This is a genomic window from Rhodococcoides fascians A44A, from assembly GCF_000760735.1.
Classification (GTDB): domain Bacteria; phylum Actinomycetota; class Actinomycetes; order Mycobacteriales; family Mycobacteriaceae; genus Rhodococcoides; species Rhodococcoides fascians_E.
In genome coordinates this window covers 624,223-739,565 of the sequence record NZ_JMEX01000005.1, presented here as the reverse complement: position 1 = coordinate 739,565, position 115,343 = coordinate 624,223, and the positions used below count along the sequence as shown (strand labels likewise).

109 protein-coding genes, 2 tRNA genes, 2 pseudogenes and 1 riboswitch (1 of these 114 running past the window's edge) are annotated in these 115,343 nt (G+C 65.4%); of the genes and pseudogenes, 83 read left to right on the top strand and 30 right to left on the bottom strand.

Annotation, left to right across the window (positions count from 1 at the left end):
* Window positions 1-1,117, bottom strand: partial view of a bifunctional 3'-5' exonuclease/DNA polymerase gene (locus tag BH95_RS07265; RefSeq protein WP_208601161.1) — the 5' portion only. Its footprint begins 431 nt before the window's first position; only the first 1,117 of its 1,548 coding nucleotides appear in the window; its start codon is at window positions 1,115-1,117; its stop codon lies beyond the left edge, outside the window.
* A gap of 206 nt (window positions 1,118-1,323) precedes the next feature.
* Between BH95_RS07265 and BH95_RS07260 the strand changes: the two genes are divergently transcribed.
* Window positions 1,324-1,395, top strand: a tRNA-Gln gene (locus BH95_RS07260).
* 103 nt (window positions 1,396-1,498) lie between these two features.
* Window positions 1,499-1,571 (top strand) — tRNA-Glu (locus BH95_RS07255).
* Between the two features lie 57 nt (window positions 1,572-1,628).
* Here the strand turns inward: BH95_RS07255 and BH95_RS29025 are convergent.
* Genes BH95_RS29025 through BH95_RS07245 form a run of 3 tightly spaced genes read right to left on the bottom strand, consistent with a single transcriptional unit; the run spans window position 1,629 to window position 3,118 of the window.
* Complete coding sequence (locus BH95_RS29025) at window positions 1,629-1,796, bottom strand: DUF5302 domain-containing protein (protein ID WP_020110335.1); 168 nt, start codon at window positions 1,794-1,796, stop codon at window positions 1,629-1,631.
* A gap of 52 nt (window positions 1,797-1,848) precedes the next feature.
* Window positions 1,849-2,358 carry a pyridoxamine 5'-phosphate oxidase family protein gene (locus BH95_RS07250; protein WP_019664302.1) on the bottom strand — a complete coding sequence of 170 codons (510 nt, stop codon included), beginning with the start codon at window positions 2,356-2,358 and terminating at the stop codon, window positions 1,849-1,851.
* A gap of 58 nt (window positions 2,359-2,416) precedes the next feature.
* Window positions 2,417-3,118, bottom strand: a complete 702-nt coding sequence (locus BH95_RS07245) for an IclR family transcriptional regulator (RefSeq protein ID WP_019664301.1) — start codon at window positions 3,116-3,118, stop codon at window positions 2,417-2,419.
* Between the two features lie 166 nt (window positions 3,119-3,284).
* Between BH95_RS07245 and leuC the strand changes: the two genes are divergently transcribed.
* From leuC to BH95_RS07230, 3 genes are all read left to right on the top strand, one after another.
* Window positions 3,285-4,727, top strand: coding sequence for a 3-isopropylmalate dehydratase large subunit (leuC, locus tag BH95_RS07240; RefSeq protein WP_020110334.1), 1,443 nt, complete (start codon window positions 3,285-3,287; stop codon window positions 4,725-4,727).
* Window positions 4,728-4,796: 69 nt separating this feature from the next.
* Entirely contained in the window at window positions 4,797-5,414 is a 618-nt protein-coding gene (gene leuD / locus BH95_RS07235; RefSeq protein WP_019664299.1) for a 3-isopropylmalate dehydratase small subunit, read from the top strand.
* A 148-nt stretch (window positions 5,415-5,562) separates the two neighbouring features.
* The gene (locus tag BH95_RS07230) at window positions 5,563-6,261 is read left to right on the top strand and encodes an HU family DNA-binding protein (protein WP_019664298.1); all 699 of its coding nucleotides are present in this window, start codon (window positions 5,563-5,565) and stop codon (window positions 6,259-6,261) included.
* A gap of 145 nt (window positions 6,262-6,406) precedes the next feature.
* Here the strand turns inward: BH95_RS07230 and BH95_RS07225 are convergent, their stop codons facing one another.
* From BH95_RS07225 to cofC, 3 genes are all read right to left on the bottom strand, one after another.
* Window positions 6,407-7,342, bottom strand: a complete 936-nt coding sequence (locus BH95_RS07225; RefSeq protein WP_020110333.1) for an NUDIX hydrolase — start codon at window positions 7,340-7,342, stop codon at window positions 6,407-6,409.
* Window positions 7,342-9,489, bottom strand: coding sequence for an RNA degradosome polyphosphate kinase (locus BH95_RS07220; protein ID WP_371828049.1), 2,148 nt, complete (start codon window positions 9,487-9,489; stop codon window positions 7,342-7,344). Before BH95_RS07220 ends, BH95_RS07225 begins: the two co-directional genes overlap by 1 nt.
* Before the next feature lie 151 nt (window positions 9,490-9,640).
* Entirely contained in the window at window positions 9,641-10,294 is a 654-nt protein-coding gene (cofC, locus tag BH95_RS07215; protein ID WP_306436863.1) for a 2-phospho-L-lactate guanylyltransferase, read from the bottom strand.
* 162 nt (window positions 10,295-10,456) lie between these two features.
* On the opposite strand from cofC, the gene BH95_RS07210 reads away from it, so the two are divergent.
* The gene (locus BH95_RS07210; RefSeq protein ID WP_019664292.1) at window positions 10,457-11,455 is read left to right on the top strand and encodes an NAD(P)H-dependent glycerol-3-phosphate dehydrogenase; all 999 of its coding nucleotides are present in this window, start codon (window positions 10,457-10,459) and stop codon (window positions 11,453-11,455) included.
* Window positions 11,456-11,513: 58 nt separating this feature from the next.
* Window positions 11,514-12,620 carry a D-alanine--D-alanine ligase family protein gene (locus tag BH95_RS07205; protein ID WP_026347648.1) on the top strand — a complete coding sequence of 369 codons (1,107 nt, stop codon included), beginning with the start codon at window positions 11,514-11,516 and terminating at the stop codon, window positions 12,618-12,620.
* Between the two features lie 18 nt (window positions 12,621-12,638).
* Here the strand turns inward: BH95_RS07205 and BH95_RS07200 are convergent, their stop codons facing one another.
* Both BH95_RS07200 and BH95_RS07195 read right to left on the bottom strand, forming a co-directional pair.
* Window positions 12,639-13,232: a DUF3515 domain-containing protein gene (locus BH95_RS07200; RefSeq protein WP_037159787.1), complete on the bottom strand. Its 594-nt coding sequence runs from the start codon at window positions 13,230-13,232 to the stop codon at window positions 12,639-12,641.
* A 34-nt stretch (window positions 13,233-13,266) separates the two neighbouring features.
* Window positions 13,267-13,503, bottom strand: coding sequence for an Lrp/AsnC ligand binding domain-containing protein (locus tag BH95_RS07195; protein ID WP_020110330.1), 237 nt, complete (start codon window positions 13,501-13,503; stop codon window positions 13,267-13,269).
* A gap of 47 nt (window positions 13,504-13,550) precedes the next feature.
* On the opposite strand from BH95_RS07195, the gene BH95_RS07190 reads away from it, so the two are divergent.
* Both BH95_RS07190 and BH95_RS07185 read left to right on the top strand, forming a co-directional pair.
* Window positions 13,551-14,666 (top strand): thiamine-phosphate kinase, encoded by a 1,116-nt coding sequence (locus tag BH95_RS07190; protein WP_033189935.1) that lies wholly within the window; start codon window positions 13,551-13,553, stop codon window positions 14,664-14,666.
* A gap of 49 nt (window positions 14,667-14,715) precedes the next feature.
* Window positions 14,716-15,408 carry a uracil-DNA glycosylase gene (locus BH95_RS07185; protein WP_026347647.1) on the top strand — a complete coding sequence of 231 codons (693 nt, stop codon included), beginning with the start codon at window positions 14,716-14,718 and terminating at the stop codon, window positions 15,406-15,408.
* Window positions 15,409-15,420: 12 nt separating this feature from the next.
* Here BH95_RS07185 and BH95_RS07180 read toward each other — a convergent pair whose 3' ends face one another.
* Together BH95_RS07180 and rpmB are read right to left on the bottom strand one after the other, a co-directional pair.
* Window positions 15,421-16,209, bottom strand: a complete 789-nt coding sequence (locus BH95_RS07180) for an enoyl-CoA hydratase-related protein (RefSeq protein ID WP_371828047.1) — start codon at window positions 16,207-16,209, stop codon at window positions 15,421-15,423.
* 171 nt (window positions 16,210-16,380) lie between these two features.
* Complete coding sequence (gene rpmB, locus BH95_RS07175; RefSeq protein WP_008717389.1) at window positions 16,381-16,572, bottom strand: 50S ribosomal protein L28; 192 nt, start codon at window positions 16,570-16,572, stop codon at window positions 16,381-16,383.
* A gap of 229 nt (window positions 16,573-16,801) precedes the next feature.
* On the opposite strand from rpmB, the gene BH95_RS07170 reads away from it, so the two are divergent.
* The 26 genes from BH95_RS07170 (at window position 16,802) to trmD (ending at window position 47,077) form a co-directional block, all read left to right on the top strand.
* Window positions 16,802-18,487, top strand: coding sequence for a DAK2 domain-containing protein (locus BH95_RS07170; protein WP_037159790.1), 1,686 nt, complete (start codon window positions 16,802-16,804; stop codon window positions 18,485-18,487).
* Window positions 18,488-18,515: 28 nt separating this feature from the next.
* A complete protein-coding gene (gene recG / locus BH95_RS07165; RefSeq protein ID WP_037159793.1) occupies window positions 18,516-20,789 on the top strand; it encodes an ATP-dependent DNA helicase RecG in 2,274 nt (757 codons plus the stop codon).
* A 137-nt stretch (window positions 20,790-20,926) separates the two neighbouring features.
* Window positions 20,927-24,325, top strand: coding sequence for a pyruvate carboxylase (locus BH95_RS07160; RefSeq protein ID WP_037181484.1), 3,399 nt, complete (start codon window positions 20,927-20,929; stop codon window positions 24,323-24,325).
* A 31-nt stretch (window positions 24,326-24,356) separates the two neighbouring features.
* The gene (gene rsmD, locus BH95_RS07155; protein WP_051104844.1) at window positions 24,357-24,941 is read left to right on the top strand and encodes a 16S rRNA (guanine(966)-N(2))-methyltransferase RsmD; all 585 of its coding nucleotides are present in this window, start codon (window positions 24,357-24,359) and stop codon (window positions 24,939-24,941) included.
* Window positions 24,938-25,426, top strand: coding sequence for a pantetheine-phosphate adenylyltransferase (coaD, locus tag BH95_RS07150; protein ID WP_026347645.1), 489 nt, complete (start codon window positions 24,938-24,940; stop codon window positions 25,424-25,426). Before rsmD ends, coaD begins: the two co-directional genes overlap by 4 nt.
* A 151-nt stretch (window positions 25,427-25,577) precedes the next feature.
* Window positions 25,578-26,345 (top strand): DivIVA domain-containing protein, encoded by a 768-nt coding sequence (locus BH95_RS07145; protein WP_019664279.1) that lies wholly within the window; start codon window positions 25,578-25,580, stop codon window positions 26,343-26,345.
* Between the two features lie 137 nt (window positions 26,346-26,482).
* Entirely contained in the window at window positions 26,483-27,127 is a 645-nt protein-coding gene (locus BH95_RS07140) for a YceD family protein (RefSeq protein WP_179275209.1), read from the top strand.
* Window positions 27,128-27,310, top strand: a complete 183-nt coding sequence (rpmF, locus tag BH95_RS28205) for a 50S ribosomal protein L32 (RefSeq protein WP_080733022.1) — start codon at window positions 27,128-27,130, stop codon at window positions 27,308-27,310.
* A gap of 23 nt (window positions 27,311-27,333) precedes the next feature.
* Window positions 27,334-28,119 carry a ribonuclease III gene (rnc, locus tag BH95_RS07135; protein ID WP_037159796.1) on the top strand — a complete coding sequence of 262 codons (786 nt, stop codon included), beginning with the start codon at window positions 27,334-27,336 and terminating at the stop codon, window positions 28,117-28,119.
* Window positions 28,112-28,984 (top strand): bifunctional DNA-formamidopyrimidine glycosylase/DNA-(apurinic or apyrimidinic site) lyase, encoded by an 873-nt coding sequence (gene mutM, locus BH95_RS07130; RefSeq protein ID WP_020110323.1) that lies wholly within the window; start codon window positions 28,112-28,114, stop codon window positions 28,982-28,984. The genes rnc and mutM overlap by 8 nt, the downstream gene beginning before the upstream one ends.
* A gap of 19 nt (window positions 28,985-29,003) precedes the next feature.
* The gene (locus BH95_RS07125) at window positions 29,004-29,432 is read left to right on the top strand and encodes an OsmC family protein (protein ID WP_037159798.1); all 429 of its coding nucleotides are present in this window, start codon (window positions 29,004-29,006) and stop codon (window positions 29,430-29,432) included.
* Window position 29,433: 1 nt separating this feature from the next.
* The gene (locus BH95_RS07120) at window positions 29,434-30,348 is read left to right on the top strand and encodes an SMP-30/gluconolactonase/LRE family protein (protein ID WP_019664274.1); all 915 of its coding nucleotides are present in this window, start codon (window positions 29,434-29,436) and stop codon (window positions 30,346-30,348) included.
* Window positions 30,345-30,620 (top strand): acylphosphatase, encoded by a 276-nt coding sequence (locus tag BH95_RS07115; RefSeq protein WP_019664273.1) that lies wholly within the window; start codon window positions 30,345-30,347, stop codon window positions 30,618-30,620. The genes BH95_RS07120 and BH95_RS07115 overlap by 4 nt, the downstream gene beginning before the upstream one ends.
* An 80-nt stretch (window positions 30,621-30,700) precedes the next feature.
* Window positions 30,701-34,345, top strand: a complete 3,645-nt coding sequence (gene smc, locus BH95_RS07110) for a chromosome segregation protein SMC (RefSeq protein ID WP_037181479.1) — start codon at window positions 30,701-30,703, stop codon at window positions 34,343-34,345.
* A gap of 61 nt (window positions 34,346-34,406) precedes the next feature.
* Window positions 34,407-35,804: a signal recognition particle-docking protein FtsY gene (ftsY, locus tag BH95_RS07105; RefSeq protein ID WP_037181477.1), complete on the top strand. Its 1,398-nt coding sequence runs from the start codon at window positions 34,407-34,409 to the stop codon at window positions 35,802-35,804.
* A gap of 271 nt (window positions 35,805-36,075) precedes the next feature.
* Complete coding sequence (locus tag BH95_RS07100; RefSeq protein WP_170947592.1) at window positions 36,076-37,335, top strand: ammonium transporter; 1,260 nt, start codon at window positions 36,076-36,078, stop codon at window positions 37,333-37,335.
* Window positions 37,336-37,413: 78 nt separating this feature from the next.
* Window positions 37,414-37,752: a P-II family nitrogen regulator gene (locus BH95_RS07095; protein WP_019664269.1), complete on the top strand. Its 339-nt coding sequence runs from the start codon at window positions 37,414-37,416 to the stop codon at window positions 37,750-37,752.
* On the top strand, window positions 37,742-40,309 hold the full coding sequence (locus tag BH95_RS07090) for a [protein-PII] uridylyltransferase (protein WP_037181915.1): 2,568 nt from the start codon (window positions 37,742-37,744) through the stop codon (window positions 40,307-40,309). Before BH95_RS07095 ends, BH95_RS07090 begins: the two co-directional genes overlap by 11 nt.
* A 199-nt stretch (window positions 40,310-40,508) precedes the next feature.
* Window positions 40,509-41,345 carry a M23 family metallopeptidase gene (locus BH95_RS07085; RefSeq protein ID WP_020110317.1) on the top strand — a complete coding sequence of 279 codons (837 nt, stop codon included), beginning with the start codon at window positions 40,509-40,511 and terminating at the stop codon, window positions 41,343-41,345.
* A 122-nt stretch (window positions 41,346-41,467) separates the two neighbouring features.
* Window positions 41,468-43,024 carry a signal recognition particle protein gene (gene ffh / locus BH95_RS07080; RefSeq protein ID WP_037111571.1) on the top strand — a complete coding sequence of 519 codons (1,557 nt, stop codon included), beginning with the start codon at window positions 41,468-41,470 and terminating at the stop codon, window positions 43,022-43,024.
* A 7-nt stretch (window positions 43,025-43,031) separates the two neighbouring features.
* Window positions 43,032-44,117 (top strand): amidohydrolase family protein, encoded by a 1,086-nt coding sequence (locus BH95_RS07075; protein WP_020110316.1) that lies wholly within the window; start codon window positions 43,032-43,034, stop codon window positions 44,115-44,117.
* Window positions 44,114-44,953, top strand: a complete 840-nt coding sequence (locus BH95_RS07070; RefSeq protein WP_020110315.1) for a CPBP family intramembrane glutamic endopeptidase — start codon at window positions 44,114-44,116, stop codon at window positions 44,951-44,953. The genes BH95_RS07075 and BH95_RS07070 overlap by 4 nt, the downstream gene beginning before the upstream one ends.
* A gap of 170 nt (window positions 44,954-45,123) precedes the next feature.
* A complete protein-coding gene (gene rpsP / locus BH95_RS07065) occupies window positions 45,124-45,597 on the top strand; it encodes a 30S ribosomal protein S16 (protein ID WP_019664263.1) in 474 nt (157 codons plus the stop codon).
* Complete coding sequence (locus tag BH95_RS07060; protein WP_003939023.1) at window positions 45,594-45,836, top strand: RNA-binding protein; 243 nt, start codon at window positions 45,594-45,596, stop codon at window positions 45,834-45,836. The genes rpsP and BH95_RS07060 overlap by 4 nt, the downstream gene beginning before the upstream one ends.
* Window positions 45,837-45,845: 9 nt before the next feature.
* A complete protein-coding gene (rimM, locus tag BH95_RS07055) occupies window positions 45,846-46,376 on the top strand; it encodes a ribosome maturation factor RimM (protein ID WP_019664262.1) in 531 nt (176 codons plus the stop codon).
* Entirely contained in the window at window positions 46,376-47,077 is a 702-nt protein-coding gene (gene trmD, locus BH95_RS07050) for a tRNA (guanosine(37)-N1)-methyltransferase TrmD (protein ID WP_020110313.1), read from the top strand. The genes rimM and trmD overlap by 1 nt, the downstream gene beginning before the upstream one ends.
* Before the next feature lie 8 nt (window positions 47,078-47,085).
* Here the strand turns inward: trmD and BH95_RS07045 are convergent, their stop codons facing one another.
* Window positions 47,086-48,042, bottom strand: coding sequence for a serine hydrolase (locus BH95_RS07045; protein WP_244164844.1), 957 nt, complete (start codon window positions 48,040-48,042; stop codon window positions 47,086-47,088).
* A gap of 64 nt (window positions 48,043-48,106) precedes the next feature.
* On the opposite strand from BH95_RS07045, the gene BH95_RS07040 reads away from it, so the two are divergent.
* The 14 genes and pseudogenes from BH95_RS07040 (at window position 48,107) to BH95_RS06980 (ending at window position 61,237) form a co-directional block, all read left to right on the top strand.
* Window positions 48,107-50,455: a Tex family protein gene (locus BH95_RS07040; RefSeq protein WP_167336899.1), complete on the top strand. Its 2,349-nt coding sequence runs from the start codon at window positions 48,107-48,109 to the stop codon at window positions 50,453-50,455.
* 45 nt (window positions 50,456-50,500) lie between these two features.
* Window positions 50,501-51,417: pseudogene (locus BH95_RS07035) on the top strand (hypothetical protein); the annotation flags it as partial.
* Window positions 51,418-51,526: 109 nt separating this feature from the next.
* Window positions 51,527-51,868 carry a 50S ribosomal protein L19 gene (gene rplS / locus BH95_RS07030; protein WP_026347639.1) on the top strand — a complete coding sequence of 114 codons (342 nt, stop codon included), beginning with the start codon at window positions 51,527-51,529 and terminating at the stop codon, window positions 51,866-51,868.
* 119 nt (window positions 51,869-51,987) lie between these two features.
* Window positions 51,988-52,773 (top strand): signal peptidase I, encoded by a 786-nt coding sequence (lepB, locus tag BH95_RS07025; RefSeq protein WP_019664256.1) that lies wholly within the window; start codon window positions 51,988-51,990, stop codon window positions 52,771-52,773.
* A gap of 13 nt (window positions 52,774-52,786) precedes the next feature.
* On the top strand, window positions 52,787-53,524 hold the full coding sequence (locus tag BH95_RS07020) for a ribonuclease HII (protein WP_080737965.1): 738 nt from the start codon (window positions 52,787-52,789) through the stop codon (window positions 53,522-53,524).
* A 43-nt stretch (window positions 53,525-53,567) separates the two neighbouring features.
* Window positions 53,568-53,873, top strand: coding sequence for a DUF2469 domain-containing protein (locus tag BH95_RS07015; RefSeq protein ID WP_019664254.1), 306 nt, complete (start codon window positions 53,568-53,570; stop codon window positions 53,871-53,873).
* 12 nt (window positions 53,874-53,885) lie between these two features.
* A complete protein-coding gene (locus BH95_RS29020) occupies window positions 53,886-54,044 on the top strand; it encodes a hypothetical protein (protein WP_167336898.1) in 159 nt (52 codons plus the stop codon).
* Between the two features lie 198 nt (window positions 54,045-54,242).
* Window positions 54,243-54,581 (top strand): histone-like nucleoid-structuring protein Lsr2, encoded by a 339-nt coding sequence (locus BH95_RS07010; RefSeq protein WP_019664252.1) that lies wholly within the window; start codon window positions 54,243-54,245, stop codon window positions 54,579-54,581.
* Window positions 54,582-54,854: 273 nt separating this feature from the next.
* A complete protein-coding gene (locus tag BH95_RS07005; protein WP_020110310.1) occupies window positions 54,855-55,208 on the top strand; it encodes a YraN family protein in 354 nt (117 codons plus the stop codon).
* On the top strand, window positions 55,208-56,716 hold the full coding sequence (locus BH95_RS07000) for a YifB family Mg chelatase-like AAA ATPase (RefSeq protein ID WP_037181472.1): 1,509 nt from the start codon (window positions 55,208-55,210) through the stop codon (window positions 56,714-56,716). Before BH95_RS07005 ends, BH95_RS07000 begins: the two co-directional genes overlap by 1 nt.
* On the top strand, window positions 56,713-57,837 hold the full coding sequence (dprA, locus tag BH95_RS06995; RefSeq protein ID WP_037181469.1) for a DNA-processing protein DprA: 1,125 nt from the start codon (window positions 56,713-56,715) through the stop codon (window positions 57,835-57,837). Before BH95_RS07000 ends, dprA begins: the two co-directional genes overlap by 4 nt.
* Before the next feature lie 78 nt (window positions 57,838-57,915).
* Entirely contained in the window at window positions 57,916-58,698 is a 783-nt protein-coding gene (locus BH95_RS06990) for a siderophore-interacting protein (RefSeq protein ID WP_020110289.1), read from the top strand.
* Between the two features lie 51 nt (window positions 58,699-58,749).
* Window positions 58,750-59,673 (top strand): tyrosine recombinase XerC, encoded by a 924-nt coding sequence (locus BH95_RS06985; protein ID WP_019664247.1) that lies wholly within the window; start codon window positions 58,750-58,752, stop codon window positions 59,671-59,673.
* 181 nt (window positions 59,674-59,854) lie between these two features.
* Complete coding sequence (locus tag BH95_RS06980) at window positions 59,855-61,237, top strand: MinD/ParA family ATP-binding protein (RefSeq protein ID WP_037181466.1); 1,383 nt, start codon at window positions 59,855-59,857, stop codon at window positions 61,235-61,237.
* On the opposite strand, the gene BH95_RS06975 is transcribed toward BH95_RS06980, so the two are convergent.
* Window positions 61,234-61,749 carry a M23 family metallopeptidase gene (locus BH95_RS06975; protein ID WP_037181463.1) on the bottom strand — a complete coding sequence of 172 codons (516 nt, stop codon included), beginning with the start codon at window positions 61,747-61,749 and terminating at the stop codon, window positions 61,234-61,236. The two genes, BH95_RS06980 and BH95_RS06975, sit on opposite strands and share 4 nt — an antisense overlap.
* A gap of 336 nt (window positions 61,750-62,085) precedes the next feature.
* On the opposite strand from BH95_RS06975, the gene rpsB reads away from it, so the two are divergent.
* The 6 genes from rpsB to BH95_RS06945 all read left to right on the top strand — a co-directional run bounded on the left by rpsB (window position 62,086) and on the right by BH95_RS06945 (window position 67,103).
* Window positions 62,086-62,946 carry a 30S ribosomal protein S2 gene (gene rpsB, locus BH95_RS06970; RefSeq protein ID WP_019664244.1) on the top strand — a complete coding sequence of 287 codons (861 nt, stop codon included), beginning with the start codon at window positions 62,086-62,088 and terminating at the stop codon, window positions 62,944-62,946.
* 92 nt (window positions 62,947-63,038) lie between these two features.
* Window positions 63,039-63,863, top strand: coding sequence for a translation elongation factor Ts (gene tsf, locus BH95_RS06965; RefSeq protein ID WP_019664243.1), 825 nt, complete (start codon window positions 63,039-63,041; stop codon window positions 63,861-63,863).
* Window positions 63,864-64,085: 222 nt separating this feature from the next.
* The gene (gene pyrH / locus BH95_RS06960; RefSeq protein WP_019664242.1) at window positions 64,086-64,814 is read left to right on the top strand and encodes a UMP kinase; all 729 of its coding nucleotides are present in this window, start codon (window positions 64,086-64,088) and stop codon (window positions 64,812-64,814) included.
* Window positions 64,815-64,872: 58 nt separating this feature from the next.
* Window positions 64,873-65,430 (top strand): ribosome recycling factor, encoded by a 558-nt coding sequence (gene frr, locus BH95_RS06955; RefSeq protein ID WP_019664241.1) that lies wholly within the window; start codon window positions 64,873-64,875, stop codon window positions 65,428-65,430.
* Window positions 65,431-65,520: 90 nt separating this feature from the next.
* A complete protein-coding gene (locus BH95_RS06950) occupies window positions 65,521-66,393 on the top strand; it encodes a phosphatidate cytidylyltransferase (RefSeq protein ID WP_051104842.1) in 873 nt (290 codons plus the stop codon).
* Window positions 66,390-67,103: a class I SAM-dependent methyltransferase gene (locus BH95_RS06945; protein WP_019664239.1), complete on the top strand. Its 714-nt coding sequence runs from the start codon at window positions 66,390-66,392 to the stop codon at window positions 67,101-67,103. The genes BH95_RS06950 and BH95_RS06945 overlap by 4 nt, the downstream gene beginning before the upstream one ends.
* Window positions 67,104-67,112: 9 nt before the next feature.
* On the opposite strand, the gene BH95_RS06940 is transcribed toward BH95_RS06945, so the two are convergent.
* Both BH95_RS06940 and BH95_RS06935 read right to left on the bottom strand, forming a co-directional pair.
* Window positions 67,113-67,952, bottom strand: coding sequence for an HpcH/HpaI aldolase/citrate lyase family protein (locus BH95_RS06940; protein WP_020110286.1), 840 nt, complete (start codon window positions 67,950-67,952; stop codon window positions 67,113-67,115).
* A gap of 107 nt (window positions 67,953-68,059) precedes the next feature.
* Window positions 68,060-68,473, bottom strand: a complete 414-nt coding sequence (locus tag BH95_RS06935; protein WP_019664237.1) for a LapA family protein — start codon at window positions 68,471-68,473, stop codon at window positions 68,060-68,062.
* A gap of 281 nt (window positions 68,474-68,754) precedes the next feature.
* Between BH95_RS06935 and rlmN the strand changes: the two genes are divergently transcribed.
* The gene (gene rlmN, locus BH95_RS06925) at window positions 68,755-69,819 is read left to right on the top strand and encodes a 23S rRNA (adenine(2503)-C(2))-methyltransferase RlmN (protein ID WP_051104840.1); all 1,065 of its coding nucleotides are present in this window, start codon (window positions 68,755-68,757) and stop codon (window positions 69,817-69,819) included.
* Window positions 69,820-69,924: 105 nt separating this feature from the next.
* Here rlmN and BH95_RS06920 read toward each other — a convergent pair whose 3' ends face one another.
* Window positions 69,925-70,194, bottom strand: a complete 270-nt coding sequence (locus BH95_RS06920; protein WP_019664234.1) for a DUF2631 domain-containing protein — start codon at window positions 70,192-70,194, stop codon at window positions 69,925-69,927.
* 188 nt (window positions 70,195-70,382) lie between these two features.
* Here BH95_RS06920 and puuE point away from each other — a divergent pair, with 188 nt between their 5' ends.
* Window positions 70,383-71,294 (top strand): allantoinase PuuE, encoded by a 912-nt coding sequence (gene puuE / locus BH95_RS06915; RefSeq protein WP_020110283.1) that lies wholly within the window; start codon window positions 70,383-70,385, stop codon window positions 71,292-71,294.
* A gap of 19 nt (window positions 71,295-71,313) precedes the next feature.
* Here puuE and BH95_RS28200 read toward each other — a convergent pair.
* A pseudogene (locus BH95_RS28200) lies at window positions 71,314-72,381 on the bottom strand (TDT family transporter); the annotation flags it as partial.
* A 78-nt stretch (window positions 72,382-72,459) separates the two neighbouring features.
* Complete coding sequence (locus tag BH95_RS06905; protein WP_230594233.1) at window positions 72,460-73,362, bottom strand: LysR family transcriptional regulator; 903 nt, start codon at window positions 73,360-73,362, stop codon at window positions 72,460-72,462.
* A gap of 64 nt (window positions 73,363-73,426) precedes the next feature.
* On the opposite strand from BH95_RS06905, the gene dxr reads away from it, so the two are divergent.
* The 5 genes from dxr (at window position 73,427) to BH95_RS06880 (ending at window position 79,838) form a co-directional block, all read left to right on the top strand.
* Complete coding sequence (dxr, locus tag BH95_RS06900; protein ID WP_371828075.1) at window positions 73,427-74,614, top strand: 1-deoxy-D-xylulose-5-phosphate reductoisomerase; 1,188 nt, start codon at window positions 73,427-73,429, stop codon at window positions 74,612-74,614.
* Between the two features lie 5 nt (window positions 74,615-74,619).
* A complete protein-coding gene (locus tag BH95_RS06895) occupies window positions 74,620-75,834 on the top strand; it encodes a M50 family metallopeptidase (RefSeq protein ID WP_019664229.1) in 1,215 nt (404 codons plus the stop codon).
* Between the two features lie 64 nt (window positions 75,835-75,898).
* Window positions 75,899-77,038 (top strand): flavodoxin-dependent (E)-4-hydroxy-3-methylbut-2-enyl-diphosphate synthase, encoded by a 1,140-nt coding sequence (gene ispG, locus BH95_RS06890; protein ID WP_019664228.1) that lies wholly within the window; start codon window positions 75,899-75,901, stop codon window positions 77,036-77,038.
* A 110-nt stretch (window positions 77,039-77,148) separates the two neighbouring features.
* Window positions 77,149-77,985: a GNAT family N-acetyltransferase gene (locus tag BH95_RS06885; protein ID WP_019664227.1), complete on the top strand. Its 837-nt coding sequence runs from the start codon at window positions 77,149-77,151 to the stop codon at window positions 77,983-77,985.
* 50 nt (window positions 77,986-78,035) lie between these two features.
* Window positions 78,036-79,838 (top strand): penicillin-binding transpeptidase domain-containing protein, encoded by a 1,803-nt coding sequence (locus BH95_RS06880; protein WP_037181459.1) that lies wholly within the window; start codon window positions 78,036-78,038, stop codon window positions 79,836-79,838.
* Here BH95_RS06880 and BH95_RS06875 read toward each other — a convergent pair.
* Window positions 79,835-80,701 carry a LuxR C-terminal-related transcriptional regulator gene (locus tag BH95_RS06875; protein WP_026347632.1) on the bottom strand — a complete coding sequence of 289 codons (867 nt, stop codon included), beginning with the start codon at window positions 80,699-80,701 and terminating at the stop codon, window positions 79,835-79,837. The two genes, BH95_RS06880 and BH95_RS06875, sit on opposite strands and share 4 nt — an antisense overlap.
* 109 nt (window positions 80,702-80,810) lie before the next feature.
* Here BH95_RS06875 and map point away from each other — a divergent pair, with 109 nt between their 5' ends.
* Window positions 80,811-81,686 carry a type I methionyl aminopeptidase gene (map, locus tag BH95_RS06870; protein ID WP_019664224.1) on the top strand — a complete coding sequence of 292 codons (876 nt, stop codon included), beginning with the start codon at window positions 80,811-80,813 and terminating at the stop codon, window positions 81,684-81,686.
* Window positions 81,687-81,840: 154 nt separating this feature from the next.
* Complete coding sequence (locus BH95_RS06865; protein WP_208601160.1) at window positions 81,841-83,340, top strand: cobyric acid synthase; 1,500 nt, start codon at window positions 81,841-81,843, stop codon at window positions 83,338-83,340.
* 14 nt (window positions 83,341-83,354) lie between these two features.
* Here BH95_RS06865 and BH95_RS06860 read toward each other — a convergent pair whose 3' ends face one another.
* The 3 genes from BH95_RS06860 to BH95_RS06850 are packed head-to-tail and all read right to left on the bottom strand — an operon-like array spanning window position 83,355 to window position 85,362.
* Entirely contained in the window at window positions 83,355-84,050 is a 696-nt protein-coding gene (locus BH95_RS06860; protein ID WP_033189593.1) for a hypothetical protein, read from the bottom strand.
* Complete coding sequence (locus tag BH95_RS06855) at window positions 84,047-85,003, bottom strand: ABC transporter ATP-binding protein (protein WP_019664221.1); 957 nt, start codon at window positions 85,001-85,003, stop codon at window positions 84,047-84,049. Before BH95_RS06855 ends, BH95_RS06860 begins: the two co-directional genes overlap by 4 nt.
* Complete coding sequence (locus BH95_RS06850; protein WP_026347629.1) at window positions 85,000-85,362, bottom strand: GntR family transcriptional regulator; 363 nt, start codon at window positions 85,360-85,362, stop codon at window positions 85,000-85,002. The genes BH95_RS06855 and BH95_RS06850 overlap by 4 nt, the downstream gene beginning before the upstream one ends.
* 143 nt (window positions 85,363-85,505) lie before the next feature.
* Between BH95_RS06850 and BH95_RS06845 the strand changes: the two genes are divergently transcribed.
* Window positions 85,506-86,072 carry an alpha/beta fold hydrolase gene (locus BH95_RS06845; RefSeq protein WP_019664219.1) on the top strand — a complete coding sequence of 189 codons (567 nt, stop codon included), beginning with the start codon at window positions 85,506-85,508 and terminating at the stop codon, window positions 86,070-86,072.
* A gap of 9 nt (window positions 86,073-86,081) precedes the next feature.
* Here BH95_RS06845 and mtr read toward each other — a convergent pair whose 3' ends face one another.
* Window positions 86,082-87,470: a mycothione reductase gene (mtr, locus tag BH95_RS06840; RefSeq protein ID WP_037181453.1), complete on the bottom strand. Its 1,389-nt coding sequence runs from the start codon at window positions 87,468-87,470 to the stop codon at window positions 86,082-86,084.
* A complete protein-coding gene (locus tag BH95_RS06835) occupies window positions 87,467-88,507 on the bottom strand; it encodes an alpha/beta hydrolase (protein ID WP_037181450.1) in 1,041 nt (346 codons plus the stop codon). Before BH95_RS06835 ends, mtr begins: the two co-directional genes overlap by 4 nt.
* A 179-nt stretch (window positions 88,508-88,686) precedes the next feature.
* On the opposite strand from BH95_RS06835, the gene mqo reads away from it, so the two are divergent.
* The 10 genes from mqo (at window position 88,687) to BH95_RS06785 (ending at window position 101,480) form a co-directional block, all read left to right on the top strand.
* Complete coding sequence (mqo, locus tag BH95_RS06830; protein ID WP_033189594.1) at window positions 88,687-90,198, top strand: malate dehydrogenase (quinone); 1,512 nt, start codon at window positions 88,687-88,689, stop codon at window positions 90,196-90,198.
* 12 nt (window positions 90,199-90,210) lie between these two features.
* Window positions 90,211-90,687 carry a GNAT family N-acetyltransferase gene (locus BH95_RS06825; protein WP_019664215.1) on the top strand — a complete coding sequence of 159 codons (477 nt, stop codon included), beginning with the start codon at window positions 90,211-90,213 and terminating at the stop codon, window positions 90,685-90,687.
* Window positions 90,688-90,698: 11 nt separating this feature from the next.
* Window positions 90,699-90,848: riboswitch (adenosylcobalamin (AdoCbl) riboswitch) on the top strand.
* A gap of 44 nt (window positions 90,849-90,892) precedes the next feature.
* Window positions 90,893-92,818 (top strand): magnesium chelatase subunit D family protein, encoded by a 1,926-nt coding sequence (locus BH95_RS06820; RefSeq protein WP_037181447.1) that lies wholly within the window; start codon window positions 90,893-90,895, stop codon window positions 92,816-92,818.
* A gap of 13 nt (window positions 92,819-92,831) precedes the next feature.
* Window positions 92,832-93,452, top strand: coding sequence for a cob(I)yrinic acid a,c-diamide adenosyltransferase (cobO, locus tag BH95_RS06815; protein WP_019664213.1), 621 nt, complete (start codon window positions 92,832-92,834; stop codon window positions 93,450-93,452).
* Complete coding sequence (locus BH95_RS06810; protein ID WP_208601145.1) at window positions 93,446-94,879, top strand: cobyrinate a,c-diamide synthase; 1,434 nt, start codon at window positions 93,446-93,448, stop codon at window positions 94,877-94,879. Before cobO ends, BH95_RS06810 begins: the two co-directional genes overlap by 7 nt.
* Entirely contained in the window at window positions 94,876-95,238 is a 363-nt protein-coding gene (locus tag BH95_RS06805; RefSeq protein WP_019664211.1) for a cobalamin biosynthesis protein, read from the top strand. The genes BH95_RS06810 and BH95_RS06805 overlap by 4 nt, the downstream gene beginning before the upstream one ends.
* Before the next feature lie 46 nt (window positions 95,239-95,284).
* Window positions 95,285-96,949, top strand: a complete 1,665-nt coding sequence (locus BH95_RS06800; protein WP_244164842.1) for a DUF7800 domain-containing protein — start codon at window positions 95,285-95,287, stop codon at window positions 96,947-96,949.
* Window positions 96,950-96,964: 15 nt separating this feature from the next.
* A complete protein-coding gene (locus BH95_RS06795) occupies window positions 96,965-98,713 on the top strand; it encodes an ABC-F family ATP-binding cassette domain-containing protein (protein ID WP_037162891.1) in 1,749 nt (582 codons plus the stop codon).
* 11 nt (window positions 98,714-98,724) lie between these two features.
* Window positions 98,725-99,966, top strand: coding sequence for a uroporphyrinogen-III C-methyltransferase (gene cobA / locus BH95_RS06790; protein WP_019664208.1), 1,242 nt, complete (start codon window positions 98,725-98,727; stop codon window positions 99,964-99,966).
* Window positions 99,967-99,977: 11 nt separating this feature from the next.
* Window positions 99,978-101,480: an MFS transporter gene (locus tag BH95_RS06785; RefSeq protein ID WP_020110271.1), complete on the top strand. Its 1,503-nt coding sequence runs from the start codon at window positions 99,978-99,980 to the stop codon at window positions 101,478-101,480.
* A 47-nt stretch (window positions 101,481-101,527) separates the two neighbouring features.
* Here the strand turns inward: BH95_RS06785 and mgtE are convergent, their stop codons facing one another.
* Complete coding sequence (gene mgtE / locus BH95_RS06780) at window positions 101,528-102,874, bottom strand: magnesium transporter (RefSeq protein WP_020110270.1); 1,347 nt, start codon at window positions 102,872-102,874, stop codon at window positions 101,528-101,530.
* A gap of 107 nt (window positions 102,875-102,981) precedes the next feature.
* Here mgtE and BH95_RS06775 point away from each other — a divergent pair, with 107 nt between their 5' ends.
* The gene (locus tag BH95_RS06775) at window positions 102,982-104,193 is read left to right on the top strand and encodes a DUF418 domain-containing protein (RefSeq protein ID WP_037181439.1); all 1,212 of its coding nucleotides are present in this window, start codon (window positions 102,982-102,984) and stop codon (window positions 104,191-104,193) included.
* On the opposite strand, the gene BH95_RS06770 is transcribed toward BH95_RS06775, so the two are convergent.
* Together BH95_RS06770 and yaaA are read right to left on the bottom strand one after the other, a co-directional pair.
* Window positions 104,111-105,334 carry a DUF2786 domain-containing protein gene (locus tag BH95_RS06770; protein ID WP_037181437.1) on the bottom strand — a complete coding sequence of 408 codons (1,224 nt, stop codon included), beginning with the start codon at window positions 105,332-105,334 and terminating at the stop codon, window positions 104,111-104,113. The two genes, BH95_RS06775 and BH95_RS06770, sit on opposite strands and share 83 nt — an antisense overlap.
* A complete protein-coding gene (yaaA, locus tag BH95_RS06765) occupies window positions 105,331-106,074 on the bottom strand; it encodes a peroxide stress protein YaaA (RefSeq protein WP_019664203.1) in 744 nt (247 codons plus the stop codon). The genes BH95_RS06770 and yaaA overlap by 4 nt, the downstream gene beginning before the upstream one ends.
* A gap of 48 nt (window positions 106,075-106,122) precedes the next feature.
* Here yaaA and BH95_RS06760 point away from each other — a divergent pair, with 48 nt between their 5' ends.
* The gene (locus BH95_RS06760) at window positions 106,123-107,874 is read left to right on the top strand and encodes a proline--tRNA ligase (RefSeq protein ID WP_019664202.1); all 1,752 of its coding nucleotides are present in this window, start codon (window positions 106,123-106,125) and stop codon (window positions 107,872-107,874) included.
* A 62-nt stretch (window positions 107,875-107,936) separates the two neighbouring features.
* Window positions 107,937-109,661 (top strand): acyl-CoA dehydrogenase family protein, encoded by a 1,725-nt coding sequence (locus BH95_RS06755; protein WP_037162899.1) that lies wholly within the window; start codon window positions 107,937-107,939, stop codon window positions 109,659-109,661.
* Here the strand turns inward: BH95_RS06755 and BH95_RS06750 are convergent.
* Entirely contained in the window at window positions 109,658-110,248 is a 591-nt protein-coding gene (locus BH95_RS06750) for a TetR/AcrR family transcriptional regulator (RefSeq protein ID WP_037142527.1), read from the bottom strand. The two genes, BH95_RS06755 and BH95_RS06750, sit on opposite strands and share 4 nt — an antisense overlap.
* A gap of 78 nt (window positions 110,249-110,326) precedes the next feature.
* On the opposite strand from BH95_RS06750, the gene BH95_RS06745 reads away from it, so the two are divergent.
* Window positions 110,327-111,820: a DHA2 family efflux MFS transporter permease subunit gene (locus tag BH95_RS06745; RefSeq protein WP_037142524.1), complete on the top strand. Its 1,494-nt coding sequence runs from the start codon at window positions 110,327-110,329 to the stop codon at window positions 111,818-111,820.
* Here BH95_RS06745 and BH95_RS06740 read toward each other — a convergent pair.
* Window positions 111,735-112,175: a ferritin-like domain-containing protein gene (locus BH95_RS06740; protein WP_019664198.1), complete on the bottom strand. Its 441-nt coding sequence runs from the start codon at window positions 112,173-112,175 to the stop codon at window positions 111,735-111,737. The two genes, BH95_RS06745 and BH95_RS06740, sit on opposite strands and share 86 nt — an antisense overlap.
* Window positions 112,172-112,663 (bottom strand): hypothetical protein, encoded by a 492-nt coding sequence (locus BH95_RS06735; RefSeq protein ID WP_019664197.1) that lies wholly within the window; start codon window positions 112,661-112,663, stop codon window positions 112,172-112,174. The genes BH95_RS06740 and BH95_RS06735 overlap by 4 nt, the downstream gene beginning before the upstream one ends.
* Before the next feature lie 136 nt (window positions 112,664-112,799).
* Here BH95_RS06735 and rimP point away from each other — a divergent pair, with 136 nt between their 5' ends.
* The 4 genes from rimP to BH95_RS29430 form a co-directional block, all read left to right on the top strand.
* On the top strand, window positions 112,800-113,375 hold the full coding sequence (gene rimP, locus BH95_RS06730) for a ribosome maturation factor RimP (protein WP_037142921.1): 576 nt from the start codon (window positions 112,800-112,802) through the stop codon (window positions 113,373-113,375).
* The gene (gene nusA / locus BH95_RS06725) at window positions 113,372-114,382 is read left to right on the top strand and encodes a transcription termination factor NusA (protein WP_019664195.1); all 1,011 of its coding nucleotides are present in this window, start codon (window positions 113,372-113,374) and stop codon (window positions 114,380-114,382) included. The genes rimP and nusA overlap by 4 nt, the downstream gene beginning before the upstream one ends.
* A 112-nt stretch (window positions 114,383-114,494) precedes the next feature.
* Window positions 114,495-114,803, top strand: coding sequence for a YlxR family protein (locus BH95_RS06720; RefSeq protein WP_020110262.1), 309 nt, complete (start codon window positions 114,495-114,497; stop codon window positions 114,801-114,803).
* 140 nt (window positions 114,804-114,943) lie between these two features.
* A partial coding sequence (locus tag BH95_RS29430; RefSeq protein WP_244164840.1) for a translation initiation factor IF-2 N-terminal domain-containing protein occupies window positions 114,944-115,343 on the top strand: 400 nt, incomplete at its 3' end.

Genomic DNA, 115,343 nt, shown 5'->3' with positions numbered 1-115,343 from the left:
GCCTGCGCAGCATGGCGAGCAGCGACCGGGCTTCGCCGGCTGTCGCCCCGTACAGGACTCCGAGAACGGCTACCTTGGCCTTGGCGCGATCCCCGGCGAAAGCCGCAGCGGCGACCGGCGCGTACAGATCGTCCGCTCCCGCTGCGTCGATCATGTTCGGGTCTCCGGACAGCGCCGCGAGAATCCGGGGCTCCAATTGCCCGGCGTCGGCGATGACGAGTACGTGTCCAGGGTCGGCAACGACGCTACCGCGCAGCGGCTTGGGAATCTGGAGCGCTCCGCCGCCCCGGCTCGCCCAGCGCCCGGACACGACGCCACCCGGTACGTAGACCGGACGAAACCGGTTGTCGCGCACCCAGGTGTCCGCCCACGACCATCCGTTGGTGCTGAACAGTTTGGCCAGGTCTCGATGTCGCAGCAGGAGAGCAACCGCGGGATGGTCGACGGTCCGGAGCACATGGGCGCGCGTCGAGGTCACCTCGACACCTGCTCGCGCGAACGCGGCGAGGACCTCGGGCGGCGAGTTCGGGTTCACGCGTCGGCCGAACGCGTCGCTGATCTCGTCCTCCAGTGCGAGCATCTCGGCAGGTCTGTCGCCGTCGGCCGGCCGTGGACCGAGTGCTTGGCGGAGGTGGGCCTCGTGCATCGAGCTCGAGAACGGCAGTCCGGTGTAGGACATCTCGGCCGCGGCGAGTGCGCCCGCGGATTCGGCGGCCGTCAGCAGGCGTAGCCGACGTGAGTCTCCGATTCGAGATTCGTGGTCTCGATACCAGGCGACGACGGAATCGACGGTGGGATAACGGTATGCGTCGAACAGGGTCGACTCGTCGTCCGATACTGCGGCCTGGGGAACGTAGAGCTCGCCCTGCCGCATTCGAAACAGCGCCTCGGTGAGAGACAGATCGTGACACCGGTCGACGCGAACCCCTGCCCGCAGCAGCGTGGGATAGGTGCGGGCCGTACTCTCCCAGACCCATCGCGGATGTCGGTCGGTCTCGAGCCGAGCGATGGTGTCGACTGCGTCGACGAGTTCGGTGGGAGGTCCCGCCGGTGTCCCGTCGTCGGCGAGTTCGACGAGCACGGTCGAATTGCCCGTCGGGGCGACGACGACCCTCACCGGCTGTGGTTCGTTGTTCTCATCGAGTGAAAGTCTGCGCCAGCCGCCGGTCGGCGGCTCCATCGGGGTTGTCCGACGGGTTCACCCGGTGCTTGCGGACCGTTTGACCTGGCGATTTGGAGAAACACCGGTGTCCTTTGATAGTCTCTATCCCGGCTCGAAACGCGGTGCACACAGCAGCTGATGTGGATCACGGTGAAGGTCATTGGGGTATGGTGTAATTGGCAACACAGCGGTTTCTGGTACCGCCATTCTAGGTTCGAGTCCTGGTACCCCAGCAAGCGTTCGGAAGCGATTTGGTCGCCGAGCGCCTTCCGGTTAAGCTTGTCGAGCTTCTTCGGAAGAGCAAGAATATTTACCAGAAGTACAGTGCAAGTTCCTGGCCCCGTCGTCTAGCGGCCTAGGACGCCGCCCTCTCAAGGCGGTAGCGCGGGTTCGAATCCCGTCGGGGCTACGTAGAAAATGGGCTCCCATCGTTCGCGATGGGAGCCCATTTTCGTTTTCGGTCGATCTACACGCTCTTACGTCGGAACATCTTCTGATGATCGGCGGGTCCGTGAGCGTTGTTCACCTTGGACGTGCCGTCCTTGTGGTCGACGGACTGCGTCGCACGGTGGTTCTTCTTGTCGAGCGCTTCGCGGAATTTCTTCTTCAGATCGTCGTTGGTCGGTTCGGTCATGATCGCTCCTCACACAGGGTGAAGGCAACGTACCGCACCCGACGCTCGCGTTTCACTCGATTTTCGACAGGAACTCCGCCGTCGTACCACCCGGAGGCATCGCCGGGAGGCCGAGCTTGCGGTGGTCCCACGACCTGGTCCTGTCGGCGACGACCCGGACCGCGATGCGTTTGTTCATCATCTGGTCGACGAGGGGGCGGACCTCGTCGCTGTACGGGCCGGTGTAGCGCTCCCACACGCTGATTCCGACCTTGGCGACCGCGTCGGCGTCGTCGACGATCTCCGCCCGTCCCTCGATGGAGACTCCGCGCAACGCGTCGTAGGTCAAGCCGTCCTCGATCAGTACGGTGACCCGCGCATCTCGCCGTAGGTTGACGGCCTTCTGCGATTTCGCTTTGGTCTCGAACCATATTTCGCCGTCGACGAGGGCGTACCACATCGCGACGAGGTGAGGCGTTCCGTCGCGGCCGATGGTCGCAAGGTTCGCGATTCGGCTTCTGTCCAGAAATGTCGCGATCTCGTCGTCGGTCATCGTTATCTGTGCGCGCTGGTTGATTCCCACGCCGTCTTCTCTATCAGAGTCGGTGCCGCGCCCGCGGTGCTTCCGGGCAGGCGCGCGCTCAGAGTCTCTTGTGCAAGGCTTCGGCAGCGGCCAGGAGGTCGGCGGCCCACCGCACACCGGGGCGGCGTCCGATTCTGTCGATCGGTCCCGAGACCGACACTGCTGCAACGACATTGCCCGTCGCATCGCGAACGGGTGCGGCCACGCTGGCCACGCCGGGCTCGCGTTCCCCGGCGCTCTGGGCCCACCCGCGTCGCCGAACCTCGGCGAGGACTCGTTCACCGAACTCGGCGTCGGGAAGGATTGCTCGTTGGGTGTTCGTATCGGCCCACGCCAGTAGGACTTTGGCACCCGAGCCGGCCGTCATCGGAAGACGCGCACCGACGAGGACGGTGTCTCGAAGCCCGGTCGGGGGTTCCATCGACGCGACGCACACGCGAACCGTGCCCTCGCAGCGAAAGATCTGGACGCTTTCTCCGGTGATCTCGCGGAGCCGGGGCAGGACCGAGGCCGCGGCCTCGACCAGGGTGTCCGACGCGGTCGATGCGAGTTCGGCGAGGCCTGGGCCCGGCCGCCACAGTCCGTTGGAATCGCGCGCCAGCAACCGATGGATCTCGAGGCCGACAGCCAGACGGTGCGCTGTCGCTCTCGGAAGGCCGGTGCGGGTGCACAGATCGTTCAACGTGCACGGTTCCTCCGCGACTGCGTACAAGACACCCATTGCTTTGTCGAGAACGCCGATGCCGCTATGCTGTCCCATAGGTCGATACTAGCGTCTCGCATTATGAGATCACGATTCTGGGTCGCCTCGCGGATCCGTCCGTCGGGGATTCGGGTCGCCGCGCTACGTCTCGGCACCGTACACGCGACGTGGGCCAGCCCGTAGTCCACCGGCGCGACGCACACGAGGAATGGTTGGTGTTCTTATGGCCGGCACAGCACGCACCCTGGCGGAAAAGGTGTGGGATCAGCACGTAGTGGTTCGGGGCGGAGGCGAGGGTGCCTCGCGCGAGCCCGATCTGATCTTCATCGATCTCCACCTGATCCACGAAGTCACCAGCCCTCAGGCATTCGACGGTCTGCGGTTGGCCGACCGTCCACTGCGTCGGCCCGATCTGACGATCGCCACCGAGGACCACAACGTCCCCACGGCGGACATCTTCGCTCCGATCGCGGACGTCGTGTCGCGCACTCAGGTGGACACGCTGCGGCGGAACTGCGAGGAGTTCGGTGTTCGCCTGTACCCCATGGGCGACCTGGATCAGGGCATCGTCCACATCATCGGCCCCCAGTTGGGATTGACGCAGCCGGGAATGACGGTGGTGTGCGGAGACAGTCACACTTCCACGCACGGTGCGTTCGGATCCATCGCGATGGGAATCGGCACCAGCGAGGTCGAACACGTGATGGCGACGCAGACGCTGTCGCTTCGTCCGTTCAAGACGATGGCCATCACGGTCGACGGTGACCTGGCGCCCGGAGTGACGAGCAAGGACCTCATCCTCGCGGTCATCGCCAAGATCGGAACCGGTGGCGGCCAGGGGTACGTGCTCGAGTACCGCGGCGAAGCCATCAGGAAGTTGTCGATGGAGGCTCGAATGACCATCTGCAACATGTCGATCGAGGCGGGGGCGCGCGCCGGAATGATCGCCCCCGACGAGATCACCTACGAGTACATCAAGGGACGCCCCCATGCGCCGCAGGGCGAGGACTGGGATGCCGCGGTTGCAGCATGGGAAGAGTTGAAGACCGACCCCGACGCCGTGTTCGACAACGAAGTGCACATCGACGCCTCGACGCTCACGCCGTTCGTCACGTGGGGAACCAACCCCGGTCAGGGTGCCCCTCTCGGCGAGCGGGTGCCCGATCCCGCCGACATCGTCGACGAGAGCGAGAAGGTCGCTGCCGAGAAAGCCTTGCAGTACATGGGACTCGAGGCGGGTACGCCGTTGCGTGAGGTAGCGGTGGATACGGTGTTCGTCGGCTCGTGCACCAACGGGCGTATCGAGGACCTGCGCGCCGTGGCCGAGGTTCTGGAAGGCCGGAAGGTCGCCGACAGTGTTCGGATGCTGATCGTCCCCGGGTCGATGCGCGTTCGTGCGCAGGCCGAGAAAGAGGGACTGGGCGACATTTTCACGGCAGCGGGAGCGGAGTGGCGTCAGGCCGGGTGCTCGATGTGTCTGGGAATGAACCCGGATCAGCTTGCTGTGGGGGAGCGGTCGGCATCGACCTCGAACCGAAACTTCGAAGGCCGTCAGGGCAAGGGAAGCCGGACGCACCTCGTCTCACCGTTGGTGGCCGCTGCCACCGCGGTGCGCGGAACTCTGTCGTCGCCCGCCGATCTCGTGGACGCGCCCAGCAGCCCCTAGCTCCGGAGCCTGAACCGGCGTCGCCCGATCAAGTCTTTCCGAAACCTGTACTTCTTAGGAGATTTTTCGATGGAACCCTTCACCCGCCACAAAGGAATCGGCGTCCCGCTGCGTCGCTCGAACGTGGACACGGATCAGATCATTCCTGCCGTGTACCTGAAACGTGTGACTCGCACCGGGTTCGAGGACGGTCTGTTCTCGGCATGGCGCAACGATCCGGACTTCGTGCTCAACGTCGCCCCGTACGACAAGGGCTCGGTCCTGGTTGCCGGACCCGACTTCGGAACGGGGTCGTCCCGCGAGCACGCGGTGTGGGCGCTATCGGACTTCGGATTTCGGGTCGTGATCGCGTCGCGGTTCGCCGATATCTTCCGCGGCAACGCGGGCAAGGCCGGTCTGCTCGCCGCCGAAGTCGACCAAAGTGACGTCGAATTGATCTGGAAAGCACTCGAAGAGCAGCCGGGATTGGAAATTCTCGTCGACCTGGAATCGAAGACGGTGACCGCTGGAACCTTGGTGGTGCGCTTCGCCATTGACGACTACACGAGATGGCGTCTGCTCGAGGGTCTCGACGACATCGGATTGACATTACGCCAGGTAGAGGCCATTGCCGAGTATGAAAAGTCAAGGCCTTCATGGAAACCGACAACCCTCCCGGCGCGCATCGAGGAGCCGTCCGAGGGGTAGCGAAAACGGCCTTCGACACGCATTGAGCCCGTGAATCTTTCCGCCACGCCGGATGAGAATTGGCGTGGCTCATAGACTCTTGACGCCTTGGGGTTTACCGTTGTAGTAGTCGGTCCGACGATGGGCCACAATATTGCGGAGGAAATCCATGAACAAGGCAGAGCTGATTGACGCCCTGACCGAGAAGTTGGGGTCTGACAGGAGGAGCGCCACAGAGGCTGTCGAGAACATCGTCGACACCATCGTGCGCGCGGTTCACCGTGGCGAGAGCGTGACCATCACCGGATTCGGTGTGTTCGAACAGCGGCGTCGCGCAGCCCGCGTGGCTCGTAACCCCCGTACCGGCGAGACCGTCCGCGTGAAGCCGACGAACGTCCCGGCATTCCGCCCGGGTGCTCAGTTCAAGGCAGTCATCGCCGGTGGACAGAAGCTCCCCGCCACCGGACCTGCCGTCAAGCGCGGCTCGGCGTCCGCGCCCGCCAAGAAGACTGCGGCAGCAAAGAAGACCGCAGCCAAGAAGGCGGCCGTCAAGACCACCGCTCGTAAGACGACCGCCGCCGCCAAGAAGGCAGCTCCGGCCAAGACGACTGCGCGCAAGGCAGCAGCTCCCGCCAAGAAGGCAGCTCCGGCGAAGACGACTGCTCGCAAGACCACTGCTGCGGCCAAGAAGGCTCCGGCCAAGACCGCAGCGAAGAAGACCACCACTGCGGCAGCAGCCAAGAAGGCTCCGGCCAAGACTGCAGCGAAGAAGACCACCGCTGCAGCAGCCAAGAAGGCTCCGGCCAAGACTGCAGCAAAGAAGACCGCGGCCAAGAAGGCTCCGGCAAAGCGCACCGCACGCAAGTAATCTCGCACAGCAGAGATCTCGCACAGCAGTACTCTCGCGGATCGGTAAGGGCCCCGGACGTACGACACGTCCGGGGCCCTCGTCGTGCGCTCTGTCGACCGTCGGCGAACATCAACCGTCGGCGAACATCAACTGTCGGCGAACATCAACCGTCCGCGGGAATGACCGGCAGCGGACTCGCAAGGTGATCCGCGGCGATCATCGTGCCGTCGTGGAACGACAGAACCCACACACTGCCCTTGCGATTACGGTTGGGCGGTAGTGCGACACCGTCCCTGTCCGCCCACCACTGCAGCAGATCCGGGATGACTTTCCCTTGGCTGCAGATGGTGCGGACGCCACCGAGAGCGGAGATGGCGACCGCGCGGCGACGAGCATCGTGCAACTCGGCCCAGTAGCCCTCCTCGGACAGCAGCGGTTCGAGGGTTATCTGCTCTCCCTTCTCGTCCGCCGAGGCTTGAATCGTCGATACACAGCGCCGACGATTCGCCGCGTGGAACTTGTCGGCTCCGAACGCGGACAACAACGGCACGAGCGCCGCAGCCTGTGTCTCTCCGACGGCATCGAGCGGGCGAAGTGCATCGTCTCCTCGATATCGTGATCGTCGACCGGCCTTGGCATGACGAACCAGCAGCACGGTGTCGGTGTCCGCCGGCTGCTTGAGGAAACGACGAAGGATCTTGTGATCCATCGGATACGACAACTGGTCCGCCGCGTCGGACGGGGTGACCCAGCGAAGTTCGTCGACCTCGGAGTTCGGTTCGAACTCGCCTCCGATGGCCTCGGCCGCCCAGTAGTCCACCTTCTTCAACTTGCGGTGACCGGGAATCGGGTAGGTGACCTTCGAGAGGTAGCGACCGAGGCGTACGTCGAATCCGGTCTCCTCCGCCACTTCTCGCACCGCCGCGCCGACCGTCGTCTCACCCGGGTCGAGCTTGCCCTTGGGGAACGACCAGTCGTCGTACTTGGGACGGTGGACCAGTGCGACGGAGATCTCGCCGGCGCGGTTGGGTGTGTGACGCCACAGAACCGCGCCCGCAGCGAAGATGTTGGCGCGCAACGAGTTGTCGGAACCCGACATCAGGAGCCTTGATTCCGCCGGCGTCGCATGGATTCCACCTGGTGCTCGCGGACGGTCTCGCCCTGTGCCGGTGACGCTGCCCATCCGCCGTCGGGGCGGAGGATCCAGCATCGTGTCGTCGGGTCGAGAGCGGATTCGAAGATCTCGTTCAGCTGAGCGGTGAGGCGTGGATCCTTCACCTGAGCCATCACTTCCACCCGTCGATCGAGATTGCGGTGCATCATGTCCGCACTGCCGATCCAGAATTCGTCGGAACCCCGGAAATGCAGGACACGCGAGTGTTCGAGGAATCGACCGAGAATGGAACGGACTTCGATGTTCTCGCTGAGCCCCGGTACTCCCGGCTTCAACGCGCAGATCCCTCGGACGACGACGTGCACGGGGACACCGGCCGCCGATGCTCGATACAACGCGTCGATCACCTGCTCGTCGACCAAGGCGTTGGCCTTCAGCCTGATTCCGGAGTCACGTCCGTTGCGGTGGTGCTCCACCTCCGCTTCGATTCGCTCGATGATTCCACGGCGAACCCCGTACGGTGCGACGAGAAGGTTGCGGTAACTGGTCTTCCGTGAGTAGCCGGTCAACGAATTGAACAGATCCGTCAGGTCGGCGCCGATCTCCGGGGAGGAGGTCAACAAGCCGACGTCCTCGTAGATCCGGGCAGTCTTCGGATTGTAGTTTCCGGTTCCGATGTGGCAGTAGCGACGAATGACCGAGCCTTCGCGCCGCACCACGAGGCACGTCTTGCAGTGTGTCTTCAGGCCGACGAGACCGTAGACGACATGGACGCCCGCTTTCTCGAGCTTGCGTGCCCATTCGATGTTCGCCTGCTCGTCGAATCGGGCCTTGATCTCCACCAGCGCGACGACCTGCTTGCCCGCACCCGCGGCGTCGACCAGAGCGTTGACGATCGGTGAATCACCGGACGTGCGATACAGAGTCTGCTTGATCGCCAGGACCTGAGGGTCGGCCGCGGCCTGCTCGATGAAGCGCTGAACGCTCGTGGAGAACGAATCGTACGGGTGATGCACCAGCACGTCGCCGTCGCGCAGCGTGGAGAACACGCTCTTCGGAGTCTCGCGCTCGCCGAAGGCGGGGTGCGTCGCCGGAACGAACGGTGCGTCCTTCAGGTTGGGCCGATCCACGCCGTACACCTGCCACAGGCAGGACAGGTCGAGCAGGCCCGGCACCTGAATCACGTCGCCGGGGTCGACGTCGAGTTCACGCAGCAGAAGTTCGAGCATGTGCTCGGTCATGTCGTCGGCGATCTCGAGGCGCACCGGTGAGCCGAACCGACGACGAGCCAGCTCGCGTTCCAATGCTTGGAGCAGATCCTCGTCGCGATCTTCCTCGACCTCGAAATCCGCGTTGCGCGTGATGCGGAACGCGTGACTCTCCACCACGTCCATGCCCGGGAAGAGAACGTCGAGGTGAGCGGAGATGACCTCTTCCATGGACAGGAAGGCGTCCACGCTCTGGCCGCCGTCACCGCGTCGGACGCGAACGAAGCGGTCCACGTTGTCGGGGACCTTGACGCGCGCGAAGTGTTCACCCGACGTTGCGTAATCCTTCACCGTGACAGCCAGATTGAGGCTGAGCCCGCTGATGTAGGGGAACGGGTGCGCCGGGTCGACGGCCAGCGGTGTGAGGACGGGGAAGACCTGCTCGTGGAAGTATGTGGACAGGCGTTCACGCTCGTCCGCGTCGAGGTCGGACCAGCGGATGATCTCGATCCCCACCGATGTGAGCTCCGGCAGGATCGAATCGAGAAGGACACGCGCGTGTCGGCGCGCCAACTCCTGAGTGCGTTCGCCGATGAGAGCCAGTTGCTCGCGAGGAGTGAGGCCGTCGGCGGAACGGACGGACAAGCCCGTCTCGTCGCGACGCTTGAGCCCCGCAACACGAACCATGTAGAACTCGTCCAGATTCGATGCGAAGATCGCCAGGAACTTCGCGCGTTCCAGCAACGGGAGCGACGAATCCTCGGCGAGAGCGAGAACACGCGAATTGAAGTCCAGCCAACTCAATTCGCGGTTCAGGTAACGGTTCTCGGGAAGCGAATCCTTGGCGTTCGGGGCATGCGGCTCGGTGGCTGCGGGCAACGCCGCCGGGCTGCCCGAGGGCGAGGTCGCCGGCGGTGGAACCACCGGGCGCTCCTCGGTACCGGATGGTTGCCCTGACGGGGAGGCTGCGTCGGTCTCGGTTTCGCTGTTGCTCACGGCTCGATCATCCCTTATTGCGGTGTCGGGTGAAACTCGGATCGGCGAATCTCGTGGAAGGAACGAGCGGCCGACGAATCTAGTTCCAGCCGAGCGAACGCAGTACCTCACCGGTCGCAGGACCGACACCGAGTCGGTGCGCGGCCCGGACGTCGTCGATCGTGTCGACATCGAGTCGAAGCCCCGGCCACACCCCGGTCAGATCGAAAGCACCCGATTCCAGATGTCGCTTCGCGGACGCCGGGCCGAAGAGCGGACTGAAATCGGTCGCGGCACCGTCGACGATCAACGCGGCGGTTCCCGTGCCGTGGTGGTCGCTGACCACCGACCGGGAATGACCCGAGGACATCATGTACGCCTCGGCGAGTTCGGACGTGCGCAAGGCAGGCAGATCGGCCTGCAGCGCGATGATGTCGTCCTTCCCCTCCTGACGCACCAGGGAAGCTGCTGCCTCGAACGCGGAGTTGAGTCGTGCCACCGAATCGAGCGGATCCTGATCGCACGGTTCACCGACGACCCGTGCGCCGAGACTCCGGGCGGCGTCGGCGATGGATGGATCGGGAGTGACCACGGTGACGGCAGCGACCTGATCGACTGCCCGGGCTGCGACGACGGTGTCTCGAAACATCGCAACGACCAGACGGGCGCGGTCGGCGTCGGCGAATGCATCGGCCAAGCGGGTCTTGGCTGCGGCCAGATCCTTGACTGCAATCACCACGTGCGCGCTACTCATGACCTCGATCCTGCCAGCGTCACCGGCAGCGAGGCCGTTCGACCTCTCCGGCGCGATCGAACTACGCGGGCAACGACCGGACGTTAGTGTGAGGCGGCGGCGCGCGCGGGCCGCACGAGTGTGATCGAGACGTTCCGAAACGGATCAAGAAGGTGGCCAGCGATGACGAGAGCAGCGGTACTCGGTTCAGGGTCTTGGGGGACCGCATACGCGAAGGTGCTGGCGGACGCCGGAACCGACGTGACGATGTGGGCGAGGCGGTCCGAACTCGCGGACACGATCGCGTCCGAACACGTCAACTCCGACTACCTCCCCGACATCAGGCTTCCCGAGAACATCACTGCCACCAGTGATCCCGCGCGTGCACTCGACGGCGCCGACATCGTCGTTCTCGCAGTTCCGTCGCAGTCGTTGCGCGCCAATCTCCAGGACTGGACGGACGCGATACCCGCGCAGGCCACGTTGCTCTCGTTGGCCAAGGGGATCGAGACCGGCACTCTCCTGCGGATGAGCCAGGTCATCGCTCAGGTCACGGGAGCGGATCCGAGCCGTATCGCATCGCTGTCCGGGCCGAACCTCGCGCGCCCCATCGCGGAGGGTCAACCCGCGGCAACCGTCATCGCATGCTCCGATTCGCGCCGCGCCCTCGAAGTTCAGAAGGCATGTGCCACAGGTTATTTCCGCCCTTACACCAATACCGACGTGATCGGATGCGAAATCGGTGGGGCATGCAAGAACGTCATCGCACTCGCCTGTGGCATGGCCAGCGGAGTCGGGTACGGCGAGAACACGCTCGCGTCGATCATGACGAGGGGCCTTGCGGAGATCATCAGACTCGGAACCGCGCTGGGCGCGAAACCCGCAACCCTCGCCGGGCTCGCGGGCGTAGGAGATCTCGTCGCGACGTGCTCGTCGACTCTGTCGCGGAACCGCACCTTCGGTGAGCGGCTCGGTGCGGGCGGGTCGATGGAGAGTGCTCAGGAGGCGGCACACGGTCAGGTCGCCGAGGGCGTGAAATCGTGTACGTCGGTGCGCGCCCTCGCCGAGAGCTACGACGTCGAGATGCCGCTGACCGATGCCGTTCACCGCGTCTGCCATGCGGGACTGTCCGTTCCCGACGCCGTCGGTCATCTGCTCGGACGTCGTATCAAGCCCGAATAGCGCGCAAAGCATGTGAGGGTCCACGCACTGAAATGCGCGGACGGTACGGTGGATGACCGTGAGTCAAACGCGTACCAGAGTCGCCGTGGTGTTCGGCGGACGAAGCAACGAGCACGCGGTGTCCTGCGTCTCCGCAGGAAGTGTCCTCCGGCACATCGATCGGGAGCGCTACGACGTGGTGCCCGTCGGGATCACGTCGGAGGGCGCCTGGGTTCTCGGTCCGTCCGACCTCGAAGAACTGGCCATTCACGGCCGGGTTCTGCCGAGCGTGGACCGGAATTCCCGCGCGCTCGCTCTGTCGACGGACCCGTCGCGCGCGGGCGACCTGCTCTCCCTCGACGCCGACGACGCCGGAGCCGTGCTGTCGTCGGTCGACGTGGTGTTCCCACTTCTCCACGGCGCCTACGGCGAGGACGGCACCATCCAGGGCCTCCTCGAACTCGCCGGAGTTCCCTACGTCGGCCCGGGCGTGCTCGCGAGTGCGGCCGGGATGGACAAGGAATTCACCAAGAAACTACTGGCGGCCGACGGATTGCCCGTCGGACGGCAGATCGTGCTGCGGCGCGGCGACGACACCGCGACTCCCGAGCAGCGCGACTACATCGGGTTGCCTGCGTTCGTGAAGCCCGCCCGCGGAGGCTCGTCGATCGGCATCACGCGGATCACCTCTTGGGATCAACTCGCCGACGCGATCGCTCACGCCCGCTCCCACGACCCGAAGGTGATCGTGGAAGGCGCCATCACCGGTCGCGAGGTCGAATGTGGAGTTCTCGAATTCCCCGACGGCACTGTGCGCGCGAGTGTGGTCGCCGAGATCCGGTTGCCGGACGCACCGGCCGACGATCACTCGTTCTACGACTTCGACAGCAAATACCTCGACGATGTGTGCGAATTCGACGTCCCCGCAGTGCTTTCCGAGGAGACGAGTAACGAGATCCGCCGGATCGCCGTGGATTCGTTCCGTGCGCTCGACTGCCAAGGACTCGCGCGCGTCGACCTCTTCGTCACCGACGACGGACCGGTCATCAACGAGATCAACACCATGCCCGGATTCACGTCGATATCGATGTTCCCCAAGATGTGGGGCGCCACCGGGCTGGACTACACGGCGTTGATCGACACCCTCATCGAGACCGCGCAGGCCCGAGGAACGGGCCTGCGCTGACGATCGAGATCCGACGCGTCACTCGAGGGGCGCCGGGTCCAGCGGCGTTTGGGGCAAGGCCGAGGAAATCGCGTCCGACGCGTCCTGGAGCGGCGTCGGTCCGGAGCCGCCGGGAACCGTCAGCGCCACGTACACCGGACGGTCGACGGTGTACCAGGTGCTCGCATCGAGACCGGAGTCCGCGCCGGAGACCTCGAACCACTGCACCCCGTTGATCACCTGCAACGACGACGCGACGTCGAACCCGAGCGGGCGGGGGAGTCCGCAGCGCAACACGATCGGCTCGGACACGTCGTCGTCCGGTGCCCATGCCCTGGCGCCGACCGGTGCCGGATCGACCAGCTCGGCGCGGGCGTAATCGCCCAGCGAATCGGGGAGAGCATCGAGCACCGCGGTGCAGTCGGCGCTCTCGGCGGACGGGGCGTCGACCGGCCCCAATGCTTCCGGCGGACGAGTCGACGAGCCGGAGACGGTCACGGCCGCGACTATCACGCCGATCAGCAGCGCGACCGGTAGCGCGACGGCGGTCGTGATCACGGCCGGGTGGCGTCGCTGCTCGGGCGTATCGGTGTCCGTGGAAGGGGGTTCGATCGAATTCGGTTCGCTGGTCATCGTTTCGAGTGTGACTTCCTGGCGGTGCCCGCGCTCAGGCGGGGGTGTCCGCGATCTGGCAGGTCAGCGTCCGCGTGATCGCGTCGGCCTTCTGGATCTCGCCGACGACGACTGCGAGTGTGCTGTCGTTCTCGGCTGCGACACGGACCACGACGTCGTACGGGCCGAGAACGGCCTCCGCGGACTCGACCCCGCGGACGTCGCGAAGCGCAGCCGCCACAAGAGCCGAACGTCCCACTTCGGTCTGTACCAGGATGAAGGCGTGCACCATGGTCGGCCCTTTCCTTTCGTCCCCGCCGCACCCGAAGGTAAGGTCGGTTGAATCACATTGCGTGCTGTCCGGCCGGAGCATGTCGTCCTGTTCTGGACGCTCACCGGTCGGTAAGAAGGTACCGCAGTGTCGAACCGTGCTCCGCGCAGACGGAAAAGAGGAAGACGATCGGATCCCGTACCGAACCCGGCGCTCCCGGTTCGACTGTTGCCGACGTCGGCGAATTCGGCGTCATCGACCGCATCACCTCCGGGTGGACGCAGTCCTCATACACCGTCCTCGGACCGGGCGACGATGCCGCTATCGTCACCGCGAGCGACGGCCGAGTCGTCGCGGCGACGGACATGTTGGTCGAGGGCAGGCACTTTCGGCTCGACTGGTCCTCGCCGGAGCACGTCGGACGTAAGGCCATCGCCCAGAATGCTGCCGACATCGCAGCGATGGGCGCACGATGCACAGGCTTTCTCGTTGCCCTCGGATGCCCGTCCGACACCGATGTGGCTGTGTTGGACGGCCTCTACCGTGGCTTGTGGGGCGAGGCGCAGCGCGCGGGTGCATCGATCATCGGTGGCGATCTCGTGCGAACGAACGATGTGGTGATATCCATCACGGCGCTCGGAGATCTGGAAGGTCGGTCGGCTGTGCTGCGGTCCGGCGCATCCGTCGGCGACGTCGTCGCCGTCGTCGGCGATCTCGGTCGGTCGGCAGCCGGACTGGACGTGATCCGCGCCGGGATATCGGGGCACGACGGTCTCGTGTCGTCACACCGGGTGCCGAGTCCCGACTACGAGCAGGGTCGGACGGCCGCACTCGCCGGCGCCACGTCGCTCACCGACATCTCCGACGGACTCGTCGCGGACCTCGGGCATGTCGCCGTGGCGTCGTCGGTCACCATGGATCTGGATGCGCACGCGTTCGACATCGGCGCCGATCTTCGTTCCGCCGCACAAGAACTGGGAGCGTCGGCATTGGCGTGGGTGCTCGGCGGCGGTGAGGATCACGCGTTCGCGGCCACGTTCTCCGACGCCGCTACCGTGCCGGCGGGCTGGACGGTGATCGGCCGCGTCGGTGCAGCACGGTCCGACGGCTCGGCCACTCAGCGCGTCACCGTCGACGGGGTACCGTTCGCCGGCACCGCCGGGTGGTCGAGCTTCGGTGCCTGACCCCCGTCGACGGAGGACACAGCGGGACACACGAGAACAGGAGATGTCGATGACAGCACGGCCACTCGAGGACCTCGTCGACCCCGGATGGGCCGCAGCGCTCGATCCGGTGCGGGACGACATCGCCCGCATGGGACAGTGGCTCCGAGACGAAATGGACGCCGGCCGTTCGTACTTGCCGTCCGGTGAGAACGTTCTACGGGCCTTCACTCGACCCTTCGACCACGTTCGAGTGTTGATCGTCGGCCAGGATCCGTACCCGACGCCCGGACATGCCGTCGGGCTCAGCTTCTCGGTGGCGCCGGATGTTCGGCCGGTACCGCGAAGTCTCGCCAACATCTTCAAGGAGTACTCGGAAGATCTGGGTCTGCCGACTCCCACCAGTGGTGATCTGTCCCCCTGGGCAGATCAGGGAGTGTTGTTGCTCAACCGTGTGCTCACGGTCGAGCCGGGTGCCGCGGCGTCGCATCGCCGCAAGGGCTGGGAACCTGTGACGGAGCAGGCAATACGAGCGCTGGTGGAACGGGAGGAGAAGAAGGACTCGGCCGGACTGGTCGCAGTCCTGTGGGGCCGAGATGCGGCTACGTTGAAGCCGATGCTCGGCCGCACACCCGTCGTCGAATCGGTGCATCCGTCTCCGCTGTCCGCTTCCCGCGGTTTCTTCGGCTCGAAGCCGTTCAGCCGAGTGAACGACATACTCGACGCAGCCGGACACGAGCCGATCGACTGGGCGCTGCCGTGACGGTGCTCTGCCTCAGCTGAAGTCGGGGCGGCGCTTCTCCACGAACGCGTCCACTCCTTCTCGTCCCGTCGGTCCGTCGGCAGCAGCCGAGATCGATGCGGCTTCGGCTTCCAGTTGCTCTGCGAGAGTGTTGGTTTCCGAGTTCTGAAGCAATGCCTTGGTTCCGCGGAACGCCTGGGTAGGCCCGGCCGCGAGGGTTCGTGCAAGACGTTCGGCTTCGCTTCCGATGATGTCGTCACCCACGAGCCTGCTGAGGATGCCGAGGCGAACTGCCTCCTCTCCGTTCAGGATCGAATCGTTCAGCAGAATGTCGCGTGCTCGTGCCGGGCCGACGATGCGAGGAAGTGTCCACGTCAGTCCGCCGTCGGGAGTGAACCCGATGCCGGGGTAGGCGGGACGAAGTTTGGTGGCGCGGCCGCCGATGGCCACGTCGGCGTGACACACCAGACTCATACCCGCGCCTGCTGCCCAGCCTTGGACTCCGGCCACGACTGGCACGGTGGCAGCGGCGAGCTCGAGCACGAAGCGGTGGAACGCGTCGGCGACGGTGCGCACGTACGCGCCGCGTTCGGGCGCGGAAGCGAATGCACGGACGTTTCCACCCGCGCAGAAATTCTTCCCGGAGCCGACGAGAAGGACGCTTCCCGCAGCAAGCTCACCGGAGTTGAGAGCATGCAGTGCGTCCGCACCGGCAACCATGGCGTTGCCGTCCAGCGAGGTACCTGCAGCGTCTGTCGCCACGGTGATGTGCAGTACACCGTCGAGTAGTTCCACGTGGCCGGTACTTTCGGTTTCGATCACGCTTCGCACTGTAACGCGGCCGTGCTCGTCCACATACATCGCGGTGGGTGGATCCGCACTTGTTGGTCCACGTCCTCTCGGTGCACGTTCTCGGCGCAAGTTCTCACCGCACGAGAAAGCCCCCACCACCGATTCGGTGGTGGGGGCTCTCTCGTTGCTCGGGGGCTGAAATCAGCCGCGAACCACCTTGCCGGCCTTCAGGCACGAGGTGCAGACGTTCATACGCTTCGAGTTACCGGGGGCAACCTGGGCGTGAACGGTCTGGATGTTCGGGTTCCAACGACGGTTGGTCCGTCGGTGCGAGTGCGAGACCGACTTACCGAAGCCGGGCCCTTTGGCGCATACGTCGCAGACGGCAGCCATAGTCGCGAACTCCTTGATAGATGATTGATCGTTAACAGTGGGACGTACGCCCGACGAACCTCGACGTGCAAGAACACGCCGCTCCTCATCGGGCAACCCTGCAAGAATAGCGGCGCGGTGCAGATTAACCAAACCGCCAGCCCACCGTCGGTGCCTGACCGGCACTCGCGGGTAGTTCGAGTCTACTGTTGCTCGGGACGAAGCAGGCGAAATCGGGGGAGCGGCGCAGATGGGTGAGCAGTCCGGCGGCCGGATTCGTCGACCGCACACCGAGCTCACCGTCGACCTGATCAAGCAGTGGGCCTATCGGTGCGTCGACGGACTGAGCGATCGATGTGACGAGATGAACGAACTCAACGTCTTCCCGATCCCCGATTCGGACACCGGGACCAACCTGGTCTTCACCGTCCGCTCGGCCGTCGAGTGCATGCGCACCGTCGGAGCCGACGCCACGCTGTCCGAGGCGGCCGCGGCTCTCGCCCGCGGAGCCGTGTCCGGGGCGCGCGGAAACTCCGGTGTCATCGTGTCCCAGGTGCTGAGGGCGGTCGCCGAGCAGTGCGCCGCAGGTGCCCTCGACGGCGCAGGAGTGCAGGCTGCGTTGGCCCGTGCGGGAGACCTGGTTCTCGAAGCGGTGAGCGTTCCGATGGAAGGCACCATCGTGACCGTCCTCGCGGCTGCGTCGACGGCAGCGCAGTCCCGCCCGCCCGGCGACTTGGAGGCGGTCGCGTCGAGCGCATCGGAGGCCGCGGCGTCGGCTCTGGAGGCAACCCGCACCCAACTACCTGCCCTGGACGTCGCCGGAGTCGTCGACGCGGGTGCACTCGGTCTCGTCGTGATGCTCGACGCGCTGGCGTCGATCGTGACCGGCACCGAGGTGACGCGTCGGCGATACCACCGAACCGAGCTCGGAACCGTGCGACCTGCTGTCGACGCCACGGTCGTCCCCGTACATCGCCTCGCACGGCCCGCCCTGGGTTTCGAAGTGCTCTATTCCATCCGCGGTATGGACGATCACGATGTGCTGAGATTGCGCACCGCCCTCGGCGAACTCGGTGATTCGGTCGTGGTCGCAGGCGACGGCGCGGGATCGTGGACCGCGCACGTGCACACGGCGAATGCAGGCCTCGCAGTCGAGGCAGGACTGCAGTTCGGGCAACTGCAGAACGTTCGGATCGAGGTACTCGACGCAGGGGGTTCCCACGCCGACAGCCACGGAACCGACGGTGACCACCCGGGAGGCGTCCGCGGACGCGGCATTCTCGCGGTCGTCGCAGGCGACGGAGCGGAAGAGTTGTACAGCGTCGAAGGAGCCGCGGTACTGCGCTGCGACACCGCCGAGGTGGGTCCGGCGGAACTGTGTGCCGCAATCGTCGGAGCCCCGCACACCGAGGTGCTGGTTCTGCCGAACGGCGCGTTGTCCGCCCAGGAACTGGTGTCGGTGTCCATCGCATCCCGCACGGCAGGGAAGGAGGTCCTGATGCTGCCGTCGTCGTCGATGGTGCAGGGGTTGGCCGCGCTCGCCGTGCACAATCCAGCCCGCGCGGCCGTCGACGATGCCTACGCGATGTCCGAGGCTGCAGCGGGCACTCGGTGGGCTTCGCTCAGGATTGCCGAAGAACGGTCTCTGACCTGGGTGGGGACGTGCGAGCCCGGTGACGGCCTCGGTCTGGTCGGACACGACGTCGTCGTGATCGGCGCAGATGTGATCTCTGCCGGACGAGTACTGCTGGACCAACTTCTGTCGGTGGGAGGTGAGATGGTGACGATGCTGCGCGGTGCGCCCGGCACCGGCGACGAAGAACACGACGTCGTGGATGTGCTCGCTCGCCATGTCGCGGATCGGCACCCCGGGGTCGAGGTGATGCTCTACACGGGAGGGCAACCCGGCGACGTGGTCCAGTTGGGCGTGGAGTGAACGAGAGAGGGTCGGGTAGGTAACGACGATGGTGGACATGGCAGATCGCCTCGACGCGGTCCTCGGCACGAAGGTCGCCGAACCTTTCGCCCAGCACTTCGACCTGCACACCGTCGAAGATCTGCTGAGGTACTACCCGATCCGGTACATGACCCAGGGCGCCGAGCTCACCGAGAAGGAGCCGCCCGAGGGTGAGCACATCACCATCGTCGCGACCATCACCTCCGCGGTTCTGAAGGACATGAAAGCGAGAAAAGGCCAATTCCTCGCGGTGTCCTTGGCCGCCGAAGGGCAGGTCATCGACGCGACGTTCTTCAGCCCGCACAAGCTGAAGCACGTGCTGCTGCCCGGCAAAAAAGGCATGTTCTCGGGAAAGGTCAAGTATTTCGGCCGCAAGTGGAACCTCACGCACCCCGGTTACGTGATCCTCGGCGGTGACGACGAGGACGGAGCCGTCGTTCCCTCCGGTCGCATCGTCGGCGGCGGCGCGCTGGCAGGCGTGGCGCGGGGCGCCGTCGACGACTCCGGCAGTGTCGACATGACGATCTTCGAGCGCAGTTTCGTACCGCTGTACGCGGCATCCAAGGACGTCGAGAGTTGGACGTTCATGCGGGGCGTCCGGTGGGTTCTCGACAGACTTGCCCCGGTCGAGGACCCGGTTCCCGACGTCGTGCTGGCCGAGCGAGGTCTGGTCTCCCTGGACACCGCGCTCCGTTGGATTCACTTTCCGGATTCGGTCGAAGAGAAGAAGCACGCCAGGGATCGCCTCAAGTTCGACGAAGCACTGGCGGTGCAATTGGTACTCGCCGCCAGGCGGCGCGACGTGTCGACCCGGACCGCCCCGGTATGTGTCGCACGCGAGGACGGGATCGCAGCCGAGTTCGAGCGTCGGCTGCCCTTCACCCTCACCGAGGGTCAACGCAAGGTCGCCGGCGAGATCTCCGCCGACCTGTCCGGTGGGCACCCCATGTCGCGGCTGCTGCAAGGTGAAGTCGGCTCGGGAAAGACGATCGTCGCGCTGCGGGCGATGTTGCAGGTGGTCGACGCAGGCCATCAGTGCGCACTGCTGGCTCCGACCGAAGTTCTCGCGTCTCAGCACGCGCGCTCGATCAACTCGATGCTCGGCACCCTCGCGGGCGCCGGTGAACTGGGTGCGGACGACCTCGCCACCCGGGTCACGTTGCTGACCGGGTCGATGGGAACGGCGGCGAAGAAGAAGGCGCTGCTCGACGTCGTGACCGGTGACGCGGGCATCGTCATCGGAACCCACGCCTTGATCCAGGACAGGGTGTCGTTCATGGATCTCGGCATGGTCGTCGTCGACGAGCAGCACCGCTTCGGCGTCGAGCAACGCGACGCGCTGCGCGGTAAGGCGAAGGACGGCATCAGTCCGCATCTGCTCGTCATGACCGCGACGCCGATTCCGCGCACCATCGCGCTCGCGTCCCTCGGCGACCTGGAGACCTCGATCCTCGACGAATTGCCGCGCGGACGTTCCCCCATCGTCAGCAGTGTCGTCTCCTCCGCAGAGAAACCTGCGTGGGTCGATCGGGCATGGCAACGCATCGGTGAGGAGGTCGCCCAGGGCAGGCAGGCCTACGTCGTGTGCTCGCGAATCGGCGACGACGAGGAAAAGCAGATGGAGAAGAGACGGACCAGGAGCGCGATGACGGACGGTCCGAACCTCCCGGAGACCAAGTCGGCGCTTCAGATGTACGAGCTGCTGAGCACCGGGCCCCTGGCCGATCTCCGAGTAGGCCTTCTGCACGGGCGTATGCACCCGGACGACAAGGACGCAGCCATGTCCGCATTCAATGCAGGCGAGATCGACGTTCTCGTGTGCACCACGGTCGTCGAAGTCGGCGTCGACGTCCCCAACGCGACGGTCATGGTCATCGAGGACGCGGACCGTTTCGGGATCAGCCAGTTGCATCAGCTCCGCGGCCGAATCGGGCGTGGCGGCCACCAAGGTCTGTGCATCATGATCAGCCAGCTCAGTCCGCACGGGCAGTCCTTCTCCCGTCTTCAATCCGTGGCCTCGACCAACGACGGATTCGAACTGGCCAATCTCGACCTCGCAACTCGTAAGGAAGGCGACGTCCTGGGTGCGGCACAGTCCGGAACCGTCAGCAGCATGCGCTTGCTGTCACTGATCGAGGACGAGGACGTCATCGACGACGCGCACTCCTGCGCGCGCACCATCTTCGACGGCGATCCCGACCTGGAACGCCATCCCGGGATCGCGTCGATGATGAAGTCCGCGTGGCGATCGGACCGAGCGGAGTATCTCGACAAATCCTGAAACGGAGCCGGATCGGAGGGGTACGAGCTCCGGCATTTTCGGGACTGCACCGTTTCAGATGCTGCAGTTGGGCTTTTCATCCCACATTTCGAGACGGGTTGCCCATCGGCGGTGATCTTCGGCGGTAGGTTTGGCCAATGTTCTCCAAAGTGTTGGTTGCCAATCGCGGTGAGATCGCCATCCGTGCGTTCCGCGCGTCGTACGAGTTGGGTGCCGCTACCGTGGCCGTCTTCCCGTTCGAGGACCGTAACTCGGTTCATCGGACGAAGGCCGACGAGGCATACGAGATAGGCGAGAAGGGTCACCCCGTTCGCGCGTACCTGTCCGTCGACGAAATCGTCGCTGCCGCCAAACGCTCCGGCGCCGACGCGGTGTACCCCGGCTACGGCTTTCTCTCGGAGAATCCGGATCTGGCGGCCGCATGTGCCGAGGCGGGCATCACGTTCGTCGGTCCGTCGTCCGAGGTGCTGGAGCTGACGGGCAACAAGGCACGGGCCATCGCGGCCGCCAAACGTGCAGGCCTGCCGGTGCTGGCGTCGTCGGAGCCGTCGAGCGACGTCGACGAGTTGGTCGCGGCGTCGGAATCGATGACGTTTCCGGTGTTCGTCAAGGCAGTCGCCGGTGGTGGTGGCCGCGGAATGCGCCGCGTCGCCGAGCCTGCTCAGTTGCGTGAGTCGATCGAGGCCGCTGCACGCGAGGCCGAATCCGCCTTCGGCGACCCCACTGTCTTCCTCGAGCAGGCCGTCATCGATCCGCGCCACATCGAGGTACAGATCCTCGCCGACGGCCAGGGCAACGTGGTCCACCTCTTCGAGCGCGACTGCAGCCTGCAGCGACGTCACCAGAAAGTCATCGAGCTCGCTCCCGCGCCCAACCTGCCCGACGGTGTTCGAGAGAAGATCTGCGCGGATGCCGTCGCCTTCGCTAAAGAGATCGGGTACTCCTGCGCGGGAACGGTGGAGTTCCTGCTCGACACCCGCGGTAACCACGTCTTCATCGAGATGAACCCGCGAATCCAGGTCGAGCACACGGTCACCGAAGAAGTGACCGACGTCGACCTCGTACAGTCCCAGCTCCGAATCGCGTCGGGGGAGACCCTGGCCGATCTGGGCCTGAGCCAGGACAACATCGTGTTGCGCGGCGCCGCGCTGCAGTGCCGCATCACCACCGAAGACCCGGCCAACGGATTCCGCCCCGACACCGGCCGCATCACCGCTTACCGCACACCGGGCGGCGCGGGTGTTCGCTTGGACGGCGGCACCACCCTCGGTGCCGAGGTAGGTGCCTACTTCGACTCGATGCTCGTCAAGCTCACCTGTCGAGGACGCGATTTCGACACTGCCGTCGCGCGTGCGCGTCGGGCCGTCGCCGAATTCCGTATCCGCGGCGTCGCGACCAACATCCCGTTCCTGCAGGCCGTGCTCGTCGACCCGGACTTCACGGCCGGACGGGTGACGACCTCGTTCATCGAGGAACGCCCGGAGCTGTTGACCGCCCGCACATCCGGTGACCGCGGTACCAAGATCCTGGCGTACCTCGCCGACGTGACGGTCAACAAGCCGCACGGCGAGCGGCCCTCCACGGTCTACCCCCAGGACAAGCTGCCCGAGGTCGATTTCTCGGCACCGATTCCCGACGGCAGCCGCCAGCGGCTCCTCGAGCTCGGGCCCGAGGGCTTCGCCCGGGACCTGCGTAACCGCAAGGCCGTCGGCGTCACCGACACGACGTTCCGTGACGCGCACCAGTCGCTGCTCGCCACTCGCGTGCGCACGTCGGGTCTGTTGATGGTGGCGCCCTACGTGGCACGCACCACCCCGGAACTGCTGTCCATCGAGGCGTGGGGCGGAGCGACATACGATGTGGCGCTGCGGTTCCTGCACGAGGATCCGTGGGAGCGGCTCGCAGCGCTGCGCGAAGCGGTACCGAACATCGCGCTGCAGATGTTGCTACGCGGGCGGAACACCGTCGGGTACACCCCGTACCCGGAGAAGGTGACGCGTTCGTTCGTGGCCGAGGCCACCGACACCGGTATCGACATCTTCCGGATCTTCGACGCGCTCAACAACGTCGATCAGATGCGTCCTGCCATCGACGCCGTCCGTGAAACCGGAACGGCCGTAGCGGAAGTGGCGCTGAGCTACACCGGTGATCTGTCGAATCCGAACGAGTCGCTCTACACGCTGGACTACTACCTGAAGCTCGCGGAGCAGATCGTCGACGCCGGTGCGCACGTGCTCGCCATCAAGGACATGGCTGGTCTGCTGCGAGCCCCGGCAGCGAAGACTCTGGTGACGGCGCTGCGGTCCAACTTCGATCTGCCGGTGCACGTGCACACGCACGACACCCCTGGTGGTCAGCTGGCGACGTATCTCGCGGCGTGGGAAGCAGGAGCCGACGCGGTCGACGGTGCCAGCGCCGCGATGGCAGGTACGACGAGTCAGCCCGCGCTGTCCGCGATCGTCGCTGCCGCGGCACATTCCGAGTACGACACCGGCCTCGATCTGCAAGCAGTGTGCGATCTCGAACCCTACTGGGAAGCGCTGCGAAAGGTCTACGCGCCGTTCGAGTCCGGACTCCCGGCGCCCACCGGCCGTGTGTACACCCACGAGATCCCAGGAGGCCAGCTGTCCAACCTCCGTCAGCAGGCGATCGCGCTGGGTCTCGGCGACCGGTTCGAGACCGTCGAGGCGAATTACGCTGCGGCGGACCGGATGCTGGGCCGTCTGGTCAAGGTCACCCCGTCGTCGAAGGTCGTCGGCGACCTGGCGCTCGCTCTGGTCGGCGCGGGCGCTTCGGCGGAGGAGTTCGCGGAGAATCCGCGCAAGTACGACGTCCCCGACTCGGTCGTCGGCTTCCTGCGCGGCGAGCTCGGCACACCTGCCGGTGGTTGGCCGGAGCCCTTGCGGACCAAGGCATTGGAGGGACGGTCGGAGCCCAAGGAGGAAACCCCCGTCTCGGCCGAGGACGAGAAGGCGTTGGACGGAACCTCGGCGCAGCGCCGAGACACGCTCAACCGCTTGCTGTTTCCCGGTCCGACCGCCGAGCTTGCTGCGCACCGCGAGAAGTACGGCGACACTTCCAGATTGTCCGCCAATCAGTTCTTCTACGGTCTGCGCCAGAGCGAGGAGCACCGAGTCAAGCTCGAGAAGGGCGTGGAGCTGCTCATCGGTCTCGAAGCGATATCCGACGCCGACGAGCGCGGAATGCGCACGGTGATGTGCATTCTGAACGGACAGTTGCGGCCCGTGTCGGTCCGCGACCGCTCGATCAGCTCGGACGTTCCGTCGGTCGAGAAGGCGGACAAAGCCAACTCGGGTCACGTGCCCGCACCGTTCGCCGGAGTGGTGACGCTGTCGGTGTCCGAGGGCGACAACGTTTCAGCAGGCGACGTCGTCGCCACGATCGAGGCCATGAAGATGGAAGCGGCGATCACCGCTCCCAAGGCCGGTGTCGTCTCGCGGCTCGCGATCGGTGGTGTCCAGCAGGTCGAAGGCGGCGACCTACTCATCGTCATCGGCGGTGATTCGGCGGACTAGCCGTGAACGCCGGATGAGTAAACTCCCGTGGATGACTCGGATCGTCGCAGGCATCGCGGGAGGCCGGAAGCTGAAGGTGCCGCCTCGCGGCACTCGCCCCACATCGGAGCGAGTGCGCGAGGCGGTGTTCAGTTCACTGGGTGCCCGAATGGATCTGGAGGGCGCCTCGGTGCTCGACCTGTTCGCCGGATCCGGAGCGCTCGGACTCGAAGCGCTCTCCCGCGGGGCCGACAAAGTGGTGCTGGTCGAGTCCGACGCGCGTGCCGCGGCAGTGGCCCGTGAGAACGCCGCAGCGGTGGGAATCGCCGGGGCATCGGTCCGCTGTGCGCCGGTCGCGTCGGTGTTGGCAGGGTCGGCGGACACCGCGTTCGATCTGGTGCTGGCCGACCCGCCCTACGCGGTGACCGACGCCGCCGTCGGACACATGCTCGAAGCCCTCGTGGAGGGAGGATGGCTGGCACACGACGCCGTCGTCGTCCTCGAGCGATCGAGTCGCTCGGCCGAAACCGTGTGGCCCCCTGGGTTGCTGCCGGAGAAGGTCAAGAAATACGGCGAGACGCGCATCGAGATCGCCACCACGGACGACGAACCCGCCGGTGATAGCGTGCAGCCATGACTGGAGCGGTGTGCCCTGGATCCTTCGACCCGGTGACCAACGGTCACCTCGACGTCATCACAAGAGCTGCAGCGCAGTTCGACGAGATCGTGGTGACCGTGATGATCAACAAGAGCAAGCGTGGACTCTTCACGGTGGACGAGCGCATCGAGATGATCGCCGAAGCGACAGCGCATCTGGACAACGTACGGATCGCGTCGTGGTACGGATTGCTGGTGGACTACGCCAAGGAGCAGGGGTACACCGCGATCGTGAAAGGACTGCGCGGAGCGAACGATTTCGACTACGAACTGCAGATGGCTCAGATGAACCAGAAGCTCTCGGGTGTCGACACGCTGTTCATCCCGGCCAACCCGACGTACAGCTTCCTGTCGAGCTCGTTGGTCAAGGAGGTGGCGACGTTCGGCGGTGACGTCGCGGACATGGTGCCCGAGCACGTGCACACACGATTGCTGGCCAGGATCGCGGAGCGCGCGGCCGAGTGAGCACGGCGGCCGCCACGTGCGGCCGCGCCGCCCACATCGAGCGACACACCGACGTCGGTGTTTCGCAGACGTGGCGATCACCAGGCAAACTGGCAGTCACTGGACCGACCACGGCCAGTACCTAGAAGTACCTAGACGATTGGGGTGGGCGGTGTACCGCGTATTCGAGGCACTCGACGAACTCGTTGCCATCGTCGAGGAGGCGCGCGGAGTTCCCATGACAGCCGGCTGCGTCGTACCTCGTGGCGATGTGCTGGAACTTCTCGACGACGTTCGCGACTCCATTCCCGGAGAACTCGACGACGCCCAGGATGTTCTCGACCACAAGGACAAGTTGGTCGGCGACGCGCGGGCGACGGCGGAGAAGACCGTCACGTCCGCGAACAACGAGGCGCAGGACACGGTCGAGAATGCTCGCGACTCTGCCGACCGCATTCTCGCCGACGCCAAAGCTCAGGCCGATCGCATGGTCGCCGAAGCGAAGGCGCACGCGGAACAGCTCGTCGACGACGCCACCGACTCTGCCGAACGTACCGTCGAGCAGGGACAGCAGGAATACGACGCCCTCACGAGCAGGGCACGGTCGGAGGCTGATCGCATGATCGAGGCCGGCCAGGCCTCCTACGATCGGTCCGTCGCCGACGGGACCGAGGAGCAGGCACGACTCGTCGCACAGACAGAGGTGGTGCAGGCTGCGCACGCCGAGTCCGCACGGGTGATAGACAGCGCCCACGCCGAGTCCGACCGCATGCGCAGCGAATGCGACGTGTACGTCGACACGAAGCTGGCGGAATTCGAGGAGTTCCTCACCGGCACCATCCGATCCGTCGGGCGCGGTCGTCAGCAACTGCGTACCGGATCCGGGGTCCCCGATTACGGATCCGATACGGCGGACGACTTTCGTCGACCACGCCGCTGAATCGGGCCTGAATCGGGCCTGAATCGGACTTCGGTCGGGGCGTGATCGCCCCCGAGTTTGCCCACATATGCGTGCGTGCGTATCGTTGAGTGGTTGCCCGCTCCCGTCTCGACGGTAGTAGGTGACGACTTGTCGTGATGTCGTTCCCATGTTTTCGAGAAGAAAGAATCGTTGTGTCTACCCGTCGCAGTACCCCCAGTTCCTCCGCGGGCTCGGGTTTCGCTCTGGATATCGACAACCTCGGCCGTCGGCCGGGGTCGATGAAGGAGATCCAGCGCACGGTGGCCGCGCCGACCCGAATCGGACTCGATGCAATCGCAATCGAAGCCGATACTCCCGTCGAACTCGATCTGAGGCTCGAAGCAGTGTCCGAGGGCGTGCTGGTGACCGGCACCGTCCGCGCCGACACTGCAGGCGAATGCACCCGCTGTCTGGAGCCGGTCACCGGTTCGGTGGATCTGTACCTCACCGAGCTGTTCGCCTATCCGGACAGCGTCACGGAAGAAACGACCGACGAGGACGAGATTCACCGCGTTCTCGACGATCGGATCGACCTCGAACCGGTCATCGTGGATTCCGTCGGGCTGGAGCTTCCGCTGCACCCCGTCTGCCGCGAGGACTGCGAGGGATTGTGCCCCGAATGCGGCGTTCGCCTGGCGATTGCGGAATCCGGCCACAGTCATGACATACTTGATCCTCGCTGGGCTGGTCTTGCAGCCAAATTTGGCGTGGATTCAGAACCGAGCACAGAACTTGTGAACAACGAAGTCGAGGAGAAGTAAGTGGCTGTCCCGAAGCGCAAGATGTCGCGTTCCAACACGAGGTCGCGTCGTGCACAGTGGAAGACCACTGCGCCTACCCTCGTCACCTGCCCCAACCGTGGTTGCGGCGAGAAGACCCTGCCCCACATTGCGTGCCCGTCCTGCGGCACCTACAAGGGCCGCCAGGTCGCAGCAGCAGTCTGATCTTTCTCGGGATCGGACGCGCTGTGATCGACAAAAGCAGCCCAGCTGTACGTAGCTCAGCTACGAAGAAGAGTGCAACAGCCGGTAGCGGCGAGGACGACCATGGGTCACTCCTCGCCGCTCTCGGCGTTGTTCTGGAGGAATCACTCCTCACCTTGGCACTGACACACCGTTCGTATGCGTACGAGCGGGGAGGTCTGCCCACCAACGAACGACTCGAATTCCTCGGAGATTCCGTCCTCGGCCTGACCATCACCGAGCGGCTGTACCTGGCTCACCCGGCGAAGTCCGAAGGTGAGCTCGCGAAGATCCGAGCGAGCGTGGTCAACATGCATGCACTCGCCGAGGTCGCGCGCGGCCTCGGCGACGGCGGTCTCGGCGCACACCTCCTGCTCGGCAAGGGCGAGGAGCAGACCGGCGGCCGAGACAAGGCGAGCATTCTGGCCGACGGCATGGAATCGCTACTGGGTGCTATTCACCTTCAGCACGGTATCGACACCGCGCGGGAAGTCGTTCTCCGACTCTTCGCGGAGTTGCTCGAGCGGGCACCGCGACTGGGTGCCGGACTCGACTGGAAGACGAGCCTGCAGGAGCTGACGGCAGAACAGTCGCTCGGGGTACCTGCGTACGAGATCTCGTCGACCGGCCCCGATCACGACAAGGAATTCACCGCCACCGTTCTGGTCGGTGGCCGTGCACTCGGTGTCGGTGTCGGCCGCAACAAGAAAGAAGCGGAGCAGAAGGCGGCCAGCACTGCCTGGAATGCACTGTCCGTCGACACCGACACCGACCCCGACGTGAATGCCTGAGCTTCCCGAGGTCGAGGTAGTCCGACTCGGATTGGCCGCGCACGTGGTCGGCTCCACGATCGAATCGGTCGACGTGCTGCACCCACGCGCGATCCGCAGGCACCTCCCCGGGTCACGGGATTTCGTCGGACAGCTGCGCGGACGTCGCATCGCGGCCGCCGAGCGTCGTGGCAAGTATCTGTGGCTTCCTCTCGAACCATGCGACATCGCCGTCGTCGTGCACCTCGGAATGAGCGGTCAGATGCTCGTACAGCCACCGACGGTGCCGGACGAGAAGCACCTTCGCATCCGCGCACGCCTGGACAACGGGGCAGATCTCCGTTTCGTCGACCAGCGCACGTTCGGGGGTTGGGCAATTGCACCACTGACGGATGTCGACGGGACCATCGTTCCCGAACCGGTCGCGCACATCGCCCGGGATCCGGTCGATCCGCTGTTCGACGCGGAGTCGGTCGTGAACGTCCTGCGAGGCAAACACACCGAGATCAAGCGAGCGCTCCTCGATCAGACCGTTCTGTCCGGTGTCGGAAACATCTACGCGGACGAAGCATTGTGGCGGGCCAAGATTCACGGAAACCGTATCGCCGAGACCTTGAGCAGGCCGGCGTTGCGTCGGTTGTTGACTGCAGCGCACGCCGTGATGGGCGAAGCGTTGGCGCAGGGCGGAACGTCGTTCGACGCCCTGTACGTGAACGTCAACGGCGAATCGGGATACTTCGATCGCTCCCTCGACGCGTACGGGCAGGAAGGCTTGCCGTGCTCACGGTGCGGAAGCCCCATCCGTCGTGAGAAGTTCATGAACCGCAGCTCGTACAGCTGCCCCAAGTGCCAACCTCGACCGCGCACGACCCGACCGGTGAGCTAGGCCCCTACAATCGGCTCTCATGGCTGAGACGAGCACTCCTACTTCACTCTGGGTCGAACGCACCGGAACCCGCCGATACACCGGCAAGAGTTCACGCGGTGCCGAGGTTCTGATCGGATCGGAGTCGGTCGACGGCGTGTTCACGCCGGGCGAACTGCTCAAAATTGCACTCGCGGCCTGCACCGGAATGAGCTCGGATCTGCCGCTGTCCCGCAGACTGGGCGACAATTACGACGCCACCGTCGAGGTATCCGGTGCCGCCGACCGCGAGAACGAGCTGTATCCGGAGCTGAGCGAGATCCTGAAGGTCGACCTGAGCGAACTGGATCCGGAGGCTCAGCAACGACTCCTGACCGTCGTCGAACGCGCAATCGACAAGGTGTGCACCGTCGGTCGCACCCTGAAGGCCGGCACCACGGTCGGTCTCGCCATCGAGATCGACCGCTGACGTGTGGACGCCTGACACGACGGTCGGGGCTGCGGTAGTAGCAGGCACGCTGGCCGCAGGACTGCTGGTGACCGCTCCCGCCGCGAGCGCAGCGCCTGCGTGCACGGAGTGGTCGGTCAGTACCGTGGCCACCGGCTACGGCATGCTCGAGAACCTCGCGTTCGGCGAGAACGGCACGATGTACCTGTCCGAGACGTCCCCTCTCGGTCCCGGGCGGATCCAGGCGCTCTCGCAGGACGGCCTCAGGTCCGTCGCCGTGGACGACGTGACGTCGCCCGGGGGATTGGTCGTCGATGGCTCGGTGCTGTACTTCACGACCGGAAACGGCACCGCAGCAGGTCTTTTCGACACGCCGGACGGCACCGTGGACATGCTGGACCTGTCGTCGGGGGTCCGTTCCACGTACGCCGCCGGTCTCGTGATGCCCAACGGTCTCGCACGGACGGACGACGGAACTTTGTTCACCACGCGCAACCTCGGACTCACGACAGGTCTGACCGTCGTTCCGTCGGCCTCACCGCACGTGCCGTCGGTCGTCCGCACCGACCTCGGCACCGCCAACGGCATCGCGGTGGACGCAGACGCGCTGTACGTGGCCGACACGTTCGAACCGTCGTTGCGCATCACCGCACTCGACGTCGACGATCCAGCCGGCCCGGCGAGAATCCTGCCCGTCGACGGGTTCGGTCCGTTCACTGCATCGGACGACATGACCGTCGGGCCCGACGGCATGATCTACCTGGCTCAGAATCTCGCCGGACGCGTTCTGCGTGTCGATCCCGCCACGGGTTCGTCGTGCGTGGTCGGCACAGGTGTGCCGCTCACGTCCTCGGTGGAGTTCGGTGGACCGGGCTGGGACGACAATTCTTTGTACGCAACGAGCTTCGACGGATCCGTGCGAAAGCTGACGCCGTGACGGACCAGCGATTGACGGCTTGGGTACATGGACACGTGCAAGGCGTCGGATTTCGATGGTGGACGCGATCTCGCGCACTCGAGCTGGGATTGATCGGATCGGCGACCAACCAGTCCGACGGCCGCGTCCTGGTGGTCGCGGAAGGCCCGAGAGACCGGCTGGAGAGCTTGCTGGCACTTCTCCGCGGCGGCGCGACGCCCGGGTCGGTCTCGCTCGTCGTCGAGAGCTGGGACCCGCCCCGGGGCGGAATCATCGGTTTCGTCGAACGCTGACGCGCCGGGGTGATCCGACGCGCGTGTGACGCGATGTGCGTGTGCCCGCGCGTCGGTGCGACCCGGTACTGTCAAACGCCATGCATCTCAAGAGTCTGACGCTGAAGGGCTTCAAGTCCTTCGCTTCGGCGACGACTCTTCGATTCGAACCGGGAATCACCTGCGTGGTCGGACCCAACGGGTCGGGTAAGTCCAACGTCGTCGACGCGTTGACCTGGGTCATGGGCGAGCAGGGCGCCAAAGCACTACGCGGCGGAAAGATGGAAGACGTCATCTTCGCCGGCACATCCGGGCGCGCACCGCTCGGTCGTGCCGAGGTGACGTTGACCATCGACAATTCCGACGGCGCACTTCCCATCGACTACACCGAGGTCTCCATCACGCGGCGCATGTTCCGCGACGGTGCCGGTGAGTACGAGATCAACGGCAACTCGTGCCGCCTCATGGACGTACAGGAGCTGCTGAGCGACTCGGGTATCGGACGTGAAATGCACGTCATCGTCGGACAGGGTCGTCTGGCGGCGATCCTGGAATCGCGTCCCGAGGACCGACGTGCGTTCATCGAGGAAGCCGCTGGTGTCCTCAAGCATCGAAAGCGCAAGGAAAAGGCCGTACGCAAACTCGATGCCATGCAGGCCAACCTCGCGCGGTTGACGGACCTGACGGCCGAGCTGCGGCGTCAGCTCAAACCGCTCGGCAGACAAGCCGAGGTCGCCCGACGAGCCCAGACCGTGCAAGCCGACCTGCGCGACGCGCGGCTGCGGCTCGCGGCGGACGATCTGGTCGCCCGCCGTGAGGAATTCGCCAACCAGACGCAGGACGAAGCCGCCGCGCGGGAACAGTACGCAGCCGTCCAGGACACCCTGGAAGCAGGCAACGTCGCGCTCGGTGAATTGGAACAGTCGGTAGCGAGACTCACGCCGAGCGCCGAGGCTGCCGGGCAGACCTGGTTTCAGCTGTCTGCGCTGTCCGAGCGCGTCAACGCGACCATCAGGATCGCGAAGGAGCGCGCCCGCCATCTCGACTCGGCTCCGTCAGGAGGCCGCGGTCAGGATCCCGACGAACTCGAGCAACAGGCCGACCGCGTGGCGGAGGAGGAGCTCGAGCTCGTCGAGGCCGTCGAGATCGCTCGTGAAAATCTCGAAGTGGCACGCGATCAACTGGCCGAGCGCGAGTCCGCCGCCGCGGAGGCCGAACGAGCACACATGGCGGCCGTTCGTGCCGTCGCCGACCGTCGTGAGGGGTTCGCGCGGTTGTCGGGCCAGGTCGACACTTTCCGAACGAAGGCGGAATCCATCGACGCCGAAGTCGCCCGGCTCTCCGTCGCGATCGACGAGGCACGCGAACGAGGTGACCGGGCACAGGAAGAATTCGAAAGCGTCCAGGACCAGATCTCCGGTCTCGACGCGAGTGAGCTGAGCCTCGACACGCACTACGAGCGCGCCGTCGCCGCGCTGCGCAGCGCAGACGCTCGTGTCACGGAATTGCAGAACGAGGACCGTGTCGCAGGCAAGAAAGTGGCGTCGTACCAGGCTCGCATCGAAGCTCTGACCATGGGGCTCGAGCGCAAGGACGGCGCGGGCTGGCTCACCTCTCGCGGCCAGGCCGGCGTTGCAGGGCTACTGGCCGAGCGCATCACCGTCGAAGACGGGTTCGACGTGGCCGTCGCCGTGGCGATGGGGCCCGCCGCCGACGCAGTGTTCGCCGACTCGTACGAGGTCGCTCGCGACGCGGTCCGTGCATTGCACGAAGCCGACGGCGGTCGCGCCGTGCTGGTCTTCGAATCGGGTTCGGCCGAGCGCCCGAAGCCGGGGGTCCTGCCCGACGGTGCGCGGTGGGCACTGGACGTGGTCGACTACCCCGAGCCGCTGGCGTCGGCCATGCAGTCGCTGCTCGGGGACGTCGTGATCGTCTCGTCGTTCGACGACGCGCAGTCGGTCATGGGCACCGTGTCCGGTGTCCGCGCCGTGACCACTGCGGGCGATTACATCGACTCCGGCTGGGTGTCGGGCGGATCCGACCGTAGACCGAGCACGCTGGAAGTGCAGGCAGCGATCGACACGTCGACCGTCGAACTCGCCGCAGCGGAACGTCGATCCGCCGAACTGGAAGCAGCGCTGTCGGGTGCACTGGCAGAGCAGTCCGATCGGCGTGAGTCCGCCGAGCAGGCACTGGCGGCGTTGAACGAATCCGACGCGGCGATGTCCGCGGTCTACGAACAACTCGGCCGGTTGGGCCAGCTGGCGAGATCGGCGCACGCGGAGTCCGCGCGGTTGTCCGATCAGCGAGCCAAGGCCGAGAGCGGTCGCGAGGACGCGCTGCAAGCACTCGCCGAGCTCGAGGAACGTCTCCGTCTTGCCGAGGACGAGCAGTCGGAATCGTCCGACGCTCCCGACTCGGAGGACTCCACCTACGCGCGCGAGGCAGCAGCTGCAGCGCTGGCCGAGGTGCGATCGGTCGAGGTGGAGGCACGGCTGAACGTACGCACCGCCGAGGAACGAGCTCAGTCACTACGCGGAAAGGCCGATTCCTTGCGTCGCGCGGCGCGGGCCGAGCGCGAGACTCGGGCCCGTGCGGAACGGGAGATGATCGCTCGACGTCACGCCGCTGCCGTCGCGGAATCGGTTGCCACGGCAGGGGAGCGGGTGGCGACCCGACTCGCCGATGTCGTCTCAGCCGCCGCAGCCCGCCGGGACGAACTGGCCGAACAGCGCGCCAACACCACGGCAGAACTCGAACGCGTCAAAGAACAGGTCCGTGCACTGCAGGGCCAGTTGGCGTCCATCACGGACGCCGTTCACCGTGACGAGGTGGCGCGTGCGCAGGCGGCGCTTCGCATCGAACAGCTGGAGTCGACGATTCTCGAGCAGCACGGAATCGGCCTGGACGATCTGGTCGCCGAGTACGGACCCGATGTCGCGCTCGCGCCGACCGAGCTGGAGATGTCCGAGTACGAAGCCGCGAAGGAACGCGGTGAGCAAGTGGTCGCACCGGCCCCGATGCCGTTCGACCGCCTCACTCAGGAGAAGCGAGCGAAGCGAGCCGAACGTGACCTGGCGACTCTCGGCAAGGTGAACCCCCTCGCACTGGAGGAGTTCGCCGCACTGGAGGAGCGCTACAACTTCCTGTCCACCCAGTTGGAGGACGTGAAGTCGGCTCGGAAGGATCTGCTGGACGTCGTCGCGGACGTCGACGAGCGCATCCTGCAGGTCTTCACCGATGCCTGGCTCGACGTCGAGCGGGAGTTCACGCAGGTCTTTGCAAAGTTGTTTCCGGGAGGCGAGGGACGTTTGATCCTGACCGAGCCCGGAGACATGCTCACGACCGGAATCGAGGTCGAGGCACGTCCGCCTGGCAAGAAGGTCAAGAGGTTGTCGCTGCTCTCGGGTGGCGAGAAGTCCCTGACTGCCGTGGCCATGCTGGTGGCGATCTTCCGCGCCCGACCGTCCCCGTTCTACGTCATGGACGAGGTGGAGGCCGCACTCGACGACACCAACCTTCGGCGCTTGATCGGCTTGTTCGAACAACTGCGGGAGAAGTCTCAGCTGATCGTGATCACCCACCAGAAGCCGACGATGGAGGTGGCCGACGCTCTCTACGGAGTGTCGATGCGGGGCGACGGCATCACGACCGTCATTTCGCAGCGGCTCAACCGCGACCGTGTGGAGACGATCGGCAGCGTGACCGCGCCGGACGAGGAAACAGCGGCCGCGCCCACCTCCTGACGGAGTGGCGCAGCGCACGCCCGCGCACTCGAAGAGCCCGCCGCCCTGACAAGATGGACACGTGAGTAGCCAAGCGTGGATCATCCTCGCGGCCGTTCTGGCCGTCCTTGTCGTCGCACTCGTCACCGGGCTGGTGCTGTCCCGTCGGCGCCGTGTCTCGTTGAAGTCGTCCGACACCCCGACGATCGAGGAGCAGAAAGACCGTTCCGGTGGGTACAGGGCGGGCGGTGGATTCTCCTTCAGCCAGGGCACCGCAACCGCCGAGCCCGAGCCCGTCGTCAGACCCGAGCCCGTCGTCAGACCCGAGCCCGTCGTCAGGCCCGAACCAGTCGTCGAGCCGTCACCCGAGCCACTGCCGACGCCGGAGCCGACTCCCGAGCCTGAGCCGACTCCCGAGCCTGAGCCGACTCCCGAGCCTGAGCCGGCACCGGAGACCCAGCCGACACCGGAGCCTGAGCCGGCACCGGAGACCGAGCCGGCACCGGAGCCCCAGCCGACACCGGAGCCCGAGCCGGCCGGCCGAGTCCTCGACGACATCGCGCCCACCGACGGGCGGCTCGATCGACTTCGCGGCCGGTTGTCACGGTCGCAGTCCGCCGTGGGCAAGAGCCTGTTGGGCCTGCTCGGCGGTGGAGACCTGGACGAGGACTCGTGGGAAGAGGTCGAGGACACGCTGCTGATCGCGGACCTCGGATCGACCACGACGCAGGAAATCATGACGGCACTGCGGCAGCAGATGGCAGCGAGGAGCATCAGAACCGAGGCCGACGCGCGGGCGTTGCTGAAGGAGACTCTGGTGTCTCAGCTGCGCCCCGAGCTCGATCGCTCGATCAAGGCCCTGCCACACGAAGGAACTCCTGCGGTTCTGTTGGTGGTCGGAGTGAACGGCACCGGTAAGACGACCACGACGGGCAAGCTTGCGCGCGTGCTGGTGGCGGACGGTCGTCGAGTTCTGCTCGGCGCGGCGGACACGTTCCGTGCTGCTGCTGCGGACCAATTGCAGACTTGGGCCGAGCGAGTCGGTGCCGACGTCGTGCGGGGCAAGGAAGGCGCTGATCCGGCCGCAGTCGCGTTCGATGCCGTGACCAAGGGTATCGAGCAGGGCGTGGACGTCGTCGTGGTCGACACGGCGGGTCGGTTGCACACCAAGTCCGGGTTGATGGACGAGCTCGGCAAGGTGAAGCGTGTGATCGAGAAGCGCGCGCGGGTCGACGACGTGCTCCTCGTGCTCGACGCCACCGTCGGCCAGAACGGGTTGACCCAGGCCCGGGTGTTCGCAGAAGTGGTGAACATCACCGGCGTCGCGCTCACCAAGCTCGACGGTACGGCGAAGGGCGGCATCGTCTTCCAGGTGCAACGTGAGCTCGGTGTGCCCGTGAAACTCGTCGGTCTCGGCGAGGGTGCGGACGATCTCGCGCCCTTCGAGCCGGAGGCATTCGTCGACGCGTTGCTCGGCTGATTCCGCCCCCTGATTTCGGACCGCGTGAGGGCTCACGCCGTCCGAAATCGGGTGAGCGCGGGATTGCGAAAAATACGAATGGCCTGGACGAAACGTATTGGCAACAGATTTCGCCCATGCGTTCACATGAGCGAAACACCAGAGTGTCATCGATGAAACTTCTTAAAACCACTCTTTGTTCTTGACGGCGCACCGACCGGTAGCGCAGGAGAAATGGAGGGTGTACGTGAGTCCCGAGGATGTATTGGCCAACTCCGGCAACGCCGCTTGGATGCTGATCGCAGCATCACTGGTGCTGCTGATGACGCCGGGCCTGGCGTTCTTCTACGGCGGAATGTCGCAGCAGAAATCCGTCCTGAACATGATGATGATGTCGTTCGGGTCGATGACCGTCGTCGCGATCATCTACTTCCTGTGGGGATGGTCGATGTCGTACGGAACCGAGGACATCGGCGGCCTGTTCGCCAACCCCTTCGAGTTCTTCGGTCTCAAGGATTCCATCACCGACGCCGACGGTAACTTCATCGCCGGAGCGTGGGGATACGCCAACATCATCGATGTTGCATTCCAGGTCACCTTCGCGATCATCACCGTCGCCCTGATCTCCGGCTCCATCGCAGGCCGCGTCAAGTACGGAACGTGGCTCGCATTCGCAGGTATCTGGGTCACCCTCGCGTACTTCCCGCTCGCACACATGGTGTGGGGTGGCGGACTGCTCTCGGGCTCCGAGGACGGGCTCGCCGCGAAGATCTTCGGCACCACCGACGACGGAGAAGGCGGACTGGTCGCCTCGGTCGCGCCGATCGACTTCGCCGGAGGCACGGTCGTTCACATCAACGCCGGCATCGCAGGCCTCGTCCTGGCCCTCATCATCGGCAAGCGCATCGGCTTCGGCAAGATCGCCTTCCGGCCGCACAACCTCCCGTTCGTCATGCTCGGTGCGGCACTCCTGTGGTTCGGTTGGTTCGGCTTCAACGCCGGTTCCGCCTTCGCTGCCGACGGCGCAGCCGGACTCGCCTGGGTCAACACCACTGCCGCCACCGCGGCCGCCATCGCAGGCTGGCTCATCACCGAGCGCATCCGCGACGGACACGCCACCAGCCTCGGTGCCGCGTCGGGCATCGTCGCAGGCCTCGTGGCCATCACCCCCGCCGCGGGAGCACTCACGCCTGTCGGCTCGATGATCCTCGGCGTCATCGCAGGTGTCCTCTCCGCACTTGCTGTCGGCCTGAAGTTCAAGTTCGGTTACGACGACTCGCTCGACGTCGTCGGCGTGCACCTCGTCGCCGGCCTCTGGGGCACCATCGCGATCGGCTTCCTCGGTTCCGAGACCGGCCTGTTCTACGGTGGTGACTACAAGCAGCTCGTCGTGCAGATCGTGATCGCGCTGTTCGCACTCATCTTCACCGCCATCGTCACCGCGGTCATCGCCTTTGCTCTCAAGCCGCTCGGGTGGCGTGTGTCCGACGAGGAAGAAGCCAACGGAATCGACGAGGCAGAACACGCCGAGACCGCGTACGACTTCGCCTGACAAGGTAGAGATAAGAGCGAGAACTCTCGCTCCGCATGCAACCGGGCACATCAAGAGCTTGTGAAGGGAAGCAGAACAATGAAGCTGATCACGGCAATCGTCAAACCGTTCACGCTGGAGGACGTCAAGACGGGCCTCGAACAGGCCGGCGTGCTTGGCATGACGGTCAGTGAAGTTCAGGGATACGGGCGCCAGAAGGGCCACACCGAGGTCTACCGCGGCGCCGAGTACTCCGTGGACTTCGTTCCGAAGGTGCGCGTCGAGGTCGTCGTCGACGACGCGGCGGTCGAGAAGGTCGTCGAGGTCATCGTCGAAGCCGCTCGCACCGGCAAGATCGGCGACGGCAAGGTATGGGTCTCGCCGGTCGACTCGGTCATCCGAGTGCGTACCGGAGAACGTGGCGCCGATGCGCTCTGACCCACACGGGTCTCGGACAGGCGGCCTCGATTCCTCGGCTCACGCCGGGGGATCGGGGCCGTCGGTCTCGAAGGGCTCCACACCGAAGGGCTCGGCGTCGAACGACAGGTCCGGCGCGGCCGCCGACCTCGCGCGCGCCAGGAAACAGCTGCTCGACGGCGGGGCACGCAACCGTCGACTCGACGCGCCCTCGCTGCGGCAAGCCCTCGTCGATCTACACGAGTTCTGGCTCACCACCAAGGGATCCGAGCTGGGAATCAAACCCGATTCGGGATTCGCGATCGTGGCTGTCGGTGGCCTCGCGCGGCGCGAACTGCTTCCGTACTCCGATCTCGACCTGATTCTGCTGCACGACGACATGAGCCCCGAGATCGTCGCCGAGGTCGCCGACAAACTCTGGTATCCGTTGTGGGACGCGCACATCAAGCTCGACCACAGCGTGCGGACGGTGCCGCAGGCACTGCAGGTCGCCGCGACGGACATGACCGCGGCGCTCGGGATGCTCGAAGCTCGTCACATCGCCGGTGACGTGGAACTGAGCAATTTGCTGATCGGCGGGGTACGTAGGGAGTGGCGTACCGGAATACGGTCGCGCTTCGACGAACTCATCACCCAGACCTCCTCGCGGTGGTCCAGAAGCGGTGAAATCGCCCACCGCGCCGAACCTGATCTCAAGAGTGGCCGGGGCGGGCTCCGCGACGTCCAGCTCCTCGACGCCCTCGCCATCGCGCAACTGACCGACGGTATGCCCGGTCTCGGCCCGTCGTCTCCCGGCGGCGGACTGGCCTTCGCGCACGGTCGACTTCTCGATGTCCGCACCGAACTTCACCGTGTCGCCGGTCGAGCGCGCGATCAACTGCGGGCACAGGACGCCGACGAGATCGGTGCCGCGTTGCGTATCGGCGATCGATTCGATCTCGCGCGCGTTCTCAGCGACTCGGCCCGAACCATCAGCTATTCCGTGGACGTGGGTTTGCGTACTGCGGGGAACTCCCTTCCACGACGCGGGCTCTCGCGGCTGCGCCGCGCACCGGTCCGTCGCCCGCTGGACGAGGGAGTCGTCGAGCATGCAAGTGAAGTGGTGCTCGCGCGCGATGCACGTCCGGGGAAGGATCCCGGACTGATCACGCGAGTGGCCGCCGCGTCGGCGCAGACGGGGATGCCGATGTCGGCGTCGACGCTCAATCGATTGTCCGACAGCGCACCCGAACTGCGCGAGCCGTGGCCGAAGGAAGCGTTCAACGACTTGCTCGTTCTGCTCGGTTCCGGACGTCGCGCCATTGCCGCGATCGAGGCGCTTGACCGAACAGGGTTGTGGGGTCGGTTGATTCCCGAATGGGGTGCGGTGCGGGATCTTCCGCCCCGCGACGCCGTGCACACCTGGACGGTGGATCGGCACCTCGTCGAGACCGCCGCGTACGCAAGTGCTCTGACGACACGGGTGGCTCGCCCGGATCTTCTGGTGCTCGGCGCTTTGATCCACGACATCGGAAAGGGACGCGGGGGAGACCACAGTGTGGTCGGCGCGGAACTCGCCACGCAGATCGGAAACAGGCTGGGGCTGTGGCCGTCGGACGTCGCATTGCTCAGTGCAATGGTTCGCTATCACCTTCTCCTTCCGGAGACCGCGACCCGCCGCGACCTCGACGACCCGGCGACGGTGGAGACCGTCGTGAACACTCTCGGTGCGGACACGGTTCTGCTGGAACTGCTGCATGCACTCGCCGAAGCCGATTCCCTCGCGACCGGGCCCGGAGTATGGGGTGACTGGAAGGCGTCGTTGATCCGGGAACTCGTGCGCCGATGCCGCATGGTGATGGCGGGCGAAAGCCTGCCGACGCCCGACCCGCTCGATCCCGCGCACATCGCTCTGGCGGAGAAGGGCGGCGTACACGTCGATCTGCAGCCGACCGACGGTATGCACACCTATGTCGTGACCGTCGTCGCTCCGGACACACCGGGTCTGCTGTCCGACGCTGCCGGTGTGCTCGCGCTGCACTCGTTGCGCGTGCTGTCGGCGTCGCTGGGCAGTCACGACGGTTCGGCGGTCAATTCGTTCGCCGTCGCGCCGCTGTTCGGGACGCCGCCTCAAGCTGGGCTGCTGCGTCAGGAGATCATTCGTGCCCAGGCGGGTGAACTGGACCTGATCGCGTTGCTCGATGCCAAGGAACGGGACGCTCAGCCGATTCCGCTGGACGATCGGGCCGGGGAGTCGACCGAGCCGGAGGACGACTCGGCAGTTCCTGTCGTGTACGCGCAAGCGCCTCCGCGGGTGCTGTGGTTCGACGGGTCGGACTCGGGGCAGGTGGTGCTCGAGCTCAGAGCCGAGGACAGGCTCGGGCTGCTGTGCCGTCTTGCGACTGCGTTGGAGAAGCTGGGCGCGGACGTGAGATGGGCGCGGGTGGCCACGCTCGGTACGTCCGTCGTCGATGCGTTCTGCATCGATCTGTCGGGAACCGACACGCGGGCGACGAGGGAGGACATCGAGCGAGCGCTGCTCGCGGTGGTCCCCGCTCCGGAACCACCGAAACCTCCGGAAAAGCCGGAAGGAACCTGACCCGGCGTACCGATCGACGCGCCGTTCCGACTGCGCTTGTGAGTTTTCATAAAGATTCGGTTACGGTGTCTGCGGGCGAGATCGTTTTGTTACGTTTCTCGCCACAGGAACAACTTGTGAACGAGAGCGCAATGCATGCGAAACAGCCCTGCTCGGGGCGTTTTTCCATGCCTCGCCGACGACTGATGAGGTACTGACTGTGGGAGCCCACCGGCGGTCGAACATTTATGTTCCGACCACGACAGATTCGACGACACCACGCGGGCGTCACAGAGCTCAGGACGATTCGAAGGATTCGGGAATCAAGACGGCGACCATCGTCGCCGCAACAGGTGCGATCGTCGCCGGTGCGGCGCAACTGGGAACCGGGACCGCCACGGCGGCTCCGGCTCCGCTGCCCGACGCCCCCGCGGCGAGTCAAGCCTTCGGGATTCCGCAGAATCTGCTTCCGGCGGGCTTCGAGTTGCCCGCCGGAGTTCAATTGCCGGAGAACCTGATTCCGGAGGGCTTCCAGTTGCCGCCGGGTGTCGAGATCCCGGACACCTCTGATCTGCCCGCACTGGGTCTTCCCGATGTCGGTGCCGCGGCGCAGGATCTGCTGCAGGGGCTTGCACCTCTCAAGGACAAAGCAGTGCAGCCGGTGTCCGGAGTGTTGACCTCCACGTTCGGTCAGCGCTGGGGTACGCACCACGGCGGGATCGACATCGCTGCCCCGATCGGCACGCCGGTACTCGCAGCCGCCGACGGAGTGGTGACGGCCGCGGGACCTGCGTCCGGTTTCGGTCTGTGGGTCAAAGTGCTGCACGCCGACGGGACCGAGACGGTCTACGGCCACGTGGACACCTACGAGGTCGCCGAAGGGCAGCAGGTCGCCGCAGGTCAGCAGATCGCGACGGTCGGAAATCGCGGCCAGTCCACCGGCCCGCACCTTCACTTCGAGGTGCACGACGCGTCCGGGATCAAGACCGATCCGTCCGTCTGGCTGGCCACGCGGGGAGTGTCCGTGACGTGGAACGACACCGCGCGCAACGCTTGACCGAGCACGCGCTGTCCACGCCTCAGCGCCGCGGGCGCTAGGCTGGGTGCGACGTACGTGGCGGGGCGGCAGGCTCGACCCGCTGTCGGCTAATACTCGCTATCGGCTCAGGAGTGCAATCGGTGTTCGAATCCCTTTCCGACAGGTTGACCGGAACCCTCAAGGACCTGCGGGGCAAGGGGCGGCTCTCCGGTGCCGACATCGACGCCACGGCCCGTGAGATCCGGCTCGCGTTGCTCGAGGCCGACGTGGCTCTGCCCGTCGTCCGCGAGTTCATCACCCGCATCAAGACGCGCGCCAAGGGCGCGGAGGTCTCGGGTGCTCTCAACCCCGCGCAGCAGGTCGTCAAGATCGTCAACGAGGAACTCGTCGGGATCCTCGGAGGCGAGACCCGCCGCCTGCAGTTCGCGAAGACCCCGCCGACGGTGATCATGCTCGCCGGTCTTCAGGGATCGGGTAAGACCACGCTGGCGGGCAAGCTGGCCAGGTGGCTGAAGGACCAGGGGCACACACCCTTGCTCGTCGCGTGTGACCTCCAGCGCCCGGGCGCGGTCAGCCAGCTGCAGATCGTCGGTGAACGGGCAGGCGCAACGGTGTTCGCGCCCCACCCGGGAACGTCCATCGGCGGCGGGGAGAACGCGTTAGGCATTTCGGCAGCCGATCCCGTCGAGGTCGCACGCGCAGGCGTCGCCGAGGCTCGCGCCAAACAATTCGACATCGTCATCGTCGACACCGCAGGCCGCCTCGGTATCGACACCGAACTGATGAACCAGGCCGCGGGTATTCGCGACGCGGTTCAGCCGGACGAAACACTGTTCGTCCTCGACGCGATGGTCGGCCAGGACGCGGTCAGCACCGCGCAGGCCTTCCGGGACGGCGTCGGATTCACCGGTGTCGTACTGACCAAGCTCGACGGCGACGCACGCGGCGGCGCGGCACTGAGCGTCCGCGAGGTGACCGGCGAGCCCATCATGTTCGCGTCGACCGGTGAGAAGCTCGAGGACTTCGACGTCTTCCACCCCGACCGCATGGCCAGCCGCATCCTCGGTATGGGTGACGTACTCAGCCTGATCGAGCAGGCCGAGCAGCATTTCGACGCCGAGCAGGCCGAGGCCACGGCCAACAAGATCGGCTCCGGCCAGCTCACGCTCGACGACTTCCTCGAACAGATGATGGCCGTTCGCAAGATGGGCCCCATCGGCAATCTCCTGGGCATGCTGCCCGGCGCCGGCCAGATGAAAGAACTGGCCAACGTCGACGAGAAGCAGTTGGATCGAGTGCAGGCGATCATTCGCGGCATGACGCCGCAGGAGCGCACCGACCCCAAGATCATCAACGCGTCACGTCGTCTGCGTATCGCCAACGGCTCGGGCGTGAAGGTCTCCGACGTCAACCAACTCGTCGATCGTTTCTTCGAAGCTCGAAAGATGATGTCCGCCATGGCAGGCCGGATGGGCATGCCGGGCGCGCGCAAGCAGGTCAGGAACAAGAAGGGCAAGAAAGGCAAGAAGGGCGGTCGGGGGCCGACTCAGCCCAAGATCCGCGGCGGCTTCCCGGGCATGCCCGGAGGTATGCCTGCGGGCATGCCGGACCTGTCGTCCATGCCCAAAGGGCTCGACCAGCTTCCTCCGGGACTCGAAGGCATCGACCTGTCACAGCTGAAGCTGCCGAAGAAGTAGATCGGCCGTGGCCGCGTATCGGGTACGAGGACGGGCACTTCCGTCCGAGAGCCTCGTCGAGATCTGGATAGTCGACGGCGCGGTGTCGTCGGAGCCCGTCGCGGGAGCCGACACGCTTGCGGACGACGGTTGGATCCTTCCCGGGCTGGTCGACGCGCACTGCCACGTCGGCATCAAGTACGGCGGCGGCCACGAGGATCTGGCGGGGTCGATCGAGCAGGCCCGCACCGAACGTGACGTGGGGGCTCTGCTGTTGCGCGACGCCGGATCACCGGTGGACACGCGTGTCCTCGACGACTACGAGGACCTGCCGCGAATCATTCGGGCGGGACGGCACATAGCGTCGCCGAAGCGGTACATCCCCGGTCTGGCGGTGGACATCGAGGACGAATCGCAGTTACCCGACGCCGTCCGTCAGCAAGCCCGATTCGGGGACGGTTGGGTCAAGCTCGTGGGGGACTGGATCGACCGCAGTGTCGGGGATCTGCGCCCGCTGTGGGACGAACAGATCTTGAAGGCAGCGATCGACGCCGCCCACGAGGAGGGTGCACGCGTCACCGCGCACGTGTTCGGTGAGGATGCGCTGCCCGGGTTGATCGGTGCGGGCATCGACTGCATCGAGCACGGTACCGGGCTGACCGACGAGACCGTGGACATGATGGTCGAGCACGGGACCGCACTGGTACCGACACTCGTCAACATCGAGACCTTCCCGTCGATCGCCGATTCCGCGACGAAGTATCCGGTGTACGCACGCCACATGCGCGACCTGCATTCTCGCGTCGCGGACACGGTGGGTCGCGCGCACGACGCGGGTGTGCCCATCTTCGCGGGCACCGACGCAGGCGGATCGATTCGGCACGGCCGGATCGCCGACGAGGTCCATGCACTCACCCGTATCGGGATGTCTCCCACCGACGCACTCGGCGCTGCCAGTTGGAACGCGCGGACCTGGCTCGGCCAAGCCGGTCTCGAGCACGGGGCGCCGGCCGATCTGCTCGTGTACTCCGAGGACCCACGAACCGGGCCGGATGTACTGTCCTCGCCCGACGTGATCGTATTGCGCGGAATTCCGACCAAGCGCCCAGCGTGACATCACCCTACGGACCCGACCCGCGCACCGGCCCCGACCGGTCCGGCGAGCCCAGCTGGACGGGAATGGCACCGATGAATGCGGTGCACCACGACAGTTCCGGTTCTGCCTCGTACTGGCGAGCCGAGGAGGCCGCCGCGCGCCGACGGCCGCGTGGTCGGTGGGGAATCCCGGCGGCGTCGACGGTACTGCTCGTCAACCTCGCGGGCTTCCTTCTCGCGCCCCTGGTGTTCGACACCGACGTGCCGGGCGTCTACGTGTTGGCGATCATGCTTCCGAGCCTGGCTGCCCTGACGTTGTCGCTCGCGATCAGCTGGAGGCGCGGCAACGGGCCCGTCGTCGACTTCGGCCTTCCCACCTCCGCGACGGAGTTCGGCAACCAACTCAGAACGGGTCTGATCTGGGGTCTTGCAGCGTTGGCGGGCGCGATCGTGCTGGCCTTGGTCGTACTGTCGCAGACGGACCTGGGGGACCAGGTGCCCCTCGCCGGGCTCGGGGTGTTGTCGCCGACGTGGAAAATCGTTCTGGCTCTGTGGATCTGGCTCGGTGCACCGTTCTGTGAGGAGGTGATGTTTCGCGGCATGGCCTGGGGCGCTCTCGAACGGCGTGTACCCCCGATGCGGGGTGCGTGGCTGGGAAACAAGTGGGTGATTCTCGTCGTCACCGCTGTTGCGTTCGCGCTCTGGCACCGGGAGGGATGGCGGCTCGTGATTCTCGTGTGGGGAGGCCTGGCCATCGGTATCGCACGCATGAGATCCGGCTCGGTGATGTCGTCGACGATCGCCCACTCGACCAACAATGCGCTCCCTGCGCTGGCGATTCTGCTCGTCGCTTGACACCGATTAACCGACATCGGGGTGCGTCTGGCACAATAAGACGCTGTTCGCCCGTCACCGGTTACGTACCGTACGGCGGTCACAACACCCCCATCAACGCAAAACCGGGTGCGCAGTCCGTGCGCACCGCTGAATTGCGCCGTGACCACAACGAAAGAGGCTTCACCTTCATGGCTGTCAAGATCAAGCTCATGCGTATCGGCAAGATCCGCACCCCGCACTACCGCGTCGTCATCGCCGACTCTCGCACCCGCCGCAACGGCCGTGCGATCGAGACCATCGGCAAGTACGAGCCCAAGCAGGACCCCAGCATCATCGACATCGACTCCGAGCGCGCACAGTACTGGCTGGGCGTCGGTGCTCTGCCGACCGAGCCCGTCGAGGCTCTGCTGAAGATCACCGGTGACTGGCAGAAGTTCAAGGGCCTCCCCGGCGCCGAGGGCACCCTGCGCGTCGCAGAGCCCAAGCCGTCCAAGCTGGACCTGTTCAACGCAGCACTCGCTCAGGCCGACGCCGAGCCGCTCGGTGACGCAACCACGGCAAAGAAGAAGAAGGCCCCCAAGGCCGACGACGCTGCAAAGGCCGACGACGCCGCTGCCACCGAGACGGCAGACGCGCCGGCCGCCGAGGCTGCTGAGAAGTGAGTGCAGTTGTCGCCGATGCCGTCGAACATCTCGTTCGCGGCATCGTCGCCAATCCTGACGACGTACGCGTCGAGCTGATCACCGGACGCCGAGGGCGCACCGTCGAGGTGCACGTGCATCCCGACGATCTCGGCAAGGTGATCGGACGCGGCGGCCGCACGGCCACCGCGCTGCGCACGCTCGTCTCCGGTATCGGCGGACGCGGAATCCGCGTCGACGTCGTCGACACCGATCAATAAGAACCGACGATGGAACTCGTAGTCGGTCGTGTGGCGAAGTCGCACGGCGTCAAAGGGGAGCTGGTCGTCGAGGTTCGCACCGACGATCCCGATGCCCGCTTCGCCGTCGGCTCGGAGCTTCGCGGACGTGCACCACGTAACCGAACCGACACGATGTCCTACACAGTGGAAGCCGCCCGGGAACACTCCGGGCGGCTTCTGCTGCGCTTGAAGGGCATCGCGGACCGGACGGCGGCCGATGCCCTTCGCGGCACCCTGTTCTTCGTCGAGTCGGACGACCTGCCCCCGTCCGACGATCCGGACGAATTCTACGACCACGAACTGGAAGGCCTGTCGGTCCGCCACGTCGACGGCACCGAGGTCGGGACGGTGAAGGAAGTGCTCCACTCCGCCGCGGGAGAGCTGCTGTCGATCTCACCGGCCGACGGATCCCGCGCCGAGATTCTGGTCCCGTTCGTCGCGGCGATCGTCACGTCCGTATCACTGACCGACGGTGTCGTGATCGATCCACCCGAGGGTTTGCTGGATCCGGAGCCGTGATGCGCCTCTCCGTGGTGACCATCTTCCCGGAGTATCTGGAGCCGCTTCGAACAGCGTTGCTGGGCAAGGCAATCGACAAGGGTCTCGTGTCCGTCGATGTGCACGATCTGCGCGCCTGGACCCACGACGTGCACAAGGCCGTCGACGATTCTCCGTACGGCGGTGGACCGGGAATGGTCATGAAGCCCACGGTGTGGGGTGATGCGCTCGACGACGTTCTGACGCCGGAGTCTCTTCTGGTCGTTCCCACCCCTGCCGGGGTGCCGTTCACGCAGCGCACAGCCGAAAGATGGTCTCGGGAACAGCATCTGGTGTTCGCGTGCGGACGTTACGAGGGTATCGACCAACGGGTGTTCGACGAAGCCTCGACGCGTGTACGCGTCGAGGAAGTGAGCATCGGCGATTACGTGCTCATCGGCGGTGAAGCCGCCGTGCTCGTCATGAGCGAAGCCGTCGTGAGACTGATGCCGGGCGTACTCGGAAACCAACAATCCCATCAGGAGGATTCGTTCTCCGACGGGTTGTTGGAAGGGCCGAGCTACACGCGACCGGTGACGTGGAGAGGGCACGACGTCCCCGACGTTCTGCTCTCCGGTGACCACGCCAGAATCGCGGCGTGGCGGCGCGAGCAGTCCCTTGCCCGGACGCGGGAACGACGACCGGACCTGCTCGCCGATTCGGACGGGCAGTCCGACCTGTAGAAGCCCGGTCAGTCGAGCTTCCCGTCCGGGAACAACATCGTCACGAACCCGGTGAGTGTGTCACGCGCATGCTGAGCGCTGCTGTCGTCGGTCACGTCCACCACGGCGGTATCGGGGTAGTGATCCATGTCGTCCTCGTAGTGGATCTCTTCCCGCGAGATCATGGCCACCACGAATCGGTTGTCGACGCCCACGGTGCCGGTGGACAGATGCAGCCAGCGATCCGCGATGCAACACATCCACCCCTGCTTGATGGCGTGCACCGGCTCACCGGGAAGTCCGTCCACGATGCCGAAATGCTGGTGATAACCGTCGGTGGCCACGGGAGTCGACTCGCGGAGAAGGCCGATCATGAGCGAGGTCGACGCGGGGGACAGCCCACCGGACCCGTCGAGCACCGCAGAGTAGTAGCGCACGAGTTCGGCGGCCGTCGTCGTCGTGTTCCACCACTGGCCGTCCCACGGCGGCGCCGTTGCGGTCAGCCCGTATCGCTGCGCGATGCGCGTGACGATGTCACCCGCGCCGTACTTGTACCAGAGGGTGTTCGCGGCGTTGTCGTCCGACGACTCGAGCATCGTCGTCATCGCCTCCAGGTCGTCGGCGTCGACCGGTACGCCTGCCAGTTCCGCGCCCTTCAGTACGTCGTCCGCGATGAAGAGCTTCGACACCGACGCCGTCTCGATCTGTTCGGTGTCACCCGCGGCGAAATAATCTCCGGTCACGCGATCCAACAACGCGAAGTCCACGTCGGCGCCACGTTCGGCGGAGGAACGGAGTGCTTCGGGGATGCGGGAGTCGAGGTCGAGGTCGTCGACGACCTCGGTATCGGGAAATGGTGATTCGCTCGTGCTCGGGGTGCCGCTGACGGCCGAGTCCTCGGGGACGCTGCAGCCCGAGAAGAGAACCGTTATCGCGGCGAGGAGTGCGGCGCAGGAAACTGCCAGGACTTGCATCGGCCTGGACATCTCGAGTTCTCCCACACTGGTCCGTCGAACAACATGTCCCACACTAGCTGTAGGGTCGTGCGCCGTGACGATTGCTCTGAAAACTGTGAACAAGCGCATAGCCGAGGAACTCGACGTCCGCGAGGATCAGGTCGCCGCAGCGGTGGACCTTCTCGACGGCGGATCGACGGTCCCGTTCATCGCCCGGTACCGCAAGGAAGTCACCGGCATGCTCGACGACGCGCAACTGCGGCAACTCGAAGAGCGCCTACGCTACCTGCGTGAGCTCGACGAGCGTCGTGACGCAGTCATCGAGTCCATTCGCTCGCAGGGAAAGCTGGACGAGGCGCTCGAACAGTCGTTGATGCTCGCCGAGACCAAAGCCCGTGTCGAAGACATCTACCTGCCGTTCAAGCCGAAGCGGCGCACCAAGGCTCAGATCGCTCGCGAAGCCGGCCACGAACCGGTCGCCGACGCACTCATCACGAACCCCGACACCGATCCTGCGTCGTTCGACACCGAGCAACTCGACGGTGCGCGGGCCATTCTGGTCGAGCGGTTCGCCGAGGACGCCGATCTCGTCGGTGAGCTTCGTGAACTCATGTGGACCCGTGGTCAGTTGACCTCCACGGTGCGCAAGGGCAAAGAAGACGAGGGCGCGAAGTTCGCCGATTACTTCGAATTCTCCGAGCCGTTCACGACCCTGCCGTCGCACCGCATTCTCGCTGCACTGCGTGGAGAGAAGGAGGAGGTGCTCTCGCTCGGCCTCGAACCCGAGCAGGAGGAGCAGGCCCCCGGCGTCCCGACGGTGTACGAAGGTCGAATCGCCGCGAAGTTCGGCATCGCGGATCGTGGTCGTCTCGCGGACCGCTGGTTGCTCGACACCGTCCGGTGGGCGTGGCGAACCAAGCTCGTGGTGACGCTCGCGATCGACGTTCGCATGCGACTGCGTCAGTCCGCGGAGAAGGACGCCGTCGACGTGTTCGCCTCCAACCTGAAGGACCTGTTGCTCGCGGCACCGGCAGGCAACCGCGCGACGATGGGGCTCGACCCGGGGTTCCGCACCGGAACCAAGGTCGCCGTCGTGGATTCCACCGGAAAGGTCGTGGACTACGACACGATCTATCCGCACAAGCCGCAGGGCAAGTGGGATCAGGCTCTGGCCACCCTGGCAGCGTTGGCGGCCAAACATTCCGTGCAGCTCATCGCCATCGGCAACGGCACTGCGTCACGCGAGACCGATTCGTTGGCGGCGGAGCTGATCGCGAAGTACCCGGCGGCAGGTCTGACCAAGATCGTCGTGTCCGAGGCAGGCGCGTCGGTCTATTCCGCTTCGGCCTACGCATCGAGCGAGCTTCCCGAGCTCGACGTGTCCATCCGCGGTGCGGTGTCGATCGCGCGTCGTCTCCAGGATCCGCTGGCCGAGCTGGTCAAGATCGATCCCAAATCCATCGGTGTCGGCCAGTATCAGCACGACATCTCCGAGTCCCTTCTCGCGCGCTCGCTCGGTGCCGTCGTCGAAGACGCGGTGAACGCGGTGGGTGTGGATGTCAACACGGCTTCGGTGCCGCTGTTGTCCCGTGTGTCCGGCATCGCCGGGTCCTTGGCGGAAAGTATCGTGGCGCACCGCGATCAACACGGTCCGTTCGCCAGTCGATCCAAACTGAAGGATGTTGCGCGCCTGGGCCCCAAGGCATTCGAGCAGTGCGCGGGCTTCCTCCGTATCTCCGGCGGGGACGATCCGCTCGACCGTTCGAGTGTCCACCCCGAGGCATACCCCGTGGTGCGCAAGATCGTCGATTCGGCAGGAGTCGGCGTACGCGAGGTCATCGGCAACACGTCGCTGCTCCGCGGACTCGACCCACGGACCTTCGCCGACGACCGGTTCGGAATCCCGACCGTCAGCGACATCATCACCGAACTCGAGAAGCCCGGCCGTGACCCGCGACCCGAATTCAAGACGGCCACTTTCGCGGCCGGAATCGAGAAGGTCGCGGATCTTCGGCCCGGGATGACTCTGGAGGGCGTGGTCACCAACGTCGCGGCGTTCGGCGCATTCGTCGACGTCGGTGTGCACCAGGACGGGCTCGTTCACGTCTCCGCGATGTCGCACAACTTCGTCAAGGACCCCAGGGAAGTCGTCAAGAGCGGCGACGTCGTGAAGGTCAAGGTCATGGAGGTCGACATTCCGCGCCAGCGCATCGGGCTGAGTCTGCGCCTCGACGACGAGCCGGGTGCGTCCGCGAAGGACAAGCCGCGCAGCACCGGTGGTCCCCGCGGTGGTGGTTCCCGCGGCGCGGGCGCTCCACGCGGTGGTGACGGCCAGGACCGGCGTCAGCAGCCCCGGCGGGAGAACCGCGGTGGACGGCAGGCCGCCGCGCCTGCCGGTGGGTCGATGGCCGATGCGCTGCGCAAGGCCGGATTCGGTAAGTAGCATGCGACGGGTGGCACGCCCGTCCACGAGGAGCACGATGCAGCGGTGAGTTGGTTGGATCGCGAGATCGTCGCGCACGGACGACTGCCGTTGCTCTGCTTCCTTCTCGGCTTCCTCGCCGGGTTTCTGCTGATCAGGCTCAGCGTCAGGATGATTCGGGCTCAGGTGAAGTGGTGGCCGGGCAACATCACTCCCGGGGGCCAGCACATCCACCACGTCGTCTTCGGGATCGTGCTCATGCTCGTGTCCGGCATCTCGCTCGTTGCGGTGTTCGAGGACGGCACTCGGGAGACGGGAGCCGTCCTCGCAGCCCTGTTCGGCGTGGGCGCTGCACTCGTTCTCGACGAGTTCGCACTGGTGTTCTATCTGAAGGACGTCTACTGGTCCGAGCAGGGCCGAGCATCCGTCGACGCCGTGTTCGTCGCCGTCGCCGGGACGGGGTTGCTGCTGCTCGGTTTTCACCCGCTTGCGCTGCTGAACATCGCCGATATCCGCGCGGACGCCGACCCGGTGATCCGGGCGGGGTTCGTTGCACTGGCGTTGGCCCATCTCGCACTGTGCGCTGTCGTGCTGGCGAAGGGGAAGATCTGGACCGGATTGATCGGGTTGTTCTTCGCTCCCATCCTGTTCGTCGGCGCCCTTCGTCTGGGCAGGCCGGGCTCGCCGTGGGCGCGGTGGCGTTACACCCGCCGACCCCGGAAGATGGAACGCTCGTTGCGGCGAGAACGCACCATTCGTCGTCCCGCGATTCGCGCGAAGATCTACCTGCAGGATCTGGTGGCAGGAAAGCCCAGCATCGACCACGCGCTCGCGGCGACGGAGGACGAACTGGACCGGACAGTTCAGGCGGCGCCTGCCCCGACCGAGTGGCACCGAAACGCCCGCCGGCGGTCGCCGAGGCGATTTCGCGTTACCCTCGGTGGTCTGGCACAATGGTCGGGTTGCCTGTACCAGGCACAGACCTAATCGGAGTACGAACCAGCCGAGTTCCGTGTAGTCGGATTTCTTTCCGAACGTGCGGTACCGCTCGGTTCCTCTACTCGTGCGAAGAACGCAAGGATGGCCACACCGATGAACACTCTGGATTTCTTGGACAAGCAGTCGCTGCGCAGCGACATTCCTGACTTCCGCCCCGGCGACACGCTCAACGTGCACGTCAAGGTTATCGAAGGCTCGAAAGAGCGCGTGCAGATCTTCAAGGGCGTCGTGATTCGCCGCCAGGGTGGTGGCGTTCGTGAGACGTTCACCGTTCGTAAGGTGTCGTTCGGCGTCGGTGTCGAGCGCACCTTCCCGGTCCACAGCCCCAACATCGCGCAGATCGACGTCCTCACCCGCGGTGACGTTCGTCGCGCCAAGCTGTACTACCTCCGCGATCTGCGTGGCAAGGCCGCCAAGATCAAGGAAAAGCGCTGAAGTAAGCGCGTCAGGCCGTATTCACACGACAGCCGCATCGCCCCGTCAGGGGTGGTGCGGCTGTCGTGCTTTCGGCGTACCGGTCGATCGCGGAAACCGGGTGCAGCTAATCTGGTGCGGTGTCAGATGCCCCGCAGGATCCACACGATCGATCCGAGTCGCGCTCCGAGGAGCCGACTGCACCCCGTAAGGAAAAGAAGAAGCAGCGTTCGTTCTGGCGTGAACTGCCGATCCTCGTTCTGGTCGCTCTGGTCCTGAGTTTTCTGCTGCAGACATTCATCGCACGCGTGTATCTGATTCCGTCCGAGTCGATGGAGCCGACGCTGCACGGTTGTGCCGGATGCACCGGGGACCGGATCGTCGTGGAGAAGATCGGCTACCGCTTCGGCGATCCGAAACCAGGAGATGTCGTCGTCTTCCGTGGGCCGGATTCGTGGAACAGCGACTTCGTGTCCACGCGATCGGACAACACGATCGTCCGCGGGGCCCAGGAAGTGGGTTCGCTCATCGGCATAGTGGCTCCGGACGAGAACGATCTGGTCAAGCGAGTCATCGCGACCGGTGGCCAAACGGTCGAGTGCTGCGATGATCAGGGACGGGTTCTCGTCGACGGCAAACCGTTGGACGAGCCGTACGTACAAATGGATTTCCCGTTCACGCCAGGGACGTTGACGTGTGACACCGAATTGAAATCCGGACGCTGTTTCCCCGCGGTGACGGTCCCCGAAGGCAACCTGTGGGTCATGGGAGACAACCGAAGCAACTCCGCCGACTCCAGGTTTCACGTATCCGACGAACTGATGGGCACGGTTCCCGTCGACAACGTCATCGGCAAGGCGTTCTTGATCGCACTTCCGCCCTCGCGCTGGGGGACCCTGGACTCCCCGGACATCCAGGGGCAGTGAGCCGACAGCACCGATGGTCAGTACCAGTCGATCGCGTGGCCACCCGCCGTGGCCACCCCGCCCTGTCATTCGTAGGTCCTCGGGCCTACGGACGATGGAGTCGGCCCTCGATCGAGGCGGTCTGGGACCGGTAGCGGGCGTCGACGAGGCGGGTCGAGGCGCGTGTGCGGGTCCGCTGACCGTGGCAGCCTGCATCCTGGGCCCCAAACCGTACGCGTCGCTGGCCGACCTGAACGATTCGAAGAAGCTGACCGAGAAACGCCGCGAGGAACTGTTCCCCAAGATCACCCGGTTGGCCCTCGCCTGGAGTGTCGTGTTCATCGAGGCCGAGGAAATCGATCGGATCGGCGTCCACGTCGCCAACATCGAGGGGATGCGTCGCGCCGTGGCAGGTCTGGGAACGACTCCCGGTTACGTGTTGACCGACGGGTTCCGGGTGCCGGGCCTGCCGGCTCCATCGCTTCCGGTGATCGGCGGAGACGCGACTGCCGCCTGCATCGCCGCGGCAAGCGTCCTGGCCAAGGTGTCCAGGGATCGGGTCATGGTCGACATGGACTCGCGGTTTCCCGGATATGGTTTCGCGGTGCACAAGGGATACAGCACGAAGGTTCATGCGGCAGCGATGACCGAGCTCGGCCCGTGCGCCGAGCATCGAATGTCGTACGCGAACGTGTCCGCAGCGAAGAGGGGCGCCGACGCGGTTGCATCCGTGCTGGGCCGAATGGACCTGGACGAGCGGAGTGCGCGATGATGAACCTTCGATGTCGAGCAAGAACGAGGATGAGAGAAAACCGATGAGTGCCGAAGATCTCGAAAAGTACGAAACCGAGATGGAGCTCTCGTTGTACCGGGAGTACCGGGACATCGTCGGGCAGTTCAACTACGTCGTGGAAACCGAGCGACGCTTTTATCTCGCCAATTCGGTGGAGCTGATTCCGCACAACGCGGACGGTGAGATCTATTTCGAACTTCGTATGTCCGACGCCTGGGTGTGGGATATGTACCGCCCGGCCCGTTTCGTCAAGCACGTCCGGGTGATCACGTTCAAGGACGTCAACATCGAGGAACTCGAAAAGCCGGACCTCCGGCTGCCCGAGTAGCGGGGCCATTCGGTGTCGGTCACCGTCTGGTTGTTGGTGCTCGCGGCGATCGTGTACCTCTTCGGCCGCCGTCGGCGCCGACGGAACGTAATGGTCGTTGCGCAGTTGATCGGCGTCGCTGCGGTGTGCTTGGTGGTCGGTCAGGTCGCTTGGCAGTTACTCGATCCCTAGATCGCGTGCAGTTTCGTTCGATGTCGGATTGCGTTGTGGTGCAACAGATCGAAGAATTCTATGCGTAAAACGCGTGACGATCTCGATTTCTCCTTTCCTGACACCGTGCTGTGAATCGCCCTCATTCTTTTGAAACCGGCGATACACGGTGGTAAAAAGAATCGATCAGCATATTCCTTTGACGGTAGAGGTTCGGACATGGCGCGCAAGACTCTCGTCCAAATGATCGATGATGTCGACGGATCGGTCATCAAAGAGGGGCAAGGGGAAACCATCGAATTCGGAATCGGTGGCAACCAGTACCGGATCGATTTGAACCTGAAGCACGCAAACGAACTTCACGAACAACTTGCGTTCTGGATCGAGCACGCAGAAAAGGTGTCCGGTCGTAAACCTCGTAAGGGATCCGGGTCCGCTTCCCGCGCCAAGACCGATCTTCAGGACATCCGAGCCTGGGCGCGGGAGAACGGTCACGAAGTGAGTGCTCGCGGACGAATCAGCCAGGACGTTCAGGCTGCGTACGAGGCCGCGCACTAGCGTCACCACCTGGTGTCTTTCGGATGCCCCCGCTGTGCAACAGCGGGGGCATCGTCGTGTCCGGGCACTATTCGGCGTCGCGTTCGGCCTTACCATTCGAGACCGACACTATCCCGAGTATCTCGGTCTCGGGCACGTCCGTCATCCACAGTTCTCGTGAATTCCACAGGGCAGAATTCGACGTGGGAATTCACCGTTCCGTCGATCGTCCCTTCGTGCATCGTTCCATCAGGTTCTGCCCACTCGGCGAACCGACGACCGCGAGGGGGACGAGTGTCGAATCAGGAATTGGGGGCGCGCGGTGAGGCCTTGGCCGCGCTGCATTTGGTCGACAACGGGATGGAGCTGATCGACCGAAACTGGCGGTGCAGACACGGTGAACTCGACATCGTCGCCCGTGACGGGGACGTCACGGTCTTCGTCGAGGTGAAGACGAGGTCGGGTACCGGATTCGGGACTCCCGCAGAGTCGGTGACCTACACCAAACAGCAGCGAATCAGACGGTTGGCTCTCGCATGGCTCGACGAACGCGGCGGCCCATGGGTGCGTATCCGGTTCGATGTGGTCGCGATCGTGATGAGCAACGACGGTGATCCCGCGGTCTCGCATCTGCGCGGGGTGTTCTGATGGCGTTGGGGCGCGCATTCTCGGTGGCCGTCAGCGGCGTGGACGGTCAAGTGGTCGAGATCGAAGCAGACATCGGACGCGGCTTGCCGGGAATTCACCTCGTCGGGCTGCCGGATACGGCACTGAACGAATCCAGGGACCGTGTGAAGGCCGCGGTCAGCAACTCCGGTGCCACCTGGCCGGACACGCGAGTCGTGTTGGCGTTGTCGCCGGCGACGCTGCCGAAAGTCGGATCCGTGTACGACCTGGCACTGTCTCTGGCGGTTCTCGATGCGGCGAAGCAGATCCCACGGCGATCCTCGGAAAGTGCGGTCTTTCTCGGGGAGTTGGCGCTCGACGGTCGACTACGAGGCGTGCGCGGAGTACTTCCCGCCGTCATGGCCGTCGAACGGGCCGGGTGGCAACGGGTGGTCGTACCGTCTTCCGCTCTGGCCGAAGCCAGTCTGGTCGAGGGAATCGAGGTTCTGGGCGCGTCGTCGTTGACCGAGGTCGTCGCGTGGCTTCGCGGCGAGACGGTGCTCGATCGGGGTGTTCCGTCGGTACCGAGCGACGATGCCGTGTACCCGGACATGAGCGAGGTCGTGGGGCAGGAGGAGGCGCGGTGGGCACTGGAGGTCGCCGCAGCAGGCGCGCATCACATCATGCTGACCGGTCCTCCGGGTATCGGCAAAACGATGCTGGCGCAACGACTTCCCGGCATCCTTCCTCCCCTGACCGATGCGGAGTCGCTGGAGGTCACGGCAATCCACTCGGTGGCAGGAACGTTGACGGGGGATCGGCCGCTGATCACGGCGCCGCCGTTCATCGCACCTCACCACTCGACCACCGTGAGTGCGCTGGTCGGCGGTGGCACGGGAATGGCCAAACCCGGCGCCGTCAGCCGCGCACACAGGGGAGTGTTGTTCCTGGACGAATGCGCCGAGATGGGCGCGAAGACGTTGGAAGCGCTGCGAACTCCGCTCGAAGACGGGGAGATCCGGATCGCGCGACGCGACGGAGTTGCTCGTTACCCTGCACGGTTCCAGCTGATTCTCGCGGCCAACCCATGTCCGTGTGCGCCCGCCCGAAGTGCCGACTGTGTCTGCGCACCCACGGTTCGGCGAAAGTATCTGGGAAAACTTTCCGGGCCTCTGATGGATCGGGTGGATCTACGCATCGCGATGCAGGCGGTGGCGACGGGTGCGTTGGTGGACGACGTGGGCGAGTCGACCGACGCGGTTCGATCACGTGTGACGGGTGCGCGAGACGCCGCAGCGGAGCGATGGCGTGAATTCGGATGGACGACCAACGCCGAGGTACCCGGGCCCGCACTGCGGCAGAAGTTCAGGTTGAGCAACGCCGCGCTGCGACCTCTCGAACGCGCCCTGCGCACCGGATCTTTGACGGCGCGAGGGGCCGACAGAGCACTTCGAGTGTCGTGGACGCTCAGCGATCTCGGAGGGAGCGACGCGCCGGGCCTGGAAGAAGTAGGAGCGGCATTGGATTTCAGGGACAGGGGTATCTCGTGAGGACGCACGATCCGCGAAAACTGGCCTGGGCGTACCTGTCTCGGGCCGCGCAGGGCCCACACCGTCCGCTGCTGGACTTCGCGCTGTCCGCCGGACCCGAGGAGGCTCGAGCGGCGGTCGTCGGCGGCGCGTTGGGTGAGCGGCTCGCCGTGCGGTCGCACGTCGACACGGCAGCCGCCGACCTGGACCTGATGGACACACTGGGTGGACGATTGGTGACTCCGGACGATCCGGAATGGCCGATGTGGCGACTGCTGGCGTTCGACGGCGCCGGACTCGGCGAGGGTGCCGATCGGTGCGGGCCGTGCGCGTTGTGGGTCCTCGGCGCCACACCCGTCGACGAACTCGTGGAGCGGGCCGTCTCGATCGTCGGCACCCGAGCGGCGACGGCATACGGGGAACACGTCACCGCCGAGATCGCGGGCGATCTTGCCGTCGACGGGTGGACCATCGTGTCGGGTGCCGCGTTCGGAATCGACGCAGCCGCGCATCGTGCTGCCCTCGGCGTGTCCGGCAGAACGGTCGCCGTACTGGCCTGCGGCGTCGACCGTGCCTATCCATCGGGGCATTCGAGGTTGCTGCAGAGGATCGCCGACAGTGGTGCGGTCATCAGCGAGTACGGGCCCGGTACTACCCCGGCTCGCCATCGCTTACTCTCACGCAACCGGATCGTCGCTGCTTTCGGATCCGCGGTCGTCGTCGTGGAAGCGGGGTGGAGGAGCGGTGCACGCAACACCGCAGCCTGGGCGCACAAACTCGGAAAGCCGGTGCTGGCGGTGCCAGGACCCGTCACCTCCGCGTCGTCCAAGGGGTGCCACCGGATGATTCGCGAAGGTGAGGCGCGCCTCGTGGCCGACGCCCACGACGTCGTGGCCGAAGCCGGGCCGTCCGGGGAAGTCGGAGAAGGTCGTCCCTCGATGTTTCGTGACCTCGACGCGTTGTCCGACAACGCCTTGCTGGTGTACGAAGCGCTGCCCGCGACGGGAACGCGCTCCCCGCAGGAGTTGTCGGAGGCATCGTCCGTGCCCGTCGCGAAGGTGCGATCGGTGTTGCCGCTGCTCGAACTCGAGGGTTTCGTCTCCAGTGACGACACCGGCTGGTTCCGGCTGGTGCGGCCATGACGACGTCGGGACCGGTAGCCTATTTAGGTAATACTTACTCACCGATCGCACGAGACAGCTCGGAAAGGCTGAAACCACGTGGCACGCGAGAAAACTGTTCTGACCGTCCTCCGTACCGAGGCCTTGACGCCCCACATGCATCGGGTCTACCTCGGCGACCCGGGCTTCGACGGATTCACGCCGACCGACTTCACCGATTCCTACGTCAAGCTGATCTTCGGTCAGGGTGACGACGAGGTGCTCAGGACCTACACGGTCAGATCGGTCGACACTCGGAAGCGCGAGATCGCGATCGACTTCGTCGTGCACGGTGACGAGGGTGTTGCCGGTCCATGGGCAGCACGCGTGCAGCCCGGGGAACAGATCGGAGTGTACGGCCCGAACGGGGCCTACCGTCCGAAGCCCGAGGCGGACTGGCACCTACTCGCCGGTGACGAGTCCGCGATCCCGGCGATCGCCGCGGCGGTCGAATCGCTTCCCGAGGACGCGATTGCCAAGGTGTTCGTCGAGGTCGCAGACCGCAAGGACGAGATCTACTTCGAGACGCTGGCCGTCGTCGACGTCACCTGGGTGCATCGGGGCGCCCCGTCCAACGAGGTGGAGGACGACAAGGCAGGGGACAACGCTCCGCTGATCGAGGCCGTGAAATCGACGGAGTGGTTGCCGGGCCGCGCCCAGGTTTTCATTCACGGCGAGGCGCAGGCCGTGATGCACAACCTGCGTGGATACGTCCGCAAGGAACGCGGAGTGCCCGCCGACTGGGCGTCGATCTCCGGGTACTGGCGTCGAGGACGGACCGAAGAGAAGTTCCGTGAGTGGAAGCGCGAGTTGGCTCAGGCCGAGTCCGGCGCATCTGCCTGACGCCCGCGCGTCCGCTTGCCGACGGGCGCCGCGGCGGAGAGTCTTACGAGTATGGATGCCTTGCCGACGACTCTGAGAGTCCATCTCGACGAGTACGCGGAGTATCTGACACTGGGTCGCGACCGTTCGCCGCACACGGTCCGTGCTTACCTGCGCGACGCCGAATCGCTGCTGAACTACGTCGTCGGCGTGAACGAGACGAGTGAACTGAGTGGGCTCGACCTGCAGGTGCTTCGATCCTGGCTGGCCTCGCAGGCCCGAAGCGGGGCGGCCAGAACGTCGTTGGCTCGACGGACGTCGTCGGCGAAATCCTTCACGGCCTGGTGCGTCGGAACAGGCCGAATGAACACGGATCCAGCGCTGCGACTGTCGGCCCCCCGGGCAGGGAGGCATCTTCCGTCCGTTCTGAAGCAGAACCAAGCCGACGAAGCGATGTCGTGGGCGAAGGTCGGAGCCGAGGAACTCGATCCGATCGCCGTGCGGGACCGGCTCGTCGTGGAGCTGCTCTACGCCACCGGAATCCGCGTCAGCGAGCTCTGCGGACTCGACATCGGTGACGTCGACGATCAGCGTCGGGTGGTCCGCGTGATCGGAAAGGGGGACAAGGAGCGGTCCGCGCCGTTCGGTGGGCCGGCGGCGGAGTCGTTGAACCAGTGGCTCGCGCACGGACGCCCGGAGCTCGCCACGGAGCGGTCCGGCGGCGCGCTCCTGCTGGGACGTCGTGGGGGACGGTTGGATCCGCGTCAGGCCCGCACGGCCGTGCACGAGGTCCTGGCCTCCGTGCCGGGTGCACCTGACCTCGCCCCGCACGGGTTGAGGCATTCTGCAGCTACCCATCTTCTCGAAGGGGGAGCCGACCTGCGGGTGGTGCAGGAACTTCTCGGGCACTCGTCACTCGCCACCACTCAGATCTACACTCACGTGTCGGTCGACCGTCTGCGCGCGGTCCACGACAGGGCGCACCCCCGGGCGTGACCTGCTCGCCGCGTGAGCGCTGCCACATGCTGATTCGCAAGTGTTTGGTAGCGTCGTAGGAAACAGACCGCTTGCGAAGTATTCCGGGCTCGAAGAGATGTCGTGTTCGGATATCCGGTGTCCTTCCGGCACTGCCGTGAGTGACACAGAACATGCCCATGATTGTGGAGACGGGGGGACCGTGGACCGCGAGCACACGCACGGCGCATCGGCGGCGTGGTCGATACGTGCCCAGACCGGCTCGAACGGTGCAGCTCGACCCAGCACCACGCCCGTCGAGCCGGTACGCACCGCTCACCAGGCTCCGTTCACCGGGACGTCGATGAACGGGGAGCGTCAAGCTCCGCCCTGGCAGACTCCGCGCGGTTCGGAACGGCAGCCCGCGCCGCCCAGGTTCACGTCGCCGTCCCAGCCCGACGCACCTGCGCCGCCCGCTGGCAGACCGCCCGTTGACAGACCGCCCGCTGACAGACCGCCCGCTGACAGACCGTCCGCGGGCACCCCGCGTCCGGAGGAATGGACCCCGCCGTGGGCGCCGGGCCCGGCCGGTACTTCCGACGACCGCGATCGCGGTGGGTTCCCTGGAGGCCAGCCGCACGACCCTCGCTTTCAGCCGACCAGTCAGGATCTCGCCCCGGACAGTTTGCTCCGCCGACCCAAACGTGCGTCCACCTCCGGGTGGCGCCGGGGCGTTCATCGGCTCACCGGCGGCGTCATCAATCCAGGCGAGTCGACTGCCGAGGAGCGCTACCGCAACCAGGTGGAACGCATTCGGCAGCCCGTGCTCGGTGACTACCGCATCGCTTTCCTCTCCTTGAAGGGCGGCGTCGGCAAGACGACCACCACGCTGGGTCTCGGTGCCACCTTCGCATCGCTCCGCGGGGATTGTGTGATCGCCGTGGACGCTAATCCGGATTTCGGCACGCTCGGGGAGAGGGTTCCGAGGCAGACGTCGTCCACCGTGCGCGATCTGTTGGCGGACGCGCCGAACATCCGCCGGTACTCGGATGTTCGTGCACACACGTCGCAGGCTCCCAGTCGGTTGGAAGTCCTTGCCGGAGAACGTGATCCTGCCGCGTCGGAGATGTTCGGCGAGCAGGACTACCGGTCCGTCATCGAGATGCTGCAGGTGTATTACAACCTGATTCTGACGGATTGCGGTACCGGGATCATGCACTCGGCGATGAACGGTGTACTGCAGCTCGCCAACGCGCTCGTGCTCGTGTCTTCACCGGCCGTGGACGGTGCTCGGAGCGCTGCCGCCACCCTGGATTGGCTGCAGCTGCACGGGTACGGCCACCTCGTCGAGCGCACCGTCGTCGTCATCAGTTCGGTTCGTCCCGGTTCGTCCGCCGTCGACATGAACTTGTTGACCCAACACTTTCTGGAACGGTGTCGTGCGGTGCTCGTCGTGCCGTTCGACGAGCACCTGGCCGAGGGCGCTGTCGTGGACCTCGATCTGTTGCGACCTCAGACCAGGGCTGCCTTCGTCGAACTCGCGGCGATGGTCGCGGACGATTTCCCCGCTGCGTCGGGCCGCCATTCCGGACCCAGCTGGCGTTAGGACGTCAGCGGCTTGAGTCGGATGGGTGCACGTTCGACGAGGACGGTCGGATCCAGATAGTCGCGTCCGCGACGCACCCCCCAGTGGAGGCATGGTCCATCGCAGCCGGGGTGTTCCGCTTCCAGAACCCCGATCACGTCGCCGCGTCCGACCCGGGTACCCGCGGACGTCGCCGCACGCACTGGCTCGTACGTGGTCCGCAGGCCACTGGGGTGATCGAGAGACACCACGGGCTTGCCCGCGACGGTTCCGGCGAAGACGACGGTTCCTTCGCCTGCAGCCAGAACGTTCTGTCCGTCCACGCCCGCGAGATCGACACCCCGGTGACCGGGTAGCCAGTCGTGCTCGGGTGGGTCGAACGCGCGGAGCACGTGCGGGCGGGGTGCCAGCGGCCACGTGAATCCGGTGCCGTCGGCACGGGCCGGCGTTGCGCCTACCGGTGGAAGGACGGCGACCACGAGGGCGATGGTGACGAGAAGAGTTGTCGCTGAACGACCGACGAGTTTTCGCATCGCTTCAGCGTGCACGACAGGTCAGCGCCGACCGACGCCGTGAGGCTCTGCCTGTGGATAGCGAAATCCTTCATCCACAGGCTTGTATGCGACTGTCGTCGGAGGCCGGTTATGACCAGGGGCGCGGACGTCGTACACTGTGCGAGCGACCTGTGCATGCACGGGTCGACTTCGCGCGTCCGCGTAACGCAAGTATCCACCTCGGTGGCACGTACTTCGTAACCGGTTGTCGGCGGTCCCGCATCGATGCGAGCGGGTCCGGCAGCCAGCGGTCGCCAGGGCAGAGGTCACACGGCACTCTGCGTCAACCGGCAATCGAAAGAGAGTTATTCAGCCATGGCTGTAGTAACCATGAAGCAGCTGCTCGACAGCGGCACACACTTCGGACACCAGACCCGTCGCTGGAACCCGAAGATGAAGCGATTCATCTTCACCGACCGCAACGGCATCTACATCATCGACTTGCAGCAGACTCTGACCTTCATCGACAAGGCGTACGAGTTCGTCAAGGAAACCGTCGCTCACGGTGGCACGGTTCTGTTCGTCGGCACCAAGAAGCAGGCGCAGGAGTCCATCGCCGCCGAGGCGACCCGCGTGGGAATGCCCTACGTGAACCAGCGCTGGCTCGGTGGCATGCTCACCAACTTCCAGACGGTCCACAAGCGCCTTCTCCGCCTCAAGGAGCTCGAGGCGATGGAGCAGACCGGTGGCTTCGAGGGACGCACCAAGAAGGAAATCCTCATGCTCACGCGTGAGATGACCAAACTGGACCGCACCCTCGGTGGTATCCGTGACATGGCCAAGGTTCCCTCGGCCATCTGGATCGTCGACACCAACAAAGAGCACATCGCCGTCGGTGAGGCTCGCAAGCTGAAGATCCCGGTCATCGCGATCCTCGACACCAACTGCGATCCCGACGTCGTCGACTACCCGATCCCGGGCAACGACGATGCAATTCGTTCCGCAGCCCTGCTGACCAAGGTCGTCGCCTCTGCAGTGGCCGAGGGTGTCCAGGCTCGCGCGGGCCAGAACACCTCGACCGACGCGAAGCCCGAGGTCGGCGCAGGCGAGCCCCTCGCCGAGTGGGAGCTCGAGCAGCTCGCTCAGGCTTCGCCCGCTGCCGAGGCTACGCAGGAAGCAGCTGCCGAGGCTCCGGCCGAGACGCCTGCTGCGGAAGCACCTGCAACACAGGCTTGATCGAACGGGTCCTGGGCCGGGGGATACACCCCGCCCAGGGCCCTTCGCGCGTGACGACCCATACCCACAGCATTCGAGGAGGCTCGCTCAACATGGCGAACTACACCGCCGCTGACGTCAAGCGGCTCCGTGAGCTCACCGGCTCCGGAATGATGGACTGCAAGAACGCACTCGCCGAGACCGACGGAGATTTCGACAAGGCCGTCGAGCAGCTGCGCATCAAGGGCGCGAAGGACGTCGGCAAGCGCGCCGAGCGATCCACCGCCGAAGGCCTGGTCGTCGCCAAGGGTGGCGTCCTCGTCGAGATCAACTCCGAGACGGACTTCGTCGCAAAGAACGAGGAGTTCCAGGCGTTCGCGGATTCCGTCGCCGCTGTTGCCGCCGAAGGCAAGCCCGCCGACGTCGACGCGCTGAAGGCACTCGACTTGGACGGCAAGACCGTCGACACCGCCCTGCAGGAGCTCTCGGCCAAGATCGGTGAGAAGCTCGAGATCCGTCGCGTCGTGTCCTTCGACGGACCCGTGGCCACCTACCTGCACAAGCGCAGCGCAGATCTTCCCCCCGCCGTCGGCGTTCTCGTCGAGTACACCGGCGAGGGCGAAGCCGCAGCCGAGGCCGCTCGCGGCGCAGCCATGCAGGTTGCCGCACTCAAGGCCAAGTACGTCACGCGTGACGAGGTTCCCGAGGAGATCGTCGCGTCCGAGCGTCGTATCGCCGAGGAGACCGCACGCGAGGAAGGCAAGCCGGAGCAGGCTCTGCCGAAGATCATCGAAGGCCGTGTCAACGGATTCTTCAAGGACGTCGTGCTGACCGAGCAGTCCTCGGTCCAGGACTCCAAGAAGTCCGTGAAGGCCATCCTCGACGAGGCAGGCGTGACGCTGGTGCGTTTCGCACGCTTCGAGGTCGGGGCGAACTGATCGACTTCTCGTGAGTCGACGAAATCGGTCACCTGCGATGCCGCCCGCTCGACACACGTCGAGCGGGCGGCATCGTCCGTGTCGGGACCGGCGTGGCCGAGTGCCGACGCGTCGTGGGCGGTGTCGCCCGCGACGCTGCCGATAGGGCAGGATGAGACCGTAGGTGCTTCGAAGTGCCTTTTTCACCGTGCGCATTCGAGAAGGCGAGAACCGAGGAGAGCAATGACCGATCCCGCCACCGACCGCCCCGGATTCAAGCGAGTGATGCTGAAGCTGGGTGGTGAGATGTTCGGAGGAGGCCAGGTCGGCCTGGACCCGGATGTCGTCAACAACGTAGCCGAACAGATTGCCGAAGTGGTCTCCACGGGCGTCCAGGTAGCCGTCGTCATCGGCGGTGGAAACTTCTTCCGCGGAGCAGAGCTTCAGGTACGCGGTATGGATCGTTCGCGCTCCGATTACATGGGCATGCTGGGTACGGTCATGAACTGCCTCGCACTGCAGGATTTCCTGGAGAAGCAGGGCGTCGCGACCCGTGTGCAGACCGCGATCACCATGGGGCAGGTGGCGGAGCCGTACCTCCCGTTACGCGCACGGCGTCATCTCGAGAAGGGCCGAGTGGTCATTTTCGGTGCCGGGATGGGAATGCCGTACTTCTCCACCGACACCACGGCCGCTCAGCGTGCACTCGAGATCGGCGCGGAAGTGCTGCTCATGGCCAAGGCCGTCGACGGGGTGTACTCCGCCGACCCGAAGCTCGATCCCGAGGCAACGATGTACGACTCCATCACGCATCGGCAGGTGCTCGAGAAGGGACTGAAGGTCGCCGACGCCACCGCCTTCAGCCTGTGTATGGACAATCAGATGCCGATCATGGTGTTCAACCTGTTGACGCAGGGCAACATCGCGCGTGCGGTTGCAGGCGAGAGCATCGGTACTTTGGTCAAGTCGTGAACGACGTGACCGACGAACGAGGAGCCGGGATGCCGGCAAGAACTATGGAGGACAGACCGTGATCGACGAAGCGCTCTTCGACGCAGAAGAAAAGATGGAGAAGGCTGTCACCGTCGCCCGCGACGATCTGTCGGGCATCCGTACCGGCCGCGCGAATCCCGGCATGTTCAATCGCATCGTCGTCGAGTACTACGGGGCGCCCACCCCGATCACCCAGCTCGCGAGCATCAACGTCCCCGAGGCTCGGCTCGTCGTCATCAAGCCGTACGAGGCTGCTCAGCTCGGCCCCATCGAGACCGCGATCAGGAACTCCGACCTGGGCGTGAACCCCACCAACGACGGCAACCTGATCCGCATCGGGGTGCCCCAGTTGACGGAGGAACGACGCCGCGAGTTCGTCAAGCAGGCCAAGGGCAAGGGCGAGGACGCCAAGGTGTCCATCCGCAACGTCCGACGCAAGACCATGGAAGAGCTCAAGCGCATCCAGAAGGACGGCGAGGCAGGCGAGGACGAGGTCGTCAGGGCCGAGAACGAGCTCGACAAGACGACGTCGAAGTACACCGCCGCGATCGACGAGCTCGTCAAGCGTAAGGAAGCGGACTTGATGGAGGTCTGACCTTCCGCGCTGCGGAGGTCGGGTCCTCGCGGAACCGAAGTGGAACACGTGAAGCAAGGAGACAGCGTCGTGGCGGGTACGGAACGACCACTGGGGTCTGCCGCACCCGACCCGAACGGTACGGGCAGTGCAGCTGCCAAGTCGCCCGGCAAGGCCGGCCGTAATCTTCCCGCCGCCATCGGCGTCGGTGGTGGTCTGGGGATCTCGCTGATCCTGATCATGGTGTTCGCGCCGCGGGTGTGGATAGGAGTGGTCGCCGTCGCGCTGGCGGTCGCGACCTACGAGGTGTCCAAGCGTCTTCGTGAGGCGGGCATTCTGGTTCCGCGTATCCCGCTCATCGCCGGTGGTCAAGCGATCATCTGGTCCGGATGGCCGTGGGGTACGACGGGTGTGCTGAGTGCCACGGCGGCGACCGTGCTGGTGTGCATGGTCTGGCTGCTGCTGCAGCAGGGGCTTGGATCGGCACCGAAGAATTACCTGCGCGAACTCGCCGTCACCGTTCTCGTGGCCTGCTGGCTACCGCTTCTGGCTTCGTTCGCCGTGCTGATGGTGCTGGAAGAGAACGGTGCGGGACGGGTTCTGGTGTTCCTGATCGCGGTCGTCTGCTCCGACGTCGGCGGATATGTTGCCGGGGTGCTGTTCGGCAAGCACCCGATGGCCCCGGCGATCAGTCCCAAGAAGTCCTGGGAAGGTCTGGCCGGGTCGTTACTGTTCTGCGTGATCGGCAGCCTTCTGACGGTCACACTCATCCTCGACGCCAACTCCATGATCGGCGTTCTCCTCGGCGTCGTGCTCGTGGTGACGGGTACGCTCGGCGACCTCATCGAATCTCAGGTCAAGCGCGATCTCCGGATCAAGGACATGGGTACGCTGCTACCGGGTCACGGCGGCATCATGGATCGTCTGGACTCGTTGCTTCCGTCGGCTTTCGTAGCGTGGCTGGTGTTCGCGATCCTGCTGTGACGGATCCCCGCACCATCCCCAGCCCGAACATCTGGCACTGGCCGGAGATCTACGAGGCGGAGAATCTGGCGCAGGACGCCGACGGAAACATCCCACGGTATCTGCGTGCGGTGGTTCCTTGGGCCGGCCGCGTCGTGGTCGACGTCGGATGCGGAACAGGATTCCATCTGCCGGACTTCGCGGCCGACGCGAGTCGGGTCATCGGCGTCGAGCCGCACGAGCCACTCCGGGAGGCGGCTGCGACACGAGTGAGCGGCCTGCACAACGTCGAGGTGGTCGCGGGTCACGCGGAATCGTTACCGTTGCCGGACTCGTCCGTGGATCTGGTGCACGCCCGAACGGCCTACTTCTTCGGCGTCGGGGCGGGGCCGGGGATCACCGAAGCGCTGCGAGTGCTCACTCCGGGTGGAAGTCTCGTCGTGGTGGATCTCGACGTCTCGTCGTCGCCCTACGGAGACTGGATGCGCGCCGACCTGCCGAAGTACAACTGCAGCGCCGTGGAAGCATTCTTCGAGGCGCAAGGATTCGCGTTGACGCGTGTCGACACCCGGTGGAAGTTCTCGGATCGCCGGACGATGCGGGAGGTTCTGGGGATCGAGTTCACCCGACGCACAGCGGCCAGGGCTGCACGCAGCATCCCTGGCCTTGGCTTCGATGTCAGGTACCGGGTCCATGTCCGGCACAAACCTGCCGGCATCGAACTGGCCTGACCGTTCGGCTCACCCGGCGCGAACTCCGAAGATCTCGGCGGCGTCGCGAATTTTCAACGCTTTGGCGAGACGTGGAAGGTCGCTGCCGTCCTTCACTCGTGCTCCGTCGGCGCCGAGTGCGTCGACGACCTCGTCGGCCCAGGTCACGTCGGACGGCGACGGTGCGAGCTCACGGTTGACGGTAGGAGCCTGCTCGGCGTGCATGCACAGTTTGCCGGTCATGCCCATCGACACCGTCAGGGCCGAGTCGCGCGAGAGGATGCTCTCGTTCGCGGTAAGGGTGGGACCGTCGATCGGACCGGGGAGGCGTGCCGCTCGTGACGACACGACGAGCCTCGAACGTGGGTACGCCATGGCCAGGGGCTCGTCGCTCATTCCGGTGTCGCGCCGGAAGTCGCCGCTGCCGAACGCCAGCCGGAACGTGGAGTCCGCGCGCGCGATCTCGGGTGTTGCTTCGAGACCCATGGCGGATTCGACGAGTGCGAGGATGCGCGTTCCCTCGGCCAGGCGCGACGCGGTTGCCTCGACCTGGCTTCCGCTTTCGGTCTTGGCCAGCATGATGCCTGCGAGGCCCTTCAGGCCGGACAGGGCGGCGAGGTCGTCGGCCCAGAAGCTCGTGGTCGCGTCGTTCACTCGTACCCAGGCGGAGTTTCCGGCTTCCAGCCAGGAGACGACAGCGTCGCGGGCGGCGGGCTTCGCGCCGGGTGCCACGGCGTCCTCGATGTCGAGAATGACGGCATCGACTTCGGACTCGGCGGCTGCGGTGAACGTGTCGGGTTTGGTGGCGGGTACCAACAGCCACGAGCGTGCACGCTCGGGCGCGACGCCAGACGTCACGGGTGTCTCCATGAAAGTGGTCACAAAAGGCTCCTTGTGGTGAAATCGGGCACTACCAGCATTATCGATTCAGTTCGACTACGCCAGCTTGTGTGCATACTGTTCACCGGTTCGATCCGTTATTTGCGTTTTGCCGCACGCCGAATCTGAAGAATTCGGACTCCGCCCGCCAGGGCCATCACGAGGGCACCGGCAATCGCGGCCAGCAACATACTCACGCCGAGCGGAAGCTCGAACGTCCACACGAATATTTCCACAGGCACGGCGTCGAGATTCTGCAAGATGAATATGAGAAGGATCACCAGTACGATCGCGCCGACCACCAGGCCGGTCCACGTAGCTGCGGCTTTGGTGTGCGCGATACCGTCCGGCGCCGTCCCGACGGCAGGTCTCGTGTCGCGAACGGCCTCCGGATCGGGTGCGCTGTGCTGGTCCGAATCCGGCGTCGTGATCGCCGACGAACCCGAGTCCTCGTACGGTGCCGACGCGTCCGGAAACGAGCCGTCGTTGCGATCTCCTGCTGGTGTGGACATTGTTCGATCCTTTCGTACGCGAGGCGGGAATGCACGCGTATCTGCTGTCGATTCGGTTACCCCTCCGCATCGAGCTGGAAACGGACGGCGGCGACGGTGAACCGTGCTGAATAGGCGTCGGTGCGCAGGAGTGGGACACTGGAGGCACTATGAGTGACTCCGCTTCCGTTTCCGACGCACACGCTGCTACCGGGACTGCTCCCTCGCCGGACTCGGCCGAGGGCACGTCCACACCGACGAGGGCCGCGCTTCCGCTGGTGTTCGCGGATCGGAAGCGTGGAATGCCTGCGCGTCACCTGGCGGATCTCGATCGTGACGGCCTCAAGGACGCGGTGAAGGCACTCGGATTGCCTGCATTCCGTGCCGACCAGTTGGCCAGGCACTACTACAGCCGCCTCGAAGCGGACACGAGCAAGATGACGGACCTTCCCGCCGCTGTGCGTGAGAAGGTCGGCGCCGACCTGTTCCCCACACTGTTGACGCCGATCAAACACCTGGCGTGCGACGACGGCGACACACGCAAAACGCTGTGGAAGGCGAACGACGGCACCCTGCTCGAGAGTGTCCTGATGCGGTACCCGGACCGCGCGACACTGTGCATCTCCAGTCAGGCGGGCTGCGGAATGGCGTGCCCGTTCTGCGCAACGGGACAGGGTGGTCTCGACCGCAACCTGACCACAGCCGAGATCGTGGACCAGGTGCGTTCGGCGGCGGCGGATCTGCGTGACGGCGTGGTCGCCGGTGGCGAAGGCCGACTGTCCAACGTGGTGTTCATGGGTATGGGCGAGCCTCTCGCGAACTACAAGCGCGTCGTCGCAGCCGTCCGCAAGATCGTCTCGCCCGCGCCGGACGGGCTCGGTCTGTCCCAGCGGTCGGTGACCGTGTCGACCGTCGGACTGGCGCCGGCGATCCGCAAGCTCGCCGACGAGGGGTTGTCGGTGACCCTCGCAGTGTCGCTCCACACTCCCGACGACGAGCTACGCGACACCTTGGTGCCGGTGAACAATCGGTGGTCCGTGGCCGAGGTCCTGTCGGCGGCTCGCTACTACGCAGACCGAACCGGTCGCCGTGTGTCGATCGAGTACGCGATGATCAAGAACGTCAACGACCAGCCGTGGCGGGCCGACATGCTCGGCAAGAAGCTGCACAAGGCACTGGGTTCGCGAGTGCACGTCAACCTGATTCCGCTCAACCCGACGCCGGGCAGCGAGTGGGACGCGAGCCCGAAGGACGTCGAGCGTGAATTCGTGCGACGAGTCATCGCCCAAGGTGTGTCCTGCACGGTCCGCGATACTCGCGGGCAGGAAATCGCCGCTGCGTGCGGGCAGCTCGCTGCCGAGAACTAGGCGCGCTGCTTCCCGAAAACGCGAATGCCCGGTACGACTTCGAGTCGTACCGGGCATTCGACGTAAGTAGGAAGACCTGCGACGAAGGAAGACCTGGGAAGTTCGTCAGCGAGGCTTGCGGCGCACGATCACGTCGCGCACCACGATGCCGACCAGCGCGATCGCGAAGCCGATGAGCCACAGGTCCTCGACCAGGCCCGTGTGGTTGCCGTGAATCATGAACAGCAGCATGGCCGCAACGACGATCGCCGCGATGCGCATGGCTTTGCCGGACTCACCGCTCCATCCCCACTCGGCGGATGGGACCTCGGCGATGTCCTCGTGGGTGTACTCGACCGGGTCGTACGAAGCGGGGTTCAGCTCGGTTTGTGCCACCGGTCGATCCTCTCGGGTCATGTCTCACGCCGTCGGCAGGCGCGCTCGTCTTCGTCAATATTTGCATACGACCGTCCGTCGTAGCCACCAGGGTCCGTATCCTCGGCGCGGCGGCGCGATTGCTGGAAGACTCGACTTTCGTGACTTCGGAACGACTGTCCCACTCCCGTGTGCCCTACCCGCGCGACATGGTCGGTTACGGCGCGCATCCTCCTGATCCGCGGTGGCCGGGTGGGGCACGGATCGCCGTTCAGTTCGTGCTCAACTACGAAGAAGGGTCCGAGAACAACGTTCTGGACGGTGATACGGCATCGGAGACCTTTCTGTCCGAGATGATCGGAGCTCAGGCGTTTCCCAACCGGCACATGAGTATGGAGTCGTTGTACGAGTACGGATCTCGTGCCGGCGTATGGCGAGTGCTTCGTGTGTTCGAGCGTCGCGGACTGCCGTTGACCGTGTTCGCCGTCGCCCGTGCGATGCAGCGCAATCCGGACGCGGTGGCCGCCTTCGTCGAACAAGGGCACGAAATCGCGAGTCACGGATTGCGCTGGATCGGTTATCAACTGATCGACGAGCACGTCGAGCGTGAACACATGGCCGAAGCCATGGAGATCTTGACCGAGCTGACGGGATCGGCTCCGCTCGGGTGGTACACCGGCCGCGACTCACCCAACACCCGGTCGCTCGTCGTCGAGCACGGAGGATTTCTGTACGACTCGGATTCCTACGCCGACGACCTGCCGTATTGGGCCCGGGTGGATCGCGGGTCGGACACCGTGGACCACCTCGTCGTCCCGTACACGCTCGACACCAACGACATGCGTTTCTCGTCGCCCGGTGGATTCTCGACGGGGGAGGAGTTCTTCGCGCACCTCCGCGATGCGTTCGACGTTCTGTATGCCGAGGGTGAAGCCGGTTCACCGAAGATGCTGTCGGTGGGGTTGCACTGCCGACTCGTCGGACGTCCGGCCCGCATCAGGGCGCTGGAGCGTTTCCTCGACCACGTCCAGTCGCACGAGAAGGTGTGGATCGCTCGACGTGTCGACATCGCCCGGCACTGGATCGCCGAGCACCCTCCCGCGGCGCACGGGTGGACGTGAGGGAACAGACGGTGCGGGCGACGACCACCGCCCAGGCAGAGACCAGCACCACGTAGAGGACGACGGCCACGGCGTCGACAGCTGCGGAGCCGAGAGCGCCGCCGAGCGCGGTCGCGCCGGTGACGCACGTTCCGATCGGGAACGTGAACGACCACCAGCTCATGGAGAAGCTTGGTTCACGACGCAGGGAGCGCATTGTCACGGCCGCGGCGAGGGCGAACACGAACACTCCGAAGCCGCCCATCACCAGCCCGTGGACAATCCCGAACACCCGTAGACCTGTGGCGATCGTCGCGTCGTCGCCCGTGAACACCAGCGCTGCGTCGTTGCCGAGAAGCACTGCCGCCGTGACGGATTGGCCCACGATCCCGAGGGTGATCCATATCGTGGGGGCGGCCTGAGCAGCGGGTGCACCGCGGTGGAGCAGACGCCCGTACACCAGGGCCACGGTCAGCATGCCGACGACGAGCGAAAGCCCGAACAGCGCGTAACACCCGACGAGCATGGCCGACCGCCCCTGGCCGGGTGCGACGTGCGGGAGTAGTAACGCGCCGGTGGACGCGGACACCATCGGAGGAACGACGGGGATCAACCACGCTGGTAGAGCAGCCACGTCGGTGTGGTCGTGCGTGGTGATCATGAGGTACGGAACAGTCACGCTGGCGAGGACCCCGAGCACGGTCCCGGCCGTCCACAACGTCGCGAAGACGGCCATCGCCGTCGCGTTGCCCAGAATGTCGCCGCCGAGAAGTTCCGCGCCCGCACCGACAGTGAGCAGAGCCATCGGGGGAGCGCCGTAGAACTGCACCGTCACCGGATTCGCCGCGTGAGCCAGGGCGTGCACGCGGTGCACGGTCCAGTGGACGGCCAGCGCGACCGTCAGCGCGATCATGACGAACGCAGCCGAGGCCCACACGATCGTCGCGAACACCCGCAGCCCGACGAACTGGACGGGGAGCGTCGCCGCCGCGGTGGCGACGATGCCCGTCCCCATCACCGTGGTGAACAGATTCGGGGTGACGTCTCGGAATATCGCGGTGGGGGCGCCGGAACCTCGTCGGGTGGCGGGTACGTTCGCGAGGAGCATCGTGGTCATGACACTCACGGTGCCCGGCCGTGGGCGGCGACGGTAGACGTCGATTGCCTATCGCGTCCAAACCTCGGCTTATGACTCGGTGGCCGCTATGGCGATGGTCACCAACGTCGACGACGGCTCGTTCGGGCGGGTTCCCGTGGGCCACACGGCACGGAGGGAGCGGCGCAGATCCAGCCCGTCCGTGCGGACGCGGACCAGCGTGCCTGCCGCCAGCTCGGCGGACACGGCGAGTGAACTGAGCACTGCGGGCGCCATTCCGCCCCCGACCGCGGCCTTGATCGCCGTGGTGGACGACACTTCGAGCAACGGCGGGGCCGAGTCGGTGCTCTCGAGCGCTCGTTCGAGGGCGCGGCGGGTGCCCGAGCCGGGTTCTCTGGTGACCAACGGCGTCGACGCCAGTTCTCGTGCGGTGATCGAGCGGCCCACCCACTCGTGGCCCGGGGCGACGACCACGACCAGCTCGTCGTGCGCGATGTCGCAGTGCTCGAGTCCGTTGGGCACGTCGGGGCTCTCGACGAAACCGATGTCCGCGCGGCCGGCGAGAACGGCGGCGGAGACATCGGCGGAATTGCCCGACGACAGCGACGGCGTGACCGACGGCTCCTGAGCGCGCAGCGTGATCAGCCATCGGGGGACGAGGTACTCGGCGATCGTGAGGCTGGCCGCGACTCTCACGTGGCTGTTCCGGTCGGTCCGAAGTGATTCGATGGACGTCGCGAGGCGCGCGGCTTCGACGACGACGCGCTCGGCCCAGCTCGCCACCAGTTCTCCGGTCGCGGTGAGGGTGGCGCCGCGGGGCGTCCGTTCGAGGAGTGGCACGCCCACTCGTCGCTCCAGAGCTGCCAGCCGCGAGCTGGCGGCCGGTTGAGACATTCCATGGGCCTCCCCGGCGCGTCCGATGCTGCCGAGTTCTGCCACGGACAACAGCAGTTCGTAGCTGATCAGATCGGTCACAAGGGTCGGCAACGGCACGGTGTCAGCTTAGGGACGGCACACGCATAGCGAACTCTCAGACACGATCAGGAACAATGGACGAGTGCCAGAGCCACTGCGAGTCGAAGATTCACCGTCGGGCAGACCCAAGAGGGTGCTGTTGCTGGGTAGTACCGGATCGATCGGGACCCAGGCGCTCGACGTCATCGCGGCCAACCCCGACAAGTTCGAGGTGGTGGGGCTTGCGGCCGGGGGCGGAAACATCGACGTGCTGCGTCGGCAGATCGACGCCACGGGCGTCGACTCCGTCGCGGTGGCGAACCCCACGGCCGGCGCCGAGCTGAACCTGCCGGACATTCTCACGGGCGACCGAGCTGTGACAGACCTCGTGGAATCGGTGCAGGCAGACATCGTGCTGAACGCGCTGGTGGGGTCGCGCGGCCTCGAACCGACCCTGGCCGCTCTGAAGTCGGGTGCAACGCTCGCCCTCGCCAACAAGGAATCACTGGTGGCGGGCGGCTCGCTGGTGACGTCCGCGGCCGCTCCCGGCCAGATCGTGCCCGTCGACTCCGAGCATTCCGCGCTGGCTCAATGTCTGCGCGGAGGCCGCGCGGCGGAAGTGGATCGCCTGATCCTCACCGCCTCGGGTGGCCCGTTCCGGGGATGGTCCGAGGTGGAACTGAAATCGGTGACGCCGGAGCAAGCCGCTGCACACCCGACGTGGTCGATGGGGCCGATGAACACCCTCAACTCGGCAACGCTGGTCAACAAGGGGCTCGAACTCATCGAGACCCATCTGTTGTTCGACATTCCGTACGACCGCATCGACGTGACGGTTCACCGGCAGTCCATCGTCCATTCGATGGTCACGTTCTTCGACGGGTCGACGATCGCTCAGGCCAGCCCGCCGGACATGCGCCTGCCCATCGCGCTCGCCCTCGGATGGCCCGACCGCGTGCGGGACGCGGCTCGAGCGATCGATTTCACCACGTCGTTCACGTGGGATTTCGAGCCACTCGACGACCGGGTGTTTCCCGCGGTTCAACTCGCCCGCGAAGCCGGGGTGCTCGGTGGGTGCATGACGGCGGTCTACAACGCGTCCAATGAAGTTGCTGCCGAAGCATTCCTGGCGGGACGGATCGATTTCCCGCAGATCGTGGAGACGGTCGGACAGGTACTCGACGCAGGCACCGGGCAGTGGACCTCCGAACCCACCAGCGTCGGTGACGTCCTCGCTGCAGATTCGTGGGCCCGCGCCCACGCCCGCGAACTCCTGAACCAGAAGGACTGAGCCGGATGGTGTTCGTATTCGGGGTGATCCTGTTCGCCCTCGGAATCACGGTGTCGATCGCGCTGCACGAGGCGGGGCACATGTGGACCGCCCGCGCGACGGGAATGAAGGTGCGCCGCTTCTTCATCGGTTTCGGTCCCAAGGTTTTCTCCTTCCGTCGAGGTGAGACCGAGTACGGCCTGAAAGCCATTCCGGCGGGCGGGTTCTGCGACATCGCCGGCATGACCGCGATCGACGAACTCGCTCCCGACGAGATCGACCGTGCCATGTACCGCCAGAAGACCTGGAAGAGGCTCGTCGTCATGATGGGCGGCATCGGGATGAACTTCGTTCTGGGCTTCGTGCTGATCTTCACCTTGGCCGTCGGGTGGGGACTACCGAATCTGAACCCGCCGGCCGGCGCGATGGTCGGGGAGATGCAGTGCGTTCCGCCGACGCAGAACGACGATCTGACCTTCCCGGAGTGCAGCGGACCTAGCCCGGCGTTCCAGGCAGGCATTCGGCAGGGCGATGTCATCGTGTCGGTGAACGGCACCGAGACACCCGAGTTCACGGACGTCGTCGCGGCGACCCAGCCTCTGTCCGGCACCGCGACCTTCGTCGTCGAACGTGACGGCGCCGAGTTGACGTTCCCCGTCCAGGTCCAGCAGGTGCAGCGCTGGGTGTCCGACGGTACGGAAACCGGCCGACGGTCGGCGACGGTCGGCGCGGTCGGAGTGTCGATGGAACGGTTCCTGCCGACCCAGTACAACGCCCTCGCCGCGATTCCCGCGTCGTTCGCGTTCACTGGCGACATGTTCGTCGAGACCGCGCATCGACTGGTGCAGATGCCGAGCAAGGTAGCGGATCTGTGGACATCCATCACCGGCGGTGAGCGTGACGCCGAGACTCCGATCAGCGTGGTCGGTGCGTCGGTGATCGGTGGACAGTTGGTGGAGCGGTCCATGTGGCCGGTGTTCGTGCTGCTGCTCGCGAGTTTGAACTTCTTCCTCGGCATCTTCAATCTGCTGCCGTTGCTCCCACTCGACGGCGGGCACATGGCGGTGACGATCTACGAGCGAATCCGCAACTTCTTCCGCAACAGACGCGGGCTGCCGAACGGCGGACCGGTCGACTACATGAAGTTGATGCCCGTCACCTACGTGGTGATCGTGATCGGCGGCGCGTACATGTTGCTGACGCTCACAGCGGACATCGTGAACCCGATCCAGTTGTTCTAAGTAGACTCATGGGTGAAGCTCACCGGAAGAAGGCAACGAAGTGACTGTGTCAGTCGGATTGGGAATGCCGGCACCGCCGGTTCCCGTACTCGCACCTCGCCGTAAGACTCGTCAACTGCAGGTCGGCACCGTCGGTGTCGGCAGCGACCACCCCATCTCGGTGCAGTCGATGACCACCACCAAGACTCACGACATCAACGCGACCCTGCAGCAGATCGCCGAGCTGACGGCGTCCGGATGCGACATCGTGCGTGTGGCATGCCCCACACAGGACGACGCGGATGCGCTGTCCATCATCGCGAAGAAGAGCCAGATCCCCGTCATCGCGGACATCCATTTCCAGCCCAAGTACATCTTCGCCGCGATCGACGCCGGCTGCGCGGCGGTCCGCGTGAACCCCGGCAACATCAAGGAATTCGACGGCCGAGTCAAAGAGGTCGCGAAAGCCGCGGGCGATGCAGGCATCCCCATCCGTATCGGCGTCAATGCCGGATCGCTCGACAAGCGGATGATGGACAAGTACGGCAAGGCAACCCCGGAAGCGCTCGTAGAGTCCGCATTGTGGGAAGCAGGCCTGTTCGAGGAGCACGGCTTCGGTGACATCAAGATCTCGGTCAAGCACAACGACCCGGTCGTGATGGTCGCGGCGTACGAGCAGTTGGCGGCGCAGTGCGATTACCCGCTTCACCTCGGTGTGACCGAGGCGGGGCCGGCGTTCCAGGGCACCATCAAGTCAGCCGTGGCGTTCGGGTCGCTCCTGTCGCGCGGCATCGGCGACACCATCCGAGTGTCGCTGTCCGCGCCGCCCGCCGAGGAAATCAAGGTCGGAAACCAGATCCTGCAGTCGCTCAATCTGCGGCCACGCAAGCTCGAGATCGTGTCGTGCCCGTCCTGCGGTCGCGCGCAGGTCGACGTCTACACGCTCGCCGACGAGGTCACCGCGGGTCTCGAAGGTATGGAGATCCCGCTGCGCGTCGCCGTGATGGGATGCGTCGTCAACGGTCCGGGTGAAGCGCGCGACGCGGATCTCGGTGTGGCGTCCGGAAACGGCAAGGGCCAGATCTTCGTCAAGGGCAAGGTGATCAAGACCGTGCCCGAGGCCCAGATCGTGGAGACGCTCATCGAGGAAGCGATGCGCATCGCCGAGGAGTTCGACGAGGGTGAGGGCGCCGACTCGGGAGCGCCGGTCGTCACCGTCGGGTAACCACTCGAAGTGGGGCCGAATGTCCCACCCGTAAAGTCCCCGATGCATGCGTCGATCTGGCAATCTATGTCCATGACGGTGGACGCGCGTAGCTCGGGAGGTGACGGACGGTGCTCAAGCTCCTCGGCGCGAAGCCACTGAGCAACAAGGACACTGCCAGTGTTCTCCGTGTGCTCGACGCCGATCCCATTGCCACGTGCATGATCGCGGCGCGTGTGCAGGAATCCGGGCTCGACCCCCGGTCGTTCCACGGCGAGATGTGGAGTCGAGGCGGACCGCAGGAGTCTCTGTGCTTCTACGGTGCCAACCTGGTTCCACTGCTCGGCGACGTCGACGATCTGCGGTCGTTCGCGGACCGCGCCTGCCGAGGCCCACGTATGTGTTCCTCGCTCGTCGGGCGCGCCGAGTTGACGCTTCCGCTGTGGGAAATGCTGGAAGCCGACTGGGGAGCGCCGCGTGAGTTGCGGAGCGAGCAACCGCTCCTCGCCACGTCACAACTCTCGGAGTTTCCACCGGACCCCGAAGTCCGGTTGGTGCGCGCCGACGAACTCGACGTCTACCTGACGGCCGCTGTGGCGATGTTCATCGAGGAAGTCGGTGTGGATCCACGTGCCAACGACGGCGGCCGTGGCTACCGTCGTCGGATCGCAAGTCTCATCGCCGCGGGCCGGGCATGGGCGCGTTTCGAGGACGGCCAGGTCGTGTACAAGGCCGAGATCGGTTCACGCTCGGCCACCGTGGGCCAGATCCAAGGCGTATGGGTGCATCCTCTCTACCGAGGCCGCGGTCTCGGGTCGGCGGGAACGGCAACCGTCGTCGACGCGGTGGTGCGGAGCGGGCGCGTGGCCAGCCTCTACGTCAACAGTTTCAACTTCCCCGCCCGTCGTGCGTACGCGCGGATCGGCCTCACTCAGGTTGCGACGTTCACGACGGTCCTTCTCGACTGACAGCGATTCGTTGCCGGGAACCCGGGCGTCGCCGAACTACGATGGGCGCAATGGAATTCTCGGGTCTTCGTCGTTGCCTCGTGGTCGCGGCTGCGTGTGTCGTGGTGACGGGATCTGCAGTGGCGTGCACGCCGAGCCCGGCGGGACCCGAGCCTGCGGCGCAGGCATTCCTCGATGCGTTCTCTTCCCAGGACATCGACGCCGCGGCCGCGGACACCGACCGTCCGGACGTCGCGTCCGCCGCGCTGTCGGATGCATGGAACAACCTGCAAGCTGAATCTTTGCATGCCACAACCACTTCGGTTCGCGTCGACGGGGACACGGCCACCGTCGGTTACACCTACGAGTGGCAACTGCCGAAGGAACGGGTGTGGACGTACGACGGTGAACTCCGTATGGGACGCACCGACGGGCAGTGGGGTGTGCGGTGGACTTCCACCGACATTCATCCAGGCCTGGGCGAAACGCAGACGATGGCTCTGCGGTCGACGGCACCGCCGCGTGCGCGGGTGAACGAGCGCTCCGGCACCGACGTGTTGGTTCCGGGCGTCGTGCATCGCATCAAGGTGACCGCCGACGAGTCGGACAACATCGTCGCGACGGCCACGAACCTCGCCCGCCTTCTCGCTCCGTTCGACTCCAGCATCTCGGCGCAGAGCATCGTCGAGTCCGCGACGTCCGTCGACGGTGCGTACCCGGTTGCGCTGCTCCGAGACGAGGACTATCGAACAGTCGCGGCGGCACTCGCCGGACTGTCGGGAGTATCGGCGTCGGACGAATCGGATCTGCTGTCCACCGACAGGAACTTCGCTCCCGACCTGGTCTCCCAGGTCAAGAAATCCGTCATCGACGAGGTCGACGGCAAGGCCGGGTGGAGTGTGGTGACGGTCAACCGGAACGGCGTGGACATCGACGTGTTGACCGACACGCCGCCCGAACCCGCGCCGTCGTTCTCGATCAGTCTCGATCGCAACATCCAGGTCGCGGCACAGAACGCGGTCGATGCACGCGCCGAGCAGGCGATGATGGTGGTGATCCAGCCGTCGACCGGTGCCGTTCTCGCCGTCGCCCAGAACAAGGAAGCGGACAGGGACGGACCCGTTGCATCCGCCGGCCTGTACCCGCCGGGATCGACCTTCAAGATCATCACTGCCGGTGCCGCCATCTCCAACGGGCTCGCGGGCCCGGAGACCACGGTTCCGTGCCCCGGTCGCATCGAGATCGGCGAACGCAGCATCCCGAACTACAACGAGTTCTCGCTCGGAAACGTCTCCATGGGAACGGCGTTCACGCGCTCCTGCAACACGTCGTTCGCGAAGTTGGCGAGCGAGATGGCGCCGGACGCGTTGACGGTGGCGGCGTCGCAATTCGGCGTCGGACCTGAGTACGACGTGGTCGGACTGCCGACGGACTCCGGTTCGGTACCGCCGGCCGAGGAGTTGGTGCAGCGCACCGAGGACGGTTTCGGCCAGGGCAAGGTGGTGGTGTCCACCTTCGGCATGGCGTTGGCGGCGGCGACGGTGGCCAACGGCTCGACGCCGGTGCCCACTCTCATCGTCGGTCGGGAGACCACGATCGAGGGGGAGCACCCGCAGATCGAACCTGCGATGGTCGACGGTCTTCGCGGCATGATGCGCTCGGTGGTGACCAGCGGAACGGCCGAGCGGATCGCCGACCAGGGGGAGGTCTACGGGAAGACGGGTGAGGCCGAGGTCGACGGTGGATCGCACGCGTGGTTCGTCGGCTACCGAGGGGATCTGGCGTTCGCGACCCTGGTGGTACGCGGCGGTAGCTCGGACAACGCGGTGGCGGTCACGCGCCAGATGTTCGAGCAGTTGCCCGCCGGTTACTAGGGGAGAAGGCCCAACCGGCGTGCGGCGACCACCGATTCGTGGCGTGTGCGCGTGCCGGTCTTGCTCATGATCGACCGAAGGTAGGACTTGACCGTCTCCGGCTTGAGTGACAGCCTCGCGGCTGCCTCCGCGTTGGTGCAGCCCAGTGCTATCTGCGCGAGAACGTCGGTTTCGCGAGCGGAGAGTGTCACGTCCGATTCCACGTCGGGACCGCGCAACGAGCCTGCGATGCGGTCGGACAGTTCCACGAGCCGTGCTGCCACGGTTTCGTCGATGTCGGATCCCGATAGGGTGCGCAATTCGGCGTGGATCTCGCGCAGGGTCTCCGTCGCCGACGTCGAGGGCGCAGCGGGGTGTGCGGCGACGCTGTCCATCAGGCGCAACCGACGGTCGACTTCGTCGCGGACGGCGATTTCCTGCGCCAGCCGCTTCGATGCGCGGATCATGCTGTCCGCCACGCGGTCGCCCATGGGTCCGCGTTCTCGGATCGCTGCGTACATCACCGCCCGTGACGCTCCCGCGACGACGACAGGAACAGCCAGAATCGATTGCAGACCCTCGCCGAGGACCGGCTGATCGTAATCGTGGGTGATGTACATCGACGCTCGGTAGTCGCTGACCGCGGCGGGACGACGTTGATCCAGCACTCGGCCGCCGAGGCCGGACCTGCTCGGAATGACGAGTCCGTCGAGACCTCGTGTTCTGGTGCCGTGGAAGTGGCTGAGACACAGTGTGTGCGAGTCGACTTCACCGCCGAACACGACCGGGACTCCCGACGCGTCGGCGATGTGCCTCAGTTCGGCACGCAGCGCATCCCCGTCACGTGGACGAAGAACGCCGTCACGTGTGCGGGGGCGTGGCATTTCGTCGGTCGACACGTCGGGCTCCTCGGGGTCCTGTGACCTGCATCATAGCGGGTGGGGTATCGGGCCGTGACGATCGGGTTCGAGGCTCACCGACTACCCTGGACGCATGTCTGTGACCGCCGAGAGCAAGCCGCGCCAGCCACTCGTGCCGGGTGTCGTATCACCGGTTCTGTCCGTTCCCGCGTCGATCGAAAGACCGGAGTACGCGTGGAAGCCGACAGCGAACGAAGGCAGCGAGCCGTGGGTTCAGACGCCCGAGGTGATCGAGAAGATGCGGGTCGCGTCCACCATCGCCGCTCGCGCGCTCCAGGAAGCGGGTAAAGCCGTTGCACCCGGTGTGACGACCGACCAACTCGACCGCATCGCGCACGAGTACATGATCGACCACGGTGCGTACCCGTCGACGTTGGGCTACAGGGGATTTCCGAAATCGTGCTGCACGTCCCTCAACGAGGTGATCTGCCACGGCATCCCCGATTCCACCGTCGTTCAGGACGGTGACATCGTCAATATCGACGTGACTGCCTACATCGACGGTGTTCACGGGGACACCAACGCAACATTCCTCGCCGGGAACGTCTCCGAGGAGGCGCGGTTGCTCGTCGAACGCACGCACGAAGCGACGATGCGTGCCATCAAGGCAGTCAAGCCGGGGCGCGCGCTCAACGTCGTCGGCCGCGTCATCGAGTCCTACGCGCATCGTTTCGGTTACGGCGTCGTGGAGGATTTCACCGGCCACGGCATCGGCACCACGTTCCACAACGGCCTGGTGGTGCTGCACTACGACCAGCCGTCGGTGGAGACCATCATCGAGCCGGGCATGACCTTCACGATCGAGCCGATGATCAACCTGGGCACCATCGACGGTGAGATGTGGGACGACGGCTGGACGGTGGTGACACGGGACCGCAAGTGGACCGCGCAGTTCGAGCACACCCTCGTCGTCACGGACACGGGCTGCGAAATTCTCACTCTGCCGTGAGTGGAGCCTGCGGAACGAACCTCGTTGTGAGGGCTCCGAGTGGAGCCCGCGGAACGAACCTCGTTGTGAAGGCTCCGAGTGGAGCCTGCGGAACGAACCTCGTTGTGAAGGCTCCGAGCAGAGCCTGCGGAACGAAGTTCGGGTTGTGACGACTCTGGGCGGTGCGCTACTGGTTGCGGGTACGACGTCCGATGCGGGCAAGAGTGTGTTGGTGGCGGGCCTGTGCCGGATGTTGGCGCGTCGCGGTGTGTCCGTGGCGCCGTTCAAGGCGCAGAACATGTCCAACAACTCGGTGGTGACGCTCGACGGCGGGGAGATCGGGCGGGCGCAGGCACTGCAGGCTGCGGCGTGCGGTCTGGAGCCGAGCGTGCGGTTCAATCCGGTTCTGCTGAAACCGGGAAGTGATCGGACGTCGCAGTTGGTGGTGCATGGACGCGCGGTGGCGCAGGTGTCCGCGTCCACGTACATCGAGCACCGGCAGGCCTTACGTACTGTCGTCGCCGCCGAGCTCGAGTCCCTTCGCCGCGATTTCGACGTGGTGATCTGCGAGGGTGCGGGGTCGCCTGCGGAGATCAACCTACGTGCAACCGATCTCGCGAACATGGGGCTGGCCACCGCTGCTTCGATACCGGTGGTGATAATCGGCGACATCGATCGCGGCGGAGTGCTGGCTCATCTCTACGGAACGGTCGCGGTACTGTCGCCCGAGGATCAGGCGTTGATCAAGGGGTTCGTGATCAACAAGTTCCGAGGTGATCCGGCGTTGCTGCAGCCGGGACTGGACCAACTTCGATCGCTCACGGACAGGCCGACGTTCGGTGTCGTGCCGTACTGCGAAGAACTGTGGATGGACGCCGAGGATTCGCTCGGGGTGGTTGCCGACGCGCCGGTGGGGCGTCCGTCGCGTCCGGTGGGCGGGCAATGGCTGCGGGTGGCGGCGATCCGGCTGCCCCGCATATCCAACACGACGGACGTCGAGGCGCTTGCATGCGAGCCAGGCGTCTCGGTTCAGTGGGTGACGGAGCCGTCGCGGCTGCCCGACGCCGATCTTGTGGTCGTGCCGGGAAGCAAGGCGACGTTGTCCGATCTCGCGTGGTTGCGCAGGACAGGTCTGGCGGAGGTGCTCGAGGAACGTGGCCGCACCGGTCGGCCCGTTCTGGGCATCTGCGGCGGGTATCAGATGCTGGGGCAGACCATTTCGGACGGAATCGAATCCGACGTCGAGAAGGTGGACGGATTGGGCCTTCTCGATCTCGACGTCGAATTCCGTGCGGACAAGGTGCTGGCACGTGTGGAGGGTTCGTCCGCTCGGTTCGCGGATTCGGCCGTGTCGGGCTACGAGATTCACCACGGCCGCGTCGTACGTACCGGCGATTCGCCGCTGCTGACGTACGCCGACGGTACATCCGAGGGCAGTGTGCGCGGGTCGGTGATGGGTACGCACTGGCACGGAGTGCTCGAGTCCGACCACTTCCGTCGCGAGTTTCTGCGCTGGGCGGCTCGACTCTCCGGGCGGTCGGGGTTCACGGTGTCGCCGGCCACCAGCGTCGGGCAGCTTCGTCAGGAACAACTGGATCTGCTGGCGGATCTCGTCGAGCAGAACGTCGACGTCGACGCCCTGCTCGGTGTCATCGAGCGAGGCGTCGACGCCTGAGTGCCGACGTTTTTTCAGGGTGTTGCCGACCGCAACCCTGCCCATCCGGTGACCGCGAACAGTCCGGCGAGAACCAGAGGTACGACGCCCAGCAGCACGAGCGCAGGCGTGTCGAGGAAGAACCGCCCTACCTGCGGCCACCAGCGTTGCCATGTGACGAGGATGGCGCCACCTCCGACGAGGACGACGGTGCCCAGGCCGATGGCGAGGACGCCGTTCACTCGGTATTGCTGATAGGCGACTCCCAGGAACAATCCGATCGCGGCGACGAGCAGCAGCGTCGCGAACAAGCCGAACCACTGCACGGCTGGATTGTCCGTCACGTATCGGACGATTCCGAACATGCGCAGTTTGACGCCGAAGCCTCCGGTGGCGGATTCCACGGCGGACAGAATCCACACGACGGTCGCCAGTACTGCAGATTGAACGACGCCGACGAGTGCCGTGGCGGAGAAGAATTCGCGTCTGGTCACAGATATTCCGAGCGCGAACGGGAACGTCTGGGTCACGGCCTGCAGATAGAACCCCACCGCAAATCCGTACATCGAGAACAGCGCACCGGTGAAGTTGTAGTCGCTGTCGGTGGTGGGTATCAACGCGAAGATGACGTAGCAGATGGCGAACGAGATGGCGAGGATTCCGAGAGGCCAGCCGATGATCAGCGGCCATGCGACCGTGTGCAGACGAGCGACGTCGAACGTTCGTTTCATGAGACCGACTCCTTGGTGGCGTGATCGGATGTGAGGGAGGCGCCCCGGCCGTACGCGGTGGTGTTCCGAATGACCAACTGCTGCAGCGACAGTGGTTCGGCGGCGAGGCCGAGCGAGGATGCGTGTGCTCGTTGCGCGTCGGTGAGGGCAGCGTCGATACTGACCCTGGCCATGGACCCGAGTGACTCTCGGTGCAGCACGGTGTGATTAGCGACGAACTTCTCGACGGCGTCCGCGGCGCCCGATATCACGAATGCGCTGTGGCGTAGAGCGTCGGCGTCGGCGTCGATGACGATCCGCCCCTTGTCGATCAGCAGCACGTGCTCGATCAGGTCGCTCACCTCGTCGATCAGGTGGGTCGACAGCACGATCGTGCGCGGGTTCTCGGCGTAATCGGCCAACAGGCGGTCGTAGAACATGTGTCTCGCGACAGCGTCGAGTCCCAGGTACGGTTCGTCGAAGAATGTCAGCGGTGCACGTGACGCCAGCCCTATGACGATTCCGAGCGCGGAGGTCATACCGCGTGAGAGCTTCTTGACCTTGCGCGACGGCGGCAGGTCGAAATCGCGGACCAGGTCGTCGGCGAAGGCCTGATCCCAGTGTGGGAGAAGCCGTGCAGCGCAGGTGAGTACGTGACGGACCTTGAAGTCGTCGGGGTACTTCTGGCTTTCCTTGACGAAGCAGACGTCGGCCGAGACCGCGCCGTTCTCGAACGGCGGCATCCCGAACACCTCGACGGTGCCCGCGCTCTGGCGATTCTGCGCCGTGAGCAACTGCATGACCGTCGTCTTGCCTGCGCCGTTGCGACCGAGCAGACCGTAGATCTTGTCGGCGTGCAGGTCGAAGTCGACACCGTCGACTGCGGTGAAGTCCCCGTAGGTCTTGGTGAGGTTGCGGACCGAAGCGATGACTGGAGTGTCGTCGACCACGGTGAGGTCGTGACGGGCGTTCATGGTGCTTCCTCCCAGTTGTCGAGCATGGACTTGAGTTCGTCGACGGTCACGCCGAGCTTGCGTGCCTCGGTGACCAACGGCCTGATGAACTGATCGGCGAAATCGTCTCGGCGACGAAATCTCAATGCGTCGCGGGCGCCGGTGGTGACGAACATGCCGATCCCTCGCTTCTTGTAGAGGATTCCGTCGGCGACCAGCTTGGCCAGACCCTTGCCTGCGGTTGCGGGGTTGATGCGATGGAAGGCAGCCAGCTCGTTGGTCGAGGGGACCTGGCTCTCCTCGGCGAGTCCGCCGTCGATGATCGAGTTCTCCACCATCTCGGCGATCTGGATGAAGAGCGGGCGACCTTCGTCCATCAGTGCGAGCTCCATGAGCCCGGGTGGTTAAGTGGTTCGTTACTCATGTAACTAACCATAGAACCCGGATCGGGGTAACGCAACAGCGAGGAGCAAAGTGGTCCGTTGTGGATCGGCGGCATCGGGGTGCAGTAGCGTCGTATCCCATGGATCACAAGCACGTTGCAGCCCGCGGCGGGAGCTGCACCCTGCGCATCGCCGGTCCGGAATCGCGGCACGTCGTGCTGCTGCTCCCCGACGCAGGCGATGCCCCCGATGTGTACGACGGCGTAGCCGAGCGGCTGCACAACTCGGACCTCAAAACCGTTGCGGTGGAGGACATCGACGGGCTCGACCACGATGGAGTGCTCGAGTTGCTGACCGAACTCGGGTTGCCCTGGGTGCACCTCGTCGGCAGCGGAGTGGGCGCGGAGCTGGCCTGGGGCCTCGCAGCACGCACGTTCGGAAAGTTCACGTCACTGGTGGTGTGCGACCGAACCCACCCCGCCATCGCCGACGAGAACGGAACCGTGCGCGCAGCCGACTGCCCGGCCGTGGAGATCCCGACGACACTCGTGATCGGCAGGTCGACCAAGGCGCCGGGGGCCGACGCCAGTGGCCGCCTCGTCTACGGCGATTTCCGTGTCGTCCGACTCGACGGTGTGGACAACATTCCCTCGGCCGCGTCGGCCGAGCTCGCCACGGAGATCGTGCTGCGCACCAGCCCCTGGTGACCTAACGAATCAGATGTCCAGGCCGAGGAGCGCGTTCTCGACCACCTCGGGCAGGCCCGGGTGGATCCAGTACTGGCCTCGTGCCATGTCGGAGACGGTGGTGCCGAAACTCATGGCCTGGATGAGTGGTTGGATCACCGTCGGAGCCTGGGCACCGATGACGTGGGCGCCGAGAATTCGACCCGTCTTCTTCTCTGCGACGATCTTGCAGAATCCGTCGCGATCCTCCATCGCCCAGCCGTATGCGACGTCGCCGTAGTCCTGAATCTTGACGGCGATGTCGAACCCTTCGTCGCGCGCCTGCTCCTCGGTGAGCCCGACCTCGGCGATCTGAGGGTGCGTGAACACCGCGGCGGGGACGAATCGGTGGTCGAAGGCACGCAGCGACGAGGTGTCGTTCCACTCGTGCTGCAGGAGGTTGTGCTGAACGACTCGGGCTTCGTGGTTCGCGACGTGCTTGAGCTGGTACTCCGACGACACGTCGCCGAGGGCGAACACGCCGTCTGCGGTGGTGCGGCCGAATTCGTCGACGACGATCCGTCCTTCGTCGTCGAGCTCGATGCCTCCTGCCTCCGCGCCCAGTCGATCGCCGTTGGGCTCACGCCCGACGGCGACGAGCAGGACGTCGCCCAGCACACGGGTTCCGTCCTTCAGCTCGAGGCCGACGCGCTCGCCGTCCGAGACTGCGGACACCTCGCCCGAGTCCAGGTGGACGTCCCAGCTTCGCTGCGCCAGCTCGGTGAATCGGGTGGACACGTCGACGTCCAGCCCGCGCAGCAAGGCGTTCTTGCGGGCCACGATCGACACCTTCGAACCGAGTGCGCCGAAGACATGAGCGAATTCGGCTGCGATGTAGCCGGATCCGAGGATGACGAGGTGCTCGGGGAGCTCGGGGAGCCGCATGACGTCGCTGTTGGTGTAGTAGCGGACGCCGGACTCGGCGACCGCGTCGGGAATCACCGGACGGGACCCGGCGGCGACGACGACCTGATCGGCCGTGATGACCGAGCCGGTTCCGGTGTCGATCGTGCGGGGACCGACGAACGTGGCGTGACTGCTGAACAGGGTGACGTTGGGGCTGCCTTTCTCGCGGTAGTCCTTGCCTCCGGCGGCGATGGGGTCGATGCGGCCGAACACGCGGTCGACGATGTCCGGCCAGCGCACCTTGTCGATCGACGCATCGATGCCGTAACGCGAGGAATCACGGATGGTCTGTGCGACCTCGGAGGCGTACACGAACATCTTGGTGGGAATGCACCCGACGTTGAGGCAGGTGCCCCCGAACGGCGAATGCTCCTCGAACAACGCGACTTTCAGGTCGGCGAAGCGTTCGTCGGCAATGGAGTTTCCCGACCCCGATCCGATGATCGCAATGTCGAAGTGCTCGGGTGTGGTCATCGAATGGTTCCGATCTCGCTGTGGTTCTGTCCGGATTCGCGGTCTATGTGGGCGCTGCGGTACAGCCAGTCGATCCACTCGTTCATCTCGTCGAACGCCTGCTTCCGGGGCGTCTCCTTGGACAGAAAGACGTCGTGACGAGCCCCCTCGATGGGAACGATGGTGGTCCGGTCGCCGAGGCATCCGGCCCACCGTGCGATCTGACGCACGTCGAGAACGGCGTCGGCCGCGTCGGTCTGCGAGCTGTACTTCCGCGAGAAGTGCGTGACCTTGGAGCGGAGAATCAGCGACGGAACGCCGATGTCGAGGCCGCGGTGCAGTGTCGCGTGTCCGTGCCGGATCGCTCGGATCCAGCCGAACGTGACGGGGAACCCGGCCAGCGGCTTCCAGTCGAGGTTGTACTCCCATTCGCCCTGCTCCGACGCGGCGAGCGACACGCCGTAGGTGTCGAGGCCGGTGCCCGGCACGGGGGTCTTCGCCTTCACCCGGCCGATGACGTCGATCGCGGTCGTTCCGACGCTTCTGATCGCAGACGGTCCCTGTAGGTCGAACCACGGGCTGTTGAGCACGACTCCGTCGATTCCCTGCGCGGCTGTCCCGCCGCTCCTGCGATTGAGCCTGTCCAGCCACAGCGGAAGGATCAGTCCTCCGGTGGAGTGTGCGGTCAGTAGTACCGACCCGCCTCCGGTGTCCTGGCGAACCAGAGACAGAGCTTCGGTGAGTTCGGCGTCGTACATCTCGAGGTCGGTCACGAAGTGCGGCGTCTGTCCCTCGCGCAAGGAACGTCCGCATTTACGCAGGTCGAGCGCGTAGAACGCAAATCCTTTGGCCGCGAAATGCTCGGCGAGGTGTTGCTGGAAGAAGTAGTCGGTGTACCCGTGCACGTAGATCACCGCGCAACGAGCAGAATCCGTCCGCGACGGTTGATACCGCACGAGGGTCGCTTCGACCGTCCCCTCGCCGTCGGGGTCGTCGCCGAGCGTGATGGTGGTCTGTTCGTAGCCGTCGCCGAGGACATCGGGCACCCAGGTAGTCACAGATCACAACTGTAGTAGGAGCGTCGGGCGGCGTACGAGGAGCACAATCGGAGCAGGGCTTTTCAGGCGCGTCGAATCGGGTACGTACGGACGGGTAACGTAACCGCCACCGAAAAGTTGAACAGTCGAAGCAGTCAGTCGCCGAGCGAGAACTCACGGACAAGGAAGTCGATTCTCCAGTGTCAAAAGAACAGCAGGTCAAGACCGACGTGGTTCTCGTCGGCGCCGGAATCATGAGCGCCACCCTCGGGGCTTTGCTGAAGCAGCTCGAACCCGAGTGGTCGCTGGACGTGTACGAGCGACTCGACGCGGCCGCTGCCGAGAGCAGCGACGCGTGGAACAACGCCGGCACCGGCCACTCCGCTCTGTGTGAGCTGAACTACACCCCGCAGAACAAAGACGGTTCCGTCGACATCGCCAAGGCGCTGAACGTCAACGAACAGTTCCAGGTGTCGCGTCAGTTCTGGGCGCACAGCATCGAATCCGGCGTGCTGAGCGACCCGAAGAACTTCATCAACCCCATTCCTCACGTCAGCTTCGTCCACGGCGAGTCGAACGTGAAGTACCTCCGCGCTCGGTACGACGCACTGGCGTCGAACCCGCTGTTCGAGGGCATGGAGTACATCGACAGTCCGGACGAGTTCACCCGGCGGCTGCCACTGATGGGCGGGGGCCGCGATTTCTCCGACCCTGTCGCTCTGAACTGGAGCGACGAGGGCACCGACGTCGACTTCGGCGCGCTGACCCGTCAGTTGCTCAACTACATCTCCGGGTCCGGGGGCACCGTCCACTTCGGCACCGACGTCACCAACATCACCAAGCAGTCCGACGGCACGTGGAACGTGAAGATCGCGAACCTGCGGACCGGTGAGAAGAAGACCGTCAACGCCAAGTTCGTCTTCGTCGGAGCAGGCGGCGGTGCTCTGCATCTGTTGCAGAAGTCCGGGATCAGCGAGATCAAGGGCTTCGGTGGGTTCCCCGTCAGCGGCGAATGGCTGCGCTGCACCAACCCGGACCTAATCGCCCAGCACTCGGCGAAGGTGTACGGCAAAGCGTCCGTCGGTGCGCCGCCGATGTCGGTGCCGCACCTAGACACACGCGTCATCGGGGGTAAGCCCGGACTCCTCTTCGGCCCGTACGCAGGGTGGTCGCCGAAGTTCCTGAAGCAGGGCAAGTTCACGGATCTCCCCAGCTCGGTCAAGCCGGGAAACCTGATGTCCATGCTCGGCGTCGGTGTGACCGAGCTCGGTTTGGTGAAGTACCTCGTCGGCGAGCTCGCGCAGTCGGCAGCCGATCGCGTCGAGACCCTGCGTGAGTTCGCGCCCCAGGTCGTCGGTAAGGACTGGGAGCTCGTCACGGCCGGTCAGCGTGTGCAGGTGATTCGCAAGAAGGGTCGCGGCGGAGTGCTCGAGTTCGGAACGGCTGTCATCAACGCGGCCGACGGCTCCATCGCGGGTCTGCTCGGCGCGTCGCCGGGTGCGTCCACCGCGGTGCCGGCGATGCTCGACGTGCTGCAGCGCTGCTTCGGTGACCGCTACGACGGTTGGCAGCCGAAGCTGAAGGAGATGGTGCCCTCGCTCGGCAAGAAGCTCGCCGAGGACCGGGCGTTGTTCCGCGAGGTCTTCGATTGGACGTCGGCTCGCCTCGAACTCGGGCAGACCACCCAGGTCGCACAGCCCAGCGGCGTGTGATAGCAAGAGCTGATGACTACGCAAGCTGCTGCCCTGAAGCGTTCCTGGGCTCTGGACCTGTCCAACAAGACGTTGTACGACCTGTTGAAGTTGCGTGTCGAGGTGTTCGTCGTCGAGCAGGCGTGCGCTTACCCTGAGCTCGACGGTCGAGACCTCCTCTCCGAGACCCGGCACTTCTGGCTGGAACGAGACGGCGAGGTCGTCTGCACGTTGCGCCTGCTGGAAGAGCACGACGACGGCGAGAAAGCGTTCCGCATCGGTCGGCTCTGCACACAGCGGTCTGCGCGCGGGCAGGGCCACACCACTCGCATCCTGCGCGCAGCGCTCGCCGAGGTGGGTTCGGCACCGTGCCGCATCAATGCACAGAGCTACCTCGTCGACATGTACGCCAAGCACGGATTCCTGCCCGACGGGGAGGAAGTGCTCGAGGACGGAATTCCGCACACCCCCATGCGTCGTGGGGGCGGAACTCCATGGAGCGAGGCGTAATCGGACCGGTCGTTCGACGACCAGGGAGTTGATGCGGGGAAGTCCTGTGTGAATCAGGCACGGTCCCGCCACTGTGTAGGTGCTTCGGTCCCGAGGGGCCGAAGCACCGAAGTCAGATCACCGCACAACTTCGCAGTACGCCCGCCGGATCGGCGGGCTCGTCACCTCTCCGGCGCGGAGTCCGCCGGGACGAAGGAGTTCTCTCGTGCAGCAGCCCGGCTATCCGTTCAGTGCGATCGTCGGTCAGGAGCAGCTGCGGTTGTCCCTGATCCTCTGCGCAGTCCACCCCGGCATCGGTGGTGTGTTGGTGCGCGGCGAGAAGGGGACCGCCAAATCCACCGTCGTCCGGGCATTGGCAGCGCTGCTGCCTGCCGTCGACGACGAGGGCGTCACCAGGCCTGCACGGCTCGTCGAGCTGCCCGTCGGCGCAACCGAGGATCGAGTGGTGGGCTCGCTCGATCTCGAAAAAGTGCTACGTGACGGTGAACGCGCGTTTCAGCCGGGTCTGCTGGCGGCGGCGCACCGTGGAGTGCTCTACGTCGACGAGGTCAATCTGCTGCACGACCACCTCGTCGACGTCCTGCTCGACGCGGCCGCGATGGGCCGCGTGCACATCGAGCGTGACGGTGTATCTCATTCGCACCCAGCGCAGTTCGTGCTCGTCGGGACCATGAACCCGGAAGAGGGAGAGCTTCGTCCTCAGCTGCTGGACCGATTCGGGCTGGCGGTCGAGGTCACCGCGTCCCGCGATGTCGACACCCGGATGAACGTGGTGAGGCGCCGCCTGAACTACGAACAGAGTCCCGAGGACTTCGCGGCCGAGTACGCCGACTCCGACGCGGAGATTGCACGGAAGATCGTGGACGCACGCATGGCGCTGGCCGATGTGGTGCTCGACGACACCGAGCTGCGCCGAATCGCCGCTCTCTGTGCCGCTTTCGACGTCGACGGTATGCGAGCCGACCTGGTCGTGGCTCGCACGGCCACGGCGCACGCCGCCTGGCGCGGCGCCGACGCCGTCGACGAATCCGATGTCCGGGTCGCCGCGGAACTCGCACTGCCGCACCGGCGTCGGCGAGATCCCTTCGACGAACCGGGTATCGACGAGTCGGCCCTCGACGACGCGATGCGGGATGCCGCCGAGCAGGCGGAGTCCTCCGCCGAGTCGGATCCAGGACCCGACGACGACGGAGGTGGAGACGGTGGCGGAGACGACGGGGGCGGAGACGACGGTGGCGGCGAACCGCAGCCCGATCCCGGGCCACAGACCGGCACGTCGTCGACGGACGAGCCCGACGCCCCCGAGAAACAGGCGAGTGAGCGAGACGCCGCAACACCCGGCGAGAAGTTTCGTGCGCGATCGATCGAGGTTCCCGGCGTCGGGGAGGGAGCCCCGGGTCGCAGGTCCAGGGCGCGCTCCCCGCAGGGACGCGTCGTGCGGTCGACGACGGAGCCGGGCAAGGGACTACACCTGGTGGGGACATTGTTCGCTGCCGCGGAGTCTCAGGTCGCGCGAGGTCGACAGTCCGGCCGATTCGTGTTGCAGCCGTCCGACCTTCGGGGTGCGGTGCGTGAGGGCCGCGAAGGCAACCTCATAGTCTTCGTCGTCGATGCATCCGGTTCCATGGCGGCACGGGATCGTCTCTCCGCGGTGACCGGTGCAGTTCTGTCGTTGCTGCGTGACGCGTACCAGCGACGAGACAAGGTCGCGGTCATCACTGTTCGCGGTCGGGACGCCGAGTTGGTGCTGCCTCCGACGTCGAGCGTCGACGTCGCCGCCACACGACTGCGAAGAATGAAGACCGGCGGCAGGTCACCGCTTGCTCAGGGATTCGTCACGGCGCGCGACGTCGTTCTGCGTGAGAAGGTTCGCGACCCGCTGCGCCGTGCCCTCGTGGTGGCGATGACCGATGGGCGCGCGACGGGCGGACCGGATCCGGTGGGTCGCGCGCGCACAGCGGCATCCCGCATCGCGGGTGATCACATCGGTTCCGTCGTCGTCGATTGCGAGTCGGGGATGGTTCGGCTCGGATTGGCCGCCGAGTTCGCCCGCCACCTGCAGGGCGGGTACGTCCGTCTGGCCGATCTGTCGGCCGAGCGCGTCGCCGCCGTCGTACGCGCGGCCGCGTAGGAAGGCGAGAAGCATGCCTCAGGGAGTTCCGCTTCCGGGATCGGTACCGCAGGACGGATTGACCACCCGGCAGCGTCGCAATCAACCGGTACTGGCCGTGCACACCGGGCCGGGCAAGGGGAAGTCGACCGCTGCGTTCGGGATGGCGTTACGCGCGTGGAATCAGGGTTTCGACGTGGGTGTGTTCCAGTTCGTCAAGAGCGCCAAATGGAAGGTCGGTGAGGAAGCGACCTTCACGATGCTCGGCGAACTCCACGAATCTTCGGGTGTCGGCGGCGCTGTCGAATGGCACAAGATGGGCGAAGGTTGGTCCTGGACCCGAAAGAAGGGGTCCGAGGTGGACCACGCTGCAGCCGCTGCCGACGGGTGGGCGGAGATCGCGCGGCGACTCTCGGAGCAGACGCACCGGTTCTACGTCCTGGACGAATTCACGTATCCGTTGAAGTGGGGATGGGTCGACGTCGACGAGGTCGTCGACGTGCTTCGGAGTCGGCCGGGTAATCAGCATGTCGTCATCACCGGCCGCGATGCACCTGCAGCGCTGATCGACGCGGCCGATCTGGTCACCGAAATGGCGAAGATCAAACATCCGATGGACGCGGGCCGCAAGGGCCAACGCGGAATCGAATGGTGACCACCTCCGTTCCCGCCGTCGTCATCGCCGCCCCGGCATCCGGGAGCGGAAAGACTACGGTGGCAACGGGTTTGATGGGTGCGCTGCGTGGTGCCGGGCGTCGTGTCGCCCCGTTCAAGGTCGGCCCCGATTACATCGACCCCGGCTATCATGCACTCGCGACCGGGCTCCCGGGCCGCAATCTCGACGCGGTCATGGTCGGCGCCGAGCGGATAGGTCCGCTGTATCGACACGGAAGCGCGGGCTGCGACATCGCCGTCGTCGAAGGCGTCATGGGCCTGTTCGACGGCAAGATCGACATGTCCGGTGGTGGCGCCGCCACAGCCGAGGGCTCCACGGCCGCCGTTGCAGCCATGCTCGGTGCGCCGGTCGTACTGGTCGTCGACGCACGAGGCCACAGTCAGAGTCTGGCCGCTGTGCTGCACGGGTTCTCGACGTTCGACACGTCCGTTCGCATCGGCGGCGTGATCCTGAACCGAGTGGGAAGTCCTCGCCACGAGGAGGTGCTCCGTCAAGCGTGCGAACGTGTCGGCGTGCCGGTTCTCGGGTCGCTGCCCCGGATGGCGGAACTGGCCGTGCCGTCCCGGCACCTCGGACTGATCACCGCGCTGGAGCACGGAGGCCGGGCACGGGCGGCCGTGGATGCGATGTCCGACCTCGTCACCGCACACGTGGACATCGCCGCGATCGTCGCACTGGCCCGCTCGGCGGTGCAGGATCGACCGTGGGACCCCGCGGGCGAGGTGGGCAGGCATTACGAGACCCGTCCCGTGGTGGCGATGGCGGGAGGGCCCGCCTTCACCTTCGGGTACGCCGAACACATCGAACTTCTCCGAGCGTCGGGAGCCGATGTCGCGGTGTTCGACCCACTGACGGACGGGCTGCCCGACGGCACATCCGGAGTCGTCGTCCCCGGAGGCTTTCCGGAGGAGCACGCCGAACAGCTGGCGTCGAACACCGCGTTGCTCGCCGACGTCCGCGCCGCAGCAGACCGCGGCATTCCGATCCACGCGGAATGCGCCGGGCTCCTGTACCTGGCGCGCGAACTCGACGGGCACTCGATGGCCGGAGTGCTCGACATCGAAGCACGCTTCGGCACGTCGCTCACTCTCGGTTATCGCGATGCGGTGGCGCTGGAGACGTCCGTTTTGTTCGACGCCGGGCAACGAGTGAGCGGGCACGAGTTCCATCGGACCAGGCTCGTGGATCAGGCGCCCTCGACCGACCTGCACTCCGCGTGGGGGTGGCGGAACCCCAGCGTGGCAGCGGAGCGGGCGTTCGTGCAGGAAGGATTCGTGCGCGGCGGTGTACACGCGTCGTACCTGCACACGCACCCGGCGGGCAGCCCGGAGTCGGTCCGTCGTTTCGTCGGTGCCTGCGCGACGTTCGCCTCCGCGCGTTCCCACGAGACCAGAGCGGGCGCGTGACGCCGGCGGCCACGCACGTGGTCGTGGGTATCGGAGCGACGTCGACGGCGTCGGTGGCGGATTGCCTCGCCGTCCTGCGTGACGTCGTACCGACGACGTTCACGATCGTGGCGTTGTCCACGCTGGAGTCGAAGGACGCTCAGATGCTTCCCGTCGCCGAGTCCCTCGGTGTGACGCTGCACCTGTGGTCCGCGGAGGAACTTGCGGCGGTGACGGTCACCGAACCGTCCGCTCGGACGCGGGCCGCCACCGGAACGCCCAGTGTCGCGGAGGCGGCGGCGCTGCGCGCAACCGAAGGACGCCTCGTACTCGCGAAGACGAGTGCCCGCGGTGTGACGGTCGCTGCAGCGCTGCTGTGACCGGCCACAGTGGCGCGTCGAGCGGACTCAGGGCATCGTGGTGACGATGACGTCTTCACCGCTCGTACTCGGTCCTCTCGTCCGCTATGTCGGTGCGCACGATGCAACGTTCTGGTTCGAGTTCGACCGGCCGGGGACCGTCCGAGTGACCACCGACACCGGTGTGCACGGTGAGGCTTCGACGTGGGGCGTTCACGGTCACCATTACGCGCTCGTCGCGCTCACCGATCTGCCTGCCGACACCGCCATCACCTACGACTCGACGTTCGACGGCCGCGTCGTCTGGCCCGAACCGGGTGCAACCGCGGCGATTCATACCATCGACCGGCACGGTCCGGTGACCTTCGCGTTCGGATCCTGCAGGCGCGGAGACAATTACAGCGACGAATCCCTACAGCGAATCGGCGCGGATGCGCTCGCGGGCCTCGGCACCCGCATGGCCGGGCAGGGACCGGAGGAGTGGCCGCAGGCGCTGCTCCTGCTCGGCGACCAGGTCTACGCCGACGACCCGTCGCCGGAGATCATCGAGAGGTTGCGCGCTCGACGAGCCGCGGGCGACGGTCCGGCGAGTGCCCGCGACACCGACGCGGCCGACGAGATCTGCGACTTCGAGGAGTACTCGTGGCTCTACCACGAGTCGTGGGGAGTCGAGCCGGTCAGGACGCTGCTCGCGAGCGTGCCGTCGTGCATGATTCTCGACGATCACGACCTGCGTGACGATTGGAACTCGTCGGCGTCGTGGCGCGCCGACATCGAGACCAGGCCCTGGTGGAAGGACCGTGTCGTGGGTGCGTTCTCGTCGTACTGGGTGTATCAGCACCTCGGTAATCTCTCGCCCGACGAGCTCGGTCGGGACGAGCTGTACGCACAGGTGAAGGCCGCTGCGACCGACGAGGATCGTGAACGCCTGCTCTCCGAGTTCTCGCTGCGAGTCGACGAGGTGCCCGAGACCGGCCGGTGGAGTTTCTACCGGGACTTCGGTGACACTCGGTTGATCATGATCGACTCCCGGTGCTCGCGTGACCTCGATCCGAGCCGGCGCGCGATGGTCGACGACGTCGAGTGGGCGTGGGTCAGGGAACGAGCGCTCGAGAAGTCTCCGCGGCACCTGCTCTTCGGCTCGTCACTGCCGTATCTGATGCTGCCCGCACTGCATCATCTCGAACAGTGGAACGAGGCTGTGGCACAGGGGAGCTGGGGCAAGCTCGCGGCGCGAGTAGGGGAGAAGCTCCGAATCGACCTGGATCTCGAGCACTGGGCCGCGTTCGGAAAGTCGTTCCTGGACATGGCGACGCTGGTGCGCGAGATCTCCAGAAGCGACGACGCACCCGCCAGCATCATGTGGCTTTCCGGCGACGTGCACTGCTCGTACGTCGCGCGAGCCGAGTTCGGGGTGGGAGGCGACGTTCCGGCGACGTACCAGTTGACGATGTCGCCGTTCCGCAACCCGCTGAACTTACCGATTCGTGCCGTGAACCGGCTGGCGATCAAACGTCCGGCCGCGCGGGTACTGGCTTCGCTCGCACGGGGAGCCAAGGTGCCGCCGCCCGACGTGAGTTGGGAAGCCGAGGCCGGGCCGTGGTTCGACAACGGCGTCATGCTTCTCACGACCGAGGGGGAGACGGCGCGGGTGAGCGTCGAGCATGCGCACGTCGATCCCGTCGGCCGACAGACCCTGACCACCACTCGAAAAATGACGTTGACTCCCTGACATAGATTTGTCGGCGTGGCTCACCTCGAACTGACCGACATCGACTACTTCCTGCCCGACGGCAGGCAGCTTCTCAGCGGCGTCGGATTCCGTGTCGGTGACGGCGCCAAGATGGCGTTGATCGGACCGAACGGCACAGGCAAGACCACGTTGACTCGCATCGTCTCCGGCGATATCGAGCCCGAGGACGGCGCCGTGACCCGATCGGGTGCGCTCGGAGTCATGCGTCAGTTCGTCGGGAGTGGAGCCGGCGGAACGACCCGTGGGGTCGGGAGTGGAGCCGGCGGAACGACGGTTCTGGATCTGTTGCTGTCGGTGTCCTCGCTCGCGGTGCGCCGAGCCGCCGAGGCTCTGGACGAGGCCGAGAACGCGATGATGGAGGCGGACGACGAGAAGACGCAGATGAACTACGCTGCTGCGCTGTCCGATTGGGGCGATGTCGGAGGATACGATCTGGAACCGTTCTGGGACAAGGTGACGATGGCAGCGCTCGGTGCACCGTTCGACGTCGCGAAGTGGCGTGATGTGTCGACTCTGAGCGGTGGCGAGCAGAAGCGTGTCGTGCTCGAGGCGTTGTTCGCCGGTTCCGACGAGTTGCTTCTGCTCGACGAACCGGACAACTACCTGGACGTTCCCGGTAAGAGGTGGTTGGAGAAGACGATTCGTGAGTCGGACAAGTCCGTGCTCTTCATCAGCCACGACCGCGAGCTCATCGCGAATGCCGCCACCCGCATCGTCACTCTCGAACCGGGATTCAACGGGGCCACCTCCTGGGTCCACGGCGGAGGCTTCGCCACTTACTACGACGCGCGCGAGGACCGGAACGCCCGGCTCGACGAACTTCGCCGCCGCTGGGACGAGGAACGAGTGAAACTGCGGGCGCTCGTTCTCCGTTTGCGGGAGAAAGCGAAGTTCAACGACGGCATCGCCGCTCGCTATCAGGCAGCGCAGACGAGGCTCACGCGGTTCGAGGACGCGGGCCCTCCCGAGGCGGTTCCCCTGAAGCAGAAGGTGACGGTACGGCTGCACGGTGGGCGCACCGCGAAACGCGCGCTGGTGTGTACCGGACTGGAGCTGACCGGGTTGATGAAGCCGTTCGACACGGAGATCTGGTTCGGTGATCGGGTGGCCGTGCTCGGTTCCAACGGATCCGGCAAATCGCACTTTCTTCGGCTGCTGGCGGCGGGCGGTACCGACCCCGAGCGGGAGCACCTCCCGGTCCAGGAACTCGAGATCGCGCCCGTACCGCACAGCGGCACCGCCGTGTTGGGTGCGCGGGTGCGGCCAGGATTGTTCGCGCAGACTCACAGCAGGCCGGATCTCCACGGCAAGACGTTGCTGGACATCCTGCATCTCGGCAACGAGCACCGTGACGGAATGGGTCGCGAAGCCGCGAGCCGTGCACTCGATCGTTACGGCCTGTCACTCGCCGCAGAGCAGTTGTACGACAACCTGTCCGGTGGGCAACAGGCACGGATTCAGATCCTGCTGCTGGAACTGTCCGGCGCCACCCTGCTGCTCCTCGACGAACCGACGGACAACCTCGACCTGGTGTCCGCGGACTCGCTGCAGGACGCCATCACAGCATTCGAGGGAACGGTCGTCGCCGTCACCCACGACCGATGGTTCGCGCGCAGCTTCGACCGGTTCCTCGTCTTCGGATCCGACGGGCAGGTCCGCGAATCGAGTGAGCCCGTCTGGGACGAAACACGGGTCGAGCGCCCGCGAGGCCTGCGGGAGCGAGCACCCAGGGCAACGCGGTAGCGTTTCGTACCGTGAATGTCTCCACATCGAGTGAGTCCGACGCGACCGATTCTCCCTATCTGGTCGGCCTGAATCTGTCCGGACGGCGTGTTGTCGTCGTCGGCGGTGGCACTGTCGCGCAGCGTCGGCTGCCGTTGTTGATCTCCTCGGGTGCGGTGGTTCATGTCATCACTCGTGAGGCGACACCCGCGGTGGAGGGCTGGGCGACGGCTGGTCAGGTGACGCTGGACCTGCGGGACTATCGCGACGGAGACATCGCGGACGCGTGGTACGCGATCGCGTGCACCGACGAGGCCGAGACCAACGCGGCCATCGTCGCCGAGGCCGAACGGGCCAGAATCTTCTGCGTTCGCGCGGACGTCGCGCGCGATGGGACCGCGGTCACCCCGGCGTCGGCGGATTACGACGGACTCACGCTCGGTGTGCTGGCCGGGGGAGAGCACCGTAGGTCGGCTGCGGTGAGGACCGCGGTGCTCGAAGCTCTGCAGTCCGGTGTCGTCACCGACGCCGCACACGCCCCGCACACCGGCGTCGCACTCGTCGGCGGTGGCCCGGGTGATCCCGACCTCATCACCGTTCGCGGGCGTCGTCTGTTGACCTATGCCGACGTCGTGGTCACCGACAGACTCGCGCCGCCGGAGTTGCTGGCCGAGCTCGGCCCACACGTCGAGGTCATCGACGCATCGAAGATTCCGTACGGACGCGCGATGGCCCAGGAGGCAATCAACCAGGCGCTGATCGACGGAGCGAAGGCAGGGAAGTTCGTCGTCCGGCTCAAGGGCGGGGACCCGTACGTCTTCGGCCGTGGTTACGAGGAACTCGAAGCTCTCACCGACGCGGGAATCCCGGTCACCGTCGTGCCGGGAATCACCAGTGCGATCTCCGTGCCGTCCGCTGCGGGCGTGCCGGTGACGCATCGAGGTGTGACTCACGAATTCGTCGTCGTCAGCGGCCACGTCGCGCCGGACCACCCCGACTCTCTCGTCGACTGGGACGCACTGGCGCGACTCAAGGGCACGATCGTGCTCCTGATGGCCGTCGAGCGGATCGACAAATTCGCGGCGGTGCTGATGAACGGCGGACGAGCCGCGTCGACGCCGGTCCTCGTGGTCCAGGAGGGGACGATGCGTACCCAACGTGAGGTACGGGCGGACCTCTCCACGGTGGCCCAGAAGGTCAAGGACGAGGGCATACGTCCACCTGCGATCGTCGTAATCGGAACCGTTGCTGGTTTTTCTGTGAACTCTCGGTAACGTGAACCCCCGTGCCTGATCACACGCAGCCCGCAGCGCCCACGACGCAGATCGTCTACCCGGTCACCACCAGGGCATTCGGTCTGGCGATCATCGTTCTGAGCGGACTGCAGCTCATGGTGGTTCTCGACGGGACGGTCGCCAATCTGGCTCTGGCGCCGCTGCAGGCGGATCTGGGATTGAGCGACGCGGGTCGCAACTGGGTGTTGACGTCGTACGCACTGGCGTTCGGCGGCCTCATGCTTCTGGGCGGGCGCCTCGGCGATGCGTTCGGTCGCAAGAAGATGTTCCTCGGTGGCGTCGTGCTGTTCACCATCGCGTCGCTGTTGTGCGGGCTCGCCGTCAACGAAGCGACGTTGGTGGCCGCGCGCGCACTGCAGGGCGTGGGTGCGGCAGTGGCGTCGCCGACGGCCTTTGCGCTCGTGGCGACGACGTTCGCACCGGGCCCGGTGCGAAATCAGGCCATCGCCATCTACGCCGCGATGACCGGTGTCGGTTCCATCGCCGGACTCATCATCGGCGGTGCGCTCACTCAGGTGTCCTGGCGCTGGATCTTTCTGATCAACGTGCCGATCGGCATCCTGATCGTGATCCTCGCGGTGGTGTCACTGAAGGAAACCGCAGGCGTCCGCTTGGCCCTCGATTTCCCCGGAGCGATACTCGGCACCCTCGGCTGTACCGGCGTGGTCCTCGCGCTCAGCGAAGGCACCGAACTGGGGTGGCTCAGTCCACTGGTGGTCGGTTCGCTCGTCGCGGGTCTGATCCTGCTGGGTCTGTTCCTCGTCGTCGAGCGCCGAGCGGACAACCCGCTGCTCCCGTTTTCTCTGTTCGCGAGCAAAGACCGAGTCGCCACCTTCGTGGCGATCTTCTTCGCCGGCGGCGTCATGTTCTGCCTGGCCGCGTTCGTCGCCCTGTTCGTTCAGGACATCCTGGGCTACAGCCCGTTGGCGGCGGGCCTCGCGTTCGTTCCGTTCGCCTTCGGACTGGGCGCTGCCGCGTTCATCACCTCTCAACTCGTCGTACGTATTCAACCGCGATGGTTGGTCATGACCGGTGCGTTGATCATGATCGGGTGGCTTCTGTTCTCGGTGGCCACCATGGACGCCGATTCGTCGTACTTCCCCGGCATCTTCTTCCCGGTCATCGGCATCGGATTCGGCGTCGGCATGGCGTCGATCCCTCTTCCACTGTGCGCGATCGCCGGGGTGCAGGCCACCGAAATCGGCCCCTTGACCGCCATCGCCCTCGTCGCGCAGACACTCGGCGGCCCGGTGGCACTCGCGATCGTCGGCGCGCTGGTCACGTCCCGCACGCTGTCACTGGGGGGCACCACGGGCCCGGCGACCTTGATGAACGACGTTCAGCTCGGCGCCCTCAGCTCGGGCTACATGTTCGCGCTCTTCTGCTGCTCCATCCTCGCCGTCGTGGCAGGTCTCGCGGCATTCTTCATTCGCTTCACCCCCCAACAGGTCGCCCAGGCCCAGGCCGCGCAGGAAGACGCCCAATCGACCTAGACACCCAATCGACCTAGACACCCAATCGACCTAGACACCCCAGTGGCCTAGACGCCCAGCACGAGCTTCGCGATCGCGAAGTAGACGATCAATCCCGTTGCGTCGCAGAACGTCGAGATGAACGGCGTCGAGAACACGGCAGGGTCGACGCCGATCTTCTTGGCCAACAGTGGCATCGCGCCCCCGACAGTAGCTGCCAGAGTGCAGATCGCGAGGAGGGTGGATCCGATGACCAGGCCGAGATGCCAGTCGTAGACAAGGCCTGCGATCACGAATCCGAGCGTTCCGAGCATCGCGCCCATCGTTGCGCCCACGCGAATTTCGCGGAACAGTACCGCGCCGATATCGCGTGGGCGTACGTCGCCGACGGCAAGTGCACGAGTCACCGTGGTGGCGGCTTGGGATCCGGTGTTGCCACCGGTTCCGGTGAGCAGCGGAATGAACAGTGCGAGCGTCACCACCGCAGCCAGCGCATGCTCGAAGATTTCGAGTACTTGCACGGTGAGAATGGCGGACAGCGCGAGGACAAGCAGCCACACCACACGCGATCGCACGATGCTCAGCACCGGAGTGGCCAGGTACGGCCGGCGCAGAGGCTCGGTGCCGCCGGCACGAGCCGCATCCTCGTCCTCGGCATCTTCGAGAATGCGTGATGCCTGGTCGATGGTGAGGATGCCGATCAAGCGATTCTCCGAATCGACGACCACGACGGCTGGGCTTCGATGGTCGAGGCACGAACGGGCGGCTTCCTCGGCGGAGACGTCGGCCGTGACGACGGGCCGGCTCGTCGAGAGGTTCTCGACGACCGTCGCGGGGTCGGCGGTGGCAACGTCGGCGAGCGTCGCGACGCCGACGAGCCGTCGGCTGTCGTCGGTGATCGGAAGCAGATAGACGGACTCGGCACCGGCTCCGATCGCCCGCACCTGAGCCAGGGCCTCGTCCGCCGTCGTGGTGGGGCGGACACGGACGTACTCGGGGCTCATCCGTCGTCCGACGGACCCTTTCGCGTAGCCGAGCATCGGCGCGGTGAGCTCACGCTCCGTCCGTGAAAGTCCTTGCATCAACCGGTGCGCCACATTGGAGGGAAGTTCGTCGACGAGTTCGACGCGATCGTCGGGATCCAGTTCGGCGAAGAGGGTGACGACGTCGTCGTCTCGCAGCGCGGTGACGAGTTCGCTGCGGACCGATGCGTCGAACTGCTCGAACACATCGAGTGCGCGATCCTTCGGCAGCAATCGGTACAGCACCGCGCGTTCGGCCGAGTCCGTACGTTCGAGAATCCGCGCTGCGTCGGCAGGCGGCAGGTCCGCGACGAGTTGGGACATGCCGGCGAGATCTTTCGCGCGAAGCAGTTCCGTCGAGCGGGTGATGACGTCGTCGAGAGTGTGGTGCACTCGTCCATTGTGCCGAGTGCACCGAGCGGAACCGCGTGGGCTGCTTCCCTTCGGGGTCCGTCGAAAGGAGGACGCGATGAATGCATCGATGTCGTTACCGTTGAACCATGGCGGCCCTCGAACGGTATCGATCATTGGATGTGTTGCGCGGCATCGCGATTGCAGGCACGCTCGGCACCAACGTCTGGATCTTCACCAGCGGATCCGGGCTCGTCGGATATCTCGACGGTGTCGGGAAAGGTGACGGTGGGTGGGGCCTGGCCGAACGAATTCTGCAACAGCTGGCGCAGGGCAAGTTCCTCGGTCTCCTGACCGTCATGTTCGGTATAGGGCTTGCGATCCAGCAGCGATCGGCGTCGACGCGAGGGGAACCGTGGCCGGGTCGATACCTCATCCGGGCGGCACTGCTCTTCGTCGACGGGCTACTGCACTTCCTGCTGTTCACCGAGTTCGACGTGCTGATGGGGTATGCCGTCACCGGTTTCGTCGTCGCGTACGTTCTCGTCGGAGGGGAACGTGCTCAGCGGCGGTGGATGATCGGCGCCGCCGGCGTGCACGTCGTGATGATCTCGGCGATCGCAGCGCTGCTGGCCGCAGCACCGAACGGTACATCGACGGAACCGCTCCAGCCCAATCCGTATGCGGACGGCTCGTTCTGGGATCTGGTGGTGTTCCGAATCGACAACGCAGTAGTGTTCCGCTCCGAGACGGTGTTGATTCTTCCGATGTCGATTGCACTGTTCTTGTTGGGGGCAAGCCTGTTTCGCGCGGGAGTGTTGTCCGGATCGGGGAGAATTCTCCGACGGCGGATGATGGTTCTCGGAACGGTCGCGCTGCCTGTCGATTTCGCGCTCGGACTGGTGGGCGGAGACCTCGGAATCATCGTGTCTCGATACCTGACGGCACCGTTGGTGTCCCTGGGGATTCTGGCATTCGTGGCCGGCTTGTACCTTCGCGGTGATCGTGACGGATTCGTGACCGCGCGGCTCACCGAGATCGGACGGATGGCATTGTCGAGCTACGTTCTCCAGAACGTGGTGGCCTCGATTCTGTGCTACGGGTGGGGGTTCGGGATCGCGGCCGAACTCGATTCGCCCGCGCAGAAGGTCCTCGGTACGGTCGCGATCTACGTGGTGACGGTGTCGATCGTGAGCCTGTTCGCACACCTGTGGCTGCGGCGCCACCGACGTGGGCCGATCGAATGGTTGTGGAACTACTCGGCGGGAATCGGCGCGGCTACGACAGATGGGCCTCGTCGGCGGCAGCCTGGCCGGAGTGCCATCCTTCGGCGTCGAGTCGTGGCCCCCGCATCGCTCTGACGTTGGGGAACAACCGATCGAATTCCTCTTCGACGGCCGCAGTCTGTGTGGCGAGCATCGGGAGCAGGCTTCCCGACTGTTCTGTCGCCTCCTCGAGGGCGAGTGCGCCGACGTCGGCCAGGCGTTCACCGATTCTCACCGCGTACGCATACAGGAACGCCTTGCCGAACGCAGCCGAAGCAGCCCCTTTGCGTCGCTTGGCTTTCGGCGAGTGCGACAGTGCCCGCGTCGCCTGGACGAGCAACGAGGTGAACAGCAGTTCGGTCTGCTCGACGTCGACGGGTGAGCCCACGAGGGTGGCGACCGCGAACTCGGGATCCCAGATGGACTTGACCCGATTGACGTCGCCGACGGCGTGCAGCAGCTGTGCTTTCGCAGGTGCATGAGGGTTGTCGACGTGGAGTCGACGGCTGATCACGTCGACGTTGCCTTCAGTCAACAGCAGCGAGTCGATCGAGTACCGCGTCATCAGTTCCTGCGCCTTGGCGGTCAGGGTCTCGGCTTCTTCTTCGAAGTCGGTGGCGTCCGCCTTCGCGAGCAGTCCGCGGATCCTGCCGAGCACCTTGCCGTTCGGTGATTCACCGGTCGTCACGCCGCGGTCCATGCGAGGAGCACGCTTGCGTGGCCACTGTGAGGGCAGCGGCCCGATCTGCGGCCATCTCGGCAATTGTTGCCACTGCCCCAGAAGCGCGAGCACCGCGATCCATTGATCACTGGCAGCGATGTAGTCCGATTTTCCGCTCGCCGACAACTGTGCCGCCAGGAAGCTCGGAGACGCTTCGACTCGGGCCGCAGCTTTGGGATACGCGGCACAGATCTCCGAGAGCTGATCGACCCAGCTCTGCGGCGCACGGTCGTCGGCGTCGGTCAGATCCGATTGGTGCAGAATTGCCGCTGCCGCAAGCGAAGACACAGCGACGGTTTGTTGGCGTCGCACGATGTGCAGCAGGTCGAACGGTTGCCATCCTGCTTCGTACATCGTCTGGATCATGTTGGTGAGCGCCAGCGACCCGAGTGCCTGCGGGTCGAACTCGTCGAGCGCGATCAACCGGTCGGCGATGTCGTCGACGAGTCGCAGGTCCTTGCTGCGGCCGTACGAAGCGTCGGCGCCCTGCCGCAGCAGCGAAGGAACCGGGTTCATTCGGTGAGCACGATCAACTCGGTCGGCGAGGCGACCTCTACGCGAAGCCCGGACTTCGCTGCGACCCGTGCCACTCCCTTGACGTCCTTCGGTTCGGCGGTCGTCAGCGTCAGTGCGCGCGCCAGCAGGCCTTTGTGGTGCTTGTTGAAGTGGCTGACGACGGACCGGGTGCCGTCGAGCTTCTCGGTGAGAACGGTCGCCGTGACCGCCCCTGGGACCGGACCCAGCTGCTGATACGTCCCGGATCGAAGGTCGACCACCAGATCGTCGGCCTCGGCCAGAAGTGCCTCGGTCAGGTCCGGCTTCCACAGTGAGCGCAGCGTGCCGAATCCGGGAATCTTCGACCCGCCGGACAAGCGGTACGACGGGATGGGATCGGTCGCGCGCACCGCTCCGAACAGGGCGGAGCCGATCCACAGGCGTGCCGCGGCCCGGGCGCGGCCTGCACGCGTGAACGAACCGGCGTCGAGTGCGTCGTACAGCACGCCGGTGTAGCGGCTGAGAGCAGGAGCGGTCGGCGACGTCCACAGCGCCGCATTGCGCTGGATCTCGTCGGCCTGGGTCGGACCGAGTCCGAGGGCTGCGCTCGAGGCCTCGACGTCCGCAGCCAACTCGACCAGGGCATCCGCGAGTTTCTGCCGCAACGGGGTGAGGTCCGGCAACGACAGCTCGTCGAGGTCGAGAGGTGATCCCACACCGCCGTCGGACTTGGTTTCGGAAGGTGGGAGCAGGATGAGCACGGGGAGCAACGTTACCGTTTCGCTGGGCACCGACTACGCTCGTACCCCGTGATCACCCGTCTTTCGCAGTTGTTCCTTCGTACCCTCCGCGACGACCCCGCCGACGCCGAGGTCGACAGCCACAAGCTTCTGGTTCGTGCCGGCTACGTCCGTCGTATCGCGCCGGGTGTCTACTCGTGGCTGCCGCTGGGTCTGAAGGTGCTCCGGAAGATCGAGAACGTCGTCCGTGAAGAGATGAATGCGATCGGCGCACAAGAGATCTCGTTGCCTGCCCTGCTGCCTCGTGAACCGTACGAGTCCACCAATCGATGGACCGAGTACGGCGACGCGCTGTTTCGGCTGAAGGACCGCAAGGGCAACGACATGCTGCTCGGTCCGACGCACGAGGAACTGTTCGCGCTCACGGTCAAGGGTGAGTACAACTCCTACAAGGACCTGCCGGTCACCCTGTACCAGATTCAGAACAAGTACCGCGACGAGGAGCGTCCCCGCGCAGGCGTTCTGCGTGGTCGTGAGTTCATCATGAAGGACTCGTACTCCTTCGACCTCGACGAGGACGGGTTGAAGGCGTCCTATCACGCCCACCGCGAGGCCTACCAGCGCATCTTCGCGCGGCTCGGTATCAAGTACGTCATCGTCGCGGCCACGTCCGGCGCGATGGGCGGCAGTGCCTCCGAGGAGTTCCTCGCCGAGAGCGAGGTCGGTGAGGACACCTACGTTCGTTGCATCGAGTCCGGCTATGCAGCCAACGTCGAAGCCGTCACCACCGCCCGCCCGGACTCGCTGCCCATCGAGGGTCAGCCCGAGGCGGTCGACTACGAGACCGGCGAGACCCCGACCATCGCGACACTGGTCGACTGGGCCAACAGTGCAGATCTCGGCCGGACCGTCACCGCCGCGGACACGCTGAAGAACATTCTGCTCAAGGTGCGCCAGCCCGACGGTGAGTGGGAACTGCTCGCCGTCGGCGTCCCCGGAGACCGCGAGGTGGACGAGAAGCGTCTCGAGGCGTCGCTCGAGCCCGCCGAGTACCAGTTGCTGACCGACGCGGACTTCGAGGCCAACCCCTTCCTGGTCAAGGGGTACATCGGGCCTCGTGGCCTGCAGGCCAACGGTGTTCGGTATCTCGTCGACCCCAGGATCGTCGACGGAACGTCGTGGATCACCGGCGCGGACGTCAAGGGCAAGCACGTGGCGAACCTCGTGGCCGGCCGCGACTTCACTCCGGACGGGACCATCGAGGCGGCCGAGGTGCGCGACGGTGACATGTCGCCGGACGGACGCGGACCGCTCGTCAGCGCGCGCGGAATCGAGATCGGCCACATCTTCCAGCTCGGCTACAAGTACACCGACGCGTTCACAGTGGACGTTCTCGGTGAGAACGGCAAGCCGGTGCGGCTCGTACAGGGTTCCTACGGTGTCGGTATCACGCGTGCCGTAGCCGTGGTGGCCGAGCAGATGCACGACGACAAGGGCCTGCGTTGGCCTGCGGAGATCGCGCCGTACGACGTTCACTTGGTCATCGCGAACAAGGACGAGGCTGCGCGCGACGGTGCCGAGGCGATCGCGTCGGAGTTGAACCTGCAGGGACTCGACGTCCTGTTCGACGACAGGAAAGCGTCGCCTGGCGTCAAGTTCAAGGACTCCGAGCTGCTCGGCATGCCTCTGGTGGTCGTCGTCGGCCGAGGATGGGCCGACGGCAAGGTCGAGATGCGCGACCGCTTCACCGGCGAGAGCGTCGAGTTGGACAAGGCGACGGCCGCTGCCGAGATCGTGAAGGCTGTTCGCCGTAGAGACTGATTCGCCACCCTGGTCGGTTACTCGCTGGTAGCTTTTAGCTAACCGACCAGGGAGAGATAACAATGGCGTCGCAGGTTTCTTTGTTCGATCCCACGAAGCTGGACACGTCGACACTCGACGACGAGTCAGCGCGGCAACTTCGGTCTTTGATCGACTGGTTCGAGAATCGAGGTAAGGCGAGGTTGCTCTCCGACGACCTCGACGCGGTCTGGACGGCGGACTTCCTCGCGTTCGTCGCGAAGGAGAAGCTGTTCGCCACGTTCTGCACGCCTGCTGCGTATGCGGACGGTGATCCGAACAAGCGATGGGATGCGTCGCGCAACGCGGTGCTCAGCGAGATCCTCGGCTTCTACGGCCTGTCCTACTGGTATGCGTGGCAGGTCACCGTCCTCGGGCTGGGTCCTGTCTGGATGAGCGACAACGACGCAGCCAAGCGTCGGGCCGCTGCGTTGCTGGACGAGGGCGGCGTCGCCGCGTTCGGTCTGTCCGAGCGGGCACACGGTGCCGACGTCTATTCGACCGACATGCTTCTGGCTCCGGGCGGGGGAGACGGCGTCGAGTTCACGGCGTCGGGCGAGAAGTACTACATAGGCAACGGCAATGTGGCAGGGACGGTGTCCGTGTTCGGTCGTCGCACCGATGTCGAGGGTCCCGAAGCGTACGTCTTCTTCGTTGCGGACAGTGGCCATGACGGATACGTGTTGCGAGACAACGTGGTTCACGGTCAGATGTTCGTCAGCACGTTCGCGCTCGAGAACTACCCGGTCCGTGCCGAGGACATTCTGCACACCGGCGCCGACGCGTTCTCCGCGGCGCTGAACACCGTCAACGTGGGCAAGTTCAACCTGTGCACGGGGTCGATCGGCATCTGCGAGCACGCCTTTCACGAGGCAATCACCCACGCGCACAATCGCATCCTCTACGGCAACCGGGTCACCGAATTTCCGCACGTGAGAGCAAGTTTCGTCGATGCATACGCGCGGCTGATCGCCATGAAACTGTTCAGCGCTCGTGCCCTCGATTACTTCCGATCCGCGTCGGCGGAGGACCGTCGGTATCTCCTGTTCAATCCGATGACCAAGGCCAAGGTCACGTCGGAGGGCGAAACCGTGGTTCGTACACTGCACGACGTCATCGCGGCGAAGGGGTACGAGAAGAACACGTACTTCAGGGAGGCGGCGCAACTGATCGGTACGTTGCCCAAACTCGAAGGCACGGTCCACGTCAACGTGGCGTTGATGCTCAAGTTCATGCCGGCGTACATGTTCGCGCCCACGGAGTTTCCGGCGGTCGAGGTTCGCGACGACGCGTCGGACGACGCCTTCTTCTTCGCTCAGGGACCGGCGCGCGGCGCGAGCAAGGTCCGGTTCCAGGACTGGGTGCCCGTGTACGAGAAATACTCGGCCGTGCCCAACGTCGGGCGCTTCTACGAGCAGGTGTTGGCGTTCAGGCAGTTTCTGACCGAGTCGGCGCCCAACGAGGAGCAGCAGCGTGATCTCGATTTCCTGCTGAACGTCGGGCATCTGTTCTCGCTCGTGGTCTACGGTCACTTGATTCTCGAGAGCGCGGACGCGGTGTCGACCGAAGTTCTCGATCAGATCTTCGACTTTCAGGTACGCGATTTCTCCGCGTATGCCGTTGCGTTGTACAGCAAGCCGTCCTCGACGGAGGCGCAACAGGCATGGGCTGTCGGCGCGCTGCGCAAACCCGTCGTGAACGCCGCGAGATTCGACGCGGTGTGGGGTGAGGTTCTGGCGTACGACGGGGTCTACGAGATGCGGCCCTAGCCCGAGGTCTTGACGAACTGGGCCAGCTTCGGCCCGAACGCGCAATCGGCGAGTTCGGCGAGGGGAGACTCCTCGGTCGAGTGTTCGACTGCCTGGATGGCCAGCAGGCAGTTGAGCAACATGCCGTGCGCGATGAAGTCGCGGGCCTCGTCGGGCGTGCACCCGGTGCGTCCGCGTATCTGGGTGTAGATCGCGGACATGCCGTCACGCGCTTGGGTCCCGATTTCCGGTGTGGTGCTCGCGGTGAAACCGTGCATCATGACCAGCAGAAGGTCTCGGTCGGTGACGAGATCCGCGTACGCCCGACCCAGTGCGGGCCAGACGTCGGGCTCCGACGGTGACTCGTCGAGAACGCGATCGAACGCGCGCATGATCCCGTCGATCGCGCGCTGGAACACGAGGCGAAACAATTCGCTCTTGGTGCCGAACATCCGGACGACGTAGGGCTGAGACACGCCCGCTTCCTTGGCGACGGCGTCGGTGCTGGTTCCGGCGTAGCCGCCCCGGGCAAATGCTCGAGTGGCAGCGTCGAGCACCAATTCACGGCGATCGGCTGCGTCCATGCGGGTGGTCTTCGGCGGTGGCATGTTGACAGGTTATCAGTTGATAACTAGCGTTCCGATTCAAGTAATCATTCGATGCTTACATAACTCGGAGGCTTTCCCATGTCCATGAAGACAGCTCCGCCGCGGATCGATACCGAACGGCGAATTCCGATCTGGGTCGGAATTCTCGCCGCGTCGCTACCGATGTTCATGGCGACCCTCGACAACCTGGTGATGACCAGTGCGCTCCCGGTGATCCAGGCAGACCTGTCGGCCTCGGTCGGAGAACTGCAGTGGTTCATGAACGCGTACACGCTCAGCTTCGCGACGTTGATGCTCGCGGCCGCGACGCTCGGCGACCGGTGGGGCCGCCGCAACGTCTTCCTCGGGGGCATCGCCGTGTTCACGATCGCCTCGATCGGTTCCGCACTTGCGACGACACCGGCGATGCTCATCGCCGCCCGGGCGATTCAGGGCGTGGGAGCCGCCGCGATCATGCCGCTGTCGCTGACGCTGCTCGCCGGAGTCGTACCCGCCGCGAAACGTGCACTGGCCATCGGGATCTGGGGCGGAGTGTCCGGTCTCGGTGTCGCGCTCGGTCCGGTCGTCGGCGGCGCGGTCGTCGACGGCATCTCGTGGGAGGCCATCTTCTGGATCAACGTCCCCGTGGCACTCGTCGCGGTGCCACTCGCCCTCGTGGCGCTGAAGGAGTCCTACGGACATCGTCAGCCGCTGGACCTCGTCGGAATCCTGCTCGCGGGCGCGGGTGTCTTCCTGCTGGTGTGGGCGGTGGTGCACGGAAACGAGGACGGCTGGGCCTCGACGACGGTGCTTCTCTCGTTCGTCGGATCGGCGGTGTGCATGGTGGCGTTCGTGTTACGTCAGAGGTCGACGGAACATCCGGTCGTTCCACTTCGGTTGTTCCGCTCTCGCAGTTTCTCCGTCGCCAACATCATCGGTGTGTCGTTCACTCTGGGGATGTTCGGCGCGGTCTTCCTTCTGTCTCAGTATCTGCAGATCGTCATGGGATACACACCGTTCCAAGCAGGACTGCGGACGTTGCCGTGGACGGCTGCCCCGATGATCGTGGCGCCCCTCGCAGGTGTGTTGGCGCCCCGGCTGGGTCTACGGACGCTGCTCGTCGCAGGTCTGACGTTGCAGTCCGGAGCCTTGGTGTGGATGGCGGCGATACTGGAACCGGGAACGTCGTACATCAGCATGGTCCCCGCCCTGGCCATGGCCGGAATCGGAATGGGCCTCACGTTCGCGCCGTCGGCGACGGCGGTGCTCACCGACATGGCCGACGTCGATCACGCCACGGCCAGCAGCACCAACTCGACCATTCGCGAGATCGGTATCGCGCTCGGAATCGCTGTTCTCACAGCGGTCTTCCTGGGCAGCGGGGGATCGTTGACTCCCACCGGGTACACCGATGCGCTGGCGCCCGCGCTGTTGGTCGGCGCCGCAGCCGTCGCGGTCGGAATTCTGGCCGCGCTGTTCATGCCCTCGGGCATCGGCGCGACGACGCCTACGGCTGACCCGGAAACGCCACCGTCGACGGAACCACTCCCAGGATCGTCCGCCAGTTCGCAAGTCGCAGTGCAGCTTCGGTGAGTGCAGTGATTCCGATCTCGCGCGTGGGACCGGACCGGCTGCGCTCGATCACCGAGCGCCACGCGACGGACGTGTCCGCCTCGGCCTGAGCCGCCAATTGGGCCGCGGTGACGGGGTCGGTCACCGGAAACGGCGTCGCGTACGCGGTCGCGGGCTGCGGCGGGGTGACGCTCGCCGCAGTCAACGCGTCGATGGTGGCGTCACGTCGCGCCCGATGAGCCGCCGCGTAGGTCGCCACCAGTTCCGCCCGCGCAGGATTGGAAAATGCCCCGACGATCCCGTAGGCGAACACCGCGGCGTACTCGGCCTCCAGCGCATCGACGAGCGCCTGCTGCTCTTCACCGAGTTCGTTCACGCCAACACCACCTTCACCGAGGTCGTGCACGCGGCGCTGATCGATCCCAGCAGGCCGGCGCGGAAGCCGGATTCGTTGCGCGCCGAATCAGCGGCGCTGCGTGCCGAATCGGTGAGGGCCGCCACCAGTTCGTCCCACGTCGGAGTCGGGCCATCGGTCGTGGTGGAGGTCGCAGGCGTGGTCGTCGACCCGCCTGCGACGCGGTCGATCTCCGTCGCCAATGCGTCGGCATGCGCGGTGCGCTCGAGTTCCACGACCGACAGTGCAGCAGCACGATCCGGGATCGAGGCGGCGAGTGCCGCGGCCGATCGCGCGTCCTGACGAGCCTGCCGCAGGTGGGTGGTGAGTGTGTCCACCGTCTCGGCGGTGTCCTCGCCCGGCGTGCAGGCCGTGACCGAGGTGAGCCCGGCCGCCGCGAGGGCCGCCCCCGCTACCAGTCGAAACGACGCGCGACGTGTGAGTGGGCGAGATAGCGCGGGCGTCAGCACGCGTCCATGCTGCCAGGTCTCACTTTGCCGGTGCGCACCCGCACCTGGTCACGGGCCGCCGCGATGGGCGCTAGGCTGTACGTTCACCGTCTGAGGAACCGATCCGCCCACAACTTCACGAGGAGTGCACACCACGATGCCTGTTCCGTCCAAGGAGAGGGTCGTCGAGCTCCTGTCCGACCTGATCGACGCACACGGGTTCGACCTCGAGGACGTCACCGTCGTCGCAGCCGGCAAGCACAGTGCCGTTCGCATCATGGTCGACCGTGAACAGGGAATCGATCTCGACACTCTGCCATCGCTCAGCCGTGAGATCTCCGACGTGTTCGACGGGGTGTCGGACTTCGGCGAGGCGCCGTACACACTCGAAGTCACCACTCCCGGAATCGACCGACCTCTGACGCTGGAACGGCATTGGCGTCGGGCACGGGGTCGAGCGGTGCGGATCGAGTTGGCGGACGAGAAGTTCGACGCCAGGATCGGCGCACTCGACACGGGCGTCGTGACGGTTGTGACGAAGACGAAGGGTGTTCTGTCGACGCGCCGGGTGGCGCTGACGGACGTCGTGAAAGCAGTTGTGCAGGTGGAATTCTCGCGGCCCAAGCCCGAGGAGATGGAATTGGCGGGCGGCGTCGTGGACGGTCGGCCGGCGCCGGCCGACGCCGAGAACACCGTGAACGTGGAAGAACCGGAAGAAGGGTCCGACAAGTGAATATCGACATTGCTGCGCTGCGCGCCATCGAGGCGGACAAGGGTATCTCGATCGAGACGGTCATCTCGACCATCCAGACCGCTCTGTTGACCGCATACCGCCACACGGAAGGTCATCAGCAGCACGCCTGGATCGACGTCGACCGCAAGAGCGGCTCGGTGAAGGTGATGGCCAAGGAGATCGACGAGGACGGGAACACGATCTCGGAGTGGGACGACACTCCCGAGGGATTCGGCCGCATCGCAGCGACCACTGCTCGCCAGGTCATTCTCCAGCGTCTGCGTGACGCCGAGCACGAGCGCTCCTTCGGAGAATTCTCGACGCACGAAGGCGAGATCGTCGGCGGCGTCATCCAGCGAGACACGCGTGCCAACGCGAAAGGCACCGTGATCGTCCGGATCGGAAGCGACGCCAACGGCGCCGACGGACTGTTGCCTCCCGCCGAGCAGGTTCCGGGCGAGTCGTACGAGCACGGTGAACGCATCAAGTGCTACGTCGTGGGCGTCGCGCGCGGAAACCGTGGACCTCAGATCACTCTGTCGAGAACCCACCCGAATCTCGTGCGCAAGTTGTTCGCCCTCGAGGTGCCCGAGATCGCGGACGGTTCCGTCGAGATCATCGCCGTCGCTCGCGAGTCCGGTCACCGGTCGAAGATCGCGGTGACCTCCACGGTGTCCGGCCTCAACGCCAAGGGCGCGTGCATCGGTCCGATGGGTCAGCGTGTGCGCAACGTGATGAGCGAGCTGGCGGGGGAGAAGATCGACATCATCGACTTCGACGAGGACCCCGCCCGCTTCGTCGGGAATGCTCTGTCGCCGTCGAAGGTTGTATCGGTGACGGTGGTCGACGCGGCCGCTCGTGCCGCACGCGTCATCGTCCCCGATTACCAGCTGTCTCTGGCGATCGGCAAGGAAGGGCAGAACGCTCGATTGGCTGCCCGTCTGACCGGATGGAGAATCGATATCCGCAGCGACGCTGCCGTGGCACCCGAGGCGACCAGCGGGTAAAGACAGAATGCGGGGTTCGGGGCAATACAGCGGTAGAGTAGTCGGTGGTTCGGAATTGAACTCCACGCCCTTCCGTCATGGGAGCACCGGTTCGACGCCTACACGTCTGCCGGTGCGCACCTGTGTCGGATGCAAGGAGCGGGTTCCGGCAGTCGATCTGCTGCGAGTCGTGGTCGGTCGGACGGGTGATTCGGATTCCTCGGAATTCGTGATCGTCCCGGACGTCCACCGCAGGCTTCCAGGTCGGGGCGCGTGGCTGCATCCCGTCTCGGAATGTCTGGTCAATGCGGAACGACGCCGAGCATTCGGCAGAGCACTACGAGTACAAGGAGTGGTCGACGTGACCGCGGTGAAAGCCTTCATCGGAAACGGTGTGGAGGCAGACACCGAGGGACCGGTGGCTCCGAATACAGAGCAGTGAATGCAGAGCTACACCCGTCGAGAAGAACAGGCAACAGCACTGATGAGCACACCGTGAAGCACCAACGATGAACGTCCATCGGAGATAACCCGAGGTCGTGCGGGCACCATGCCTCGCTCGGCCTCTCAGTGAGGAGAGCAGTGGCAGGCAAGGCCCGCGTGCACGAGTTGGCCAAAGAACTCGGTGTCACCAGTAAAGAACTACTCGCACGGCTCAAGGAGCAGGGCGAGTTCGTGAAGTCCGCATCATCCACCGTCGAGGCGCCGGTGGCGCGTCGACTTCGTGAATCCTTCCCGTCCGGAGCATCGGACTCGGCTCCCGCCGCAGGCGCGTCGAACGGCTCGCCCAAGCCGGCACCGTCCGCCAAGCCTGGTGCGGGACCCCGTCCGGGCCCGAAGCCCGCGGCACGCCCGGCAGCTCCGGCCCCGGCGGCATCGGCTCCGGCTCCGGAGAGCACCCCGCAGCAGTCGGCACCCCAGCAGTCGGCACCCCAGCCGTCCGCTCCGGCACGCCCGGCTGCTCCGGCGCCGTCGCGTCCCA

Excerpts from the sequence above, each read along its gene's own strand:
- trmD (WP_020110313.1), top strand. The coding sequence starts at position 46,376 with ATGCGCCTCTCCGTGGTGACCATCTTCCCGGAGTATCTGGAGCCGCTT.
- rimP (WP_037142921.1), top strand. The coding sequence starts at position 112,800 with ATGCCTGTTCCGTCCAAGGAGAGGGTCGTCGAGCTCCTGTCCGACCTG.
- BH95_RS07195 (WP_020110330.1), bottom strand. The coding sequence starts at position 13,503 with ATGGTGCACGCCTTCATCCTGGTACAGACCGAAGTGGGACGTTCGGCT.
- puuE (WP_020110283.1), top strand. The coding sequence starts at position 70,383 with ATGGTCGGTTACGGCGCGCATCCTCCTGATCCGCGGTGGCCGGGTGGG.
- BH95_RS07245 (WP_019664301.1), bottom strand. The coding sequence starts at position 3,118 with ATGGGACAGCATAGCGGCATCGGCGTTCTCGACAAAGCAATGGGTGTC.
- rsmD (WP_051104844.1), top strand. The coding sequence starts at position 24,357 with ATGACTCGGATCGTCGCAGGCATCGCGGGAGGCCGGAAGCTGAAGGTG.
- BH95_RS06860 (WP_033189593.1), bottom strand. The coding sequence starts at position 84,050 with ATGAAACGAACGTTCGACGTCGCTCGTCTGCACACGGTCGCATGGCCG.
- BH95_RS06895 (WP_019664229.1), top strand. The coding sequence starts at position 74,620 with ATGGTGTTCGTATTCGGGGTGATCCTGTTCGCCCTCGGAATCACGGTG.
- BH95_RS06875 (WP_026347632.1), bottom strand. The coding sequence starts at position 80,701 with ATGCCACGCCCCCGCACACGTGACGGCGTTCTTCGTCCACGTGACGGG.
- cofC (WP_306436863.1), bottom strand. The coding sequence starts at position 10,294 with ATGAGTAGCGCGCACGTGGTGATTGCAGTCAAGGATCTGGCCGCAGCC.
- BH95_RS07230 (WP_019664298.1), top strand. The coding sequence starts at position 5,563 with ATGAACAAGGCAGAGCTGATTGACGCCCTGACCGAGAAGTTGGGGTCT.
- leuC (WP_020110334.1), top strand. The coding sequence starts at position 3,285 with ATGGCCGGCACAGCACGCACCCTGGCGGAAAAGGTGTGGGATCAGCAC.
- BH95_RS07185 (WP_026347647.1), top strand. The coding sequence starts at position 14,716 with ATGACAGCACGGCCACTCGAGGACCTCGTCGACCCCGGATGGGCCGCA.
- BH95_RS06975 (WP_037181463.1), bottom strand. The coding sequence starts at position 61,749 with ATGCGAAAACTCGTCGGTCGTTCAGCGACAACTCTTCTCGTCACCATC.
- BH95_RS06855 (WP_019664221.1), bottom strand. The coding sequence starts at position 85,003 with ATGAACGCCCGTCACGACCTCACCGTGGTCGACGACACTCCAGTCATC.
- BH95_RS06750 (WP_037142527.1), bottom strand. The coding sequence starts at position 110,248 with ATGCCACCGCCGAAGACCACCCGCATGGACGCAGCCGATCGCCGTGAA.
- BH95_RS07045 (WP_244164844.1), bottom strand. The coding sequence starts at position 48,042 with ATGTCCAGGCCGATGCAAGTCCTGGCAGTTTCCTGCGCCGCACTCCTC.
- rpsP (WP_019664263.1), top strand. The coding sequence starts at position 45,124 with ATGGCTGTCAAGATCAAGCTCATGCGTATCGGCAAGATCCGCACCCCG.
- BH95_RS07140 (WP_179275209.1), top strand. The coding sequence starts at position 26,483 with ATGTCGTTCCCATGTTTTCGAGAAGAAAGAATCGTTGTGTCTACCCGT.
- rpsB (WP_019664244.1), top strand. The coding sequence starts at position 62,086 with ATGGCTGTAGTAACCATGAAGCAGCTGCTCGACAGCGGCACACACTTC.
- BH95_RS06745 (WP_037142524.1), top strand. The coding sequence starts at position 110,327 with ATGTCCATGAAGACAGCTCCGCCGCGGATCGATACCGAACGGCGAATT.
- BH95_RS07125 (WP_037159798.1), top strand. The coding sequence starts at position 29,004 with ATGGCTGAGACGAGCACTCCTACTTCACTCTGGGTCGAACGCACCGGA.
- leuD (WP_019664299.1), top strand. The coding sequence starts at position 4,797 with ATGGAACCCTTCACCCGCCACAAAGGAATCGGCGTCCCGCTGCGTCGC.
- rlmN (WP_051104840.1), top strand. The coding sequence starts at position 68,755 with ATGCCTGCGCGTCACCTGGCGGATCTCGATCGTGACGGCCTCAAGGAC.
- BH95_RS06935 (WP_019664237.1), bottom strand. The coding sequence starts at position 68,473 with ATGTCCACACCAGCAGGAGATCGCAACGACGGCTCGTTTCCGGACGCG.
- BH95_RS07225 (WP_020110333.1), bottom strand. The coding sequence starts at position 7,342 with ATGTCGGGTTCCGACAACTCGTTGCGCGCCAACATCTTCGCTGCGGGC.
- BH95_RS06985 (WP_019664247.1), top strand. The coding sequence starts at position 58,750 with ATGGATGCCTTGCCGACGACTCTGAGAGTCCATCTCGACGAGTACGCG.
- BH95_RS07010 (WP_019664252.1), top strand. The coding sequence starts at position 54,243 with ATGGCGCGCAAGACTCTCGTCCAAATGATCGATGATGTCGACGGATCG.
- BH95_RS06800 (WP_244164842.1), top strand. The coding sequence starts at position 95,285 with ATGACGTCTTCACCGCTCGTACTCGGTCCTCTCGTCCGCTATGTCGGT.
- BH95_RS06775 (WP_037181439.1), top strand. The coding sequence starts at position 102,982 with ATGGCGGCCCTCGAACGGTATCGATCATTGGATGTGTTGCGCGGCATC.
- pyrH (WP_019664242.1), top strand. The coding sequence starts at position 64,086 with ATGACCGATCCCGCCACCGACCGCCCCGGATTCAAGCGAGTGATGCTG.
- rpmB (WP_008717389.1), bottom strand. The coding sequence starts at position 16,572 with ATGGCTGCCGTCTGCGACGTATGCGCCAAAGGGCCCGGCTTCGGTAAG.
- BH95_RS06770 (WP_037181437.1), bottom strand. The coding sequence starts at position 105,334 with ATGAACCCGGTTCCTTCGCTGCTGCGGCAGGGCGCCGACGCTTCGTAC.
- BH95_RS06940 (WP_020110286.1), bottom strand. The coding sequence starts at position 67,952 with ATGGAGACACCCGTGACGTCTGGCGTCGCGCCCGAGCGTGCACGCTCG.
- BH95_RS07095 (WP_019664269.1), top strand. The coding sequence starts at position 37,414 with ATGAAGCTGATCACGGCAATCGTCAAACCGTTCACGCTGGAGGACGTC.
- map (WP_019664224.1), top strand. The coding sequence starts at position 80,811 with ATGTCTGTGACCGCCGAGAGCAAGCCGCGCCAGCCACTCGTGCCGGGT.
- BH95_RS06755 (WP_037162899.1), top strand. The coding sequence starts at position 107,937 with ATGGCGTCGCAGGTTTCTTTGTTCGATCCCACGAAGCTGGACACGTCG.
- BH95_RS07100 (WP_170947592.1), top strand. The coding sequence starts at position 36,076 with ATGCTGATCGCAGCATCACTGGTGCTGCTGATGACGCCGGGCCTGGCG.
- BH95_RS07020 (WP_080737965.1), top strand. The coding sequence starts at position 52,787 with ATGGTCAGTACCAGTCGATCGCGTGGCCACCCGCCGTGGCCACCCCGC.
- mutM (WP_020110323.1), top strand. The coding sequence starts at position 28,112 with ATGCCTGAGCTTCCCGAGGTCGAGGTAGTCCGACTCGGATTGGCCGCG.
- tsf (WP_019664243.1), top strand. The coding sequence starts at position 63,039 with ATGGCGAACTACACCGCCGCTGACGTCAAGCGGCTCCGTGAGCTCACC.
- BH95_RS07090 (WP_037181915.1), top strand. The coding sequence starts at position 37,742 with ATGCGCTCTGACCCACACGGGTCTCGGACAGGCGGCCTCGATTCCTCG.
- BH95_RS07000 (WP_037181472.1), top strand. The coding sequence starts at position 55,208 with ATGGCGTTGGGGCGCGCATTCTCGGTGGCCGTCAGCGGCGTGGACGGT.
- BH95_RS06810 (WP_208601145.1), top strand. The coding sequence starts at position 93,446 with ATGGTGACCACCTCCGTTCCCGCCGTCGTCATCGCCGCCCCGGCATCC.
- BH95_RS06825 (WP_019664215.1), top strand. The coding sequence starts at position 90,211 with ATGACTACGCAAGCTGCTGCCCTGAAGCGTTCCTGGGCTCTGGACCTG.
- BH95_RS07200 (WP_037159787.1), bottom strand. The coding sequence starts at position 13,232 with ATGACCAGCGAACCGAATTCGATCGAACCCCCTTCCACGGACACCGAT.
- BH95_RS07015 (WP_019664254.1), top strand. The coding sequence starts at position 53,568 with ATGAGTGCCGAAGATCTCGAAAAGTACGAAACCGAGATGGAGCTCTCG.
- rimM (WP_019664262.1), top strand. The coding sequence starts at position 45,846 with ATGGAACTCGTAGTCGGTCGTGTGGCGAAGTCGCACGGCGTCAAAGGG.
- BH95_RS07210 (WP_019664292.1), top strand. The coding sequence starts at position 10,457 with ATGACGAGAGCAGCGGTACTCGGTTCAGGGTCTTGGGGGACCGCATAC.
- BH95_RS07170 (WP_037159790.1), top strand. The coding sequence starts at position 16,802 with ATGGGTGAGCAGTCCGGCGGCCGGATTCGTCGACCGCACACCGAGCTC.
- BH95_RS29025 (WP_020110335.1), bottom strand. The coding sequence starts at position 1,796 with ATGACCGAACCGACCAACGACGATCTGAAGAAGAAATTCCGCGAAGCG.
- rplS (WP_026347639.1), top strand. The coding sequence starts at position 51,527 with ATGAACACTCTGGATTTCTTGGACAAGCAGTCGCTGCGCAGCGACATT.
- BH95_RS07160 (WP_037181484.1), top strand. The coding sequence starts at position 20,927 with ATGTTCTCCAAAGTGTTGGTTGCCAATCGCGGTGAGATCGCCATCCGT.
- recG (WP_037159793.1), top strand. The coding sequence starts at position 18,516 with ATGGTGGACATGGCAGATCGCCTCGACGCGGTCCTCGGCACGAAGGTC.
- BH95_RS06845 (WP_019664219.1), top strand. The coding sequence starts at position 85,506 with ATGGATCACAAGCACGTTGCAGCCCGCGGCGGGAGCTGCACCCTGCGC.
- coaD (WP_026347645.1), top strand. The coding sequence starts at position 24,938 with ATGACTGGAGCGGTGTGCCCTGGATCCTTCGACCCGGTGACCAACGGT.
- smc (WP_037181479.1), top strand. The coding sequence starts at position 30,701 with ATGCATCTCAAGAGTCTGACGCTGAAGGGCTTCAAGTCCTTCGCTTCG.
- BH95_RS06880 (WP_037181459.1), top strand. The coding sequence starts at position 78,036 with ATGGAATTCTCGGGTCTTCGTCGTTGCCTCGTGGTCGCGGCTGCGTGT.
- ispG (WP_019664228.1), top strand. The coding sequence starts at position 75,899 with ATGCCGGCACCGCCGGTTCCCGTACTCGCACCTCGCCGTAAGACTCGT.
- mtr (WP_037181453.1), bottom strand. The coding sequence starts at position 87,470 with ATGACCACACCCGAGCACTTCGACATTGCGATCATCGGATCGGGGTCG.
- cobO (WP_019664213.1), top strand. The coding sequence starts at position 92,832 with ATGCCTCAGGGAGTTCCGCTTCCGGGATCGGTACCGCAGGACGGATTG.